Source organism: Pseudonocardia sp. Ae717_Ps2, from assembly GCF_001932475.1.
GTDB lineage: Bacteria > Actinomycetota > Actinomycetes > Mycobacteriales > Pseudonocardiaceae > Pseudonocardia.
This window is the reverse complement of record NZ_MCIS01000018.1, coordinates 1-110,576: the sequence shown is the minus strand read 5'-3', so window position 1 is coordinate 110,576 and position 110,576 is coordinate 1. Positions and strand designations below refer to the sequence as shown.

Here is a 110,576-nt window from a genome sequence, read left to right as displayed (position 1 = left end):
GGCGAGGGTGAGTTGGTGGGCGGCGACGCCGGCGATGGACACGACCGCCATCACGACTCCGGCGGTGGGGCCCTGTTCGAGGCCGTGGGCCAGGTTCATCCCGGCTGCGACCAGGGCGAACACCACGACCCCGACCTGCAACCCGACGACCGAGCGGGTCGGGTGCTGGTGGCGTGAGGCGAGAACGGCCAGAGCGAACGCCCACATGCCGAGTTCGGTGATCCCGGCCAGCAGCACACCGAGTGGGCCGTAGATGGTCTGGCCGTAGGCGGCCATGGCCGGTGCGGCCAGAGCGAAGGACAGCAGCGCGATCGGGTAGATCAGTAGCTCTACGACGTGGGTGGAGGCCCAGGTCAGGGCCTTGGTCCGGCGCTGTGCGCGGGCGGCGGCGCGGGCAGTTGCGCGTTCGGTCCGTCGCTGGTCGGCGTGGTCGCGGTCGGCGCGGGCCTTGTCCCCGCGGGCGGTTTCGGCTTCCAGGCGTCGCCGCGCGGCGGCGTCGGCGTCCTCACGGGCAAGACGCGCTTCCAGAGCGCGCGCTTCTCGACGGTCGGCCGCGCGAGTAGAGGCCCACGAGTGCGGGGAAGGGGAGGTCGCGGTCATGCCCCGGCCCTCCCGACACCCTGCTGACCAGCCGAAACCGGTGCAGAAGACGACTCAGCAGGCGGTGAAACGGCGGCTGCGGCAGCCCGCCCGGCCTGGCTAGCCGAGGCCGGTGCGCCGCGGTGGGCGCGCCACAGACGCACCTCGACCGCTACCCACCACGCCGCAGCGAGGACGGCCGGGATGGTGAACCACCAGGTCAGACACATGGTCGCGGCGGTCAGGGCGCCGAGGATGGTGATCTCGACGGCCCGGTCGGCGAGGCCGCGGGCGGTGGTGCGGAGTAGGGTGTTCATGCCGCCTCGCCACCCGCGACACGGGTCTGACCAGCAGGAACCCGCGGGGAGAAGAACACAACCAACCCAGCCGGGACCGCCCCACCGGCCGCCTCGGACGGATCGGTCGGCTCGTCGGGGCCGCCCGGCTCGTCGAGGCCGGCGTGGGCGTCCGGGTTGTGGAGGAGGTCGCCGTAGAGGCGGTCAATCACCGGTTCGGTCAACCCGTCCGGACACCACCCGACCCAGGGAAACCCCAGGTCAACACCGGTATCGGCGACTGTCGTGGAGGGATCGTCGGCGGGAGAGGGAAGAACTCTTCCCCCCGCCACTGGATGCGCGGACGTACTCAGGGCAGCATGGCCCATAGCCAACCACCTATTCCTGTAGGTCGTTTGGTTAGGCCACCACGCCGGTTCCTTACGCCGGGTGATGGCCGCAGCCCCGCCGGGCGGCGGAGTCGCCTATTACTGCAACGGCAGTTCGGCGTGTGGTGAGAGGCTGACGGCCGTTCGGCGGTGATGATCACCGCGTGGTTGATCTTGCCGGGTGGGTGGCCTCGTTGGACGCGGTGGTGGAGCTGATCTCTGGCCGTTTCCGCAGGGTCGAGCCGCGCCGGCGGGTCGGAACCTACCTGCGAGGCCTGCTCGCGGGGCTCGAGCGGAAGAACGGCTGGACCCTCGCCGAACACGCCGGGGCGATGTCGCCGGACGGGATGCAGCGGCTGCTGCGCACCGCGGACTGGGACGTCGACGGGGTCCGCGACGACCTGCGCGGCTACGTCCTGCAACATCTCACCGACACCGCGTCGGGGGTGTTCATCGTGGACGAGACCGGGTTCATCAAGAAGGGCCTGCGTTCGGCCGGGGTGCAGCGCCAGTACACCGGCACCAGCGGGAAGATCGACAACTGTCAGCTCGGTGTGTTCCTGGCCTACGCCTCGAAGCGGGGGCGGGCGTTGATCGACCGGGAGCTCTACCTGCCGACCTCGTGGACCGAGGACCGCGAACGCTGCGAGCGCGCGGATGTCCCCGATGACGTCGAGTTCGCCACGAAACCGCAGCTGGGGACGGCGATGCTGGCCCGCACGTACGCCGCTGGGGCACTCACGTCCGGGTCGTGGGTGACCGCGGACGAGGTCTACGGGCAGAACCCGGGCTTTCGCGACTGGCTCACCGAGCGGGAGATCCCGTTCGTGTTGGCCACCCGCAATGACGACATGCTCACCAGCCCGGACGGGAATCGTCGCCCGGCCAAGGCCCTGGCCACGATCGCCGGGGCGCGTGATCTCGACACCGGGCACGACGGGTGGGAGCGCCGCGCGATCGGGCCGGGCGCGCACGGGATGCGGGTCTATGACTGGACCGCGGTTGCGCTGGCCATCGACGGCCTCCCGGCGGGTTGGGGGCACTGGCTGCTGGTGCGCCGCCAGACCGAGCCCGCAGAGGGCAAGACCATCCGTGAGCTGGCGTTCTACCGCTGCGCCGCCCCGGCGAACACGCCGCTGCGCGACCTCGTTCGAGTCGCCGGGGCGCGGTGGGCGATTGAGGAATGCTTCCAGACCGCGAAGAACGAGGCCGGCCTCGACCACTACCAAGTCCGCTCCTACCGAGCCTGGCACGCCCACATCACCCTGGCCATGCTCACCGCGGCCTACCTCGCCGTCACCCGCGCCGCCGAACACGCACGCGAGGCCGAAAAGGGGGATCCTCAGCCAGCCGGCGCGCATTGATTCAGCTGTCGGGCAACGAGATCCGCCGTCTCCTCGCCGCGCTCGCCTTCACCCCGCTCACCTGCATCGACCACGTCATGCACTGGTCGACCTGGCGCCGTGAACGCCAACAACAGGCCCGCGACTGCCACTACCGCCGACGCGGCGAACGACCCCCGAGCTGATCAACTGCCGTTGCAGTACTATCCAGGAAGACACGCCCCCGGCGGGCCTGTCAAGCCCCCGCCTCGCGCCGACTTGCACGGCCCCCCGCCCCGGATTCAGTTACGGAACGTAACATCGGATTGCGGTGGTGGGTCGGAAACAGTTATTGCTGGTCAAGCGCCCAGGTGGCGGCTCGCTGCGCAAACTCGTTGTCCTAGCTTAGGAGGGTCGATCCTCCTAAGCCCTCCGATCCTCCTAAGATCGACTTGGGTTCTGACCTGCTGAAATATCGGCAGTTAGGAGGGTTAGGAGGATTGAGGAGGATTAAGGGCTGCTTCGGGACACCCCCCAGAAATATCACTCTGCGTGACCAGCGTGTCGCCGCTCCGCGGTGTCGCCCCGCGCGTTGCTGTGGAAGGGATTTCCAGGTGGCGTACGGAAGGGGATTCGTTGTGTCGCGACCAGTGCATCGGCCGTTTCTCGGTGTGTTTTTTCTGGATATCGGATTGTTGTTGAGGGCGTCGATGGTCGCCGCTGGATCGCACCCGCTGGTCCCTGCTGAGTGGAGTTCATCGTTCCCTTTACGGCGTCATGGAAGGACTCTTTCTGTGGCGGTGTCTTGAATCTGGTGCGCGGGTTTCCGCCGTGACGGTCAGGCGTCTTGGGGTCGGACTGATGGGGCTGGAGGTGTCCCGGATTGGCTTATTAATGGCCCCGGATTTGTTCGGATTCATGTAGATCATCTTCGGGGGTTCAAGCTGGGGTTTCGGCGGCCCGTGGCGGTCTCGGGAGCGTCGGGAGGCGGTGTCGGCGCGGCTCGCTGAAGGGCCGAGAGCGGCTTTGATGTGGCTTTGAAGCGGCTGGAAGCGCCTGTGAAGCGGTGTTGATCCGGTTCTGGGGCACCCAGTTAGGAGGCGTGGAGCGCTTTGGGAGGTACGGCACGAAGTCCGGTTCTGGTGAGGTGTTTTTCTGGTTTGGGTGGATTGCCGTGTTAGGTGGATGTTTCACGTTTTCACGTTTCGAGTACCGGGTGTGGTCACATGATTGCGCCTGGTAGTGGTTCTTGACCGGTGGGGGGGGGGCGTGTTCGGATGCGCTCGTGAGTGCAAAGAGGTTTGCGTGCCGCGGTATCAGCGTGGTGTTGGTCGTGGCTGTTTCGATGGGTTCGGCTACGGGGATTGCTTCGGCTGGATCCCCGGCAGTAATGGCAAGCACTTCCACTTCGGTCGAGGCTGAGGGTTTGAAGCGTGCGGAGTTTGCAGTTGAGGGTGAATCGCTAAGTCCGGATGAAGTCCGGCGCGTCACCGAAGAGGTCCGGTATTTATTCTCCGTCGTGCTCGTGAACGAAAATGGTCTCTGGCGGGTCAATCCAGCTTTCGTGCACGATAAGGACTTCCGTGAGCTGGGTCGGGTGGCGAATGCACTCAATGAGCCAATTGATTACCACGCATTTAATTCTCCTAAGTATCGCCAATGTGTGCTCAACGCGGTAGGACTAGGCGCCTTTACTGCGAGTGCCGCCGGTGGTGGATCGCAGCTCGGCTATCTCATGGCCGCTAAGAAGTGGACCGAAGTTGCCTGGGTTCTGGCTCGCTTGGTCGGGGTGAATGCATTGAAGGGCGGCGTCGTCGGTACAGCAGCCGCTCTGGCGGGAGCAGGGGCGTGGTGTGCAACGCCGTGGGCGTCATGAAGCTGTATCGGATTTTCAGAACACCGGTCGCCGCTCGAGATGCTGCTGATTTCGTTCTCGAACATCTTCGAGAACGAGGTGCGGTCGACTACTTCTCAGAGGAGAGATTCAAGCCCGTCATTGAGCTGGCTCGACATGGGGCATGGAGTGAAGCAGCAAAAGAGTATCGGAGTATCACGGGGGCGGGAATTAAGGATAGTGTGATCGCGGCCGAGATTGCTCGACGGATCGTCGAATTCGATAAGCGCTGATGAAGATTTACCGTCCGGTCGGAGGTTGTGCAGCGATCAGAAGGTCGTGAACGAGTATGCGACTCGGTCGCAGGCAAGCCGACTCGGGCCACAGCCCGCCCTTGGGACCGGCGTGGCCTGTGACCGCTTGCCAGCACATCGCCCCTTCTTTTGCGCCACCCACTTAGCCGGGCTATGTCTATAACTTGCTCCGCCGTCGGCGGCCGCGGAGTGGTCCGCGGGCTCGCCGCGCGGACACCGTCGGCGGCCGCGCGGGCCGGCCCGACGGTCATCGGTGGATGCATAGGTGCATGGCGGTTGAAAGGAGTAGGAGTCAGAGGGAAGGGCCTGATGCGAACAGGTGGGCACGGCGGCAAGCGGCCGGACTGAGATGGCTACGGATGGAGCTGAGACGGCGCGTGACGGACAGACGGGGCGCGAGGGGCAACAGATGGACAGATGGGCGCCGGCGCGGTGACAGCGGAGCCGTGAGGGCGACGCAGGCCCTTGCTGCTCGCCCGCGGCGCTGGCCCGTCGTGGCAAGCGCTGCCGCACCGCGAAGCGCCGCGTCCGGATCGGTGATCTCGGAGCCGGACGGGTCAGCTCACTGCTCTCGTTTGTTCATCAAACGGGATATAGCCTTCGGTCCCGTCTAGAGAACGAGAAGGGAGATCGCCATGGGATCTCGGACCCGGCGCCGCCCCGAAGGTCGAGCTGCGCGCCACGCCCTGGCTCAGCTCACGGAGGCGCGGGACGCAGTCGACGCCCGGCTGGAGGATCGCCGTCGTCGCGAGAACGTCCTGCTGGAGCGCTACGCGGCGACCCTCGCTGAACAGCAGCGGGTCGAGGACGAGCTGACCGCCGGCCTCGGACGCCTGGCCAGGCTGCGTGCCGACACGGACCAGCAGCTCGCCGCGATCGAGGCCGACCGTGGCGACGTCCTCGTCGGGCTCAACGCCGAGGGGCGGAGCGCTGAGGATCTCGCCCAGATCGCCGGCCTCCCGCTGAAGCGAGTCCGAACGATCCTGCGCAGCAAGAAGCAGCCCGCGGACGGCGTCGCGACCAGCGACGACAGCGAGCGCACCCAAGCACCGGCCCCGCGGCCGGCGGGCGAGGATGACGGCGGAGTGCCCGTCGTGGGGCCCGACGCGCCGGTCCCGACCGAGCCGGACGAGCTGGCGGAAGGCCCCTCCACGGAGTCCGCTCCGGAGTACGCGGGGGACACACAGGGGTGACCTCCGGGCGCCGCTGCGGGCTCCCGAGTGCAGGTCCATCAGTGCTGGTCGGGGCCGCGGCGACGCGTCCCTGGTGGTCCCGGCTCCGGCTACGGGCTGAAGACGTCGTCCGGGAAGGGCGGCTTCCGTTCGGCATGAGCCGCGGTCTGGCACAAGCGACGGAACTGCTGCACCCCGGCCAGTGGGTCGGTGTCGCCGAAGGCGGCCGCGGTGAGGCTCTGCAGGTCCCATCGGACGAGCAGGCCCTGCCGGGCCAGGACGAGTCCGACGTGCTGGATCCCCCACCGATCGGAGACGTCGAGCCAGGCGTATCCGAGGACTTGCTGGAGCCATGCTCGGACGCGTCGCGGTTGGGCCGCATGGGCGCTCACCTTGACGTCGAGCAGCGTGGTTCCGACCAGCAGGTCGGCATCGGCGAAATGGGGGATGAGGGTCGGCGAGGCGTACCCGATCCCGGCCGCCTCGGGTGGCCGCTCCGCTCCCCACGCCAGAAGCGTAGGGAGGTTCTCGCTGGTCGCGAGCGCGCGGACGAGCGCAGCAGCCTCGTGAGCGCTGCCGTCGGGGACGGCTGCGCGGAGGGTCTCGGTCGTCACGGGTCCGCGGTGCGCGAGAGCGCTCAGGGCGCGCGGGCTGTGACCGCTCCGGTAAGCGGCCTCGGCCAGGGCCCACACGCCGTAGGACCGCGCCAGGGCTCTTTCGGCTCCGGCAGTCCCCACCTGCCCGCAGGGAGCGTGCTCGTGATGGAACAGGTGGCCTCGGTTGGCCAGATCGGGGAAGACGCTGTCGCCCCAGGGGGGATCGGTGCTGGTCGCGGCCGGTGCGGGGATCTGGAGCCACTCTCGCGGGGAGGGGTGGAGCGTGTGGGCCACTGTCGCGACCTCGTCGGGCAGCTCGCGGTGCGTCGGGAAGGACAGGGCGATGCGGGCTGCGGCACCTGGGGAGACGAGTTGGCCGGCCAGTAGTCCCTGCAGCGCGGCGTAGGGAGGCGCGGGCTGGACCAGGGCCGCCAGCCGGGCGTCGACGATGCCGCCGACGAGCTGGCTGTCCGCACCTGGCGTCGGTCCCGAGAGGGTTGTCTGCGGAGCCCTCGCGGCTGCCCGTGCCACGTCTCGGGCGACCTGGTCGAGGCCTGTGAGTCGTTGCCGGCACCAGGTGGCGAGGGTCCCGGTGCGGAGTGCTGTCGTGAGCGGCACGGCGACGTCCTCCTCTCCCGGGTCGGCCTCTCTGGTTCTGCACTCTCCACGGTCTGGCATCGAAGGATGCATCGGCCGTGGCGACACCCGGGCGGCGGAGCCCGGTGGTGGTCGGTCACCACCGGGCGCCGCGGATCAGGCGGCGCTGGGCACGGGGGACTCGACCGGCGTGCCGCGGATCGCCTCGACGACGGCGGCCACCAGGTCGCGGGCGACGGGCGGGGTCACTGCGTTGCCCGCCATCCGCACCTGGTGTCGCTTGGTCCCGAGCAGGACGTAGTGCGGAGCGAAGGCCATGCCCTCCTTGATCTCACCTGGGCTCAGCATCCGGAACAGGCAGTCCTCGACGTCGAGGCCGGCCGCTCCGGCCATCAGAGCGTCGCCTTCGACCGTCGTCTGGGTGGCGAGTGGACTGGTCGCTGCCGCCCGGATGCGGCCGGTGTCGTAGGCGTAGAGCATCTCCGGGCTCCAGACCAGGGACTGGTGACCGGCGCTCGTGATGGTGCGCGCAGGCTCGCTGGTCGGGGTGCTCATCTCGGCTCCGCCGCTGTTGTTCCGCATCAGCAGTCCGTGGTGGGTCCCGCTGGCGGCGAAGGTGTCGAGGGGCTCGATCACGCGCTTCGTGCGGTTCGTGCCCCGCAGCGGCACGACCACGACGCCCTCGGTGTCGCGGGTGGTGCGGGCACGCAGCGGCCGGTCGGTCGGCTGGGCGACGTCGTTCCACGTGCCTCCGGCCGGGACGAGCAGTCCGGTCTCGTTGCGGGCCGTCTGCACCCTGAGCGGGCGGTCGGCGGGCAGCGCCACCTTGCCGTCCCGCCCCTCCGCCGGGATCAGGAGCGCTGACGGCGACGCGGTGGGGCTGGGCGCGCGCAGCCCGTCGAGGGGCATCGGCGGTGCGGCGATGGCGCGGTGCTCGGTGGTGGTCAGCGTGCGCAGGGGCTCCTCGACCGGCCAGGCCCGCACCCCGGGCCGACGCTCGAAGGTGTTGCCCGCTGCCTCCAGCGCGATCGGGCCGTAGTAGCGGCGCAGCCCTGCGGCGATGCGCGCCATCGTCTTCGGTGCGAGAGGCCGCTTGCGGTCACCGATCCGCTGCCCCGGCGAGGACCAGTCGATGATGGCCGCGGCCGGGAGGACGTAGGGCTGGACGACGTCGTTGCGGCAGCTCACGCGCGGGCAACGGAAGACGTACTGGGCGCCGTAGGAGCCGTGGGGCCGGTCGAAGTTCTTGGGCGCTCGCAGGGCCGTCACGACCTCGCCGCAGGTCGGGCACCAGGCCTGCGGCCGGGTCCAGCGGTCGAAATCCGGGCGGTTGTAGCGCCGCTGCCAGAAGACCACGTAGACGCGGTCCCGCAGCTGGGGGGCCGGGGCACCGAGCTGGTGCGCGAAGGCCGAGTTGAGGGTCAGGACCTGGTAGTCGTAATCGAGCTTCCGCATGCGGGCGATCCACTTCGGGAAGTGGACCCACTTGAGCAGCGCGGGGACGTTCTCGACGATCACGGCTCGGTAGCGGTGGTGCTCGGCGAACCGGGGCACGTCGTGCATCAGGGCGCGGGAGCGCTCGCCGGCGTCGAGAGGCAGGGGCGGTTCGTCGGTGGCGTCGTCGTCGACGAGCAGGTCGAACAGGCTGGGCTCGGTCTCGGGCTGGGCGAAGGTCTGCTTTTCGCCGCGTGCCGGACTGAAGAAGGTGCAACTGGGCGAGGCCCACAGGAAGTCGGTGCCGGGGAACCGGCTCGGATCGGCCCTCGCGATGTCGATGACGTCGTGCCCCGCGTCGGGCATGTTCCGGTTGTGGGTCTCGACCGCGAGATCCCAGTGGTTGACCGCCATGACGCTTCTGACCCCGGGGACCTGCTCCGCCCCGAAGGAAGATCCCCCTCCGCCACAGAAGAGGTCGGTCAGGCTGAACTCGCAGTCGTCGTAGGCACTTGGAACTGGTGTTCTGCGCAGCACCATTGGCATGGGGTTCTCCGTTCGGCTCTGGGTGAGCGGTTCAAGCTGTCAATCTCTCCCCGCATTTATCACTATACCATGTTTGGCGGTAGTCTACTGGTAGCCGAACGTTTACAAATTCCCCCATGGTGTCGATTCCCGAGCGGCTCCGCCGCTCTTCATGGGGCTTCTGTTGATTTCTTTCCTTTTCGCGACCACGAACGCTTATCTGCGTAGTCCCAGACCCGTCGACGTCGCCAGAATCGTCGCTGCCGGCCGGCGGGCGTCTCCTCGACCTCGTCCGGCTCGATGAACTGGTCGCGACCAACGTAGCTGTTCACGGTCGCGGCGCTGGCCAGACCCAGCACGTGCGCGACCTGGGCGCTGCTGAGCAGCTCGTCGGGGTCGCCGGTCCGGTCGACGGGGGTCAGCCCGCTCTTGAGCTGGTCCTTGTGCCCTCGGTACCAGTCCTGCCACAGCTCGAGGTCGACGTAGCGGCGGCCGTCGCGCCGTATCCCGGGCGGATGGCCGTTCGCCTGGCGCCCGGCGTACCAGCGGTTCAGAGTCGCCTCCGGCTTACCGCTCAGGCGGGCGAGCTCGGTGACGGTCGCCAGGATCCGTCCGTTGACCTCCCGGCGGTCGGCGCCGTACGCGGTGCGCCACCGCCGCCATTCGCGCTCGTCGACGTGCCACTGGCCGTCGACCTCGAGCCCCTCGGGGTGGCCGTTGCGATGCCGGTCGCGCCACCACTTGTAGAGGGTGTGCTCGCGCTCTCCGGTGCGTGCCGCCAGCTCCGAGCGGGAGATCAGCTGGTCTGGCACATCCGGGCTGCCATGGTCCTCGCCCCTCACCGGGGTGAGCGTAGGTAGGGCCGCCCGATGCCGCGGGCGGCGGGTTGTGACAGGCGCCCGTCGACGTCCACGGGCAGCCGGTTCGACTACTCTGCGCATCACTGCTCCCGTTTGATGGGGTCCTTCGGTTCCCGGGTGGACGGAGCACAGGCGGCCGGGGGTCGCTGTCAACCCCGCTCCGGCGGGGACCCGCAAGGGTCGGTCCCCGGTTCGCCGACCACCCATTCCGCCGCTCTGGTGTGGGCGTCAGCCGGCCACGCCACCCGCCCTTCAGTCCCGGGCGCGAGTCCCGTGGCCCCGCCTGAGCTGACAACGGGCACCCGGTCACAGGTCGTCCACCGGTGGGCGAACCCGGTGGTCGAGCTCGCACGCGCTCGCGGTGGTGTCGACCTGCTCGTCGTCGACCTCGGCGCGCGCGGCCCACCACGCCGCTGGGCGACGGAGGCGATCACCGCGATCACCGGCAGACGCAGCCGCCGAAACCATCGCGGCGTCTCGCCCGCTCAGGACAGGACTGCCGTGCCGACGGCGACGAAGGTCGACACCAGCGCGGCGGCGACCGCAGCGACCACGAAGAGCCCTGCGAGTGCCGGGATGCGGGCGACGGCGGCGACCAGTGCGAACAGTGCCGCTGCGCCGCAGGCGATGATCCAAACCAGTGCTGGTTCCATGGGGTGCTTCCTGTCGTGTCGGTGAGGGCCGGCTCGGCCCATGTCGGCGGGTTGAGGGCGCGATCCGAGCGGCGCGGTGCTCGCGCTGGCTAGTGCCCGACTCCGTGCCGGTGCTCGTGGTGTCGTTCGCGGCCGAGCCGCTCGTCCCGGTGGTGCCCGGATTCCGGGGTGGGGCGGTCCGTCCGTGCGCCGCGCAGTCGTTCGATGTCGTGGGCCAGACCTCGGCCCGCACGGGTCACCGCGGCCGCGGTGTGGCGAGCGTGTTGGTCGCCCTCCTGGTCGGCGGCGGTGCGCCCGGCTCGCTCACGGTTCGCGTACCGCGGGCGCCTGGCGCCGTAGGCGAGTCCGTCGCTGATGGTCTGCTCCGCCTCGGACTCGGTGAAGTCGTCGACTCCGATGTGCGTCTGGACGGCCGCGCGGAGGGTCGCGCTGGCCTCCTCGGCGGAGATGACGTTGCCGCCGACGTAGTTGCCCAGCTTGAGCGCGGCGGTCAGCACGGCGTGGTGACGGCCGCCCGGCTGTGCTTCCTCGATGCGTTGGGCCTCGCCTTCGAGGATGCTGCGGACGTAGCGCTCCTGGCGGTTGCCGGTGAGCTCGAGCCGCGGCCGCGGGACGCGGGCGATCTCCGGCTCGGGCGGTGGGGCGAGCAGGCTGCTGATCCACGTGGGCAGCTCGGCGGGCGGGCCGGGCCGCTCGAACTGGTAGCGCCCCTCGGGGCGGACCGAGCCAGGCGCGACGACGTACCCGCCCTCACCTCGCGTGTCGATCTTCCAGCCGAGACGGGTCTGGGAGCTGTTGCGCAGCGCGCTGTCATTGCGGAAGTACAGGTGCCCTCCGCCGGTGGGGGTGGACACCGTCAGGGTCTGGTCGGGCATGCGTTCACCGGCGCGACGCGCGAGCATCTGCAGGACGTCGCGGCCGTTGCGGGCACCCTCGAACTCCTCGGGTGCGGTCGCCCCGTGGCCCTCGTCGAGGTCGATCACCAGGAGCTTCGACGGGCCGCAGGCGATGCCGACGTTGTAGGGCTTGGTGCTCCACCAGCGCCCGATCTGGTCGGGGTCGGTGGTGGCGCGCTGTTCCCAGCCGAGGTGCCCCTCCGGGCCGCTGCAGGGGCCGGTCCGCTTGCAGGTGCGCTTGGCGTGGAAGATCGGCTTCTTGCCGTCGACCTGGAGCGGGAAGACGTGGTAGCCGGCTTGCGCGGCGCCCAGCGCAACCTCCCGCATCTCATGTCGAGTGGCCGGGCGGGTCTGTCGTTCGACGGGATCGCCGGTGGTGTGCGGATCGCTCATGGCACTCTCCGGTTCTGGTGGCGTGGGAACGCTGTCATCGCTCCGCACTTCGTCCACTATACCATAAAATTGGCTGACGGAGCCTCTGACCTGCGTTTTTCTCGGCGATTGGACCGGGAGTAGTGGTACGGGCGCCGCTGTCACGCGCGATCGACGGCGATGAGTACGCGGGTCCGTAGGTCGGGTGCTTCGATGATCTCGGCCCAGGCGACCCAGTCCGGGAAGGCCCGGGCCAGCATCGGGCGGTGCACGGCGGGAACGGCGGCGACCAGCTCGCAGAGCACCCGGCCCCAGGGTGTGGGGGCGATCCCGCCGGGCAGGCCGTGGACGCTCAGCATCGTCTGCAGTGCGTACTGGGCGTCTTCTTCGAGGTCGTGGCATTCCGCGTCGCGGATGAGCAGCTCGACAACGCGTGCGAGCGGCGGTTCTCCGCCCGGGTCGAGACAGTGCAGGGCCGCAGCGAGGTGTCTGGCCTGCTCCCGGCGCGGCTTGCACTGCCAGTGGTCGGTGTCGATCTCGGCGAGTAGGGCGGCAAGCTCGTCGACGGACGGGGTCATGGTCTGCTCCTCTGGTGACGGGTGTGGATCGGTGGCGGTCGGCCGCGGGGGCGGGGTGCCTCTGACAGCACCCCGCCCCGGGATCACGTGTCCGTGAGGACGCTGCGCGGGACCGCGGCCACAGAGGCCGCGTGGTGGTCGCCCCACCGGGCTCCGCAGATCCCGCGACGGCAGTGCGCCGCGGTGGGCGCGATCCCAGCTTCGTGCGGGCCCGGCTCGCCACAGCTCGGGCATGGGTCGAGCAGGTCGGCCCGGAGCGAGTCGTCTGCGGCAGCCGGGGGCCGCCCCGTGCCTGTCTCGGCGAGCGGCCCGGGTGCGCGGTGCTCGCTGGCCCGGTTCATGCGGTGGCCAGTCGCCGGCGGCCGGACCGCTTCAGTGCGCGACGCTCGCCCTCGTCCTGGCCACCCCACACTCCGGTGTCCTCTCCCGCGGTGAGGGCGTAGTCCAGGCAGGCCTTCTGGACGGGGCAGCGGCGGCAGACGGCCTTGGCCTTGTCGATCTGCTGCTTGGCCGGTCCGTCGCTTCCGACGGGGAAGAAGAGCTCGGGGTTCTCGCGGCGGCATGCCGCCTCGACTCGCCAGTCCATCGTGGGGCCCCTTCGATCGGTTTCGGGTGGCCGGTCGGCGCTGTCATCGCCTCCCGACACGATTCACTATACCATGTATGCCAGCGGATGCGGGTTCTTCGTGCGACTGTTCTTGCTGGTCGAGACCCCTTGTTCAGCGGGTTCTGGGGGTGCGTCGGCCGGCCCGTCCGGGCCTGGTGCGACTGTCGGCGAATGCCCAGATCGTGCGGCGGTGGTAGTGCTGTCGGCCGTGGGGGTCTGTCCAGTCGGGGCGGGGGAAGTAGCCCGGGTTTCGAGCGAGGTAGCTACGGATGACTGACGCGTCGGCGTAGCCGAGCACGGCGGCGGCCTGGTCGAGGGTCAGGAGATCGGCGCCGCTCCCGCTGCGGTCCACTGCTGTGAGGCTGGCCCTCTTGGCGGCCTCGTGCTGCTGCCACCAGGCGTCCATCTCGTCGAGGGACCAGTAAAGATGGCGGCCGTCGCGGCGGGCCGGGCGGGGGTGGCCGGTGGCGTCGCGGTCGCTGTAGAGGTTGGCGAGGTGCTGGGGCGAGACACGGAGCCGTCGCGCGAGGGCCGTACGGGTCAGCAGAGTCTCCCCGTCGTGGTCCAGTCGGGCCGGGGGAGGGGCGGTGAGCTGGTCGACGAAGGTCCGCATCGCCTGTTCGTCCCACCACTGTCGTCGGCCCTGCTGCCACGCCACCGCCGGGTGGCCGTTCGTCGCCCGGTGACGCCACCAGCGTTCTGCGGTCGCGCGGCCGACACCGAAGGTCGCGCAGATGCCGGGGCGGGACAGCAGCACGCGGTCGTCGACGACGACCCGCAGCAGCGGGGGGGGGCTCGCGGGGGCCGTTGCCCTATCCCTGCTCATCCGGCTTCTCCCTCCCGACGGGGACGCTCCCCGACAGAGGCTGCCGGGGAGCGTCGTACTGCCTGCGATCAGAGCACTGCGAGGTAGACCAGCCGCCAGCCGCCGATGATCTCGGGGGAGTGCACCGCCCCGTCGAGCTGGATCCGGGCGGTGAGCGCTCGTGGACGCCGGTCGTGCCCGACGAGGACGAGCGCGGTGAGCTCTCCGACGCCCTCGACGGGCTGGCTCACGTGGCTGCTCAGGACGCGGCCGATGCCCCGGCGGCCGCCGCCGCGGAGCAGGAACCCTCGCCCCTGCAGGTACTTCAGGACCTCGGAGTCCGCGAAAGGAGCAAGCTGCGCGGCCGGGCGTCGCCCGGCCAGCACCTCGGCGGCGAGCCGCAGCATGTCGCCTGCGACGCGTGTGAGGTCGGGATCGCGGACGATGTCGGTGACGACCGGGATGCCCCAGTCGGTGTCCTCGAACTCGCCGTAGCCGAGCTGGTCGATCCCGGCGACGACGGCGTACTGGGCGGCGATGTGGTCTACCCGCCGCATCTGGCGAACGGTGACCTCGTCACCCAGCAGGACGCGCTGGTACTCGCTGTTCAGGACGTAGCTGGACTTCTCTGCTTGTCGGACCCTCTTGCTCACGGGCACTCCTTCGGTTCGGGGGTGGCGTTGCTCGGGCTGTCAATCCCTCGCAACGTTTACTAATTTACAGCGTCTAGCTTGCCGTGTCAAGATCCAAACGGCTCTGACCTGCGTTTTGCTTGGGGGACTCTCCGAGGGAGGCCGGGTCCAGGGCGGCGCCCTGGCCCCCCGGGAGGGGGCGGCCCGAAGGGTCGATCTGACTTGGGTGAGGACCAGACCTGGCCTCTGGAGGGTGGGGGTCTCTCCTCGCGTCGGCAGGACGGCGCTCTGCCCGAGGTTCTGTGGAGCTGCCAGGCTCGCCGCAGGCGACCGCGGAGCGGCCGGAGCGCAGCGGAGGGCCTGGCGGCGGAGCAGGTTCTCGGGCACCGTCCTGATGCCGACGCGAGGAGAGACCCCCACCCGGCTCGCCGGCGGGACTCACCCCCGGCCCCCACAGCCGAAGCTGTCCCCACACGAACGGCCTAGTGCGTTGATGGTCGTTCCTGTGCGGCACAGGCTGGGCCCATGACGGAGAACCTCTGGGCCGCGCCGGCTCCCGGCGCCCCCTTCACCTCTCGTTCGCTGGCGCACCTGCAGCTCGCCGAGACCGCGCGGGAGCTGTCGGACTGGGCTCGTCATCTGGTGCCGGCCGGGCGCCGCCCGGATCAGGCCTACGACGGCACCCTGGTCACCGATGCCGCCGCGCTCGTCGAGCTCGCCGGGCACGTGCTCACTGCCGCGGTGCTGGTCGAGCGGCACGACGGCTGTGGCTGGGGCGCGATCGCCGAGGTCCTCGACGTCGCGGAGGCCGACGTCCGACAGCGCTGGGAGCCCATCACCGATGTCTGGAGCCAGGAACAGCCGGGCTGCTCACCCCACGCCGCAGCGCAAGAGGCGTCGAGGGCAGAGCAGCTGCGCACTCTGGACGCGTGGGTGGTCCGGCATCGCGACCCTGGCGACCCCGATCACGGTCCGGCGCCGGTGTCCGCGGTCCTGGAGCGGCAGCACCCCTTGCTGGAGCTGGTGCACCTGCAGGGGCTCGACCGGCTCCGGTCTGAGGAGTTCGGTGCGGCCTCGGCCGAGCGGCGTGCTGTGCTGGAGCGGCTGATCCACGTGCACCAGACGCTCGTCGACCGTGCGGGCACCGATGAGGAGGACCGCCAGGAGCATCGTGCCGAGGTCACCCGGCTGCAGCGCCTTCTCGGGGACCTGGGAGCCGCGAGCGGGGATGGGGGGACCTGCTCCGGCGTGTGAGTGGTGGACGGTGACCGGTCCCCGGCCGGGTGTCGCGGTCACTGGTGTAGCCCGCGTGCAGTCTGTCCCTGACCTGCGGCTTGCTGCTGTGGTGGCGACGGGCTGATCGCTGCTTCCGGCGGCGATGCTGAGCTGCGGTCCCTCCAGGCGTGGCGGGCAGCTTCCAGTTCCTCGGCCGTCGCAGCGCGCGGGGCCGTCGCGGTGTCGGGTCCGTCGCTCCGATCGGTCGTGGGCTGCTGCGCCGGCACCACCTCGGCTTCCGGGCGCTGCTCGTTGGCCTCCTCGATCATCTGCGTGGCGATTGCCTCTGCTGTGGCTCGGGCGCTGGCGAGCTGGTCGGCGTGGGGGAAGGGCTGGTCGAGCCCGGCCCGGGCCTGTTCGGCTTCGCGGCCGGCCAGGCGGCGCTGTTCCTGGAGGGTCTCGGCGAGCTTGTCGAGACCGCCGAGCTTGTTCTCCAGCCGCTGCATCAGGCCGGTGGGGTCGCCGTCGAGGAACTGGGACCGTTCGATGGTGAAGGTCCCGCGGGGCACGTCGACGAGGGTCAGCTCGGCGACGATGTCGTCCCCGGCCGGGCGGACGGCGGCGGTGACGGTGAGCCCGCCGATCTCGACGACGGGGCGGGCGTCGGTGGGGGCGCTGTAGCGGTTGGCCCGGGTCAGCGCGGGACGGAGCAGGTCCTGCAACGAGCGGCCGGCGTCACTTCGTGAGGTGTACGGGTGGCCCCAGACCTCGGCACGGAAGGCCTCGCCGCGTGTGGTGGTGCGGCGCGAGACGGCGGCTTCGACCTGGCGGAGTTCCTCGGTGATCTCCTCCCCGGCGCGCTCGGCCGCACGGACGGTGCGCAGCAGGTGGTCGTTGTTGCGGTAGTGGGCGCGTTCGAGGCGTTCGAGTCGGTTGACGTCGGAGTCGGCCTTGGCCTTCTCCATGACGCGGGGGTCGCCGGTGGCGAGTGCCTTGACCTCGTCGTAGGACAGTGCGGCGTCGCCGATGTCCTCGATCTCGCGGACGTCGAGGCGGCCGCGCATCATCTGCGCGATGAACATCGCCTTCCTGGTGACGGTCTGCCAGGAGTAGGCGTCGAAGCTGCCCTCGGTGACGTAGCGGAGGATCTCGACCTCGGGGTTCTGGTTGCGCTGGCGGATGATGCGGCCCTCGCGCTGGGCGATGTCGGCGGGTCGCCAGGGGCAATCGAGGTGGTGCAGCGCGCGGGCGCGGGTCTGGACGTTCGTCCCGACGCCCATCCGCTGGGTGGACCCGATGAGCACGGCGATCTGTCCCGAGCGGGCGGCGCGGAACATCGCCGCCTTGGCCGCGTCGTTGTTGGCCTCGTGCATGAAGCGCACGCTGCCCTCGGGCAGCCCCCGCTCGTGGAGCTTGGTGCGCAGGTCGTCGTAGACGCTGAACCGGCCCTCGTCGTTGGGGACGCCCAGGTCGCAGAACACGAGCTGGAGCGCGCCGGGGGTCGGATGGGGCTGCTGGGTGTCGGGGTGGAGGTAGGTGGTGTCGCGGTGGTCGCGCCAGATCCGGGCGATGCGGTCGGCGGCGATGTCGAGCTTGGTGACCTCGTCGGTGTCCGCCCCGACGAGCCGGAGGTCCAGGGCTGCGGCCCGCCCCTCGCCGGTGATCGTCAGCATGTTCTCCTTGCCTCGTTCTGCGCCGCCGCTGCGGAGCAGCTCGGCTCGACGGACGAGGTCGGTGACGACGTCCTCGAGTGCGGCGGAGCCCGGGACGACCACGGCTTCGGCGGTGCGACGGCCGCCGTCGTTGGCCTTGAGCGCGGGCACTGGGAGGTCGAGGTCCTCGGCGGTCTTGACGTCGGCCGAGACGTGCCACATGCGGAGCAGCTCGGGGACGTTCTTGAACTTGGCGAACCGGGATTTCATGCGGGGCTTGCCACCGTCGGGGGCGAGCTCGATGCCGGTGACGACCTCGCCGAAGGTGGCGGCCCAGGAGTCGAAGTCCTCGATGCCGGCCTCCTGGAGGAGGTCCGGGCGCAGGTAGCGCTGCATGACGTGCGCTTCGCTGACGCTGTTGGCGATCGGTGTCGCGGTGGCGAGCACCCCGACTCGGCCTCCGTGGCGCTCGCGCAGGTACTCCAGCTTCATGTGCAGGTCGGTGGCCCGGTCGGCGCCGGGCACCGCGGCGTCGGGGATGTTCGACAGGGTGCGCAGGTTCTTGAAGTCGTGGGCCTCGTCGATGGCCAGCCAGTCGATGCCGGTCTGTTCGAACGTGAGGCCGGGGTCCTTGATCTTGTCGAGCTTCTCGCGCAGTCGCTCCTCGGCGCGGGCGAGGATGCCCTCCATCCGCTTGACGTTGAGGGAACGCTCGCCACTGGCCTTCAGGTCCTCGAGCCAGGCACGGACTCGGGCCGATTCCCGCTCCTCGTAGCGGGTCTGGGTCTCCACGCTCATGGGCAGCTTGGTGAACGCGGACCGGGTGAGGATGATCGCGTCCCAGTCGCCGGTGGCGGCTCGGGCGACGAAGTCCCGGCGGCGTTGGGCGGAGAGGTCGTCCTTGCCGGCGGGCAGGATGTTGGCTCGGGGGTAGAGGGCCAGGAACTCGGCCGAGAACTGGTCGAGCATGTGGTTCGGCACGACGATGGCCGGTTTGCGGACCATGCCGAGGCGCTTGAGCTCCATCGCTCCGGCGATCATCTCGACCGTCTTGCCGGCGCCGACCTCGTGGAACAGCCCGACGGCGGGCTCGGAGATCATCCGGGCGATCGCGGCCCGTTGGTGCGGGCGTAGCGGGGGGAAGGTCTCGGCGACGCCGGGCAGGGTGAGCTCGTTGCCGTCGTAGGAGCGCAGCACGATGGCGTTGAATCGCTCGTTGTAGACGCGGGCCAGGTGCTCGGCGCGCTGCGGGTCCTCCCAGACCCACTCGCTGAAGCGGGCGTCCAGGGCGGTCATCTTCTCCTGGGCGGCCAGGGTCTCGGTGGTGTTGAGCCAGCGCCGGCCTTCGTCGTCCTCGTCGTAGACGCGCACGGAGCGCTGCTCGAGTGCCGCTTCGGCGAGATCGGGTGCTGCACGGCGGGTCGTGCCCCAGGTCGAGGTCGCAGCGACGCTGGTGCCGGTGCCCTGGACCTTCCAGATGTTGCCGCCGGCGTGCTCGACCCGCAGGCGTGGGTCCTCGAGGGTCTCGCGCAGGAACTGCTGCACGTGCTCGGCGGAGATCCAGGGTGCGCCGAGTCGGGCGTGGATCTCGGCCGGGCCGAGGTCGCTGGGGATGATCGGGCGGAGGGCGTCGACGTTGCGCTGGAAGTGGGCGTCCGCGGCGGCCGCGGTCTCGGCTGCGGCGAGCTTGGCGCGGACGTTGCCGGACAGGTACTCCGCCGCGACGACCAGGCGCCCGGGTTCGGTGGCGGTGCCGGTCGCATCAGCGCGCGGCGGCTGCTCGAACACCAGGTCGCCGAGGCGGTCCCGTACCTCTGCGGGGTCGGTCTGCAGGAGTGCGGCGATGTGGTTGGTGTTCACCGCGCCGTAGGTGTCCAGGCAGATGGCCAGGGCTTCGGCGGGGGTCTCTGCGCTGGTGCGCGGTCGTCGCGGCGCGACGACGCGTTCGGTGAAGATGGCCGCACGGCTCGCTTGCCCGGTCGACTCGTCGTAGTCCTCCAGCGCGCGGACGACGGGGGAGTAGGGGTCGGCCCGGAAGCCGCCCTGGGGCGGGTGCTGCTTGGCGAGGATGTCCTCCCCGGTCTCGGCGTGCTGTCGGCCGGTCCGGCGCCAGGTGAAGCGGCGGAGGGGGCCGAACGTCTCGACGTAGGCGGCGTAGCGCTGACCGAGCTCCTCCCGCAGCCCGGCGATCTCGGCGGTGTCGTCCGCGGTGGCGGCCTCGGCGTCGAGCAGGGCCTGGGTGGTGTCTCGCAGCCCGATGAGGGCGCGCAGCTCGGTCTGCTGCGTACGAGGCACGGGGTACTCGACCACCGCCCCGTCCTGGATGCGGGTGAAGGTTCCGTCGGGGGTCGTCTGCAGGAGCCCTTCCTGCTGCGCCTCGGCGCCGTTGGCGAGGGTGATGACCGGGTCGGTGGTGCCGGGGTGGCCGGCGTGCGTGTAGCCGAGCCCGCTCATGGAGGCCTGCTGGACGATCTGGCCGAGGGCGGCGGCCAGTGTGGTGTCGGTGAGGTCGCCGACGACCTGCAGCTCGTCGTGGCGGTAGGCGCCGTGCCCGAGCTGGGGGGTGCCGAGAACCATCTCGGGGTTCTGCTGGAAGTAGCGGTTGACCGCGATCTCCCCCTGGTCCCCGATCCTCATCGGGCTGGTGTCGAGCCAGCGGTCGTCGGCCGGGGCCGCACCGGGCTCGCGGCGGCGCAGGACGAGCAGGTCGGTCACGACAGCGGTGCCGGCGGCGCGCTGGTGGGCCTTGCTCGGCAGCCGGACCGCACCGACGAGGTCGGCATGCTCCCCGATCGCGAGACGGGCGCTCGGGTTCTCGGAATCGAGGGTGTATCGGCTGGTCAGGGCGAGGACGAGCCCGCCCGGGTGGGTCAGGTGCACGGACTTGAGCAGGAAGTAGTTGTGAATGCTGTGGGCTCCGGCGTTGTGCACCGGGTCGGCCGGGGCGACCTTCGCGAACGGCACGTTGCCGATGACCAGGTCGAACGTGCCCTCGGGTGCCCGGGTCTGCACGAAGGACTCGCTTCGGATGGTGGCGTGCGGTTGCAGGGCCTGGGCGATGGCTGCGGTGGTCGGCTCCACCTCGACGCCGACCATCCGGGCGTTCTCGGGTGCGAGCGCGAGGAACGTTCCCGCCCCGCACCCGGGCTCGAGCACCGCCCCGCCGGCGAACCCGAGGTCCTCGGCTGCTTGCCACATCGCCTTGGCGATGGTCAGGTCGGTGTAGTGGGCGTTCAGGGTGCTCCGTCGTGCAGCACTGAACTCGGTCTCGCTGAGCAGGTCGCGCAACTCGCGACGGGCCCAGGCGAACTCCTCACGCTGCGGGTCGAACACCCGGGGGACTGCTCCCCACCCGGACCAGCGGGCGAGAGTGGCCTGCTCCTCCGCGTTCGCCGGCCGCTGCGCCCGTTCTACGTGGCGCAGCGCACGCAGCGCGGCCAGGTTCGCCTCGATCCGCGCTCGTTCGCCGGAGGGAGCGAGGTCGTCCTGCGTCAGTGGTCGGAACCGCGGCGCAGCGTCTCCTGCGCCTGCCGCTCCTCCTGGACGATCTGCTGGTACTCCGGATCCTCGGGACTCACGACGAGCGGCAGCGTCGAGCTCGTCGCCGGCGCCGCGGTCGGCTCTTCCGGGTCGATCTCCGACTCCGGGGCCAGACGAACCCGTTCCTGCAGCACGATCACCTCGGCGCGCATCCGCGCCCCTCTCATGCGACCGACCCTGTCGAGGTAGCTCTCCTGCTCCGGATCCGGGCCCTCCAGCTCCAGGGCCAGCGAGTCGATCTCCTTCGACACCTCCTCGCCCAGGTCCTGGAAGAACTGGGTCGGGTTCGGGATTGCTCGGTACCGGTCCGGCAGCCACCGGGCCCAGTACTGATGGGCCATCGCTCCGTAGTCCGTCATCTCGCGCCTCGCTGCTGTGGCTCGCCGCCGCTGTCCCCGGTTCGTCGGTCGAGGGTACGGCTTCCGGGAGTTGTGTCGTTGGACCGTCGACGGCTGGACTTTGCGCTTCGTCGCCGCCCTCTGAGGCGCCCGACAGAAGGTCGTCAAAGGAAAGCTGATTCTCTGGGTCGCTTCGTCGGCTGCGGCGGGCCATCACAGCACCCCGATAGTGTCGGAAAACAATGCCGCAATGACACGCGCCGAACTACCGCGAAAACCGCGCTCAGGATCTGCGAAGACGCACTTCCATCGTGCGCGACACCACCCTCGCAGTCGTGTCTGCAACTCCATAACCCCAGGTTACGCGGTCCGAAGACTGGATTCCACAGATTACTCCGTCTTTTATACTGGATCGCCCTTTGTGACCCCCACTGAACCAGTAACTCGTCGAGCCGCTGCCGCGAGCCGCCGTCCGCGCTATCTGAAACACTGAGAACAATCAACCAAAAATTCGGTCGCTAACCGTCCGTACACCACGCCCGTATCGCGGATTAATTATCCGAACCGCAGGACTGAGCGGTTCGGAAAGTTCGATTCTGACGACCCCAGGGCTGGTGCAGAGGACGTGTCCGGCGGGGCGTGCGGCGGGCCCGAGCCGGAGAGTTCGGCCGCACTGGGACGCAAGGTCACGCGCAGCGCCGGGAGCGCCCGCGGTGGACGCCCCCGGCTGTGCGGTTCGGCGCGAGGCTCGACCGTGCACCGCACCCTGGCCGGACGCCCGGTGGCGGCGTCGCTACTCGCTGAGCCACGATCGGGGGCGTGGACCTGACGCCTCTCCAGCGGAACACGCTGCACCGCCTCGTCGACGGCGGGCAGGGCCCGGAGTCGCAGCCGCGGACGGCGCTGCGGTGGCTGCGCCGGTACGGACTCGTGGACGCGGACGGCTTCCCCACCGACGAGGGGTGGGCGTACCTCGCGGAGCTGCACCGGCAGCGGCGTCGGCGGATGGATGAGCACGAGGCGGAGCACCGGCGGCGGCAGGCTGACCCGCTGTCGGGGATGCGGGACGCGATCCGGCGGTGGAAGGCCGGCGAGCGGTGACCGCTGACGGGCCGTCCGCGGAGGAGCTGACCGACGCGGCGGTGGCGCGGATCCAGGCGGTGTGCGACGCGGAGCGGATGCGGTACGAGGAGGTCGTCGCCCGCGACCCGTCGGTGAAGGCTGCGATGGAGGGCCGGTACGCCGATGAGCTGGGGGCGTGTGTGCACGCGGTGCGGGACGCCTACCTGGCGGAGGGGATCTCCCGGGAGCGCGCGGCGCAGGCGTCCGAGTCGTGGCTGATGATCAAGTCCGGGGTGCGCGGGGACCTCGCGTTCGCCGACGAGATCCTCGCGGACTTCGCGTCCGGGAAGCTCCGGCGCGGCGGGTCGGGGCTCGGCGCGCAGCCGTAGTTGTCCACCCGGGGTGGACAGCCCTGTACGCGGGGGGCGTACACTCGGTGGTGTGGTCCCGTCCATGAAGCTCCGCGACGTCGAGCGGGCCCTCCTAGCTCACGACTGCCGCGTGCTGTCCGAGGCTGGACCGCACACCAAGTGGGGCTGCCCCTGCGGCGCCCACACCACGCCGGTCCCCCGGCACCGCACCATCTCGCCCGGGGTGGTGCGCAGCATCGGCAAGCGCATGGCGTGCCTGCCGGAAGGGTGGTTGCAGTGAGGTACTTCGTGACCGCGCGCCGGTGGGAGCGCGGATGGGAACTCCACATCGCCGACGAGCACGGCGCCGAGGTCGGGGTGACGCAGTCCCGCACCCTGGGCGGGGCGGAGGCGATGGTGCGGGACTATCTCGCGCTCGACGACCGCGACGCAGCCGCGCCGGTCGAGATCCGGCCGGTGTTCGACTCCGCGGTGCAGGAGCGCATCACCGCGTCCCGTGCCCGGACGCGGGCCGCGCAGCTGGAGCAGGAGGCCGCGGCGAAGGAGTCCCGCGCCGCTGTCGCGCTGCTCGACGACCTCGGGCTGTCCGGGACGGAGATCGCCCGCGTCCTGCAGCTGTCCCGCTCCCGGGTGTCGGACCTGCGAAAGGCGTCCCGGTGACGGGGGGGAGAGGATGGCCGGCGTGAGTGATGAGACCGCGCCGCAAGATGTCCCGACCGTGCGGACCGGGGCGGCCGCGCTGGGCGACCGGCTCGCGATGCACTTCGAGGCCGGGCGGGTTCGCCTCGACGGTGTCCGGGTGACCGATCTGGACACCCCGGCGCCGGAGGGCACTCGGATCGTCATCGCCGGGAGCTGACGACGTCCGTCCCGGTTACACCCCGGGACGGCCGCACGGCCCGCCCCCGTTAGTGCCGGGGGCGGGCCGTCGTCGTCTGGGGCGGCGCGGTCGGTCGTGGTCAGTACCGCAGGTTGTAGAGCGACCAGCTGGTCTCCTGGCTCTGGGTCGGGTTCCCGTTGGAGATGCAGCGGTACTCAGAGGTGTCGGGCCTGCCCCGGTAGGCAGCGATCGCCTCCTCGCACGCACCCCTGTTCGCGTAGGTCGCGACGTAGCTCCAGGTTGGGGACTGGGCAGGGGCAATGGGAGCTGCGGCGGCGACCCCGGCACCGACCGACGTCAGCGTGGCGACCCCGAGTGCGAGGCCGATCATCGTGGACCTGAGAACCCGCATGGTCCTACTCCTCCTGCTTGGTGATCTTGGACCTGACGAAGGTTAGGTGTGATGTGCAGGGAGGTTGTACTGCCCGGGATCGGTGATTCTGTCTGACAGACGAAGGCCTCCGGTTGTGAAGTGGAGCTGTCGAGGAACCGCTTCACCCACCGGAGGCCTTCGTGTCCCACGCTAACGCCGCCCTGACCCCGCGCGCCCGGCTGCGGCTCGCTCAACTCGTCGTCGATCACGGCTGGACCCACACCGCCGCGGCGAAGATGTTCATGGTCTCTCCACGGACAGCGTCGAAATGGTCCGACCGCTACCGGGCCGAGGGGCCGGCCGGGATGGTCGACCGCAGCTCACGGCCGCAGCTCTCGCCGAGCAGGACCAGTGCTCGTGTGGTTCGGCAGATCGTGGGTCTGCGCTGGCGGCACCGGCTGGGCCCGGTCCAGATCGCCGGGCGGCTCGGTATGGCCGCCTCGACCGTGCACGCGGTCCTGGTGCGCTGCCGGATCAACCGGCTCTCCCACATCGACCGGGTCACCGGCGAACCGCTGCGCCGCTACGAGCACCCCCATCCCGGCTCGCTGATCCACGTCGACGTCACCAAGTTCGCCAACATCCCCGACGGCGGGGGCTGGCGTTACCTGGGAAGACAGCAAGGCCTCCGCAACCAGGCGGCCACCGCACGACGCACCGGTCAACGAGGCAAGTACTACCGCCCGGCGATCGGGACCGCCTACGTCCACACCGTGATCGATGACCACTCCCGCACCGCCTACGCCGAGATCTGCGCCGATGAGAAGGCGGCCACCGCGATCGGTGTCCTCGAACGCGCCGTGGCCTGGTTCGCCGAACGCGGCGTCACCGTCGAGCGGGTCCTGTCCGACAACGGTTCGGCTTACAAGTCCTACGCCTGGCGTGACGCCTGCGCCGAGCTGGGCATCACTCACAAGCGAACCCGCCCCTACCGCCCGCAGACCAACGGCAAGATCGAAAGGTTCCATCGGACCCTGGCCGACGGCTGGGCTTACGCCCGACTCCATGAGTCGACCCGCCAACGCAACGACGCCCTACCCGGCTGGATGCACTTCTACAATCATCACCGCGCTCACTCCGCCATCGGCGGCTGGAGTGTTCCCGATTTCTTTGACGCCGGTTTAGGCTGCCAAGTCGGTTATTTTCCTGAATCCTAGCTCGTATTCGGTGGGTGTCAAGTATCCGAGGGTGGAGTGCCGTCTGCGACGGTTGTAGTAGCTCTCGATCCACGCGAATGTCTGCTGTCGGACCTCGGTGACGTCGTTCCATGGCCGGGTGTGGATGAGTTCTTTCTTGTAGCTGGCGAAGAACGACTCGGCGACGGCGTTGTCGAAGCAGGTGGCGCGTCGGCCCATCGATCGGGCCACATTGTTGGCGGCGCAGAAGTCGGTGAACTCCCGGCTCGTGTATTGCGTCCCGCGGTCGCTGTGCATGATCACTCCGGCTGGTGGGCGGCGGGTGAGCAGGGCGGCGGCGAGGGCCTCGATGATCAGGTTGGTGCGCAGGTGGTCGGCCACGGCGTAGCCGACGACCTTGCGGGAGTGCAGGTCGATCACGGTGGCGAGGTAGGCCCAGCCGTCGACCGTCTGGATGTAGGTGATGTCGCCGCACCAGCGGGTGTCGGGAGCCTCGGCGGTGAAGTCACGCCCGATCAGGTCCGGGGCGTCGATCGGGCGTAGACCTGCGACGGTCGTCTTGCGCCAGGTGTGAGGGTGGCGGCCTTGCAGGCCGGCGGCGCGCATGAGCCGCCAGACCCGCTTGCGGGCGGTCCGGTGGCCGCGAGCGACCAGCTCGGCCCACACCCGGCGCACGCCGGGGTCACCGCGCAGGTCGTGGTGGATCTCTCGGATCGTGTCGGTGAGCTCGGCGTCGGTGCGTTCCCGCTGGCTGGGTCCGGTCTTGAGCCACCGGTAGTAGCCCTGTCGGGCCACGCCGAGCTGGGCGCACATGAACGTGACCGGATACTCGCCCTCGGTTGCCCAGTCCGCGATCGCCGCGTATTTCACGGCTGTTCTTTCGCGAACCAGGTCGCTACTTTTTTTGCGAAGTCCCGCTCCATTCGCAGGGTCGTGTTCTCCTTGCGGAGCCGTTCCAGCTCGGCCCGCTCCGGTTCGGACAGGTCCGTGTCCGGGACCTGCCCGGATTCGCGTGCTTTCTTCACCCACTTGCCTAACGTCATCTCGTGGACGCCGATACTCTTCGCTACCTCGGCGATTGTTCGGCCGGAATCGAGGACAAGACTGACGGCCTGGTCCTTATACTCCTGGGTGAAATGGCGGCGTGTCGCCACGCGATCCCCTCCGCTGCGATCAGCGGCAGTCTACGACCGGTGTCTACAAGATCGGGAACGGTCCAGGCCAGCCACCGGTCACCAGGCTGACTAACCTCCCTGGACATCACAGTTAGGAGCGCTCGTTCGGGACCCCTCCCGAGCTCTGCTCGGGGCTGGAGGGTCCTGCTGTGGTCGGAGCGCGGCCAGCTCATCGGGTTCGTCTGGTCCTCGTCCCGGACCGGTGCGGGTTTCGGTGGGTATGGCTCGACGGGAGGTCGCGGGCCTCGCGCAGCTCGCGGAGGTGCTCGCTGAGCGCTTCCCTGGCGGCCATCCGCGCCCCTTGTCCCGCCGGCCGGTCCCGCAGAACCGGCGACAGCGGCGCAGGAGGGGTGGGCCCGCTGCCGGTGCTCGCGCGCATCCGGCCGATCTGTACGGCGCGGATCTCGCCGAGGCGTCCCTGCCAGGGGCGCAGGCGGGCGCCGATGACCCGCAGGGGGTCCCGGGCGCCGGTGGTGACTGGTCCACGCGGTCGGTCGGGGTGGTCGGGGTGGTGTTCGAGCGCGTGGCGCAGTCCGGCGACGGTCGCGCCGGCCTCCCACCACGGCTTGAGCAGCGACCGGGCACGCCAGATGTCGATCGTGCCCCGTTGTCGGCCTCCTAGGCCGAGAAGCATGAGCAGGGTGAGGGTGGCCTGGTTTCTGGCACCGGGGGTGTCGGGGACGTCGTAGGGGTGCCACTTGCCCGCTTGGGTGGTCACTGACCGTCCGCCGCCCGACAAGGGCTTAAGACTCACGTGAGAAGTGGGGAGGTCGCCACTTTTATCCACAGTGGTTTGAGCTGGGTGTTCGTGTGTGTGGTCGGTCGGGGTGGTGAGCTGGGGGAGGGGGCTGTGGGTGACCAGGGCGTAGGTCGGTGTGCGGCCGGTATCGGTGCCGAGGAACTCGGCGCTGGCCCCGGCTTCGACGACGACGAGCAGGCCGCGGTCGCGGGCCCAGGCCAGGACGCGGGACACGGTGCGGGCGGCGCGGCCGCCGGCGGCGCCGAGGCGGTCGGTGGTGAGCCCGGTGATCAGGCCGGTGTCCCAGTCCATGTGGCAGACCAGGCGGCGCAGGATCGCCGACCAGCTGGCGCGCTTGTCCGAGCGCCACTCCTCGTCGTCGACGAGGCGGGCGATGTAGTCGAGGGCCTCGGGCTGGGAGGTCAGCACCCGCCACTCGCGGTCGATGAAGTTGCGCCACCCGGGATGCGGAGTGAACCCGCGGGCGTGTCGGGCGCGAGCGCGGGTGACACCGCGGACGCGCGCCCTGGCGGTGGGAGGCAGGGCGCGGCTCGGGCGCCCGGGCCCGCTGGTCGGGCCTGACGTCGGGCGGGCGGCGCGGCCGCGAGGGGTGCGTCGGGCCTCGGTGGCGTAGCGGATGCCGAAGTCGCCGGCGGGTGGTTGCGCGCCGAGGGGGAGCTGATGGATCAGGCAGAGGTCGGAGGTGGGGCCGGAGGCCAGGGTGAACGCGCCGTGCTCGTAGCAGCGGATGCAGAACCCGGTCTCCGCCGCTGGTGAGCGGCGGTTTTCCGGGCACGACGAATTCGCCCCGTGTCTGTGGTGGTTGGCTCCCGGCCCAGGATGTATCCTGGACACGCGAAAGCGCCCCTTCTTCGCAGGTGGGGTAACGGCCCCGGTTCGCCGGGGCTACGGCATCAGGCGGGTGTAGGACCGGCTGACGCGAGAACGATCCGAGGCGGTCTCCTGGCAGGGAGGCCGCCTCGTTCTTCTAGGAGGCCTTGGTCAGAGGCTGCTCCGGGCGGTTGTACTGAACCGGGATCTGGCCCGGAATCTCGTTGCGGTAGCGCAGGCCCAGGTGGATCAGTGAGCCGGCGACGAGCGAGATGCTGCGGTCGCGTTCCCGGGCGATCTCGCGGACGACCTGGTCGTCGGTGAGAGGGATCCGGGCGGTGAAGTCTGTCGACTCGCTGGTGGGGACACGAAGAGGCAACTCGTCTGGGAGCTCGTCAACGTGCTGGAGCCCGATGTTGATGAGCTTCGCGGCAGTCTCGGAGACGTACCAGCCGAGGTTGGTGGCCAGCGTCTTGAGCGCAAGATCGTCGGCCAGCAGTACCCGTGGAAGAACCACTGCACGCGGGCCCTTCGACGGGCGCCCTGTTGGTCTTCTCGCCATGGCGATGATCCTGCCCGGTTTTCTGAAACCAGGACAGCGCGACACGCCCGCCATCTTTCAGAAATCCGCCGGAACGGCACCACATCAGGAACAGTGCCTGGCTCCTGGGGTGAGTCGCGAGGCCAGCGGCGGTAGCAACGCCCCGTCAGCGCGGACGCAGACGTCGCTGCTGCAGCCGGGTTTGCTCGTCGCTGGGCACCGTTCGTTGCTGCAGCTGCGTCACAGCGGCTGCCGGGTGCTCCATCTCCGGTGCCTGTCCACGCCGGCGCGCCGCGTCCCAGAGCCGGTATCTCGCCTGAGAGTCCTCGGTGGTTGCGAGCACCGTCTGCGCGAGCCGGTCGACATCCCGAAGCCACGGCTGCAGGTCCTCAGGCAGCGTTACTCGCAGGCGGTCTTGGACCCTCTGGAAGTTGCGGACCTCGTCTGCGCTGAGCGGCCGGTTGCGCTCAGCTTCAAGCGCTTCCGCGAACTGTGGAGGACCGGCCCACTCGCCTGTGCTGGCGAGGCGGTTGATGTACGCGGGGCCGGTTGTGTCGACCGTGCGCCGGTAGACCGCGACCAGGTCGGCCGCGCCGGATTCGTCGATCGCCGCGGCGACGTCGGCGATGCCGCGGTAGCTGCGCTCTGCGTTCGCGGGGACGGTCAGTCGTCCGGAGCCTCGGTCGTTGACCTGCTCCTGATAGCGGTGCAGGACGCCCTGCTGGCTCTGGCTCTCGTGGACGCCCAGAGCAATGACGGCAACCTGGTAGCCGGCGGCGCGGTAGTCGCGCAGGGTCCGCATGGACTCGGCAGGATCCTGCGCGGTCTCGTGGAAGATCGCGTGCAGCCGGCTCTCGCGCACGTAGTCCTGGGCTTTGCCCATCCAGGCTCGACCGTCGGCCCGGGTTGCGGCCGCCATCAGCTGATCGTCGGTCTTCATCAGGTGGGCGTACTGCGGGTGGAACGGCTTGTAGAGGTCGCTGTCGATTTCGACAGCACCACCGTCCGAGCGCAGGGCGTCGCGGATCTCGCCGGCGAACTTCGACTTCCCGGCACCCGGCTGAGCCATCAGCACGACCACGACCGGCCGGTCCTGACGCTGGTAGCCCGACAAGCGGGTCGGCCCGATCAGATCGCGGAAGATGCGCTCGTTGTCCGCCTCGCTGAGCCGATAGCGAGCGACGTCATCGCTACCGGAGCTCACCCCAGTTCGTCTCGCAGTTCGGCGAGGCGACGGCTGTAGCTGCCACGGACTGCTGCGAGCTCCCCGGGGTACTTCGGTGACAGAACGCGCTGCTGGTGCGCGCAGTCAGCGATGCGCGCCCGCAGGTCCTCGATCCGCTCGCGGTCGGGCGCCGGCTTCGTGCCTTCTCGCTCGAGCAGCGCGACGTAGCAGGCGAGGACCTCGTTGATCGCTTCCTGCGCGGCCTCGTAGCTGACCGCAGTGTCGCTGTTCCACTGCTGCGGCGGGAGGTCGGCAACCACGTCTTCCGGGGTGGTCGCCGTTCTCGAACTCACCATGGGCGGTCCTTCCCTCGCGGACCTCCAGTATATCTGCCGCACCTGTCATCCAAGGGCCACGCGAATGGTCACCCTGGGGCCCGGGAAGAGGACCGGGCCGAGGTGCGGTTGTGTGCCCGCCGGTCGGTGATCGTCAGGACAGCAGCGAAGGCGGCCTGGACGACGACGTAGCCGAGGACGAAGGGCAGCATGACCAGCGCGGGGTGTGTCGTTGCCGGGTCGGGCAGCGGGGTGAGCGAGGCGATGGCCACCACCAGGCCGCAGTTGAGCAGTGACAGGCGGGCGTAGCCGGTGCCGTCGCCGTCGGCCTGGCGTCGTGCGAGCTCGAAGACCACGACGAGCCGGAACAGCACTCCGACCATGAGCGCGGCGATGATCGGTGCGCCGACGGTGTAGCCGGGTCCGAGTACCCGTAGTACCGGCCAGCCCAGGGCCGCGCCCAGGGCGAGGAGGGGGACGAACAGCACCAGCATGCGGCGTCGTGTGCTGCGGGCGAGTTCGACGGCGCGGTGGGGCTCGCGTGCGGTCTGCACGGCGAGCGAGTTGGTGAAGAACACCGCGGCGGTGTCGATGACGACGGTGGCCTGCCAGGCGATGAAGAACACCGCGCCCATGGCGTTGCCCATCCGGAAGTTCGCCAGCAGCGGGATCTGGTTGTAGAGCAGTACCGCCCCGAGCTGGGCCACCGCGGTCGGGGCGAGGAACCCGGCCATCGTGGCCCGGCTGGGCAGGACACCGGGCCCGCCCGCGGCGGCGAATCTGCGGACCAGGAACCACAGCACGATCGTGCCGACCCCGATCCACACCACGACCGGGATCACCCAGGACAGCACCATGCCCTGCGATGCCAGGCCTGCCCCGAGCACTGCGAGCAGGCCGATCCGGGCCACGGCGAAGGTCCCGCTGCGCCAGACCGCCAGCCAGGGCCGGCCCGCGGCGACCATGACGAAGTCGTGCACGACGAACACGCCCCACCCGGCACAGCCCAGCACCAGCAGCAACAGGCCGAGCCCGAAGGGGCCCTCGCCGGCGGCGACCTGCGCCACCCGTGGGACGAGCAGCCCGTAGACCAGACCGGCCAGCCCGGACAACGGCATGATCAGCAACAGGCTGCCGAACACCAGCCGCACGGACTTGCGGCCCGCCCCGGGCAGCCACCTCATGATGCCGATGCCCAGGTTGAGCTGAGCCGCGCCGCCGATCAGCTGCATGGCCGAGACGAACTCCGTCGCCCGCCCGACCTGGTCCTGGGGCATCACCCACGCCGCGATCAGGAACCCCAGAAGGCCGGCGACGGAGTTGAACACCGAGGTGAGCGTCAGGGCCAGCGAGTCCCCCAGCTCACGGCGCCCCTGGCTGGTCGAAGAGACGGAGGTGGACGGAGGCATCGCCGCGACGCTACGGCAGCCCCACGCGAGCCCCTCGGGATCCGCCTGAGCCTGGAGATCTGGTCTCGCGGCGACGTCGAGACCCGTCGTCGAACAGCGCAGCCGGCTCGATGGCGGCGGGGCCTGCCGCGGAGATGACGAGGCCCCCGCCGCAGGGTTGCTGCAGCGGGGGCCTCGGTTGCGCGCCGTGTCGTTGTGCGTGACTACCCCGGCTTTCGGCGCGCAGCTCGGGGGAGGGAGGTCAGTTCGTCCAGGTGATCGGGTCGGAGAAGCTGAACGAGGGTGCGTACTTCACCGCGTTGACGTCGGTGGTCTGCTGGTCGCCGCAGATCATCCCCGAGGTGGTGCCGCCCGGGGCGAGCTGACCGGAGTTCAGCGCCTTCGCCCCGGCGTTGAACGGGATCGACGCGGACGCCTCGACCCCGGCCGGGGTGGTGAACTTCCAGTCGAACGGGTTGAACGACGCCGGGCTGGACCCGTTGTTCTTGTAGGTGACCGTCGAGCACGCCTGCGTCATGCCGAACTCGGTGACCTGCTCCGGAGCGGACGCCGAGATGACCAGGTCCCCGGAGGTGGCCTCCTGCCCGAACTTCACCGACTGGTCCCCGCTCGCGGGGGCACCGGCGGCGGCAGGGGCAGCGTTCGCATCTCCCGAGGCGGTGGCCGGGGCCTGCTCGTCGCCGCCACCGCCGGTGGCGATCGCGATGACGACGATCGCGACCAGGATCCCGAGGGTCACCTTGAGCCCGGTGCGCTTCTTCTTCGGCGCGGGCGGCGGGATCTGCGGGGCCTGGTTGTACTGCGGGTACTGGCCCTGCGGGGGCGGGTAGCCCTGCGGCGGGTACTGGCCGCCCTGCTGGGGCGGGTACTGGCCGTAGTAGGGCTGCTGCTGGGGGTGGCCCTGGTAGGGGCTCTGCGGCGTAGTCACGTACCGCTTATCGGCCGCGTCACCCTGTCATTAGCGCTCGGACCTGCGGATCATCAAGGTTGTTGAACTGCTCTTTACCCAGGCAACCCGCGGGGTTCACCTGTTCACCAGTAGGCGTAGTCGGCGATCCACCGCCGGGTTCGGACGACGGGACCGGAGTCGGAGCCGGTCCAGGGGCGAACGGCGAGATCGGTGGCGTCCACGAGGAACTCCCGCTCGTGGTGGAGGTATCCCAGGGCTCGACTCGGTTCCACTACCGCGACCCACACCCGTCCTAAGCCGATCTCAGCGGGCACCTGCCGATGCTCGGCAAACCATCGGGCGATGGCCGGATTCGTGGTCCACGACATGCCCTGCCGCCGCTGAGGGACCGCCCCCCGGAACAGTCGGTGGCGCCGCCTCGGCCGCCGACCGGGCCTGCGCCCCTCCCGACCCCAACAGAAGTACCCAGCATGCTCGACCATGGCCTGCCAGGCCACGGGGCCGTGCAAGGGATCGCGATCAGAACGGAACCGCCAGATCGGCGGAAGCTCGACCGCCATCTCCGCCGGGGTAACGTCACCGGCGCAGAAGCGTTGGTAGAGGTTGATGGCGGCCGCGTCCCACTGGCTGACGCTCATGTCCGCCTCCTTCCGTCAACTGACGAAGAATTACTGACCAGCCCCGCCAAACCGTTCGCCCGAATTGCGCCGATCGGCCGCGAACCAGCCGGAACCGCCGCACGTCGTCAGAGTCATGCACCCGCTCCCCACCCGCGCCCACCGGGCCGCCAGCATCGCCGGTGTCCTCGCCGCCGTCGCACTGCTCACAGCGTGCCAGGAAGCGCAGGCCAGTCAGCCGCCGCGGCCGACGCTCCCGCCGCTACCCACCATGTCCTTGCCGCCCCCGCCGACCGTGCCCGGCACCCGGCCGAACACCGGCAACATCGTGCTGACCTGCACCCAGATCGCGTCGTCGAAGCAGTACCTCTGCACCCAGACCGGGACCGCCCCGGCACCGGTGACTCCACCGTCGACCGTGCCGCCGCCGGCATCCTCGCCGCCAGCCTCACCGACGGCTCCGAGGCCGACCGACGAGGGCAGCCCCGAGCCGACCACCCCGCCCCCGGCCACAGAGCCTCTCCCTACGACGCCCAGGCCGGCTGCTCCCGTCCCGACGACGCCGGATACGGGCAGCGTCGAGCCGACCACGGCAAGGTCCGTCGGCTGACAGCAGAGCGAGCCCGCCTGCGGCTCAGCCCCCGTGACCAGTAATCCACGACCAAGCATCGTCCGGTCGAGCTCCGTCTCGCGTACTCGAGTGTGTGCATGTTCGGGTACGCTAGCGGGGTGTGGGTGCCCGAGGTGTTGTCGTTTCGTGAGTTCCGTACGGCGTTGGCGGCGACGTTGAAGCGGGTGCAGGAGCCCGAGGCCGAGCCGGTGTTCGTCGGTGCTCATCGCAAGCCCGAGGCGGTGGTGATGTCGGTGGCCCGCTACGAACAGCTCATCGGGGCCGCGCAGCGACGCGCCGATGTCGACGAGGCCCTCGCATCGGTCCGCGCCGAGGGCCTGGAGCCCAGCGCGGAGGGCCTGGCTCTGCTCGACGGTGTCGCCGCCGGCTCGGTCAGCACCGGCGAGGCTCGTGAGCGTGTCCTGGCTCGATACCGCCGTTGACCGGCCCGGACCCCTACCTCGACCTCGACACCGGCGTTCTGCGGAACCGGCTGGGGATCACCGATCCGGCCGAGCTCGCCCAGGCCGAGGCCGAGCTCACCGCGCTACGCCTGATCGAGCTGCGCCAGCAGCCGCTACCCGGGCGCTACGACCTGGACCACCTACAGGACTTCCACCACCACATCTTCAGCGACCTCTACGACTGGGCCGGGCAGCTGCGCACCGTGTCCATCGGCAAGGGACAGCTGTTCTGCCTCCCTCAACACCTCGAGACCTTCGCCGCCGACATCTTCGGTCGGCTCCACTCCGAGCAGGTCCTGCGCGGGCGTGACCTTGACGGCTTCGTCACCGGCCTGGCCGAGCTGCTGGGCGACATCAACGCCCTGCACCCGTTCCGGGAGGGCAACGGGCGCACCCAGCGGGCGTTCCTGGCCCAGCTCGCCCACGACGCCGGCTACGAGCTGCGCTGGACCACGATGGACCCCGCCGAGAACAACCGAGCGTCCGCGCTCTCGCTGGCCGGCGACACCACCGCCCTGCACACCATGCTCGTCCGCCTCATCCGGCCACTCCGTCAGCTACCCCAGTCACGGCCGGCATCCACCGACAGCTGAGCAGCGCATACGCCTCGACCTCGGCCCGATTCTCGAGGGGCGTACCGCTTGTGCCGGGTCGGCAACGCGTTCTTGTCGGTTTCCGCTGCGCCTGGCTTAGAGGGCTGAAGAATTGTCGGTCCCTTATCGCACACTGAGTCCGTTCCCCGGTGCTGTGCGAGAGGACCGTGATGCAGGACCCCGTCATCGTGGCAGGAACCGCCCTGTCCCGTCAGCTTCAGTCAGCGTTCCGCAACGCACGTGACGCCCGCCGGAGCGAATGGGTCGAGCGAGAGAACGAGACCCTGACCGCCCTGCGGATCCTGGCCACCTATCTTGCCTACCACCCGGGAAGCGCCACCGCCCGGGCCATCACGACAACGCTGACCAGCAGTATCGCGAACACGGGGGAGGACATGCCTCCTGTAGCGCATCCACTACCCTCAGCGCGATACTTCAATACAGCAGAGGGTGACACAGTGGCACGAATTGAAACGGTACAGCTGGTCGACGACCTCGACGGCGCGGCCGCTGATGAGACCGTCGCTTTCGCTCTCGACGGGAAGCTGTTCGAGATCGACCTCAATGCGACCAACGCGGCGACGTTCCGGGACAAGCTCGCCCCGTTCGTGTCCGCCGCGCGAACTGCAGGAGGCAGCCGGCGCGCACGACGTCGCGACGCGGCTGCGGCAGCAGGCTCGACAGAGGCTCGGCGCCACAACCAGGCGGTGCGCGTGTGGGCGCGGGCGAATGGCTATTCCGTCTCCGAGCGGGGCCGCATCCCCGCCGAGGTCGTCGAGGCATACCGCGAACACGGCTCGGGCACCTCGACGTCCGCACCGGAGAAGGCCGCGCCGACGACGCGGCCACAGACCGCCCAGTTCAGCGGATAGTCCCGCACAGGTCTATATCGGCGGTGCTCGGCCGAGGAGCCGCAACACCGTGGAGCGGTCTGCCTCCGCGTGTCTGTCGCTCATCCAGCACGCTGCACCGCTCCGCGGACGCGTGATCGCGAGCATCCCTGGCTTGTCCGACGGCTCCCAGAGCCTCAGCTCCGCACACCTACGAACAGGCCACGCCCGGTCGGCCCGCCTGGTACGTAGCGCACCGAGCATCCGGCGTCGGCCAGCGCTTCGCGGTAGGCCTGCTCCGGCCACAGGCTGAGGATCTCGATCTCGGTGAAGTCGGAGATGCCGGTCTCGTCGGCGACGACGAACCGCAACTCCATGCGGGTCTTACCGTCGACCAGCGTGGAGTGGGAGACCCGGGTGATGGTTCGGTCCGGGCCGCGACTGAGGTCACCGGCCACGTAACCGTCGATGAATCGCTCGGGGAACCACCAGGGCTCGATCACGAGCACACCGCCGGGCACCAGGTGCCCGGCCATCGTCGCGACGGCAGCACGCATGTCGGCGACCGTGTCGAGGTAGCCGATCGAGCAGAACATGCAGGTCACGGCGTCGAAGCGGCGATCGAGGCGGAAGGAGCGCATATCCCCGCGGTGCAGCGGGACCCCCGGGACTCGCTCGGCAGCCAGCGCGATCATCGGTTCCGCGATCTCGACGCCCTCGCAGTGCTCGACGAGCCGGCGGAACTGTTCGAGGTGGATCCCGGTCCCGCAGGCGACGTCGAGCAGGCTGGTGATCTCGGGGCGCTCGGCGGTGATTTCCGCGACGACATCGAGGGCCTCCTGCTCCCAATCCTTGCCGCGGCTACGGTAGATCGTCTCGTAGACGTCTGCGTGGTTGTCGGTGAACATCGGTACCTCCGGTCTCGGTGACGGCGGGGCGAGTGGGTCAGTCGGTCGCGGACACCGGCTCGCCGATCAGGAGCAGGACCGGTGGCGCCGCGCCGCCCGGCGCGATCCGCTCGGTCCACCAGCGGTAGTCGGGCGCGGACAGTCCCGCGGTCAGCGAGGCCAGGTCGGCGCCGTCATAGGTACGCAGGGCTGAGACCAGCCCGTCCCACGTCACCACGAGCGGTAGTACCCCGAGGACGGTGCAGAGCAGCCGCAGAGGGGTCGGGTTTCGCAGGACGTGGCCGACGACCAGCATCGGCGCGAGCAGCGTCGCCAGCAGCGATGGCCACCGGCGTTCGGAGGACTCGGCGACGCACAGCGGTGCACGTCGGGTGAACGCGTCGGCGAGCACGGCCCGGGCCACGTCCGGCGGGAAGTGATGGAAGGCGGTGAAGACGGTGCGGATGCCGTCCTGCCCCTCGGGGACCGCGGTGGCATCGACCGGGTCGGGGTGCACGTGGGTGCGGCCATCACCGATGCGATCGCAGGCGCCCTGCAGCGCGCGACGGTTAGGGAAGCGGTCGGTGAACACCAGCTCGACCGGACCTGCGTCCTGCTGCAGCTCGGGCTTGAGGTGCTCCCACGGGCCCGACGCGCCGGAGCACAGGTCAATGACCCGCCGCTGGCCGGTCCGCCGCACCAAACCTGCCAGCACCGGCGTGACCGGCGCATAGAAGCGGTGCCGCAGGACGAGCGCTTCCTGGAGGAACTCGGTGGTCATGTCCCGTAGCCGGCTTGGGAACCACGACTGGTCCTCGAACTCGAACAGGTGTAGTCGGGGTACGACGGAGCGCATGGGCATCCCTTTCACCGGCCGGCCTCGTCGCCGACGCTCGCAGCGCGCACTCGAGGCGCTGTCCAGGGCAAATAGACTTCTCTCGGGAAGTATCTTCTCGTGGTAGCGTAAATAGCATGAGTTCCGCACCGATCTTGGTCACCGGCGCGACCGGGGACGTCGGCAGGCGCGTGGTCACCCGCCTGTTACGTCTCGGGCATCCGGTCCGTGCCCTGGTCCGGGGCTCGGACGACTCCGGGCTACCGGCGGACGTCGAGATCCGGCGCGGGGACCTGAACGACCGCGACGCCGTCCGGACCGCGGCGGAGGGCACCGCCGCGGTCTACCTGTTCCCGGTTCCCGAGGCGGTGGACCGGGCAGCCGACGGGCTCGCCGATGCCGGCGCGCCACGGGTCGTCGTACTCTCCTCACTGCTCGCCGGCGCGGACGGCGACGTCGCTACCGGGCCGCTGCACCGGCGTTGCGAGGATGCGCTGCACGCCCGCTCATTGTCGGTCACCGCGATCCGCCCCGGCGCGTTCATGGACAACGACCTGGCCTGGGCCGGGCTGCTCGCCCGGTTCGGGGAGCTGCCGCTGGCCTGGCCGGACGTCGCCGTCGCCCCGGTCCACACTGACGACGTCGCCGCCACCGTGACCGACGCCCTCGTCGCGGTCGGAGCCCCACCGGTGGTCGAGCTGACCGGCCCGGACCTGCTCAGCCCGGTCGATCGTGCCGCGATCCTGGCGCGGGCCGCAGGCCGGCCGATCCCGGTCGCGGCGACCGGACCCGACCGGGCCCGCGAGGCGCTGGCCGAGGTGCTCCCCGCAGACGTCGCGCAGGTCGTCGTCGAGGCCACCGGCTGGACCGCGGAGCACGGCCAGGTCCTGCGCCCCCGCACCCGGCCGACCGGCTACCGGCAGTGGGCCGTCGAACGGGCTCCGGAATTCGTCTGACATCCGGCCGAACGCGACTCGGGAGAACCGTCCCATGACCGATCTCCGATCTGCCGGCCCGGCGAAGCCAGACCCGCGTCGCCGGACTGCCGCTGCCTTCGTTCTGGTCGCCGTGGCGATGGACATCCTGGATACGACCATCGTGATCGTCGCCCTCCCGGACATGGAACGTGACCTGGGCGCCGGCAGCACCGTCCTGCAATGGATCACCGCCGCCTACACGCTGACCTTCGCACTCACCCTGATCACGGCCGGGCGGATCGGCGATCGCATCGGTCGGCGGCTGGCCGTCCAGATCGGCATTCTCGGCTTCGTCGTCACCTCGGCGGTCTGCGCACTCGCTCCGACCGCCGAGATCCTGGTCGCGGGCCGGGTCGCTCAGGCGTTGGCAGGGTCGCTGATCCTCACCCAGGCACTCGCGATCTTCCAGGTCGAGTTCCCGGAGGCCGAGCGCCCCGGCGTGCTCGGCGTCTTCGGAGCGGTACTGGGCTCGGCCGCGGTGCTGGGCCCGATCCTCGGCGGTGTGCTGGTCGCCGCCGACATCGGCGGTCTGGGCTGGCGCACCATCTTCTGGATCAACCTACCGATCGGTCTCGTGGCGTTCCTCGGCGTTCGGCGCTATCTGCGCGAGTCACGCGCCGCTCGGCCACCCGCCCTCGATCCGAGCGGGCTGGCGCTGCTCACACTCGCGCTGTTCGCCCTGCTCCTGCCCCTGGTGCAGGGCCGCGAGCTCGGGTGGCCGTGGTGGGGCTTCGCCATGGTCGCCGCCGGGTTCGTCCTGCTGGTCGTGTTCGCCCGTTCGCAGGTCCGCCGGGAACGGGCCGGTGCGGTGCCCTTGGTGCTACCCCGGCTGTGGCGGGAACGCTCGTTCGTCGGAGGCCTCGGGATCGTGCTGACGTTCCTCGCGGCGTTCATGAGTATGTTCTTCGTCCTGAACTACTACCTGCAGGTCGGGCTGGGGTTCGGCCCGCTCGGCGCCGGGCTGACACTCGTGCCCAGTGCCGTGTCGACCGTCGTGTTCTCGCTGCTGTCGACGCCGTTGCTACGCCGGTTCGGGACCCGGGTCCTCACCGTCGGCGCACTGGTTGGAGCGGTCGGTCTGCTGCTGCTCACCGCGACCGTTCAGCTCGCCGACGACGGGTTGCGGGCGTGGTGGCTAGCCCCTGCATTGCTGCTCGTCGGGTCCGGGATGGGCCTGGTGACAGCGCCGGTCATCGACGTCGTCCTGACCCGCGTGCCGGCCGACGACGCCGGTGCCGCGTCCGGGGTGCTCAACACCGCCGAGCAGCTTGGCGCGGCGCTCGGTGTCGCCGCAGTCGGCACCGTGTTCTTCGGCTCCGTCGGAGCGGCCGGGCCGGGTGGGCAGACCGAGCTGGCCGACGCGCTCGGCGCGGCGCTCTGGGTCAACATCGGACTCATGCTGCTCAGCGCGGCGCTCTCGCTGCTGCTGCCGCGCCGGATCCGGCGCCGTTCGGCCGAGGAGGCCCCCGTATGACCGACCTGAACCCGCGACCGGAGATGCCCGGCCGAGAGGCCGACCACAGGCACGGCACCGAGATCGCGCAGGCCCAGTCGATCCTGGACGTCATGAGGGACGGAGACGAGGCCACGTTCGCCGGCATCGTGCACCCGCGCGGGACGAACCTGGAAGCGGCGCTGGAGCCACTTGCCTGCCGGGTCCCCGGACCGGCCGGGTTCCACGCGACCGCGATGCTGCTGCGGCACGCGTTCTCCGGCCTGGACTGGACCACGCACGCCGCGGTGGCCAGGGACGACACGCTCGTCGCCCACGCCACCATGTCCGGGCGACACACCGGGGTGCTCTACGACTACGACCGCGCGGGCCAGGTGGTCGGCGCGTTCCCACCGACCGGCCGGACCTTCTCCACCACCCAGACCCACTGGTTCCGGTTCCTCGACGACCTGATCATCGAGCACTGGGCCAACCGCGACGACCTCCGGACCGCGACCCAGCTCGGCTGGTTGCCGCCCCGTCCGGTCTACCTGGCGCGAATGCTGCTGGCAACCCGCCGCGCGCAGCGGGCACAGCGGGGCGGCGAAGAACCCGTGTTGCACAGCACGCCCGCCCGATAACCCGACCCGACACCCGACCTCTCCCAGAAGGTGGGCACGATGACTGCACGCACGCACCTGCGTGGACTCCCGCGCTGGCTCAAGCCGCTGAACAAGCTTTTCGTCCAGCTCCAGCGCCGAGGGCTCGGGGTCAGCGGGCTCGCCGTCCTCACGATCCCCGGTCGCCGCAGCGGTAACCCGGTGTCCACGCCGGTGACGCCGATGAGCGTCGACGGCGCGACGTACCTGGTGGGCTTCCCCGGTACGAACTGGGTGGCCAACGCCCGTGCCAATCCCGGTAGCGCCCGGCTGGCACGCGGACGGCGCGACGACGCCGTCACGATGGTCGAGATCCCGGTCGGGGAGCGGGCACCGATCCTGCGCGAGTTCCCCCGTCAGGTCCCGGTCGGTACGCGGATGATGATCCGGGCCGGCCACGTCGCGAACGGGACGCCGGAGGAGTTCGTCGCCATCGCCGACCGCTGCGCGGTGTTCCGGGTCGACCCCCGCTGACCGACACCGTACGGAAACGGCCCCGCTCGATCGGGCGGGGCCGTTCCGGCACGTTCAGAGTGCTCAGCGCACCGCGATGCGAGCCTCGACCTCGTGCTCGACGGTGGCGCGCAGACCATCATCAAGGCCGACCCTGGGCGCCCATCCTGTGGCCCGGCGGAACGCCGCCGAGTCGACCTCGATGCTCCGCAGGTCCTCGGCGGTCGCGAACTCCGGCGCCGGGACCCGCTGGACCGGGACCGGCCGGGTCCGCGTGACCGTCGCGACCACCGCGGCGATCTGGGCGAACAGCTCTCCCAGCTCGACCGGGGAGTCCCCACCGACCGGCCAGGCCCGGCCCGATGCGACCACGTTCAGACCGCGGACGACGGCGGTCGCCGCGTCCCGCACGTGCAGCAGGTCCCGCGTGATGCGGCCGTCGTTCCACAGGGTCAACGGTTCCCCGTCCAGCGCCAGCCGCACCATCGCCGCCACCACACCGCCGCCTGCCGGGCAGCCGTCCGCGGCAGGCGGGCCGTAGAGCGTGGGGAGCCGCAGCGCGACCGCACGGATGTGGCCCGCCCGGCCTGCGTCGCGCAGCAGCCGCTCAGCCCGGCACTTCCTGCGGTCGTAGCCGGTCTCCGGCCGGTCTATCTCGGAACCGTCCACCCTGGCGTTGGATCGGGTGCCCACCTGGGTCACCGACCCGCTCCACACCACCGGCACCGGCACCGGGCAGCGTCGCTCGGCCAACGCCGCCAGCACCGCGACGAGCGTCGGGTCGGCGGGGACGTCCCGTGCGGCGGGGCCCTCTGCGGTACGCCAGCCGCGTCCCCCGGTGTGGTCGATGTCGGCGACCAGGTGGATCACTGCCGACGCGCCGGTGACGACCGCGGCTGCCGCACCCGGCTCGGTCAGGTCGGCCCTCACCACCTCGATCCCGGACCCCGGCGGCACCAGCGCCGGGCGGCGGGCGACGGCGCGGACCTCCCGGTGCCCCGCCGCGAGCAGAGCGCGCAGCACGTGCGAGCCGAGGTACCCGGACGCCCCGAGTACGACGACCGGGCCGCTGGCGCTCACCGCATGCCGGCCGGGACCGGCCGCGAGTCCAGCGTGGCGGTGGTGTGCCGGGCCGCCCGGAAGTCGGGGTCGTCCAGGATCCCGCGCAAGAAACCGACCGTCGTGCACAAGCCCGGCCCGGTCACCACCGTCTCGTCCAGCGCGCGGAGCATTCTGCGGCGAGCCGACTCGCGGTCGGGACCCCAGGTCACGATCTTGGCCAGGAGCGAGTCGTAGTGGGGCCCGATCTCGTCGCCCGCTCCTACGTGCGAGTCGACCCGGGTGAAGGGGCCACCGGGCAGCATGAGCCGATCGATCCGGCCCGGTGTCGGTGCGAAGGCCCGATCCGGGTCCTCGGCGTTGATCCGGCACTCGATGGCCGCCCCGGACGGGGCGGTGACCGGGCCGGGTCCCCGCTCGCCCGCGGCTATGAGCAGTTGCTGCTGGACGAGGTCCAGCGCGGTGGTCATCTCGGTGACCGGGTGCTCCACCTGGAGCCTGCTGTTCACCTCGATGAACGAGAACTCCCCGCCGTCGGTGAGCAGGAACTCCGCGGTTCCGGCCCCGCGGAATCCCACCGCGCGCATTCCCGCGGTCGCCGCTGCCGCGATCCGCTCGCCCAGCTCGGCCGGGAGTCCCGGCACCGGCGCCTCCTCGACCAGCTTCTGGTGGCGCCGCTGGATGGAGCAGTCCCGGCCGCCAACGGCGGTCACCTCGCCGTGGTCGTCCGCGAGCACCTGGATCTCCACGTGCCGGGCGCCGGTCACGTAGCGCTCCAGATAGACGGCGGGGTCGCCGAAGACGGCGCGCGCCTGCGCCGAGGTCCGCCGGACAGCGGGAGCCAGATCCTCGACCCGGTGCACCACAGTCATCCCCCGGCCGCCGCCACCGGCGACCGCTTTCACGATCAGCGGCAGGCCGACCCGGTTCAGCACCGCGCCGGCCTCCTCCGGCCCGGTCACCGCGCCCTCGCTGCCGGCCAGAACGGGCACCCCGGCCGCGGCCATCAGCGCCTTGGCCCTGGCCTTGTCACCGAGCGCGGCCATGACCTCCGGCGGCGGTCCGACGAAGGTGAGGCCGTTGCGGGCGCAGATCTCGGCGAAGTCGGGATCCTCGGAGAGGAAGCCGTACCCGGGATGCACGGCGTCGGCTCCGGTGTTGCGGGCCGCCTCGACCAGCGCGGGAGCGAGCATGTAGCTGTGCCGGGCAGGAGCAGGCCCGATGCACACCACGTCGTCGGCGAGCCGGGCGGCGGCCGGGTCCGGATCTCCGGTCGAGTGCACCACGACACATCCGAGTCCCAGTTCGCGACACGCCCTCGCCACCCGCAGCGCGATCTCGCCTCGGTTGGCGACCAGCACCTTCCGGATCACTCCGGCCGCCCCGGCTCGATCCGGAACAGCACCTGGCCGAACTCGACTCCCGAGCCGTCCGGCGCCTCGACCGCGGCCACCCGGCCGGCGACCGGGCACTCGACCGGGTTCATGAGCTTCATCGCCTCGACGATGCCGAGCTGCTGGCCGGGCCGGACCTCGTCGCCCTCGACGACGAACGGCGCAGCCCCCGGCTCCGGACGGTGATAGAAGGTGCCGACGAGCGCCGCCGTCACCGCCACCGACGTCTCGGACTCCGCCTTCGGGATGGGAGCGGCGGCCGCCGGCGCGGCCGCGCCGGCGGCCCACTCGACCTCCAGACTGCTCTCGCCGTCGCGCAGGAACAGCCGGGCGGGTGCGCTCTGCTGCGCGAAATCCAGGGCATGCCGGCAGAGCCGCTCCATGGCGTCGGTCTGCCGGCCGCGTGTGTCGGTGTCGGATAGGCCGGTACGCAGGCCCGTTGTGCCGTTCGTCGTCATGAGTTCCCTCCTCGGTCACGGTGGTTGCCGAACGCCGAGTAGCGCAGAGCACGGGTGCGGCGGAGCTCCTCGGCGGGCAGCCCAACGAGTTCGGCGAGTGCCGTGGTCACGGTGCGGCGCACCGCGTCTCCGACCAGAGCCCCGTCGGTGGACGGGCCCGGGATGACACCTTCCACCAGGCCGTTCCGCAACAGCGCCGCGGCGCCGATCTGCAACGCCTCGGCGGCCTCCGGTGCGCGGGCGGCGTCTCGCCAGAGGATCGCCGCGCAGCCCTCCGGGGAGATCACCGAGAACACGCTGTCCTCCAAGGCGTAGACCCGGTCGGCGACGGCCACGCCGAGCGCCCCGCCGCTGCCGCCCTCACCGAGCACCACCGACACCACTGGCACGGCGAGCCGGGCCATGAGCCTCAGGTTGTCGGCGATCGCGTGGGCCTGGCCGCGGCGCTCGGCGTCGACCCCGGGGTGCGCCCCGGGGGTGTCGACGAGTGTCACCACCGGGATTCGGAGCTTCTCTGCCAGCCGCATGACCCGTCCCGCCTTGCGGTACCCCTCCGGCCGCGGCATCCCGAAGTTGCGGTGCACCCGCTCGGCGACGGTCTCCCCGCGCTGCTGACCGACGATCGCCACCGGCACGCCGTCCCACCGCCCGAGCCCGGTGACGATGGCCGGGCAGTCGCCACCGCTGCGGTCCCCGCGCAGCTCCACGAAGTCGTCGACGACGCGTTCGATCATCGAGGTGGTGGTGATCCGTCCGGCGGTGCGCACCGCACGCACCGAATCCCACGCCGAGCGGTCCGGCAGAGCCCCAGGGTCCCGGACCAGCTCGACCGGCTCCACCCGGGTCGGCGACGACGGCCGGGCCGCGGACAGCAGTGCGGCGAGCGTCGCGCGCTGGGCCGCCCGCGGGACGACGGCGTCGACCAGCCCGTGTTCCAGCAGGAACTCCGCGGTCTGGAACCCTTCCGGCAGCTCCTGTCCGAGCGTTTGGGCAATCACCCGCGGCCCGGCGAAGCCCAGCCGCGCACCGGGCTCGGCGAGCACGATGTCGGCGAGCGGGACGAACGACGCCGCCACACCGCCGTAGGTGGGGTCGGTGACCAGCGAGATCGTCAGGATCCCCGCGGCGTCGAGATCCGCGAGTGCCCGGCTGGTCCGCGCCATCTGCATGAGCGCGATCGCGCCCTCCTGCATCCGGGCCCCGCCCGAGGCGCTCACCACGAGCAGCGGGTGCCCCCGTTCGACGGCGGCCCGCGCGGCCTGCTCGACGAGAGCGCCCAGTGCCGCACCGAGGCTGCCGCCGAGGAACTCGAAGTCCATCGCAGCGACCACCACCGGGTGGCCGCGCAAGGTGCCGGTGGCGCAGGCGGCCGCGTCGGTGAGGCCGCTGCGGGCTCGTGCCTCGGCGAGACGATCTCGGTAAGAACGCAGGTCGGTGAACCCGAGCGGGTCGTCCGGCACCCCGCTCAGGTCACCGAACTCGGTGGCCGAGCCGGCGTCGAGCAGGAACGCGATGCGGTCCCGCGCTCCCATCCGGGCGTGATGACCGCAGGACGGGCAGACGCCGAGCTCGCGCCGGAAGCGGGGACGGTAGAGCATGCCACGGCATCCGGGGCAGTGCAGCCAGTCAGCCTCTGGCGTGCCGGACGGCTGGGTCTCACGGGCGGGGGAGAGGGTCATGACGGCTCCCGGGTCAGACCGCCGCGAGGGCCTGCAGGACCGCATCGATCACGCGGTCCTGCAGGTCTCGGGGCAGGCTCGGGTACATAGGCAAGGAGAAGATCTCGGTCGCCAGACGCTCGGTCACCGGCAGCGCGCCGGCCGGCACCCCGAGGCGGGTGAATCCGCGCATCGTGTGCACCGGCCACGGGTAGCTGATGTTGAGGTGGATGTCGTCGGCGCGCAGCTTCTGGAGGATCGCGTCCCGGCGCGGATGCCGGACGACGTAGACGTAGTAGACGTGATCGTTGCCATCGGCGACCGACGGCAGCACTAGGTCGGTGCCGGACAGGGCGTCGGCGTACCGGTCTGCGACCGCCCGGCGGGCGGCCAGGTAGGAGTTCAGCCGAGTCAGCTTCCGGCGCAGGATCTCCGCTTGGACCGCGTCCAGCCTGCTGTTGTGCGCGGGGGTGGACTCCGTGTGGTATACGTCGTCCATCCCGTAGTAGCGCAACCGTCGCAACGCGCGGTCCACCTCGGCCGAGCTGGTCAGCACCGCGCCGCCGTCGCCGTAGGCGCCGAGGACCTTCGTCGGGTAGAAGGAGAACGCGGCGGCGGCTCCGAAGGTGCCGGCGAGCGCGCCGTGGTGGCGGGCGCCGTGGGCCTGCGCGCAGTCCTCCAGGATCGCGATGCCGTGCCGTTCCGCGATCCGGCGCAGCGGCGCCATGTCCACGCACTGCCCGTACAGGTGTACCGGGACGATGCACCGCGTGCGCGAGGTGACCGCGGCCTCGACCGCGTCGACGTCCATCAGGAAGTCCTCCTCCCGGACGTCGACGAACCTCGGCACCGCGCCCATCGCGTCGATCGCGACGACGGTCGGGGCGGCGGTGTTCGACACGGTGATCACCTCGTCGCCGGGCCGGATGCCGATCGCTTCGAGACCGAGCTCGATCGCGTTCGTCCCGTTATCGACGCCGACGCAGTGCGCGACACCGTGGTAGGCCGCGAACTCGGCCTCAAACCCGGCGACGCTGGGCCCGAAGACGAGCTGCCCGGACCCGAAGACGGTCTGCACCGCGTCCAGCAGATCGTCCCGCTCGGTCTCGTACTCGGGCAGGTAGTCCCAGACTCTGGTGGGCATGCGGGTTCCCTTCTTGGAGACTCAGGAGAGGAGAACGGCTGCGGTGTTGGCGACGGCAGCGGCGAGCGCTCCACCGACCCGCGTCAGGTGCCATCCCCGCCACCGGTGGCGCAGCACCCGGAGCTCCGCAGGCCCGGGCGCGGCTGCGATGGAGGCGTTCACCCGGCGCAGCACGATCGCGGAGACCGTCAGTAGCACCAGCAGCCCGAGCACGGCTAGTGCGTGAAGGACGGCCGCGGAGACGACCGGGGCGGCCGGCACCGCACCTGCGCTGAGGCCGATTCCCAGCAGGGTCAGCAGGGGCATGACGGTGTCCATCCGCCGCAGCACGAACGTGTTCGTCTCCGGATAGCGGTCGTCGGGTTGCGCCATGAGCAGCGGCAGCAGGACAAGCAGGGCGACGGTCAGCGCGCCCGCCACCGCCGCCGACACCACGGCGGCGAGCAGCGGGAGCATGCCGGTCACACTGCTTCCAGGACGGTCGGTCCCTCGTCGAGGAAGGACCGGGCGACCCCGACGACGTAGCCCCCATACTCGGAGCCGGTGAGCCGCAGGCCCAGCTCGAGGCATTCCTCGGCACCGATGAGCCCCTGCCGGAGTGCGATCTCCTCCAGACAGGCGATCCGGACGCCCTGCCGTCGTTCAAGGGTCTGCACGAACTGGGATGCCTCCAGGAGGGACTCGTGGGTGCCGGTGTCGAGCCAGGCGTAACCCCGGCCGAGCGCGACCAGCGAAGCGCGTCCAGCTTCCAGGTACGTCCGGTTCACGTCGGTGATTTCCAGCTCTCCACGGGCCGAGGGCCGTAGGCTGCGGGCGATCTCCACCACCAGGGGGTCGTAGAAGTAGAGGCCGGTGACCGCCAGCCGGGACCGCGGGTGCCGCGGCTTCTCCTCCAGGGAGAGCAGCCGCCCCCAGTCGTCGATCTCGGCGACGCCGTAGCCTCGGGGATCGTCCACCTCGTAGCCGATTAGGACGGCCCCGTCGAGGTCGCGAACGCACCGCGTGAGCACGTCGGAGAAGCCGCTCCCGTGGAACAGGTTGTCGCCGAGGACGAGTGCCACGTTCTCGTCCGCGACGAAGTCGGCGCCGATCCGGAAGGCGTCGGCGAGACCGCGCGGGGCGTCCTGGACCGCGTACTCCAGCCGGAGCCCGAGGTGGGTGCCGTCCCCGAGCAGCCGCCGGAACGACGGCAGGTCCTCGGGGGTCGAGATGAGCAGGATCTCCCGGATCCCGGCCAACATCAGGACCGAGATCGGGTAGTAGACCATCGGCTTGTCATAGACCGGCAGCAGCTGCTTGCACGCCGCCGAGGTGGCAGGCCGTAACCGGCTGCCCGCCCCCCCAGCCAGCACGATCCCGCGCACGGCTCACATCACCCGGACGTCGGGTACATAGGAGATCCACCGGCCACCCGCCTCGCGGAACGCGCTCTCGCGCTGCATGATCTCGTCCGCGTGGTTCCAGGCGAACAGCAGCGCGTAGTCCGGGTAGGGGGCGGTGAACTCCGCGGCCGGCGAGACCGGGATGTGCGCGCCTGGGGTGAGCCTGCCCTGCTTCTCCGGCGTGCTGTCGTACACCGTGGAGACCAGGTCAGGGCCGATCCCGGTCCGGTTGGTGACTGTCGCGCTCTTGGCGGTCGCGCCATAGGCCACGACCCGCCGGCCCTCGTCGCGCAGCCTCTCCAGCAGGCCGACCAGGTCATCGCAGATCCGGTCCACCCGCTTGGCGAAGTCCTCCAGCGTTCCGGGGGCGTGCAGCGCGCGATCGGTCTCCTCGGCCAGCAGGTCGGCGACGGCGGCGGACGGGACGCGCGCCCCCGCCCGCGCCAAGGTGTAGCGGACCTCTCCGCCGTGCACGCCGAGGCGCACGACGTCGACGAGCTCGAAACCGAAGCGGTTGGCCAACGAGGCCACCGACGTCGCCGAGAACAGGTAGAAGTGTTCGTCGTAGATCTGGTCGAACGACCCCCGCTCCACGATGTCGCCGAGGTAGGGGTCCTCGAAGACGAGCACGCCGTCCGGGGTGAGCAGCACGTCCAGACCGGCGAACACCGAGTCCAGGTAGGGGATATGGCAGAAGGTGTTGGCCGCGTAGACGACGTCCGCCCGGCCGTGCTCTTCGAGCACCCGGCGCGCCGTCTTCTCCTCGAAGAACGCGGTGAGGACTGACAGCCCACGTCCTCTGGCGACCTCTGCGACCCCACCGGACGGCTCCACCCCCAGGTGACGTACGCCCGCTTCTGCGACGGTCCCGAGCAGCACCCCGTCGTTGCAACCCAGTTCGATCAGGAACGCGTCCGGCCCGCTCAGCTCGGTCGCCAGCAGGCTCCGCGCGGTGGTCGCGAAGTGCTCCCGCATGACCGAGGACAGCGAGGATCGGTACGGGTACTCCTCGTGGAACATCCGTTCACGGGGCACCTCGTCGCGCAGCTGAATCATGTGACAGGAGCGGCAGGAACCGACCCGGAGATGGTAGAAGAACTCGCTCTCGATCTGTTCGGGGCCCAGAAGAAAGGCATCGGACAGCGGCTGCTGTCCCAGATCGAGGAATGTTGTGACATCGCCACCACAGACCCGGCACCCGGACATGGCACTCCTTCCGTTTCGGTGTCGGTAGTCTGTGCGAGAGTTCTCGAGAACCGGTCCACAGCGGCTCGACGGCGGCAGTGGTGACGCCTCGACGCAGACAGGGGGGTACGTGGAGCAGCAGGACGGGGCCGGCCCGGCGGTCAACCGGTGGGAGCTCAGCGCCTACGAGAACCGGATCTTCCGGGAGTACGTCAGCGCGATGGTCTTTCACGGGCAAGTCACCGCGGACGCGGCCGGCCTCAATGCCACCGACCTCTACGCACTGAACCTCCTTGACCTGATCGGGGAGGTCACGGCCGGTGAGCTGGCCCGACGCACCGGACTGACCACCGGCGCGGTCACCAAGCTCGTCGACCGCCTCGCCTCGGCGGGCCTGGTCTCACGCCGGCCGGATCCTCAGGACAGGCGGCGGGTACGGATCGGCATCGTGGACACCGAGGCCGATGAGCGACTCGGCAGCAGCGGGGAGCTCTTCGCCCCGATCGCCAGCCGTCTGGATAGGCTGATATCGGCGTATCCGGAGCCCGAACGCACAATTCTGATGCGTTTCTTCGAGCGGGCCACCGAAGAACTGAGTTCGGCCACCCGGGAGATCCAGTCGACGAGCCGTCCGCCGCGCCCACGACACTGACCGGACTCCACCAGGATTCGACCGTATCGAGATCCACCCGTGTCATTCTCGGAAATGGCTGCCCAGCTCCGAGGAGAGGACACGACGGTGCATCGAACCACTATCGACGGCGTGCTGCGATTGGAGGGGGCCCGGTACTCCGACCGTCGTGGCGAGGTCGAGGTCCCGTTCGCCGACCCGGCGTTCCGGGAGGCCGCCGGTCGTGGCATGTTCGCGGTGCAGCAGACGATCCTCACCCGCTCCCGCCTCGGCGCGGTCCGCGGAGTCCATTACACGGCTACCCCGCCGGGCACCGGCAAGCTGGTGCATTGCGTGGCCGGCCAGGTCCTCGACATCGCGGTCGACCTGCGGACCGACTCATCGACGTTCGGTCAGTGGGACGCCTTCGAGGTCTCCGGGGATGACACCGCCGCGCTCTACATTCCGGTCGGCGTTGGGCATCTGTGGATCGCCCTGAGCGATGGCGCGACGCTGCACTACCTGCTCTCCGCCCCCTACCGGGCCGAACTCGAGCGGGCAGTGCATCCGGCCGACCCGGACCTTGGTCTCCCGCTCCCGCCGGAGGCGGAGCGCCTGGTGTCCGAGCGGGATGCGAACGCCCCCACCCTCCGGGAGGCTGCTGCGGCAGGGCTGCTGCCGGACCGGGCGGCCTCCGCCCGGGCGGAACGGGCCACCGAGTCCGCGTCGCGCTAGCCCCGCCGCCCCGGGCCGACCCTCGTCCGTCCCGACGAGCAGGCCCGGGGCGTTCAGCTGAGCTTCGCCAGCAGCTCGCGGCCGGCCTCCACCACCCCGGGCCGGGCACGTTCGCCCTCGGCCCGATCCGTCGCAGCGTGCCGCATGACGTCGTCGCGGAGTACCCGCTCGACGGTCTCCCGGATCGCACCGGGCCCCTCGGCGAGCTCGAGGCGGGTGCCGGCGCCGGAGCGGGCGATCCGGTCGGCGCTGTGGTTACTGGCGAACCCGGTGAACCCGCTGGGCGCGATGATCTGCGGAACCCCGGCCACCAGCGCAGTGGCCACCGTCCCGTCGCCGCCATGGTGCAGGATCGCGTCGCACCCCTCGAGCAGCAGGGAAAGCGGCACGTCGACCTCCACCGTGACCCGGTCCGATGGCGCCGGCGCCAGTGCCTGTGAGTGCGCGGGCACTGCCACTACGAGGTCGACGTCCACGTCAGCGAGCGCGGACACCACGGCGTCCATCGGTGCGAGGTCACCGGTCACCCAGGAGTAGGTCCCGCCGAGGGTCACCAGCACCCGTGGGCGGCCGGTGGCCTCCCCGGCGCGCCGCACCGAGCCGGCACCGTTGTACGGGACATAGCGGGCCGGGACGCTCGGGCGGGCCGCATCGAACTGCAACAACGGCGGGCAGACGTCGATACCGGTGTCGCCGTCGAGCGCCGACGGCGACAGACCCGCGTCGCTGAGGATGTCGCCGAGGAACCGACACTCGGCGTCCCGCCAGCCGGGCACCCCGCCGGCGAAGTCGGGCCCGAACAGGAACCGCGCCGTCGGGATGTCGAGTGCGCGGCCGAGCGTCGCCGCGGCGTAACACTGCCAGTCGTAGACGACGACGTCCGGACGCCAGTCGGTGAGCACCGCGGCCAGGTCCTCGTTCATCAGGCCGGCCACGCCACGGAAGAACCCGAGGTTCTGGGCGATGTTGTGGCTCTCGTCCCCGCTCGCCGGGGTGTCGCCGCGCCCTGGGAGCCGGGAGCGCATCTCGTCGGTGATCACCGGGTTCCGGCCCACCGGTACCGAGGTCAGCCCGGACTCGACGACCTGACTGGTGAGCGCGGGCGGGTGCGCCACCCGCACGTCGTGCCCGTCTGCTCGCATCGACCACGCGAGCGGCACCATCGGGAAGAAGTGGGAGTTCTGCATCGAGACCGCGAAGAGGACGCGCACGGATCACGCTCCGTTCGAGAGGGTCGGCGGGCCGCGGGCGCGGCCCTCGGGTCACTTTCACGGGCTCCCCTCGGCTCTCCCTGGTGTTCGGATGGCCGGGCTCAGGGCTGCTGCAGGATCTCCAGGTAGGCGGGGTCGACGGCGGTCGGACCGATGGGCCCGACGTGCTCGCGCTGCCTGCGGTGGAAGTGGCGGGCGTGCCGGATCGCGTCGTGTCGACGACCGCGGGCCGCCAGCGAGCGGATCAGGCAGACGTGCACGTCGGTGTCCAGCGGGTCGTCGACGAGCACCGCACGCGCCTCGGTGATGACATCGGTGAACCGCCCGGTGTCGTGCAACGCTGCGAGGTGGGCGGCCTGGGCCGCCCGCCGTGCTGTATCCAGCCGTCCGGCGACGGCGAGCAGGCGTGGTCCGCGGTCGACGTCGGAGAGCACCGGTCCCCGCCAGAGCGCGAGCGCGGACCGGTACCCGGCCGCCGCCCTGGCCGGGCAGGACGTGCGGGCTGCCACCTCGATCAGGCACTCGAACTGGTGCCAGTCGAGTAACGCCGGATCGATTTCGAGCCGGTACCCGCTGCGGGTCGTCCGGATGTGGCCGGGTGACCCGTCGCGGGTGTGCCGCCGGAGCTGGTAGACGTAGGTCTGAAGGGTCGTCGCCCAGCTGACCGGTGGGTCGCCGTCCCAGAGTTCGTCGACGAGCAGGTCAGTCGGCACCGACCGGTCCGCCTCGACCATGAGCAGTGCGAGCAGCAGTCGTTGTTTCGGCGCCCGTACCGCGACCGGGTCGACCAGCCGGTCACCGGCGAGCGGACCCAACACTCCCGGCCGGACGGACCCGGTCCTCATCGGGTGTCCGCGAACGGCAGCGTGAGATCGCCGTCGGACAACACCTGGCGGTGCAGCCTCACCAATGGCTCACAGGGGTCGAGTCCGAGTTCCTCGATCATTCCGTCGCGCAGCACCGAGTACACACCGAGCGCGTCCTGACGGCGGCCCGCGGCGGCGAGGGAAAACATGAGGTAACCGTTCAGGAGTTCGTTCAGCGGGTTCTCCCGGACCAGCGGCCGGAGCTGTTCCACGGCCTCTCGGTGCCGGCCCGTCGTGATTCCCGACAGGATGAGCAGTTCGTTCGCGCACATCCGCATCTCGGCCAGCCGCTCGCGCTGGGCCCGGATGCGGGGTCCTGGCCGGACGTCGGCGAACAACTCACCCTGGTAGAGGTCGAGCGCGCTCTGCGCGGACGCTGCGACGGCCTCCGGTGCGGCGTCCCGGCGGGCCAGAGTGACGTGTTCGACGAAGCGGTACATGTCCACGTCGGAGGGCTCGCCGACGAGCTCGTAGCCGAGCGGCCGGGTCAGCAGTTCCGGACCGCCCCGCCGCCCGAACATCCGACGGAGGCGGTACACGTAGGTCTGCAGAGTGGTCACCGCCGTGGCCGGTGGCCGATCACCCCACACCTCGTCGGCCAGCTCGTCGACGAGAACAACCCGACCGATGTTGATGATCAATAGTGCAAGCACGACTCGGGGTTTCGGCGGAAGGTCCTCCACCGGAGAGTGCGTTCCGGACACCACTGTTCGACCGAGTACCCGATACCGCACGAATCCCCCAAATCGACACCTTCCCGACAGAAGATAATTTACCCGCGCCTTTACGACATTTCGACCCGATCGAGTGTGATGCACAGCACAGTTAGATGAACGGTTTTGTTCAGTTGATCTTCCGATTCACGTTATCTCAGTGTCGACGTGTCCCCACTCAGGTCTGGGTGCGAGTGGCGACATCGTCAGAACGGCCCGGACCGGGGCGTCCCCGAGGCACGTCATCCGGTGCCGCATGCCGCGCGGGATCACGAACGAGCTGTCGGGACCGATCTCGTGGCGATGCTCCCCGACGGTGAGTTCCATCGCCCCGCCCAGCACGGTGACCCGCTCCTCCGAGTACGGGTGGTAGTGCTCGGTGACGCTCTCACCGGGCCGGATCGTGGCGATCACGAGCAACCCTTCCTGCGCCCCACCGGAGCGTGGGCTCAGGACGATCCGCAGGTCGGCCCCGCGGCCCGGGAGTGGGCTGACGTCGTCGGTCCGGACGACCGTGACCGGCTCGGCCGGTCGCTCCGCGGGAAGGGCCGGAACGCCCGCGGTGGAGTCGGTGCTCACGCCGTCACCCGCCGCTCGATGTTGTCCCGGACTACGCCCATCTGCGCCGTCGTGTTGCGATTCAGCCGCTCGGTGATCGCCTCCTCGGTGAAGGGCGCGTCCGCGCGGACCGCGAAGTCCTGCCGCCACCGCATGCGGGTGCCGCCGGGGATCTCCTCGTAGGTCCAATGCAGCTGCATGTACTCGAACGGCCCCTTCTCCACCCGCTCCGCCCGTACCGAACGGGTCACCGGGTCGGGCGTGCGGTCCGACACCCAGCTCCAGACCCGCCCGTCCGGGTCCGGATGCAGTGTCAACCGGATCCGAAGAGTCGGGCCCCGCCGTTCGACGATCTCGGCGGCGGCATACTCCGAGAACAGAGTCGGCCAGGACTCGACGTCGTTGGTCATGTCCCACACGAGGTCTATCGGCGCCGCGATGTCGACGCTGTTGTCGGTTCGACCTGCCATGTCAGTGTCCCTCCTCCGGCAACTGTGGATCGACGCTCAGCGGCTGGCGATCGCGTCGTTGACGAGTGCGATCAGCTCGCGCGGTGTGCGGGCCTCGACCACGACCGCGTCCGGGAGCGCGGTGCTCCATCGGGCCTGGATCAGACCGGCGGTCTCGAGTAGCGCGAGCGAGTCGTAGCCGAGGTCCTCGAACGGTGCGTCGAGGAAATCCCCCGGCACGGACTCCGGGGCGCCCGCCGCGCGGGTCATCAGCTCGGCGAGCAACGGAGCGTCCAGCTTCTCCTGCTCGGGGGTGGTGGTGCGGTCCATGACGGATCCTCTCCTCGGTGGGTCCGGCGGCCGGGTCGGCCGTCGGTGGGATTAACGGGTCACGACGACGGCGGAGTGGAACCCGCCACGGCCGCGCGCGAGCACCAGGGCGGTGGACAGTGCCGCTGGGCGCGGCGTGTCCAGCACCAGATCCAGGTCGTCGGGCGGCTGACGCAGCCCGGTCGCCGGCGGCACGACGCCGTCGCGCAGCGCGAGCAGCGCGTGCACAACGTCGAGGGGCCCGGTCCCGGCTGAGACCCGGCCGGTCGCGGTCTTCGGTACGGCGACCGGCACGCCGCGCCTGCCGAACAGCCCGACGAGCGCGTCCCGCTCCGCCTGGTCGAGCGCGGGCACCCCGGCCGCGTCGGGAAGAACCAGGTCGACATCCGACGGGCCCAGCCCGGCGTCTTTCAGTGCTGCCTCGGCGGCACGGCCCAGCGCCGAGCCCGGCGCCTCGGACGCCCCCTCGAAGGTCGCGGCGTGGCCAGCGATGCAGCCGTACACCTGCGTGCCGTCGACCTCCCCGTCCGGCTCGATCACCAGGATCGCACCGCCCTCGGCGGGAATGCTGCCGTCGGCGTCTGCGTCGAACGGCCGGTAGCGCTCGCCGCTGACGCGGCCGCCGGCCAGGTGCGCGACCCAGCCCCACGGGCAGACGTTCGAGTCGACCGCGCCGGTGACGACAAGCGTGCTGCCACGCCGCAGATGCCGCCGGGCCTGCGCCAGCACGTCGAGCCCTCCCGCGTCGTCGGCGACGACGACGCCGGACGGGCCCCGCATCCCGTGCCGGATCGAGATCTGACCGGTGTTGACCGCGTAGAACCAGGCGAACGACTGGTACGCGCTCACGTGCCCGGGCCCCTGCGACCACAGCTTGCCCAGCTCCCGCTGCCCGAACTCGTACCCGCCCGCCGAGGCCGCCGTCGCCACGCTCATCGCGTACTCCGGGCGGGTGCCGATCCGGCCGGCATCCTGCAGCGCCTCGTCGACGGCGGCGAGTGTCATCCGGGTCATGTGGTCGGTCTGCGGCATCAGGCGGGGCGAGACGTGTTCGGCCGGGTCGAACCCGGACACCAGTCCGGCCCGTCCCGCCGGGTAACCCGAGGCGTCCCAGCGGTCCAGCTCGGTGATCCCGCAGCGGCCCTCCAGAACACTCGCCCAGTGCTCATCGACACCGATCCCCACCGGGGAGAGCACGCCGATCCCGGTCACCAGTGCCCTCACCTGTCCTGCACCCCGTCCCTGGCGAGGAGCACCGCGCTCTGGAAGCCGCCGAACCCGGACCCGATGCTCAGCACCCGGTCCAGCTCCTGGTCACGGGCGATCCGCGGCACGTAGTCGAGGTCGCACTCCGGATCGGGAGTGGTCAGGTTCGCGGTGGGCGGTACGACCTGGTCGTCGATGGCCAGCGCGCATGCGGCCAGCTCGATGGCACCGATGGCACCGAGTGAGTGCCCGACCATCGACTTGATCGAGCTCATCGGGACCCGGTACGCGTGTGGGCCTAGTGCCTTCTTCACTGCGGCCGTCTCGTGTCGGTCGTTCTGCCGGGTCCCCGAGCCGTGCGCGTTCACGTAGTCGACGTCGTCCGGTGCGCAGCGGGCCTCGTCCAGCGCGGCGGTGATCGCCTCCGCCAGTTCGCGGCCGTCGGCCCGCAGCCCGGTCATGTGGTAGGCGTTGCACCGCGACGCAGTCCCAACGATCTCCGCGTACACCCTCGCCCCGCGCCGACGGGCCGCCTCCAGGTCCTCCAGGACGAACATCGCCGCGCCCTCACCCAGGACGAACCCGTCGCGGGTCCCGTCAAACGGCCGGGATGCCGTCGCCGGGTCGTCGTTGCGGGAGCTGGTCGCCTTGATGGCGTCGAAGCAGGCCACTGTGATCGGCGAGATCGGCGCGTCGCTCGCGCCTGCCAGAACCGTATCGGCGCTGCCTTCGCGCACCAGCTCGGCGCCGTGGGCGACAGCGTCCAGACCGGAGGTGCAGCCGGCGGAGATCATCGTGACCGGGCCAAGCACTCCGTACCGGCGGGCGATCTCGGCGGGCATCGAGCTGGGAACGAAGTAGTCGTAGAGGTGCGGCACCGCGAGGGTGTGGTCGACGATCCAGCGGGAGCCGCCGTGGCTGACCCGCTCGTACTCGCGGTCCAGCCCGATGGTGGCCCCGACCGCGCTCCCGAGGACGACCCCCCAGCGCTCCGGCTCGGACCACGGGCGTATACCGCTGTCCGACAGCGCCTCGGCCGTTGCCGCCAGCGCGAACTGCACGGCCCGGTCCAGCCTGGTCGTCTCCTCGTCGTTGAAACCGAACTCGGCCGGGCGGAAGTCGCACTCGGCCGCGATCCGTGAGCGGAACGGGGCCGGATCGAAGTGGGTGATGGCGCCGGTCGCGGTCCGGCCGTCCGTCAGCAGGTCCCAGAAGGCTGCTGTCCCGATACCCCCGGGTGCGACCACGCCGATCCCGGTGACGGCAACGCGTCGACTCACAGTGTCCTCCTCGGCGCGGGGGTCGACAGGCTGTGCAGGCAGGTGACCAGGCTGCGGGCCTGCACGTTGAGGTAGTGGCTGTGCCGCAGCAGCTCCTGCAGCTGGCCGACGGTCACCCAGAGGTAGCCGGGCGGCTCGGCCGGGTCTGTGGTCTCGACGACCGTGTAGCGGGTCTCGGTGTCGAGGAAGCGGCCGCCCTCCTCGGCCATCACACAGTCGAATCGGACGTCCGCAGCTGGGGCCTTTTCCACCAGGTCGAGCAGCGGCGGCGCCGGGAGCGCCGGCAGGGACTGCAGTGTCGCCGGGGTGCACTGCACGGTCGGGGCCAGCTCGACGACGTCGACCAGGCCGGGCTCGGCACGCAGCTGCACGAGCACGTGCAACACCCCGGACGTCTCGTTGACGACGAACGCGGCGAGGCCCCGGCCGCGGGCCGCGAACATCGGCTGTGACCAGCCGTCGACCTCTCGACCCGCTGCGCGCACGTCGACCCCGACCACCTCGAAGAACGCTCCACTCTCGTGCCGGATGCGTCCGTCGCGGCGTATCCAGCCGGTGGTCTCGCGCAGGGGGACCGGACGGGTCGTGGTCTCGGTGCTGGTCCGGGCCTCGGTGACGGCGCTGAGCACCGTCATCATGTCGTGCCGGCCGTCGGTGCGAGCCATTGACGCCTGCAGCGCTGCGGTGAACCGGTCGCGGGCGGGCACCGCGTCCGCGCCGACGGGCAAACAGGACAACACCGTGCGGCTGTCCATGTTGACGATGTTCTCGACGGCCAGCAGGTGGTGGATCTCGGCCAGGGTGAACCACCGGAAACCGGCCTCGGCGCCGACCTCGGCTCCGACCTCGACAATCATGTTTCGGTTGCGCTTCTGCAGGAACCACGCACCCTGCTCGGACTGTCGCACGTCGGCGATGACCCGGTGTCCGGCGCGCTGCAGGAAGTGCTGCAGGTAGCGGACCGGGCGTCCGTTGTGGACGCCGGTGTAGTTGGACCGTGTCGCCTGAACCGTCGGGGACAGTTGATAGCCCCGCGGATTGCCGGGCTCGACCTTGGCTTGGAGCAGGAACTCTGCGACTCCGTCCACGGTCCGGGTGAGGATCCCCAGGATCCCGATCTCAGGCTGGTTCAGCATCGGTTGCCGCCAGCAGGGCACCGCGCCACCGTCGACCCGGACCTCCACCCCCTCCACTGAGAAGAACCGCCCGGTGTGGTGTCGGATCGTCCCCGTCGCCGGGTCGCTTCTCCAGCCGTCGAGTTCGTCGAGCGGAGTGCGGCGGACCGTCATCGGCCGCTCCCGTGCCCGGTCGGCGAGCCAGCCGAGCGTGGCGGACCGGCGTTCGGCGGTCGCGGCGTCGGACAGGGCCGATCGGGCCAACGCGAGTCCACTTCCCGCCGTCCCGGCGCTGCCGGGCTGGTGGGGTACCGGTCGGACGATCACGGTCGGCCCTCCCTCACCCGATGGGCGGTCGTGCGCAGCCCTCGGAATCGGCCCCCGGTCCGGACCGAAGCGATCCGGGTGCGGTGCGTCGCGTGCACGGGGCCTGCCTCGAAGTCACGGAAGGCGCCCTCGTCCACCCAGTCGCTCATGATCACCACTCCGTCCCGGTCCGGACCGAACAGCCACTACCCGAGGCATCCCGGCACCTCGGCGACCTCCCCGGCCATCTGGGGCCATTCGGCGACAAATCGGACGGCGTCGTCTCCGGTCATCTCCAGTTCGATCACGGCGCGGAACCCGGCGCTCACTCCGGGCTCCAGCGGTAGAAGCTCGTGGCCTGGGAGTCGAGCGGACCACGCCAGGTCTGGGGGTCCCACGGCTTGACCAGCGCATCGACCGCGGCGCTGATCCGACCGAACCCGGGGTCCTCGGCCCGCGCCCGGCGGATGCGGTCCGCCAGACCGGGTTCGGCCTCGATCAGGTGCGCGTAGACCCCGTGGAAGGAGTACAGCGCCCGGTGCCGGACCCCCATCCGTTGCGGCAGACCAGTCGCATCCGACTCGGCGAATAACCGGGCGACCTGCTCGGCCCGCCCGACCGGCATCCGGGCCACCATCAGGGTGCGCTCCACCGGACGGTCGCTCATCGAACCGGCTCCGGGTAGCTCAGTGCGCGCGCCCGGTCGAGCGGGATGGACGCCGGCCGTCGCGACTCCCACCAGCCGCGGTTGTCCCGGTACCACGCGACGGTCGCGGCCAGTCCCGACCGGAGATCGCGCGTCGGCCGGTACCCGAGTGCGCGGGCCCTGGAGTCGTCCACCGCGTAGCGCAGGTCGTGCCCCGGGCGGTCGGGGACCGGCCGGATCCGCTCCGATCCGGCGCCGGTGAGCTCGAGCAGCATCCCGGTCAGCTCGCGGTTGGTGAGCTCGGTGCCGCCACCGATGTTGTAGATCGCGCCCGGCGTGCCTCGCTCGGCCAGCAGCAGCAGGGCCCGGCAGTGATCCCGCACATGCAGCCAGTCCCGGACGTGGCGGCCGTCCCCGTAGAGCGGGACGTCCAACCCGTCGAGCAGACGGGTGAGGAACAGCGGAACCAGCTTCTCCGGGTACTGCCCCGGGCCGTAGTTGTTGGAGCACCGGGTGACGAGCACCGGCAGGCCGTGCGTCCGGTGCTGGGCCAGCGCCAGCAGGTCGGCTCCCGCCTTCGACGCCGAGTACGGCGAGCGCGGGTCGACCGGCGCGTCCTCAGTCCAGCGCCCGGCGGTGATCGAGCCGTACACCTCGTCGGTGGAGACGTGCACGATCCGCTGGACCCCGGTTACGCGGCAGGCGTCGAGGACGACGGCGGTTCCCAGTGTGTTGGACCGGACGAATCCGCCGCCATCAGTGATGGACCGGTCTACGTGCGACTCCGCGGCGAGGTGCAGGACAACGTCGGTGCCTGCACAGAGGTCCCGCACCAGCGGCGCGTCGGTGACGTCCCCGACCACCAACGTCATCCGGGGCTCGTGCGTGGGCAGGCCGTCCGGGTCGGCGGCGTAGGTCAGCCGGTCGAGGACGACGACCTCGGCGTCCGCCCGGGCGGCGAGCAGCTCGTGGACGAGATGTGAACCGATGAAACCGGCTCCGCCGGTGACGAGATATCGGACCATCGGTAGCGCTCCGTTCGTGACGCGGTGCGTTCGGCGTCACGAACGGTCACACGGGCATCTCGACGGACGCTGGAGACAGGATCGACGGCCTCTCTCGGCCGAACCCAGACCGAGCGGAGCGGGCAGTGCAAGGGTCTGCTGCAGCGATAGGTGACATCTGATCTGGCTTGCCGGTCCGGCGGGCTGAGAGGATGTAGCTGTGCCCAAGCCATACCCCGAGGAGTTCCGGGCCGACGTGGTGCGGGTGGCCCGTGCCCGCGAGGACGGGGTCACTATCGAGCAGGTCGCCACCGACTTCGGCGTTCACCCGATGACGCTGCAGAAGTGGCTGCGCCGGGCAGCGGTCGACGACGGCGCCAGCCCGGGCCATACGTCGACGGAGTCGGTCGAGCTGCGTGAGGCCCGGAAGCGGATCCGGTTGTTGGAGCAGGAGAACGAGGTGCTGCGGCGGGCGGCGGCGTATCTGTCCCAGGCCCAGCTACCGGGAAAAGGCTTTACCCGCTCGTGAGAGAGCTCGCCGCCGACGGTATCGCGGTGGCGCTCACGTGCCGGGTGCTCGGCCTCGCTCGCCAGCCCTACTACCGGTGGCTCGCCGACCCGATCACCGACACCGACCTCGCACAGGCGTATCGGGCGAATGCGTTGCTCGATGCCCACCGCGACGACCCGGAGTTCGGCTACCGCTACCTCGTCGTCGAAGCCGCGGCCGCCGGCGAAGCGATGGCCGAGCGGACCGCGTGGCGGATCTGCCACGACGGCGGCTGGTGGAGCGTGTTCGGGAAGAAACGGCGTGGCAAGGGCGGCCGGGTCGGGCCGCCGGTCCACGACGACCTCGTCCGGCGCGAGTTCACCACCACGACCAGCCTGGACCGGCTGTGGTTGGCCGACATCACAGAACATTCCACCGCGGAAGGAAAGCTGTACTGCTGCGCAGTCAAGGACGCCTGCTCTGGACGGATAGTCGGCTACTCGATCGACGCCCGGATGACCTCTGAGCTGGCGGTACGGGCAGTCGAGAATGCTGTTGCCCGCCGCGGCCGAGCAGGCGGTTGCGTGTTTCACACCGACCGCGGGTCGCAGTTCCGCTCACGGAAGCTGCAGCACACGCTTCGTCGTCACGGGCTGGTCGGGTCGATGGGGCGGGTCGGCGCCGCCGGCGACAACGCCGCGATGGAGAGCTTCTTCGCGTTGCTGCAGAAGAACGTCCTCGACCGACGACGCTTCACCACCCGCCAGGAACTGCGGACCGCGATCGTGACCTGGATCGAACGCACCTATCACCGACGACGGCGACAGGCCCGTCTCGGCGGTTTGACCCCGATCGAGTACGAGACCATCATCAGCCCCGCCGCGCCCGCCGCGGCATGACACCCGACTGTCACCTATCGCTGCAGCAGACCCGGACGAGTCCAGCGTCTACGTCTACTTCCTCTCTAAACGCCACGGGCTACACCTACTGCTGCGCGCCCTGCGAAGACGCCGATCACGCCGAGGTCATGGCAAGCCGGCCAAGACTGGGGAGCGAGCAGTCGCGGGGTCATCCCATGTAGCTCGCTCCGGCCAAACTGTCATAATCTTGATTATCGGCTCGTAGTCAGCGCACGTCGGCAAATCTCAGACACTTGACCTCAACCTGAGTTGAGAGTGCTCGGTGGTTGACATGACGCCCCCGGCGACGCCGTTCACGATGTGGCGGCGGCGTCGCGAGTGGACTGACGTGCGATGAGCTGGTCAGTGAGTTCGATAGTCGCGAGGTACCACCAGAACACCCAGTCGCGGAAGGCCGGGTCGTACTTGGCGTGCTGCTTGTCGTTGCGATGGCGCAGGTCGAACTTGTTCGCGATGTGGAACAGCTGGGTCTCGTCGTCACTGAACAGATTCGACTTCAGCAGGGCCCGGCGGTCCTCCAGGACGTTGGCCAGGGCAACGACGGCCGAGCGCTTGTCGTGGGTGGTCGCGTCGCGTCGCCGGAACAGCGAGATCGCGTGTTGCACCTGGTCTGTGACCTGGTGGTCGGGAGCGGCGAGGACACGGTCGATGAGGTCACCCCGGGCTTCGTCTGTGACCTGTACCAGGCGGCCGATGTCCTCCCCTGAATCCGCGAGTCGCAGAGTCGTGCCGCCGCGCTCAAAGAGCCGGTTCGTTGACCAGCGGTACAGCGCGCGCCCGGTGTCGGCGCTGAACACGCTGTAGTGCCAGCCGCAACCGTCCCAGTTGTGGAAGCTGCGTTCGCGGGGGCGGACGGCGAGGTCGTGGAAAACCTCGACCAGTCCGTAGAAGGTGTCGGAGTCCCAGGTCTCGGGCTGCAGCGGCCACAGCCCGGGGATGCCGAGCCGAGACTCCAGGACATCCGCCTCGTTGACGGGGTCACCGTCGTCGACGCACACCGGGGGTAGGTCCCGGCCGAACAGCCCTCGGGCCCGGTGCTCCTCGACCAGGCGCGCGAACCGCCGGCGCAGCGATGCCGGATCGGGAGGGGCGGTGGCGCTGCGCCGCACTCGTTGTCGGTCAGGCCAGTACGGCGCCGGCTCGTGGTGCTCACGCAGCTCTGGAAGCGCTGCGACCAGTGCGTCGAGGTAGCTATCCTCGCCGGAGGCTGAGGATGCCGCTACGCGATGGTCGGAGTTGACGCCCCAGGGATCCTCGCTCCACGGGGCCCCAGCGACCTGACGACCAGTCGCTGCTTGCTGCCGGTAGTCCTCGGCCGGGCCTTCACCAAACGCATCCTCCAGTAGGAACACGATCCGCTCGTCCTCGGGCTCAGCCCGCCGTCCCGTCGTCGGCCGGGTCCGGCGCAACGCTGCGAGCTCGCGGGCGAGGACCTCGCGTGGCCAGCGCAGCTCGTAGTCAGCGGAGTCGAACATCGGATCGAGCACGCGAACAGGCTACCGGCCGCTGAGGGGCCGGCCACCAACACGGCAGATGGTGGCTTGAGTCGCTAGCTTCCACTTCTGATGCGCCGCTCCGCGACGTCGAGGCGGCGCATGAGAAGACTCGCGAGGGCCAGATACTCGATTGCCTCTTCCGCCGTGTCGTTCAATGGATGACCGTGTCCACGTGGATCGCGAAGCCCCTGAATTGCACCCATGAACAAGTGGTTGAACCCTTCGCGTTCGTCGATCGCACTTTGTCCGGTGGTAGTAGCGACGTCGAGCTTCGCCTCGCTTGCACCAAAGGTTTGACTCATCAGCTTCTTGCCAGACTGGTCGATCGGGCTAAGACTCTTAACTCGTGCCTCGACTGCTTTGAACGCCTCAAATACTGCCTGCGAGTAGTAGCCGTCGGCGAACAGTGCCGCGGCGGCGGTGGAGATCCCAGGATGCATTCCTGTGATGCTCATCGGCGGAATCGGTGCGCTCGGGCGCGGTTTGCTAGCGGCTTCGAGTCGGACCTCGGTGTGGTCAAGGCTGCCGCTGCCTCGTGGCGCGTTTAGGAAATTGACGTTCGTGACCCGGAGCAGTTTCCGGTGCCCTGCGGGGTTTGTCCACTCAACGAGGTCGTCTTCGTCGACGTCGCTGTTCTTCGGTAGGGTCATGTGGTCTTGAGCTAGAACGAGCGCTTTGAACTCCCGACGCTCCTCGCCATCTGGAGTTCGACGAATCCGGATGATTTTGTCGTTCATTGGAATATTCATCGCGTCTCAGTCCTATCGATTATCGGCTCGTTCGTTGATTATAGATACGAACTTGTCCGGCTACGGGGTTCGTTGCCTCTAGCGATCCTGGTGGTCAACGACCCCGCCTACCTGGCCCAGCAGTCCCATCATCAGGTAATCTCGGTCAGCAGCCGGCCCCCAGGCTGGCGGGACCACGTCACGACGCCTGCCCTCCACCACGAACCCGAGAGCTTCATAGGTTCGCCGCGCGCGCATGTTGTCCGCGCGCAGCTGCAGCTCGACGCGGCGGCCGCCCCAGCGGCCGAAGAAGAATTCGACCAGCGCGCCCAGCGACTCGCGGCCGTAACCGGCTCCGCGCACCTTCGCCGCAAAGACGACATCCTCGACGTTCATCACCGAGTCTCCCCAGGAAAGACGGAACCGGAGGAAACCGACCGCGCCTCCACCGTCGGTCCGCTCGCTGACCAGCGAATACGACCGCGAGTCCGCCATCTTCTTCTGAACCTCGCCGACGGAAACCGGGAAATGCGGACCGTAAGCCGGGACCGACTCGTCCGCGTTGAGCAACGCGGCCACGAACTCGGCATCCGAACTCTCGGCGGCACGCATCACGACCCGATTGGACTGGATGAGCATGGGGGTATCGTGTCTCTAAAATATGGTGACGGCCGCCTCCGAGCCGCCACGGTCGCGGCCACGACAGCTGCGCCGAGGTTGCAGCCGCAGTCCCTGCGCGTCAAGCCGAATAGACTTGCCATCAGCCCAGCTTTATGATCAGGCGAAGCATTGGGATCTGCGTTCGACCAGATCGCCCTCCTCCATTCTGGTCATCGGCCAATCTGCAGGACGGCGTTGTCGGTGAAGACGTCGTCGACGCGGATGTAGGTGGTGATGGTGTCCATGGAGCGGTGGCGGGTCTGGTGGGCGATGGCGCGGTCGGTGGCCCCGCGGAGGTGGGCGTAGGTGACGAACCCGGCGCGCAGGCTGTGGGCGCTGTAGGGGCCACCGGGCAGCCCGGCTCGGGTGGTGGCGGCCTGGACCAGGTTGTTGATCGACTCGGGATGCAGCGGTTGGTCAAGGACGCGGTTGCCGGTGGAGACCTTGCGCAGGATCGGTCCGGTGGTGATTCCGGCGAGGTGGAGCCAGGTTTCCAGGGCGGTGAGTGGGCAGTGGTCGGGGTGCTCGGCGCGGGGTAGGCCGATGAGTTCTGCCTGGTCGCCGGTCTGGTTGGTCTTGGAGCGGTGCAGGGTCAGGATGCGGCCGCGGCGTCCGCTGCGCAGTGTCCGTTCGGGGCCGAGCTGCTCGACGGTGAGCGCGGCGAGCTCGGCGCGGCGTAGGGCGCCCCAGAATCCGAGGAGCAGGAGGGCCCGGTCGCGGGCGCCGGCCAGCGACGGTTCGTCGGGGCGGTTCTTCCAGGTGCGGGTGGCCGGGCAGGCGGCGACGGCCTGGTCGAGCAGCGGCGGCATCAGCGGCGCGGCCTGGCCGGGTGGGGCCCCGTGGCTGCGGCGGATGCCCTCCCAGACCGCGGTGACCCGGGCCGTGACGGCGGGATCGGGCAGGTCCGCGGCGCGGTGGGCAGCGCGGATCCCGGACAGGTGCTTGGCGATGGTGCGGACCTTCGCCCCGGCCTGAGCGAGCGCGACCAGGTAGGCCGACACCGTCGCCGGCGCGGCTGGCAGCGGCGTCAGGTCGTGGTCGGTGCAGAACGCGGTGAAGCCGGTCCAGACCGAGCGGTAGCCGCGGCGGGTGTTGTGCGCGCGGGCCGCGGCGACGTAGGCGGCCTCGTCCGGCGAGAGCGGGGTGTCGACCGCGGCCGAGGTCTCCGGGACGGCGTCGAGCTCGGCGTGCGGCACCGGCGGAGCCTATCCGCTGCTTGGCGGGATCTTCTGCATGATCCCGCCAAGCAGTGCTCTGTTTCGTATCGTCTCGTTGTAACAAAACAAAATACAGAACGATTGACGCAACGATACGAAACGGCTAGAGTCGAGCCCGTGAGCGAGCAGCCCTTCCCCGGCGAGCCGGCCGACCGCGATGGCGATGACACCGCGGCGACGCCGGTCGATCCCGCCACCACGGCCACCACGGCCACCACGGCCACACCGGGCGGCACCGCGAGCGACACCGCGCCGGTGAGCAGCGGGTCGCCGGGCAGCGGGGCAGTCGGGTCCGGCGCGGTCGCCTCGCCCGGCGTCGGCGGTGCGGGGTGGCGGGCCCGTGCGGGAGGGCCGGAGCTGGAGCCGTGCCAGTTCCCGGGGGGCTGTGCGCACACGATGGAGTACGCCGGGTCCGGGCGGCGGCCGAAGTACTGCTACCAGGTCGTGGGCGGGGTGATGCACGACCGGGTCAACGCCAAGCGGATCGCCGACGGCGGCGTCCCGGCACGCCGGCGCGGGGAGCCCGACGACGCGCTGGCCCGTCCGATCGCCCGGGCCGGGCAGACCGTGACCGACCAGGTCGCCGCCCTCCTCTCCCGCCTCGATGAGAGTGGGGTGGAGCTGCGCGACGCACTGGGCACCTTGGCGGACCCCGAGGCGGTCGCCGCGGAGATCGCCGCCGCCCGCCGGGCCGCGCGCGCCGAGATCGACCTCGCCCAGGCCGCGACCGACGAGGCCCGCGCCCAGGCCCGCGCCGCCCGGGATGCGGCCGAGGCCGCGCGCCGCTCGGCTGCCGCGTCCGACGAGGACGCCGCCGACGCGATCGCCGAACGCGACGCCGCCGACCTCGCCCGCGCCGAGGCCGTCACCGCCCGCGAGGCGGCCGAGGCCCAGCTCACCGCGACCCGGGCCGAGCTGGAACAGCAGGTCGCCGAACTGACCGCCGAGCGGGACACCGCCCGGGCTGAGACCGAGCGGGTCACCGCCGAGCTGGGCGCCCAGCTGGCCGGCGTGCGCGCGGAGCTGGAGACCGCCGGCGCCGAGCGCGACACCGCGGCGGCCGCGCGGGACACCGCGACCGCCCGGGCCGAGGGGGTCGCGGTCGAGCTGGCCGCGCTGGCCCGCGAGCACACCCGCACCGAGACCCAGCTCGCCGAGGCCCGGGCCCGCGTCGAGCAGCTGGCCACCGAACGCGACACCGCGACCGCGGATCTCGCGGCGACCCGGCGCGACCTCGACCGCGCCGAGACCGACCGCGCCCGCCTGGCCGACGAGATCAACGACGTCCGCGAGCAGGCCGCCGAGTATCGGGCCGCCCGAGCGGCGGCGGAGAGCAGCCTGACCGCGCTGCGCGAGCAACTCGCCCACGACGTCGACCGCGAACGCGCCTACGGCGAGCAGCGCTTAGGCGACGCCGAGACCCGCCATGCCGCCCAGGTCGCCGACCTGCGCACCGAGCTGGCCCGCACCCAACGTCGGACCGCCGGCCACGAGGCCGACGGCGTCGACGCCGATCCGGCCGCCGAGCCAGCGCGTCCGCCCGCCCGCCGGGCCCGGCCCCGCGCCGCGCAGCGCCGACCCGGCCCCACCGCCACCGAGCCCGCCGCCACCGAGCCCGGCGACCCGACCGATCAGCCCGGCGACACCGCCCACCAGGAGTGAGGTCCCCATGAACCCCGCATTCCGCGCCGGCACGTCCCCCGCACCTGCCCCGAAGCCTGGCCGGCCCCGACCGTCTGAGGGATCGGCGCGCCCGGTGATGGGCGACCCCGCTCCGCACGCTTCGAGCGGACCGACCCTGTGCTGCGACCGGTGCGGCTGCCCCCCGGGCGACCCGCTGCAGCAGATCCTGATGAATGCCGTGTGGCTCGTCGACGGCCCCGACCGGCCCATCACCGCCTGCTACTGCCGGGCCTGCGCACCAGGCGGACCGATCACCGACCTGACCTGCCAGCGCTGTGGCGACGGCCCCTTGCTGGCCGGTGACCTCGCCGCCGACCCCGACGGGCAGCTACCCGCCAGGGCACAGGGCTGGCTCACCGCCGCCGGATGGAACCTGACCGGCCCGGTCTGCCCCACCTGTCACCCGAGCCCGCGGTGAGCGTGCCGGGGCTGGGCCCCGCGAGAGTCGAGCGCCGGTCTGTGCATCGGACCAGGGCTGGCGTGGTCAGTTCTGCTTGGTCATGGTGACGACGACGGTGGGCCTTGACCCCCCCCTCAAGATCGAGCTGCTCTACTGGCCCGGCACCACGTTCACAACCCGCCGCGAGGCCGAGCACGCCCTGATCCGCTACCTCGACGGCTGGTACAACCCACGCCGGATCCAGGCACGCCTGGGCGGGCTCTCACCCGACGAGTACGAAGACCACTATCGTCGCGCCCAACGCGACGCAGACAGGTAGCCCGCACTCCGGGAAACCGGGGGAAGCTCAGCAGGGTCCCGTCGAGGATCACGAACGCCTTCCCGAGCGCGACCTCGATCGCCTGGGCCAGGGTTGGGGGCCAACGCCGCGAGCAGCTCGGTCGCCTCGCGCAGGAAGCGGTACACGGCCGAGGTCTCGACCCGGAAACCGCGACCGGTAGGAGCAAGCGCGGCGCGGTCGACCTTCCACGCAAGCCCGCCGAGGTGGGCCGGGGGCTGACTGGCCCCGCGACAAGACGGCGCCCCGGTGCTCGTGGGAACACCGGGGCGCCAGTCCTTCTGGCACGGGCAGGTCAGGCCGCGGCGGCCTGCTTCTTGGTCGCCAGCTTCTCGAGCCGGCGGGTGGTGGGCCAGCGGACGGCGGTCGCCCAGCCGAGCTTCTCGAAGCCGCGGATGACGACGGCCGAGATGTCGATCTGGCCCTTCTTCACACCGTGCCGGGCGCAGGTCGGGTCGGCGTGGTGCAGGTTGTGCCAGGACTCGCCGAAGGACAGGACCGCCAGCCACCAGACGTTGGCGGACTTGTCACGGGAGGCGAAGGGACGCTCGCCCCAGATGTGGCAGATCGAGTTGATCGACCAGGTGACGTGGTGCAGCACCGCGACGCGGACCAGACCGGCCCAGAAGAACGCGGTGAACGCGCCCCACCAGGACATCGTGACCAGGCCGCCGATGAGGGCCGGGCCGAGCAGACTGACGACGACGATCGCTGGAAAAGCACCCTGAATTCGCATCATGGTGCTGTCCGCGATCAAGTCAGGGGCGAACCGCTGATGATTGGTCAGGTCGCGCTTGAAGTTCCAGCCGAGGTGGGAGTGCCAGAAGCCCTTGACCAGTGCCTTCGCGCCGGTGCCGTAGAGCCACGGCGAGTGCGGGTCGCCCTCCTTGTCGGAGAAGGCGTGGTGGCGGCGGTGGGTCCCGACCCATTCCAGCACCCCACCTTGCAACGACAGACTGCCCGCGATGGCTAGCGCGATCCGCAGCGGGCGCTTGGCCTTGAACGAGCCGTGGGTGAAGTAGCGGTGGAAACCGACCGTCACGCCGAGGCCGCTGATCGCGTAGAAGACGACGAACAGGGCGACGTCGACCCAGCCGAGACCCCAGCCCCAGGCCAGCGGGACGGCGGCGAACAGGGCGAGCGTCGGGAGAACGACGAACACTCCGACGAGGAGAACTTCCCTGCGGCGGCGTCGGCCGTCGAACAGCGGTGCTCGTCCAGTGCTCGCACGACCCGAGGCATCCTCAATCGTCATGAATTGAACTCAACACCTCGTCGCATCAAAACGAAAATCCAGCCCTCCCCCCCCTGAGCAGGTAGGGGAAACCCCCGTACGCCTACCGCAGCGACTGAGACAAGCCATCCAGGTCCTCAAGGCCAAGAAGCTCGCACGGTCACGCAAAGATCAAGTTTATCGTTCCTCGATCTCTAGTTCGCAGGTTAGTCAGAGCGTTTCACAACCCGGTCGACCCAAACGCATTCATGAGCTCTCATCATCCACGGTGCGAGGAAACTTGAATCGTCGTCCGCTCGCTTTCGTTGCTCCGTCTCGAACTTTTTGCGGAGCTCTTCCGCGCGAAGCTTCGCTTCGATCTCTCGGTCAGGGCAGAGCACGACATCGTCATTAAACTCTGGATCCGTCCGAACCTCGACCGCCGTCAGCGGCGAAGAGGAGCTGAGATTTACTGCCATATGCAGTACGCCGGCCGGAACGAAGATGAACTCTCCAGCCGCATGTATATGTGGCGTGAGGTCAGGTCCAGTTAGGGTTAGGGCATGACCAGCCACGGCGATGACGATAATGTCGGAATGCTCGTGAAAATGGACTTTCGACGATGCTCGCGGGGGCATTACTACGATTCCGGCCGACAGTCTTGTAGAGCCTGATGTGGCGGCAGTAATGCACGGGAGTAGTGCTTGCGCTTGCGGTCCACGGATAACTCGATTATCCGCTGCGCCCACGACGGAAACTCTCGCGTCTTTCACCGGTCCTACTTCTCCCTAAACTATTTTAGTGTGACGCTAGACTGGACGTTACCACTCTTCCGTCACCACTCATGTCGCCAGCCGTAACTTTCGAGAGATCGCCAGAGGCAGGCTACCTAGCGGCGAACGAGATTCTATCGATGAAAGCACCACCGACATGACGAAGCAACCCTCCTGGCGGAGTTGGCAGGATGCCGCCAACCAGTGTGACGGATAACCGCCAACTATCAGCTCAACTTGCCCGAGTAGAAGAACTCGACGGCCAGTGTCGAGATAAACTCGGTTAACAACGTTAGGGTCTCGCCGCCAGATCGGTGAGAAACGGGAGACGAGGTTTGTGTGGCATCCGAGACCGCTCAGCGGAAACTAGGTGAACTTGGGACCGACAGAATTGCCGAGATCTTCGAGCGGGTGATCTGCAGCAATGACTTGATTTCGTTCGCGGCGGGGGCCCCAAGTCACGATCTGTTGCCAACTGATTTACTCGAATCGGCAGTCAAAAACGCACTAGCTCGGTATGGGTCGACCATCCTGCAGTACGGTGAGGTAAGAGGCTTCACCCCACTAATCGAAGTCTGTAGTGAGCTACTCGCGGCTCGTGGGATGACACGATGCACAGAACGGATACACATCGCAACAGGCGGTTCTGGAGCTCTCAACAATATCGCCGGATCGGTCCTCGACCCAGGCGACGTGGTTCTCGTCGAGACGCCTACATATGGGCCGGCTTTATCTGTCTTCCGCAGCTATGGAGCGGAAGTCGTCCAGGTGGCCACGGATAATCAGGGCATCGCCCCAGACAGTCTTGACACGATGCTGAGCCGATTTCCCGGCGCGCTAGTGTATCTGCTACCCACCTTTCAAAATCCGACCGGAGCAACAGCATCAGCTGCTCGGAGAATGGCTCTCGCCGCAGTCCTACTACGTCACGACGCGTTGGCAATCGAAGACGACGTATACTGCGAGCTCCGATATTCGGGCACACCCGAGCCAGCTCTTTGCTCGTACGCCCCAGACAACGTCGCATACATCACATCTCTCTCGAAAACTCTTGCGCCAGCGCTGCGTATCGGCATCAGCGTTCTTCCAGATAGGATTCTGAAAACAGTCCTGCGCATCAAACGCGGAATTGATATGCAGACGTCTTCACTCTGCCAGGCTACAGCCGCTGAGGCAATTAAGTCTCTTGCCTATGAAGAGCATCTTCAAACTATTCGTTCAACATATGAACGGCGAATGCAGACGATCGGCGATAGCCTCACAAGGCATCTTACGCCAGTGGTCCGTTGGCGAATTCCAGACGGGGGCCTGTTCGTATGGCTAGAAGGTCCTCCTAGCCTCGATGCGGATAGTGTGGTCCGCGAAGCAATCGACTCCGGTGTCGCTGTTCTACCGGGAAGCGCGTTCCACGCAGATCCCCGAGACGGGCGCAATACACTCCGGTTGAGTATTGCGGCTGTCCAGGATCAGTTCATCGATCAGGGTGTGCAACGCCTTGCCATGCTCATAGAGTCCAAAGTCTAGTGACGTCGACGGACTGCGCCATTATCGGAGTGTGGCTCGTGGAAGCTGTTGCGGCACCGTTTGCTCATCACGTCATGATGTTCCACGCCGATGGAACGATGCTGCAGTCGAATCCAGACGGAGGAAACCTTCAACAGAGCGACAGTATTGGTATGGGAACATGGTTTCTTAAGGCAGATGATGAAGTAATCGGCGCATTCGTGGAGTGTAGCGCTAACAGGAGGACGGGGGGCTCCCTCGGCTTCACTGAAGTTCGTTTCCAGATTGTGGTCGACAGCCAGCAATTTGAAGGTCAAGCCCGCTCGTACTCGCATGGGCAGCGCACCGAATCCGGTGCTACGACTTTGCGTGGACAGCGCCTCGGGCTGACCTGGTAGGGATCGTGTGATGTAGTACTTTGCGCGCTCAGTTCTGAACTCTATGCGCAGCGTTGAAAGGTACAGAATTCAGTAAATCAGGCTTCGCCTACCCGCTATTTCCCGTGATTGGACCAAATTGTGGAAGATCAGGATGTACGCCGCTACCTGAATCGCCTTGGCATCCGCAACCATCCAGGAACGTCGATCCAGGCGTTGAAGCTGCTCCATACTGCGCATGTCGAGCGCGTCGCCCACGAAAATCTTAGCATTCACATCGGAGAAAGCAGGTCAATTGATCCGCTGCAGGCTGCTAAAGATATAATTGGAGGCCGTGGAGGATGCTGTCATCATCTTAATGGAGCGTTCTTCGAACTACTGAACACACTCGGCTTCCCCGCAACCCGCCATCGCGGCGGTATTCAACCTCACGGGAGAGTGCCGTCGGTCGCCGATGCAAGCCATATGGCGCTCACGGTTCTGTGCGAAGATCAAAGCTGGTATGTCGATGTCGGTATGGGTGATGCGCTCTATGAGCCGATTCCGCTTGTTCCCGGAACTTACGTACAAGGTCCGTTTCAATACCACCTTCGCACGTCGACGACTGAAGCCGGCGGATGGCGATTCGAGCATGACCGCCGAGGAGCATTCGTTGGCATGGATTTTGCGTGCCACTCTGCAGTAACCGATCACTTCCTACAAAAAGATAAGGAACTCAGCAGCTCACCAGGGTCCCGGTTTACTCAACTAGTACTGCAACGGCAGTTGATCAGCTCGGGGGTCGTTCGCCGCGTCGGCGGTAGTGGCAGTCGCGGGCCTGTTGTTGGCGTTCACGGCGCCAGGTCGACCAGTGCATGACGTGGTCGATGCAGGTGAGCGGGGTGAAGGCGAGCGCGGCGAGGAGACGGCGGATCTCGTTGCCCGACAGCTGAATCAATGCGCGCCGGCTGGCTGAGGATCCCCCTTTTCGGCCTCGCGTGCGTGTTCGGCGGCGCGGGTGACGGCGAGGTAGGCCGCGGTGAGCATGGCCAGGGTGATGTGGGCGTGCCAGGCTCGGTAGGAGCGGACTTGGTAGTGGTCGAGGCCGGCCTCGTTCTTCGCGGTCTGGAAGCATTCCTCAATCGCCCACCGCGCCCCGGCGACTCGAACGAGGTCGCGCAGCGGCGTGTTCGCCGGGGCGGCGCAGCGGTAGAACGCCAGCTCACGGATGGTCTTGCCCTCTGCGGGCTCGGTCTGGCGGCGCACCAGCAGCCAGTGCCCCCAACCCGCCGGGAGGCCGTCGATGGCCAGCGCAACCGCGGTCCAGTCATAGACCCGCATCCCGTGCGCGCCCGGCCCGATCGCGCGGCGCTCCCACCCGTCGTGCCCGGTGTCGAGATCACGCGCCCCGGCGATCGTGGCCAGGGCCTTGGCCGGGCGACGATTCCCGTCCGGGCTGGTGAGCATGTCGTCATTGCGGGTGGCCAACACGAACGGGATCTCCCGCTCGGTGAGCCAGTCGCGAAAGCCCGGGTTCTGCCCGTAGACCTCGTCCGCGGTCACCCACGACCCGGACGTGAGTGCCCCAGCGGCGTACGTGCGGGCCAGCATCGCCGTCCCCAGCTGCGGTTTCGTGGCGAACTCGACGTCATCGGGGACATCCGCGCGCTCGCAGCGTTCGCGGTCCTCGGTCCACGAGGTCGGCAGGTAGAGCTCCCGGTCGATCAACGCCCGCCCCCGCTTCGAGGCGTAGGCCAGGAACACACCGAGCTGACAGTTGTCGATCTTCCCGCTGGTGCCGGTGTACTGGCGCTGCACCCCGGCCGAACACAGGCCCTTCTTGATGAACCCGGTCTCGTCCACGATGAACACCCCCGACGCGGTGTCGGTGAGATGTTGCAGGACGTAGCCGCGCAGGTCGTCGCGGACCCCGTCGACGTCCCAGTCCGCGGTGCGCAGCAGCCGCTGCATCCCGTCCGGCGACATCGCCCCGGCGTGTTCGGCGAGGGTCCAGCCGTTCTTCCGCTCGAGCCCCGCGAGCAGGCCTCGCAGGTAGGTTCCGACCCGCCGGCGCGGCTCGACCCTGCGGAAACGGCCAGAGATCAGCTCCACCACCGCGTCCAACGAGGCCACCCACCCGGCAAGATCAACCACGCGGTGATCATCACCGCCGAACGGCCGTCAGCCTCTCACCACACGCCGAACTGCCGTTACAGTATTAGGGTGTGGCGATGTCGACAGGAGAGACGATGGCCAGGCACGCCGAACAGCTAGTGTCCCGCGCCGGAAATTCGCTGTAGAAGTCTGCTGAGGGATTCGAGGATTTCGTCGGCGGTCTTGGTCCAGACGAACGGCTTCGGGTCGGTGTTCCAGGCCTTGACCCATGCGCGTAGGTCGGCTTCGAGGGCTTGGACCGATCGGTGATCGCTGCGGCGTAGCAGGTCGTCGGTGACGTGGGCGAACAGTCGCTCGACCTGGTTGAGCCAGGAGCTGTAGGTCGGGGTGAAGTGCATGGTGAACCGCGGGTGGCCCGCCAGCCACCTGCTGACCGTGGGGTGTTTGTGGGTGGCGTAGTTGTCGCAGATCACGTGCACGTCCAGCCCGGCGGGGACCTGGGTGTCGATCAAGGCCAGGAACTTGCGGAACTCGGTGGCGCGGTGGGATCGGTAGGTCTTTCCGATCACGGTCCCGTCGGCCACGTTCATCCCCGCGAACAGGGTCGTGGTGCCGTGCCGGACGTAGTCGTGGGTGCGTTTCTCGGGCATGCCCGGCATCATCGGGAACGCGGGCTGGGACCGGGCCAGGGCCTGGACCTGGGACTTCTCGTCCACGCTGTAGACCACCGCGTTCTCGGGCGGGTTCAGATACAGCCCGACCACGTCGTGGACCTTCTCCACGAACAGCGGGTCGTTGGACAGCTTGAACCCGTCGGCCCGGTGGGGCCTGAGGTTGAACCCCTTCCAGATCCGCCCGATCGTCGAGCGTGACAACCCGGTCCGCTCGGCCATCTTGGCCCGGCTCCAGTGCGTCGCGTTCGCCGGTGTGGACTCCAGCGTCGCGATAACCACGTCCTCGACCTGCTCGGCGGTGATCGTGGCCGGCCGCCCCGGCCGGTCCTCGTCGTGCAGCCCGGCCAGTCGCCGCTCGAGGAACCTGCAGCGCCACTTGCCCACCGTCATCGGGTGACACCCGAGCTGTTCGGCGACCTGGTGGTTGTCCAGGCCGTCCGCACACGCCAGCACGATCCGGCACCGCAGCGCCAGGGCCTGTGACGACGTGGCCCGCCTGACCCACCGCTGCAGCTGTTCACGCTCGTCTGGCTCCAGCACCAGATCCGCTTTCGCCCGCCCCGGGCTCGCCCGATCGGCCAGCCCGTCCAGCCGTGACGCTGCGAATCGCTTGCGCACGTTGAGCACCGTCATCGCCGTGACGCCCAACTCGTCGGCCAGCCGGGCATACACCACACCCGGCTCCGCACACCCCAGAATGATCTTGGCGCGGGTGGCCAACCGCGCCGAATCCCCCCGCGCCCACTCCACCAACCGGGCGCACTCCTCCTCACTCAGGACGAACTCGGGCGGCGGCACGCAACTCAACATACCGACACCCTATCTATTTAACTATCGAACTTGAGGCGCGGGACACTAGCACGAGAAGATGCGCTCTTGCGGACCATCGCACTCGTCAACGACAAGGGCGGGGTCGGTAAGACGACGTTGGCGGTCAACCTAGTACTGTAACGGCAGTTCGGCGTGTGGTGAGAGGCTGACGGCCGTTCGGCGGTGATGATCACCGCGTGGTTGATCTTGCCGGGTGGGTGGCCTCGTTGGATGCGGTGGTGGAGCTGATCTCTGGCCGTTTCCGCAGGGTCGAGCCGCGCCGGCGGGTCGGAACCTACCTGCGAGGCCTGCTCGCGGGGCTCGAGCGGAAGAACGGCTGGACCCTCGCCGAACACGCCGGGGCGATGTCGCCGGACGGGATGCAGCGGCTGCTGCGCACCGCGGACTGGGACGTCGACGGGGTCCGCGACGACCTGCGCGGCTACGTCCTGCAACATCTCACCGACACCGCGTCGGGGGTGTTCATCGTGGACGAGACCGGGTTCATCAAGAAGGGCCTGTGTTCGGCCGGGGTGCAGCGCCAGTACACCGGCACCAGCGGGAAGATCGACAACTGTCAGCTCGGTGTGTTCCTGGCCTACGCCTCGAAGCGGGGGCGGGCGTTGATCGACCGGGAGCTCTACCTGCCGACCTCGTGGACCGAGGACCGCGAACGCTGCGAGCGCGCGGATGTCCCCGATGACGTCGAGTTCGCCACGAAACCGCAGCTGGGGACGGCGATGCTGGCCCGCACGTACGCCGCTGGGGCACTCACGTCCGGGTCGTGGGTGACCGCGGACGAGGTCTACGGGCAGAACCCGGGCTTTCGCGACTGGCTCACCGAGCGGGAGATCCCGTTCGTGTTGGCCACCCGCAATGACGACATGCTCACCAGCCCGGACGGGAATCGTCGCCCGGCCAAGGCCCTGGCCACGATCGCCGGGGCGCGTGATCTCGACACCGGGCACGACGGGTGGGAGCGCCGCGCGATCGGGCCGGGCGCGCACGGGATGCGGGTCTATGACTGGACCGCGGTTGCGCTGGCCATCGACGGCCTCCCGGCGGGTTGGGGGCACTGGCTGCTGGTGCGCCGCCAGACCGAGCCCGCAGAGGGCAAGACCATCCGTGAGCTGGCGTTCTACCGCTGCGCCGCCCCGGCGAACACGCCGCTGCGCGACCTCGTTCGAGTCGCCGGGGCGCGGTGGGCGATTGAGGAATGCTTCCAGACCGCGAAGAACGAGGCCGGCCTCGACCACTACCAAGTCCGCTCCTACCGAGCCTGGCACGCCCACATCACCCTGGCCATGCTCACCGCGGCCTACCTCGCCGTCACCCGCGCCGCCGAACACGCACGCGAGGCCGAAAAGGGGGATCCTCAGCCAGCCGGCGCGCATTGATTCAGCTGTCGGGCAACGAGATCCGCCGTCTCCTCGCCGCGCTCGCCTTCACCCCGCTCACCTGCATCGACCACGTCATGCACTGGTCGACCTGGCGCCGTGAACGCCAACAACAGGCCCGCGACTGCCACTACCGCCGACGCGGCGAACGACCCCCGAGCTGATCAACTGCCGTTGCAGTACTAAGTCACGCTCGGTTAAAGGCTGCCGCGGGCACACAGCTGCTCATGGAGGCCTGCGCGCAGCGAGCAGATTAGGTGTACGGGGTCATCAGCGGTCCAGCAAGGACCGACACGCCCGCACGTGCTGCGCCGCTCTGAGGCGCGACAACGGTCCGTCAGACACGTGTGCTTACGACGACGTGTCCTGCTGCACAAGCAGCGACGCGCGGACGTGTGGCGACGAGCACGCAGGTATGTATGTCGTACTGCTGTAAACGACGCGGTGTTGTTTGCCTGCGTACTCGTGCAGAGTCAGGTAAGCACGCCTAGAGCTGCACTAACAGGCGAACGTAACAGCGTTGCTAATCGCAGTGGTCGGCGTGGTGAAACGTGCGATGCATGACACGGTTGATAAATCTAATGTCAATGCCGATGCGAGTGCGTGTATTGCATTAATGGTTAACGTGCACTTGCGGCCAGTGCCGACCGCAGGTGCTAGACCACGTGTCAATGCTGTCGTCCTAGCTATCACAAGTGCTATCGCTTGAAGGTGTTCTGAGCTGCAGTAATGTTCGACCCTGCGACGCTACCGCGGTCGGGTCGGGCGATCCGATCACTCTGGGAGGGGTATCCCCGCGAGTCGATCGGCGGGCGCCCCGACCGGACGGTCTCGGCGTCGTCGCGCAACTGGCTACCATCCTTTCGATCGTAGATGTCAACTGTAAGTCCTACAATTGCTCGCAAGTGTCGGAAAACGATAATCGTCGCTCCCCGCTCGACTGTTCGCACCGCCGACGGCCGGAAAGTAGGGACGGTCTCCCTGCTGCGAGTCGCGCCTCGGTCAGACCCGAAGAGTCCGGTCGGGGACTGAACGCGGTCGCGCTCGTGGTCGCCCAGGATGGACGACAACCACTGCAGTGTCGACCCGTCCTTTGCAGTGTCGACCCGTCCTTCAAGCCGCCCCACACCGCCATGAGAGCTGAGTTGTCGAGCAACATCGTTGCTCTGTCCCGACCGAAGGTGTTGTCGAGCTGGGCCTTGGACTGAGCAGCCCAGTGGATCAGAACTCCACGACCGGCGGAGTCAGCCAGCGTCGCCGGCAGGTCGGGAACCGGGGTGGCCGAAGGCAGCTCGTCGAGCACCACGGTGGCTGGTGGGTCCAGTCGTTCGCTGGGGTAACGCAGTGCCATCGACCGAGCTGCGTCGATCCACTCCTCAGCGAGCGCCGTCAGCACCGGTGCGATCGCGCCGTCCTCGCGCTGGCCCGCGATGAGGTACAGCGTTCCCCCCAGCCCGATGAAGCGCTGAGCGTCGAACTCCTCCCCAGGCCCAGGCGAGCACAGCTCGCTGAGCGTCGAGTCCTGGAACGGCGCCAGGACTCGCCGCACGCTCATCCACACGGCGTCGGAGGTCTCCGCGACCATCGACATCTCCGCTCGGAGATTCCGCGCGCGGTCGGGGAACTCGTACTCGAGCAGCTCGATCGGCTCATCGCTGCGCGAGAGCCCCCACCCCACGACTCGTGCGATCCCGTGCCCACCCTTCGCAGCTGCCACCAGATAGGCAGCCAGCACCCCCACGGCACGCTCACGGAAGACCCTGTCGTTGCCGGCGCCCGTCCCCCCACTCGACTCGACGAACACCGCAGAGGCCTCGACCATCGTGCGCGCTCGTCGCTCTGCGACCTCGAACCGTTCGCACCCCGCCACCGGCGACCAGCGCAGCTTGGCCGGCCACTGAACCGTGCCCGTCGCGTCGAACACCAGGATCGGCCCGGGCATCTGTCGCCGCGAGCGGGCCATCGCGGTCAGCATCAGGAGGTCCGGCTTCGTCGTGCTGCACAGCAGGGCGCCGGGCGCCGCGAGACAGATCGGGGCCAAGAACCGGCGTGACTTCCCGGTCTGCGTCGGTGCGAGCGTCCCCGACGGGTTCTCGAACGGGGCGTAGAGCTGTCCAGCAGGGCCTTTCGGAAGGGGGATGCCGATGTCCTCCGCGACCGCGGACCTCCGCTCGACCGCGGTGTGGTGGGTGTCCTCGGGTCGGCCGACATCCCCCACGGAGCGGCCGACCCGAGTCCCACCACCCGATCGCCCTGCGGGGCGTCGGAGGTCCACGACGCCAGCGCGAGGACCGCGGTGACCGTCGTGGCGATCGCCACGACGGTCATGCAGGTCCTCGACGCCGTGCGCCACGTGCGGTTGGTCATGGCTCAGGCCAGTCCCAGCTTCTTGCTGCAGGCGGGCCACGCCGAGTAGCCGTCGCGGGCGGCGCGGACCTTCTCCGCCACCGCGATCTGCTCCTCGCGGCTGGCCTCGTGCGCCGACCCTGTGCCGCCGTAGGCCTCCCATGTGGCCTGGTCGAACTGCAGGCCCCCGGAGTAGCCGTTGCCGGTATTGATCGCCCAGTCCGACGTCAGCACCGTCCCCGCAGGGGGTCGGCAAAGTCAGATGATCTTGAGTAGTTCGAGTGGTCGGAGTGCGTCGCGGCCGTGATGTCGGAGTGCGGCGGGGATGTTGGCGGCTCCGGTCTGCGGGGCGTGCAGCATCTGCCACACGCCAACCGGAAGACGGTGATAGTTTTTGCCTCAAATGTCGACACACCCTGATCTCTCACCGCTAGGTGGCAGCAACGTAGAGCCCTACGCGCCTGACCGGGGGGCTTGCCGCCTCTCTCGCCGCAGCGCCCTCATCGTGCTCGGGCTCGGCGCCGCGGCCACAGGCTCGATCGGTTCAGCCACGGCGGCGTACGCCTCGCCGGACGCGCACGGCCGGGACACGACCGCGCCCATTGTGATCGGCCACCGCGGCGCACCGGGATATCGTCCTGAGCACACGCTCGCGTCATACGAGCTCGCGGCTCGGATGGGGGCAGACTTCGTCGAATGTGACGTGGTCCCGACCCGCGACGGGCACCTGGTCTGCCGGCATGAGCCCGAGATCGGCGGTACCACCGACGTCGCGAGACGACCGGAGTTCGCCAGCCGACGCACGACAAAGTCCATCGACGGGACCTCGTACACAGGTTGGTTCACCGAGGACTTCACGCTTGCTGAGCTCCGTACCCTGCGGGCGGTTGAACGCATCCCCGACATCCGTCCGCACAATGCCCTCTACAATGGTCGGTATCCGGTCCCTACCTTCGACGAGTACCTGGCTCTGCGCGCGCGGATGTCCCGAGAGCTCGGACGGGAGATCGGGATCTACCCCGAGATCAAGCACTCGACGTACTTCGCCGGCATCGGTTTGCGAGTGGAGCCAGCATTCGTAGCTGCTCTCGACCGGCACGGACTGAACCGCCGAGGCGCGCCCGTCTTTGTCCAGTCGTTCGAGGTCGGGAACCTGAAGTGGTTGCGTGAGCGACTCCAGGTCCCGCTCGTACAGCTTACCGATGCGACCGGCGGCCCGGCGGATCTGGCTGCAAGACAAGTGCCTCGGATGTGGAAAGAGCTCACCACACCGGCGGGGCTGACGGAGATCGCTCGTTACGCCGACGCGATCGGGCCATCGAAGGAACAAATCGTCCCTCTCAGCCAGGATGGAACATCAGGACCCACAACGTCCCTGGTCGGCGATGCTCACACCGCCGGCCTGCTTGTGCACCCCTACACGTTCCGTAACGAGAACGCGTTCGTACCCGCACAGCTGCGGCGTCCCGGTTCCGCCTCCGACTTCGGCGACGCATTCGCGGAATACTCGGCAATCGTCGACGCCGGCGTTGACGGAGTCTTCTCCGACAACACCGACACCGCCGTCGCTGCTCTTCGCGCCAACTGACAGCCAGCTGCCTGCCAGACCAATCTCCCCAGAGAGCGGCTTTGATGTGGCTTTGAAGCGACTGGAAGCGCCTGTGAAGCGGCCTTGATCGGGCTCTGGAGCGGTGGCCGGCCGGGTATGGGCTGTGACCTGCGGGTTGGTGGTGCTGGAGCGCTTTGGGAGGTACGGCACGAAGTCCGGTTCTGGTGAGGTGTTTTTCTGGGTTGGGTGGATTAGCGTGTTAGGTGGATGTTTCACGTTTTCACGTTTCGAGTACCGAGTGTGGTCGCATGATTGCGCCTGGTAGTGGTTCTTGACCGGTGGGGGGGGGGCGTGTTCGGATGCGCTCGTGAGTGCAAAGAGGTTTGCGTGCCGGGGTATTGGTGCGGTGTTGGTCGTGGCTGTTGCCGTGGGCTCGGCTGCGGGGGTTGCTGCGGCTGAGACTTCGTCTGTGGCTACTGCTTCGGTGGCTGGTGTCCGCTCCTTGGGGATCATTCCGGGGCAAGAGCGGGACAGAATTGAAGGGCTGACGCTGTTCCTTGAGCGTATTAGTGCAGTCCCTGACTCGGTTCTTCGTCAGGGGGATTCTGTTGCTCAGGATTGGTTGCGGTCGCACTATTCTGTTGTCGGTGGCCAATCTCGCGCTAGTGTTGTTGGTTGCGTCGGGGCTATTGGTGTTGCGGTAGGTGGTGTTCTAGTTCCTGCGGCTAAGATTCTGAAGATTAAGAAGTTGGTTGCGCAGCTGGGGGGCGTCAAGGAGGCTGTGCAGACTTTCTGGGGGGCGAGTTTCAGGTGGGAGAAGATCCAAGCTATCGGGGGCCCGGTGGCTGCCCTGGGGGCGGAGTTGCTTGGAATTACTGCGGTGCGTACGCAGTGTTTCTCTTGATCGTTGTTCGGCGCGTAGCGAACGGCGGTGGCGCTTATGTCGCGTGAGCGTTCGTCGGTATTCATCACGAGTGGTGGGATTGCGCTGATCTGCGCCCTCATCGGGGCGGCGTTTCTCTTCATGGGAGAAGATGTCTTCGTTCCTCTAGCTTTCTTCGGTCTTGGAGTGGGGGTGTGGGCGTCAGGTGGGTCGCCGGTGTTTGCCCGTACCGGGCTCTCTCGCACTGAAAGAAAGCGAGAAGCTGCGACAAGAGCGGCGAAGGCTAGAAAGATTGATCCGGCTGAGTTGCGTAAGTGGAGAGAAAGGAATCCTTCTTACGGTTTGGCGGAGGCGATCGAGAAGTACTGGGAGGAAAACCGGTGAACATGGACTGTCGGGTGAGGCGGGCTGCGGCGGGTGGTGTGTCGTCGGCGCGGCTCGTGGGCAAGTTGATCCGGACCGGAGCCCGCGCTAGCGGGTGAGGACCGGAAGCGGCGCGGCAGTTCCGGGTCCGCGCGCGACGCGTGTGGTGGGTGTCGCGCGCGGAGGTCATCGGTGGATGCCTAGGTGCTGGCGGTTGTTGCTCGTGGATCGGTCACCAACCCGGACGCCGTGTCGTCGCGGCGCAGTGAGCCTTTTTCAACCTGGCGTTTGTGCTGGTCAAGCCGTCGAGTGGGCCTCCCCGGACCGCGACCGCGCGGCGGCCTGACCTGCATCATCGGGGATCTGGCCGCTGCCGACGGGGCCCCTGCCGCCGCTTCGCGGCGGGTCCTCGGTCAGGTTGGCAAAGACTCAGTGTGTCCGCCGCTGCGGCTGTCGCCGTTCAAGATCAAGGGCCACCACACCCATGCATCATCTGATGATCTTCGGTCGGGTGTGTGTCGGGCGTGGTCGCTGGCGGTGTCCGGGTGGCGGTCCTGGCGAGTCGCTTCGCGGCCGCCTGCGGCGGAGCGAGTCGCTTCGCGGCCGCCTGCGGCGGAGCAAGTTAGAGGTCGCGCGGATTGATGGATGATCATGGGCGGCGGTGTGGTCGGCTGTCCCAGCGGTGCGTGGTCCAGGCCTGCCGGATCAGGCTACGGAGTGTGATGATGGTGTCGGCGAGGTCGAAGAACGCGTCGACGACGGTTTCGCGGCGTTCGTAGCAGCGCTGCAGCCGGTTGAAGCTGTTGTGCCAGGCGTTGGTGCGCTCGATGTGCCAGCGTTGGGTGGCCTGGATCGGTGCTTTCTCGCCCTTGCGCGCGATCTCGCTGTGCAGGCCCCGTTCGGTGAGTGTGTCGCGGGTCTTACCGGAGTCATAGCCGGCGTCGAGGTGCACGGTGATGTCGTCGGGCAGCGGGCCGAGAGCGTCGAGGTGGTCGAGAGTGGGGCCCAGTAGCGGGGAGTCGTGGCGGTGTGCCCCGGCCAGGACCCGGCCCAGTGGGATGCCATGGCCCTCGACGAGCACCGATCGCTTCATGCCCTGTTTACGCCGGTCAACCGGTGACGGTCCGGCGACCTCACCGCCGCCGGGGGCCTTGGTGATGGCGCCGTCGACGGCAACGTCGTCAAGCAACAGGCCGACGATGCGGTCGTAGGCGTCCAGGGCGATCCGGCGTAGCTGGGCGAAGACCCCGAGCCGGATCCACTCGTCACGGCGATCGCGGATGGTGGTCGCCGAGCAGGTGCTGTCGGAGACGCCCTGATACGGGCAGCCGAACCGCAGCACCTGCAGGAGCTTGTCGAACACGACCCGATCCGCGATCCGGCGGCGGTGACAGCCCCACGGATGAGTGGGATCGAACTCGACCCGGGGCGGCAGCAGCGCGGCGAACTGGTCCCACAACGGCTCGGTCAACCATGATGGCAGGGCGGGCACGCGGCCTCCAGACGATCACGAAGAGTCAACAACTTCATGATCGACAGGCCCGTGCCCGCCCCTCACCATCGACACCCGGCCGCGACCCAGCTGTGATCAATCCGCGCGACCTCTTAGGCGTTTTCCTAAGGAAAACGCCCGGCCCGGCTCGGTGTGCTCGGCTGCTGGGTGTGGTCGGTGGTGACGCCGTCGGCTCGTCGGGCCAGTGGCGCACAGCGATGGGCGCGTCGCGCGTACCCGTTGTCGGCGTCGCTGACTATCCTCGAGCGGGGATTCCCGTGCTGGGCGATGACGGAAGGTGGGGGCATGGGGGATGAGCTGATGCAGATCGGTCAGGTGTCGACGCGCATCGGCCTGTCGCTACGCACCATCCGTCACTGGGACGAAGTGGGACTGGTGACTCCCTCGGCACGGTCGGCGGGAGGCTTCCGGCTCTACACCGAGGCCGATGTCGACCGGCTGGCGTTCATCAAGCGGCTCAAGCCACTTGACTTCAGCCTCGACCAGGTCAAGGAACTGCTGGCGACGGTCGACGAGCGCGGGCAACGCGATGAGCTCGGGTCGGAGCGCCTCGAGGATCTGCTCGGTTGCCTGGCAATGTTCCGGGCAGCCACGGACAGTCGGCTCGACGCCCTGCGCCTCCAGGTCGACAGCCTCGAGTCATTGTCGCGTGATCTGAAGAACCTCGACGCCTCCACCCGGTCGAGTAGCACCTCGCACGCCCCTTGACCTGTGCGGACGTACCGGTCATAGCGACGTCTCGGGGGCTGACGCAGAGCGAGATCGCCGCCGAAGGCCGAGGCTGGCGTTCGCATATGCTGTCGTCCTCTGGATCCCTACGGAGTTTCACCACGTGATCGCGACCGACCTCACACCGCCAGTCGGCAGACTACCCGCCCTGCTTTCGGGCGGATCTGAGCTTGAGCTTTAAGCTCTGAGGTCGTCGGCGTGCTGTCGCTGTGACCCCGGGTGATCATTGGTGCAGCCCTTGGTTGATCATGCTTCTGTCGAAGGAAGAAGATCAACACAAGGGCTGCGGTGGGTAGTGTGCACGCTCAAGCTCAGGTGGCGGCGTTCGGGGAACTGGCCCGGTTCCGTCACGAGTTCTACACGTCGTTGACCTCGCGATCTGATGTGCCGGATCCCTTGGTGAATTTGAGTCCCACGATGCATCCGATCAGGATGGTGAGCACAGCGGCTTTGGCGGGTGTGAACTGCTCGTCGCCCGTTAGCATGGCGTACGCTACGGTCAGTACCGCGCCGATCCCGATCCACACCGAGTAGGCGACGCTGACCGGGATGCTACGCATCGCGAGCGCGAGGCCGACCATGCTCAATCCCAGGAACACGAGGAACACGACGGTGGGGATGGGCCTGCTCAGTCCGGCGGACATGCCGAGCGCTGTCGCCCACACGGCCTCGAACACCGCACTGACGATGAGGATCAGCCAACTCATCAGGAAACCACCTTGAGCGCCGCCACGCTGCCGACCAGACCGGCGAGCAGGATGATCTTCAGCGGGGTCGCCTTCTCCTTGCCGCTGCTGATCGCCCACCCGGCGGTCAGCACAGCGCCGACACCGACCCAGACAGCGTAGGAGGTGCCGGTGGGCAGGCTCTGCATCGCGATTGCGAGCCCGGCCATGCTGAAGACGAGAGCGACCGTGAACACGATCGTCGGTCCGCGGCGTTTGAAGCCGTCGGAGGCGGCCAGCGCTGTCGCCCATACTGCCTCCAGGACACCGGAGGCGATCAGGATGCTCCATGCCACGATAAACTCCAGAGGCCAGTCTTGTCGCTGCGCGGGTACTGGCCGACCTCGTCCGCAAGGCCACTGAGGCCCTCGGTACGCAAACCTACCAAGGAACTCCGGATCCATGGCAGGCGGCGGCGAGCTATGAACCGTCCTGGGTCTGCGAGAGGCTGAGGTTCAGGCCACCGCACCCTGTTGGGCGATGGATGTAGCGTACACCATTTCTCGTTCGATCGGCGACATATAGTCAATGGAGGAGTGGAGCCTCACACTGTTGTACCAGTGAACCCACTCCGCGGTCTCTCGCTCCACTTCGCGAAGACCGATCCAGTTCCGAGAATGAGCATGCGGAACGATGAGCTCTGACTTGTACAGGCCGATCGTGGACTCCATCAGCGCGTTGTCCAGCGCGTCACCGACGGTGCCGATCGAGCCGGCGATACCAGCCTCGGCGAGTTGCTCGGTGAACGCCAGAGACGTATATTGGGACCCGGCATCCGAATGATGAATAAGACCCTCGGAGGTGAACTCGCTGATCGCCCGTTGGCGAGTGGACAACGCCTGCGCCAAGGCCCCGGAGACGAGATCGGTGGTCTTGCTCATCGACGCCTTCCATCCGAGGATTCTGCGGGAGTGGACGTCGGTCACGAACGACACGTAGCAGAACCCGGAGGCGGTCCACACATACGTGAAATCCGCGACCCACAGCGCATCCGGTCGAGTCGGCGCCGCCCACGCCCGCTTGACCAGGTCAGGATGGCGGGCTGCGCGCTGATCACGGGTCGTCGTGGCCGTGTGGTGGACCCCGCGGCGCACGCCCTGGATCCCGGCGACACGCATCAATCACCCCCATCTGGTCCCGCCCGACCCGGAGCCCTTCCCGCCGCGCCGCACGCCACATCTTCCGCACCCCGTACACACACCTGGGCGAATTCAGGCGGTTGAAGCATCTAGCTCAACGAGTTCGGCGAATATCTCGGAGGGCTTCTTCCAGTTGTGGATTTTACGGGGTCGGTCGTTGATGTCGCAAGCCACCATCGCCAGGTATTTCGGGTCCGAGGTGATGTCCGTGCCTTTCGGGAAGTACTCGCGGACGATGCGGTTGAGGTTCTCGTTGCTGCCGCGTTCCCACGGCGAGTGTGGGTGGGCGAGGTACACCGGCATCGAGCCCTTGGTGACGGTGGCGTGGCCGGCCATCTCGGCACCGCAGTCCCAGGTCAGTGAGGCCCGCATGTGCGCGGGCAGACCGCTGGTGGCGGCGATGACCCCACGGCCGACGGTGAGCGCGTCGCGGCCGGTCAGGGGCACGAGGACCAGGAACCGGGAGGTGCGCTCGACCAGCGTGGCGACGGCGGTCTTGCCGTTCTTGCCGATGACCAGGTCACCCTCCCAGTGGCCGGGCACGGCGCGCCCCTGGGCGTCGGCGGGGCGGGCGTCGATGTAGGTCGGGTCCTTGATCCGCGGGGCCGGTGGGGGCTTGGCGCCGCCTCGTCGGGCGGTGCGCCCGGACCGTAGCGCGAGCAGCTCGCGGGCCAGCGTGGACACCGGGGTGGCATAGATCCACTGGTAGATCGCCTCGTGAGACACCCGACAAGCCTCGTCATCGGGGTGCTCGGTCGGCAACCGGCCCGCGATCGAGGCCGGTGACCAGCCACCACGCAACAGAGCATGCACGATCCCGCGCAACCGCGGGTGACGGTCCACCGCGAACTGCTTCGGCCGCTCCCGCGCCGCCAGGGCCCGTTCCTGCGCTGCCGCGGCCCGGTACTCGTAGCGTCCGCCGTGACGACGGACCTCACGAGAGATCACCGACCGATCACGACCCACCACCGAGGCGATCTGCTTGTAGGACAAGCCCTCCGCGAGACCCCTCGAGATCTCCTCCCGATCCGACAACATCAACATCTCACGCACGGAACATCCTGTCCCGCCGAACAACCAAGATCAAGTGCTACGACCGGCTGAACTCGCCCATCGGTGCCCTCGTGATCGGCGCCGTGGTCATCAAGATCGGTGGTAGCTCACTTTCGGATGTGGTTATGCGACGTCTGCGTTTCACCCGTAGCAAGGCGGCCGGCTGGACCGACCGCACCGGCGGGATGGTCACCGACCACCTGCGCCGCCACGACCTTCCCGGCCCGATGGGGCCGATCGTGCCGTTGTCCACCGATGACGGTCGCGGCGGCAAGCAGGGCCTGCTGTGGGACCGCCGCACCGGATGGCTGACCGCGGTGTTGCGGGTCTCCCCGGTCGGGCTGGACCTGGCTGATCCGGGCCAGGCCGACGCCTGGGTCGCGAACTGGGGCGCGTTCCTGGCTGACCTGGGATACCAGCCGATGATCCGCCACGTCGCGGTCACCGTCGACACATCCCCGACCGGGGGTGGGCTCATACCCCACCGCAACCCCACCCATCAGAAATCCCCACAGACCGAATTTCGCCCACGGTAACCGGACACGGCACAACACCGCCGGGACCCGGCCCCGACCATCCGCACCCCGGGCCACATCCCGGGCCGGTCCCAAGCCGGTCCCGTTGCTGGCAGGGCCCCGGCAAAGTCGCGATCGGCAGCAGCGGACGGCGCAGACTGACCGCCGCGCCACACCTACCTGGGGCCAGCTATATCACCACTCTGCGCCGACGCGCCCCGGCTCACTACAAGATCATCTAGCGACTGTGTCGGGGCCCTGCGTTTCCTTCGCCCGGTGCGGGTCAGGACCGCCGGTCTCGGCCGGCCCCCGCGGCGGGCGCCGGCAGCGCCCTCGGCCCTCCAGCACGTGTCGTGCGACCCCGCGCCGTCCAGGCGGCAGCGATGCTGCCCGCCCCGGCCGCGGTAGGTAGAGAAGTGGGTATAGAAAAGGAGCTGGTCCCGGCACCTGCAGAGCGATCATGAAGGGGGCTGCAGGTGCCGGGACCGCCATCACCACGGGGAAGGAAGCCCCGTGGGAGATCCAGGCGCGGCGGAGCCCGCCGCGCCGACCAGCCCTGGACCCAGGCTGTGAGGTCCATAAGGCCTGTGAGTGGGGTCAGTCGTTCCAGACCGGGGGGCAGCTGATCCCCGCGTAAGAGCTCGGCTGCCCGGGGAGCTTGGACTCCTTGGTGTGGTTGACACACCAGTCCTTGACCCAGTTCCAGTCCTTGTTGACCCGCCAGGGCTCATCAGCCATGTCATCGCCGGACATGCCCTGACCACCGGCCGCGCTCCAGCCCCGGTTGTCCACCGGCGCCGTCGGCGCCACTCCCTGACCGGGAGCCTGACCGGTGGGGTCAGCAGCCAGCGCTGTCCCGGCGAGACCGAGCATCGGCGCCGCAGCCAGCGCGGCCACCGCGAGACCACCACCGAAACGACGAGAGACCGTCATCACACACACCATCCTTCCTCGAACACCGCGCAACCAGGCCTGCACAGCGAGATCGCGCGCAAGGGCGAGAAAGCACCGATCCAGGCCACCCAACGCTGGCACATCGAGCGCACCAACGCCTGGCACAACAGCTTCAACCGGCTGCAGCGCTGCTACGAGCGCCGCGAAACCGTCGTCGACGCGTTCTTCGACCTCGCCGACACCATCATCACACTCCGTAGCCTGATCCGGCAGGCCTGGACCACGCACCGCTGGGACAGCCGACCACACCGCCGCCCATGATCATCCATCAATCCGCGCGACCTCTAAATCACGATCACTCTAACGTGGCCATACTTGGAGGTCGGGCCGCCCACTCAGCGACACGCTCCACCGACCGACACCACAGCCCGTCCCCCGACCACTCGCTGCTTGATCTCCTCCCGGGATCTGCTTCGGCGCGACCAGCCCCCTTCCAGACTCACAAGGAAACGGCCTCACACCGTGGACGCTCCTGTTGACCCGTCCCCCAGGAAGTGGTAATCAGCTCATCACGGGACGCCCGGTGGGCACTCGATGGTGGCGCTCGGTGGGCGCGCAGGCCTGCTGAACTCCCCCGGGCGTGTCTCCTGACGGGTTGTTCATCTCCTTCAAGGGGCGTCGATGTCGCCGCACAGCCAGTACGACTCCATCGGAGCCGCCTACGACGCGGTGAAAGAACTCCCCGCCGCCCGCTACGGGGAAATACCCGCTGTCCGGGCGCTCCTCGGAGACCTCACCGGGCAGAAAGTCCTGGACCTCGGCTGCGGAACCGGCCATTACGCACGCCTATGCCGCGACCACGGAGCCCGACACGTCGACGGTGTCGACAACTCCACCACGATGATCACCGAGGCCCGACGCCGGGAACAGCCCTCGGGGCCCTCGGGGTCCTCCCAGGCCTCTCCCGCACCGATCACCTACCACGTCCACGACGCCGCCGAACTCCCCCACCTCGGCACCTACGACGTGGTCCTGGCCGTCTACCTGTTCAACTACGCCCCCGACCGGGCGACGCTGGAGGCCATGCTCACCTCCATCCGAGCGAACTGCCGGCCCGGCACCCGCCTCGTCGCGCTACTCACCGACCCCAGCTCCCCACTGTCACGACCAGGCCTACGCCACTACGGCATCGAATTCGACATCACATCCGATGCCGAATCCGATGCCGGACAGGACTCGACCGGCACCACAGAAATTGTCTTCACAGCGCACTGCGACCCCCCGGTGTCGTTCCGGCTCCACGCACCGCACCCACACCTCATCGACGAATGCCTCCGCACCGCAGGGTTCAGCGAGATCGGATGGGGCCGATGCCCGGTCTCCCCGCAAGGACGGGAACTGTTCGGCGACGCCTACTGGGCCGAGTACCAGCACTCACCACCCTGGATCACCGTCACCGCGATCGCCGGCGTCTGACCAGCCACCATCGACGCACCGGCCGGCGAGGACAGCGACACCCTCACCCAACCCCAACGCCTCGATCAGCAACGACGCATCAGCCCCGTCCACCGCCCGCGCCAGCACGACCCGCGCCGCCGCGGCAGCGACCTGCGGGTCATGACCGGGCTCGGTGCGATACCCCAACGGCACCATCCGCTCGGCCATACTCACCGCCCACCACCCCGAACTCCACCAGCAGCACCAGACACGGTCCCAGACGCGGTCCCAGACGCGGTCCGGGCGGTGGCGCCACCGCGGGTGACCACATGCCGGATCCGCAGCCCCACCAGCAACTTCGGATTCCACGCCCCCCGCACCAACAACTGATGCTGCGACAACCACGCCACCGCCACCGGGAGCCGACCCTTCAGCCGCTCCCGATCCACCTTCTCCAACCCGTTCGGGCCCGCTTTCCCCTTCTCCAGCAACGCCCCCACCACCGGGCCCAACGCCCGCCGCACCTCCAACGACGGTGCTCGCCGCGCCATCACCGCCCCGATCCGCTGCTGCAACACCGCCTTATCCAGCGGATGCACCATCGTCAACGGTGTCACCTTCACCGGCCCCGACGACCCCACCAGCAGCCAGCCGCCCTTCACCGCCTTCGACGCATTCGGATCCGGCTTGGGCTTCGGAGGGGGCGGCGGCTGACGCTTCCGCTTCGGTGTCGGGCGCCCCTTCGGCGGGACCTCCCCCACCAACTCACCCACCGCCTCGACCCCGAGCACACACACCGGGCCCGGGAACTCCTGCTGCGCCACCCCCTGCAGATACCCATCCCAGGACCGGCACTTCGTGAACGACGACAACTCCAGCCCCGCCGCCGCAGCGACCTGCGGCACCATCGACACCTCCGGCACCCGATGACACTGCCGCACCCGCAACGACAACCGCGCCACCCCACCAGGCACCATCGCCATCACCACAGCACCCACAGCACCCACAGCCAACTCATGATCAGCACCAGCCACGGTCGCGGTCTTCCGCCCATCGACCAGACGCGTCATCGCCCCCCGACCGAAGATCAACACCGGCGCCGAGTCATCGCCGGTCGCGCCGACAACACCAGAGTCAGCGGCAGAGTCAGCGCTCATCAGGAATACCCCCCAGCCCGTCATCTCACCCGTGAACGACACCGATAATCGCATCCTGACGCTGCCAATACCCACACCAGAACACGGGATCCTCACCGACCCCGCCCCGGTCACAGCCGCGCCCGTGAGCTCTCGTCGTGATCGCAGCCCGCCCCCGGGCGGGCGAGGAACCGGAAGCGGCTCCCGCGGCTCCCGCGTCCACGACAAGAAGCGAGCACCCCGTGGACGCTTCAACGAGAACCGAGCACGACCCCATCACCACCCGACCAGGTGACTGCTTTCACGACACACGACCACCTTCCGGTCACGCACAGTCCGTGATCTACTTCCATTCCGTGACGATCACACTCCCTGAACACGACCAGAGCTCCCCCCGACGCCCCCTGGTTCGACGCATCGTGACCGGGCTGACCACCGCCGGCGCGCTGGCCGCAGCACTGCTCCTCACCCCCGTCGCACCCGCTGCCCACGCCGACACCCCACCGCCAGGACAGCCCTACGGCAACAGCGGATCCAGCCAGTCCACCGTGCGCCCCGGCGGGAACCCCGAATGCCGCCAAGGCGACCCGCTGTGGTGCGAGATCGACGGCGGCTTCATCACCATCCGCTTCTACGAACCCGGCACCTACGAGTTCGAGTTCACCATGAGCGACGCCGACGGCCGCGGCACCTACACCACCCGCCACACCGTCAGCAACAACGGCCACAGCGGCCCCGTCACCATCCAGGTCGTCAGCCCCTACTTCCGCGAAATGGGCTTCAAGATCGACAAATTCAGCTACCGCTGGTGACTGCCCTCCCACGACGGCAGCTCGACCTGACCTGAGCTTGATCTTTAACCTGTGCACTGATCCTTTTCCAACCTGACGTTGGCCCTGGTCGGAAGCTTGAGACGCGACGTCGGAGGCTGGCGGAGTCACCGGCGTGACCTGCATCGACAGGGAACGGGCGGGCCATCGGGCGGCCTTGGAGGACGTCCGCCCACCCCGTCCCAGCCAGGTTGAAAAAGGCTCACTGAGGCTTTTCCAACCTGGCCGCGGAGCGTCTGCAGAGCAGCACCGAAGCCGCTCCGGCAGCACGACGGATAACCGCTGATGCAGGTCAGCCCTCTACCGGCCGTCCCGGTGCGACGGCCCCGGAACGGCCTGACCTGGTCAAACGGCAGGTTGGAAAAGCCTCGCTCAAGATCGAGCTGCTCTACTGGCCCGGCACCACGTTCGCGACCCGCCGCGCCGCCGAGCACGCCTTGATCCGCTACCTCGACGGCTGGTACAACCTGCGCCGGATCCAGGCCCGCCTCGGAGGGCTCTCACCCGGCGAGTACGAAGACAACTATCGGCGCGCCCAGCGCGACGCCGACAGATAACCCGCACTCCGGCGAACCGGGGGAAGCTCAGCTTCACTCGGGCGACCTGCGGAAGTTCCGCCAGCCTTCGTGTTCCGACCACGCGGGAGCTACTTCGGCGAGGACTTTCCCAACACGCACTAAAGGATATATGAATGTCAAACGTTTCCTTCTCGAAGGGCAAATTGACCCGTCGGCAGCTGGGGGCGTATTTTGGTGCAGGGGCCATGGCGCTCAGCGCGGGCGCACTCCACGAAAAGCAGCCGTTGATGGAATTCATGGACGGGCATGTACGGGGCCTGCGATTGATTGTCCCAAACTCACCGGGCAGTGGATACCATATCAATGCCCAGGCCATGGCCGAAGCGCTCGAGAATGCCGATCTGGCTCACGATGTTGAAATTTTCAATGTTATCGGCTCCAGCGGCGTCGAAGGCCTCTATCGCCTCCTCGGTGATACCGGTAATTCTCGACTGCTGATGTCCATGGGGCTAGGCCTCATAGGAGGAGTGATTGCGAATAACGCTGACTCGTCACTGAGTGAGGCCGCTCCTATTGCTCGCCTCACGACAGAGCCTGAGTTGATCCTGGTGTCCGCCAATTCTCCGTACTACAACTTCAGCGATCTATTAAAAGATTGGAAGGACAATCCTTCTGCTGTTGCAGTGGGGGGCGGCTCCTCTCCGGGGGGGCCTGATCACCTGACGCCGATGCTGACCGCTGAATACATCAACCTGAAGCCAAAGCTAGTTCGCTACGTCGCCCACGACGGTAGAGGGCCCCTCCTGAGCGCGCTCCTCGATGGCAAGGTCTCGTTCGCGGCCGCAGGAGCTGGCGAGTTCGCCTACCAGCTCCGCACGGGGGAGCTCCGGGCCCTGGCGGTCATGGCCGACAGCCGCGTGAAGGGATTGGATGTACCCACTGGGCGAGAGTTCGGAGTTAATGTTGAAGTATTAAATTGGCGTGGCGTACTCGGATCTCCTGGCGTAAGCCTGACAGAGCGATCTGGGCTGGAGCAACTCATATGGCGACTTGCAACCTCTGCTGAATGGAAGACTTATCTCGCCAGTAACAATTGGCAAGATGGGTACCTGTCTCCCTCCCAGTTCCACTCATTTTTGAATGTCGAGCGCTTGCGTGTTCGTCAAGTACTCGGCGAGATTGGAATATTATAACTATAAATTTTACAAACAAGGATGGAGTCTTTTCCGTCGTGTTTGTGCTGCATCTCGTGACGGCGAGTTGCACAACGACCCGAACACCTGCTGCGTGAGCTTCATCGACAGATTCACGGATCTCCGACAGCGAGAACTGCGGCTCGTACACAGCCTTTTCCATCGTGAGTTCGCTGGTCAGCGAACTCACGATGGAAAAGGCTCAGCGTGGACCACAGGTTCTCGGCGAGGGGTCGGCGAATTCAGGCGGTTGAAGCATCTAGCTCAACGAGTTCGGCGAATATCTCGGAGGGCTTCTTCCAGTTGTGGATTTTACGGGGTCGGTCGTTGATGTCGCAAGCCACCATCGCCAGGTATTTCGGGTCCGAGGTGATGTCCGTGCCTTTCGGGAAGTACTCGCGGACGATGCGGTTGAGGTTCTCGTTGCTGCCGCGTTCCCACGGCGAGTGTGGGTGGGCGAGGTACACCGGCATCGAGCCCTTGGTGACGGTGGCGTGGCCGGCCATCTCGGCACCGCAGTCCCAGGTCAGTGAGGCCCGCATGTGCGCGGGCAGACCGCTGGTGGCGGCGATGACCCCACGGCCGACGGTGAGCGCGTCGCGGCCGGTCAGGGGCACGAGGACCAGGAACCGGGAGGTGCGCTCGACCAGCGTGGCGACGGCGGTCTTGCCGTTCTTGCCGATGACCAGGTCACCCTCCCAGTGGCCGGGCACGGCGCGCCCCTGGGCGTCGGCGGGGCGGGCGTCGATGTAGGTCGGGTCCTTGATCCGCGGGGCCGGTGGGGGCTTGGCGCCGCCTCGTCGGGCGGTGCGCCCGGACCGTAGCGCGAGCAGCTCGCGGGCCAGCGTGGACACCGGGGTGGCATAGATCCACTGGTAGATCGCCTCGTGAGACACCCGACAAGCCTCGTCATCGGGGTGCTCGGTCGGCAACCGGCCCGCGATCGAGGCCGGTGACCAGCCACCACGCAACAGAGCATGCACGATCCCGCGCAACCGCGGGTGACGGTCCACCGCGAACTGCTTCGGCCGCTCCCGCGCCGCCAGGGCCCGTTCCTGCGCTGCCGCGGCCCGGTACTCGTAGCGTCCGCCGTGACGACGGACCTCACGAGAGATCACCGACCGATCACGACCCACCACCGAGGCGATCTGCTTGTAGGACAAGCCCTCCGCGAGACCCCTCGAGATCTCCTCCCGATCCGACAACATCAACATCTCACGCACGGAACATCCTGTCCCGCCGAACAACCAAGATCAAGTGCTACGACCGGCTGAACTCACCGAACGCTACGGATGGGACGTCACCTATACTCTACTTGTAGTCGCCGCAGTAATCACCGCGGCCCTATTCCTTCTAGCAGACAGGACCGAGAACGCGCAATCCGACTGACCGCACCGTCGCACCGAGCCCAGGACACCGAGCGGCCAGCCTAGATGGCATGGAGTCCTGTAAAGAAATGAGGACTGAGTAGTGAGTCTTTTTGATCCGATGGGTCAAGGCGAGAGGTCGGAGAGTCGCGGAGAAGGTTCGGGGCTACTGCGAAGTGATGATCAGGATACGGTTACATTGCGAACTCGGGAGCGTCTCTTAAGAGTCATTAGTGGCCGCTCGAGGCGATTCCGAGTTGTCGCAGTATCGACCGGGTCGATATTATTTATCTTGCTTGCAGTGACAGGACTTCTGGTCATGACAGAAGAAGGTAGAGTCACCGTAGAGGGAAAGGTCGTGGGATTGATGACATCGCCTTCTCGGAAGGTTGTGGACGGCTTCTTCCCTCTCTCTTCCGGTGGCTGCGCAGGGTCTGGAGAATTCAAAGGAGTGCGGGCGGGAGGACTGATTTCCGTGCTGAACTCGAAGAGGCAATTGATAGGCTCCGGGCGACTAAGCGACTCTATCATTGTGGGGAGTTCGTGTCAATTTAGCTTTAAGGTTGATGGCGTTTTGAAAAACAAGGTCTATCGAGTTAGCGTTGCCGGTCGCATGCCGTTGTCCTGGACTGCGGCGGAAGTTGGATCTCCTGGGGGGATTCGAATAGTTCTTGGAGTGTAGCTGGGGCGCAGCCAGGGCCCCGGCAAAGTCGTCAGATGATCTTGTAGGTGGTCAAGGGCCGGTGGGCGTCTCGGGCGTGGTGGCGTAGTCCGGCGGCGATGTTGGTGGTCCCGGTCAGTCGGAGTGCGGCGATCGCGAGGTTGCGCAGGGCGGCCATGACCTGCGGTCCGGCTGCGGTGCGGGTCTGGGAGCGGTCCTCGTCGAAGGAGACGTCCCGGACCCAGTGCAGCCGGTTCTCGATGTTCCAGTGCCCGCGGATCCAGCGGGCCAGCAAGATCGGGTCTGCCTGGAACGCGGTCAGGCTGGTGATCGCGTAGACGGTCACGGTCTTCCACCGTGCGCCCGGACGTAGCGGGCGGCGCCGGCGGATGAGCCGGATGGCCTGGGCGGCGTGTGGGAAGAACTCCCCGCCCCGGTCCGGGCACCGCTGCAGGGAGAGCACGCTGATCGTGCGGGTCTCGACCCGCCCGTGGCCACGGGCCCGCTGCCGGGCGGCCGGCCCGGTCATCTTCCAGGGCAGCGCACGCAGCCGGGCCAGCAGCGTGGGCTGGTTAGCCTTGACCGTCATCAGGTAGTGCCCACCGAGCTCGACTGGGCCGGGTTCTGGCGCGGCTTCGACCGGCTGCACCATCTGCGCGATGCGTCCTGGACCAGCGAGGACAAGCTGCGTGGCAAGGCCCACCAGCAGCTCGGCTCGCTCGGGGGCGGAAATCACTTTGTGGAGCTCTGCCTCGACGGCGACGACCGGGTCTGGCTGATGCTGCACTCCGGGTCGCGGGGGATCGGCAACATCCTGGCCAACCTGCACATCGAGAAGGCCAAGGTGCTGCCGCACAACCAGGAGCTGCCCGACCGCGACCTGGCCGTGTTCCTCGCCGGCACCCCGCAGATGGACGCCTACCGGGCCGACCTGCACTGGGCGCAGGAGTACGCGCGGCTCAACCGGCGGGTGATGATCGAGCTGTGAGGTTCCCCCGCTTTGCCGGAGTGTCTGAACACTGGTTCGATCTTGAGAGCCAGGAAGGAAGGCACTGGTGACTGCACCGAAGAAGTACCCCGATGAGCTGCGTGAACGGGCGGTTCGGCTGTATCGGGAGTCCGACCCTCGCCCGACGTTCCGGACGCTCGCGCAGCAGCTCGGGGTGCATCACGAGGCCCTGCGCAGCTGGGTCCGCCAAGCCGAGGCCGACACCGGCGAGCGCCATGATCGGCCGTCGACCGACATGCTCGCCGAGAACCGCAGGCTGGCGAAGGAAAACGCCGAGCTGCGGCGGGTCAACGAGGTCCTGCGCGCGGCGAGCGCCTATTTCGCCTCCGAGATCGGCCCGACCCGGAGGTGGTCATGAGCTTCGTCGACGCCCATGGCTTCCCCGCCGGTCTCGTACTACGGGTCCTTGGTGTGCCGGTCTCGACCTACTACGACTGGCGCACCCGCCGCGCGAACCCCTCTCAGCGCCACCTCGACGACGCCGTGCTCCTCGAACAGATCGTGAAGATCCGCTCGGTCAGCGAGTTCGCCACCGCCTACGGATCCCCGCGGGTCTGGCTCGAGCTGCGCCGCCAAGGCGTGCACGTCGGCCGCAAGCGCGTCGAGCGGATCATGCGCGAGCACGGCCTGCAGGGCGCCCACCTGCGCCGCGGCTGGAAGGGCGGCTCGACCCGGCAGAACCCCGCCCACCGGCCGGCGCCGGACCTGCTCGAACGCGACTTCACCGCGGCCGCGCCGAACCGGGTGTGGGTGGCCGATCTGACCCGGATCGTCACCGGCGAGGGCGTGTTGTGGATGGCCTCGGTGCGTGACGCGTTCTCCAACCGGGTCGTCGGCTGGGCCACCGACTCCCGTGCGACGACCGCGCTGGTGCTCACCGCGCTCAACCACGCCCTGCGCTCGCGGGACCTGCGCCCCGGCCAGTTGATCTTCCACAGCGACAAGGGAGCCCAGTACACAGCGCTGCGGTTCACCCAGCGCCTGGTCGACGCCGGTGTCGCCCCGTCGACCGGGTCCAACGTCGGACATACGGCGCTCGATGCTGTCGCGGTAGACCATGATCAGCCCGCACCCCAGGCGCGCGCCGGATCCGCCGGCGAGCAATCGTCAAGACCTGTGGATGAAGATCTTTTAGGCGGCTTCGGTGTGGGTGTGGTCGTCGGGTCGTTCAACGAGTCGTCCGGCCTCGAAGACTGCTCCGGCGCGGACGAGCGCGACCAGGTGCGGGCCGTTCACGGCGCGCCAGCGGTCCTGGGCGGCTTCGATGAGTTTGAACGCCATCGCGAGCCCGGCGGTGCGTGAGCCGGGCCCGCGGGTGACGCGGGTGCGGTGGCGGACGGTCGCGAACGTGGACTCGATCGGGTTCGTGGTGCGTAGGTACTGCCAGTGCTCGGCGGGGAAGTCGTAGAAGGCGAGCAACTCATCGAGGTCGTCACGGACCTTCGCCACGGCCTTGCCGAACTTTGCCCCGTAGGCGGCGTCGAAGCAGGTCACGGCGTCGAGGGCCTTGTGTTTGTCTTCGACGTTCCAGATCTCGGTCAGCGCCTTCTTCGCTCCCGGATGCGCCGACTTGGGCAGGGCGGCGAGGACGTTGGCGGTTTTGTGCACCCAGCAGCGCTGCTCACGGGTCTCGGGGAACACCTCCCGTAGCGCGCCCCAGAACCCGAGCGCGCCGTCCCCGACGGCCAGGACGGGGGCGCGCATGCCGCGCCGCGCGCAGTCGCGCAGCAGGTCCGCCCAGGACTCGGTCGCTTCCCGGTAGCCGTCGACGAGGGCGACGAGCTCCTTGTGCCCGTCGGCGCGGACTCCGATGAGCACGAGCAGACACAACTTGTGCTCGGCGAGGCGGATGGTGACGTGGATGCCGTCGGCCCACACGTACACGTAGTCCACCCCGGACAGGTCCCGGTGGGAGAACGCCTGCTGCTCGGTCTTCCAGGTCTCGGTCAGCCTGGTGACCGTCGATGAGGACAGGCCCGCGTTGGAGCCGAGGAACTGCCCCAGCGCGGGCACGAAGTCCCCCGACGAGAGGCCGTGCAGGTAGAGCAGCGGCAGCACCTCGGTGATCTTCGGCGTCCTGCGGCACCAGGACGGCAGGATCGCCGAGGAGAACCGGCGCCGCTCGCCCGTCGCGGGGTCGATCCGGCGGTCGTCGACCCGCGGCGCCCGCACCGCCACCGCGCCCGCGGCTGTCACCACCTCGCGAGGCTCGTGGGAGCCGTTGCGCACCACCAGACGCCGCCCGTGGGCGTCGCGTTCGTTGCTGTGGCGGGTGATGTAGTCGTCGACCTCGGCCTGCAGAGCCTGGGCGAGCATCCGGCGGGCGCCCTCGCGGACGAGCTCGTCGATCAACGCCGGCCCCTCCTGCACACGGGCCTCGTCACCGGATCCGGCCTCGGGAACTACGCTGAGCATGGGTCGTGCCCTTCCGACCAGCGTTGCTGCGCCGGTCTTGCTTGAGAGCCTTCAAGATCACCGGAAGGGTACGGCCCCTCCACAGTCATCCACAGGTCTCAAGCATTGCTCCACTTTCACCGAGCGACAACTGCGGAACCCAGGCCCTGCCGCTGGGTCGAGACGGTGAGACCATCGCAGCCATGCCCCACACAGACACCACGGCACCGGCGGCAGTGCCCGCGGTCGCTCCCTCGACAGCGCCGACGGCGGGTCGGTCGGCGATCTTCCGGATCGGGATCGCACTACTCGAGGTCGACCTCGAGGTCCACCGGACCGTCGAGGTCCCCGCCGAGGTCACCCTCGCCGTCCTGCACCAGGTCATCCAGGAAGCAATGGGGTGGGAGAGCTCCCACCTGCACAAGTTCACCATCAACGACACCTGCTACGGCATCCCCGACCCGGACTGGGACCCCGCCTGGGACCTCGGCGACCGTACCCACGACGAGCAGGCCGTCACCCTCGCCCAGCTCTTCCAGGTCGGGCAGGAAGCCGACTACGTCTACGACTTCGGCGACAACTGGCACCACACCCTGACCGTCACCGCGCTCACCACCGCCGAGCCCGCAGTGCGCTACCCACGCTGTATCGACGGCCGCGGCGCCTGCCCACCCGAAGACGTCGGCGGCACACCCGGCTACGCCGCATTCCTCGACGCACTCGCCGACCCCGACCACCCCGAACACACCGACCGAGTCCAATGGTGGGGATCAGACCAGTACGACCCCCACCACTTCGACCTCGACGCCACCAACACCGCCCTCCTGACGCTGTGACACCCGCAGGCCGTGCCGAGGACGCCGACCTGGGCCCTACCGCCTGAGCCCGGGGCTGCGACCAGGAGGCTCGCCCCCGCGTCCCCGAGACGCGGCCCGCAGCAGCGACACCGCCGAAGGCTTCGCGGTCACCTACCGTCGCTCCGCCGCAGGCGGCGAGGTCACCTACTGTCGGCTGGACCTACCCGTCAGTAACCGTGTTGGAATGAAACCCATGCACACGACTTCCCGCGCACGACGCGCCGGTGCCGCAGCGCTCCTCGCCGCCGTCGCCCTCACCACCGCCGGCGCACTCACCACCAGCACCGCCACCGCCGACGCCACCCAGCCCGCCGCGGCCGAGCAGCCCTACTACGAGGTCTGGGAACCCGGACAGCACCAGCCCCCGCACCCCACCGCAGGAGTCCACGTGCCCCGACCCGACACCACCACCACCGACACCGACGGCCCCCACGCCGTCGGACCCCTCCCCGCCACACCCGCCGCACTCACCACACCGACCGACCCGGCCGCGGCTACCACGCTGCCGATGCCGACCGATGCCCCCTCCGCGCATCCCCTGCAGCAGGCCCTGATCGGCCACTGGACCCCCGCGGACGACACCACCGCAGGGCGAGCGTTCGTCGAGTTCACCCCCGACGGACACTGGACCGGCTCCGACGGCTGCAACCACCTGACCGGCACCTGGGGCGTTCACACCGACGACACATTCACCGCCACCGCCAACCCGACCACCCTCATGAACTGCGAGAACGTCCCCATCGCCGACTGGCTCACCCAGACCAGCCACGCCGACATCACCAACAACACCCTCGTCCTGCGCGGCCCCGCCGGCGACACCACCACCACCGTCCTGACCCGCCACCCCTGACACCCCTGACACCCCGGCACCGCCCCCCCACGACAACACCCTTCCCCCGCGCAGTGCGATAGGTCACACTGAAGGTGTTCGGGTCTGCAGCGGTCGCACCCACCCGGCGCGCTGGGGAGCGCACGCCACCCGCGACCGCCCACCAGGGCCGGGCCGCCCACCCCTCCGGCGACGGCCCGGCCCACCCCGTCACCCAGCCCCCCCCCGACCCCACAGGACGCCGCCGGACGTCGCCGGACCGTGGCGAACCAGGACAGATCAGGACACACCAGGAAGGACCACGGTGCGTGACACGACCGTGTCCCCTGTCCGACCAGACACCTCCTGTACGGGTGGTCGCGACGGCTGTCGCAGCAACAGTCCGTGCGCGCCGCGCGCGACCCGGGTGACAGTGTTTGACCTGTAGTTTCCCGACCTGAACCCTCTCGTTGCAGCTGGCACGGGCTCCCCTCGTATCCGACGTGCCAGCAACAACCAGGAGGACATACCCCATGTGGAAGAAGACCGGGATCGTCGTCGCCGCCTCGGCCGCATCGCTGATGGCGCTCTCCCCGGTGGCGATGGCCCACGGCACCCACAGCGGTGACCACGGTGACGGGATCGACAAGAGCGCCGAAGGCCTGATCGCCGGCCTCAACGGCAACAACATCAACGTCCCGATCCAGGCCTGCAACAACAACATCCCGCTCAACCTCGTCGGGCTGCAGGTCCCCATCGAGGACGCCGCCGCCGCGAACGGGCTCACCGGCGCACTCGGGATCCTCGGATCCGGCACCGCGAAGTCCGGGGACTCGGTCACCGACCAGTCCGACAACTGCGCCCAGGCCGGCGCCGCCGGAGACACCGTCAAGGGCCACAAGTAACACCCGCACCACCCAGCACTGCTTCGCCGACGGCCCAACCTTCACCACGCCGGCGACCACGCGGTCTGCTCTTCTGCCCACCAACAGCACACAGACCGCGCACAGGACAGAGCCCCGCCCCGAGGGACCACGGCACTGACCCACAGGGTGCCCACCCCCGGGGCGGGGCTCTCCCACATCCCCGACAGCCCGGCAACGACAACGTCCCGAACCGGCGCCTCTACACTCGCCCCATAAAACTGGACTCGATCCAGAAACCCTCCGGCAGGCCCCCGGTGGCGGCTCCGGGGACAGCGGATCAGCCCGGACTCTACTTGGGCAACGGGCAGATGCTGCACGCCCCGCAGACCGGGGACGTGGTCAAGGTCGAACCCGACATCTGGTCCAGCCCCTACTACTCGGGCGAGTTCATCGGGGCGGTCCGCGCGACCAACCCCACCGCTGCCTGAACCCATCACACGGAGGACGCCGGGGCCTTACCCCCCGACGGCTCGGGGATCGTGGTCCGCACGCGCCGCTTCTTCACCGGGAACATCCCGATCACCGACACCGGGGACCTCGATCACCAACAGTGAGCAGCCAACGGTCGGTCACATAGGATGTCGGTCATGGTGCCCATGTCATCGACGTCGATCGGGTCGCCGCGGCGGGCTCGTGAGGTGCTGGTCATCACCCGCCAGGATTTTGACCTGCCCGGCAAGGACCTTTCCCGGGCAGCGGCAGTGCTCACCGATCACTTCACCGAGCTGCTACGCCGCGGTGTTCTGTCCCGCGCGGTCGCCGAGGCGATCCTCAACGTCGGACATACGGCGCTCGATGCTGTCGCGGTAGACCATGATCAGCCCGCACCCCAGGCGCGCGCCGGATCCGCCGGCGAGCAATCGTCAAGACCTGTGGATGAAGATCTTTTAGGCGGCTTCGGTGTGGGTGTGGTCGTCGGGTCGTTCAACGAGTCGTCCGGCCTCGAAGACTGCTCCGGCGCGGACGAGCGCGACCAGGTGCGGGCCGTTCACGGCGCGCCAGCGGTCCTGGGCGGCTTCGATGAGTTTGAACGCCATCGCGAGCCCGGCGGTGCGTGAGCCGGGCCCGCGGGTGACGCGGGTGCGGTGGCGGACGGTCGCGAACGTGGACTCGATCGGGTTCGTGGTGCGTAGGTACTGCCAGTGCTCGGCGGGGAAGTCGTAGAAGGCGAGCAACTCATCGAGGTCGTCACGGACCTTCGCCACGGCCTTGCCGAACTTTGCCCCGTAGGCGGCGTCGAAGCAGGTCACGGCGTCGAGGGCCTTGTGTTTGTCTTCGACGTTCCAGATCTCGGTCAGCGCCTTCTTCGCTCCCGGATGCGCCGACTTGGGCAGGGCGGCGAGGACGTTGGCGGTTTTGTGCACCCAGCAGCGCTGCTCACGGGTCTCGGGGAACACCTCCCGTAGCGCGCCCCAGAACCCGAGCGCGCCGTCCCCGACGGCCAGGACGGGGGCGCGCATGCCGCGCCGCGCGCAGTCGCGCAGCAGGTCCGCCCAGGACTCGGTCGCTTCCCGGTAGCCGTCGACGAGGGCGACGAGCTCCTTGTGCCCGTCGGCGCGGACTCCGATGAGCACGAGCAGACACAACTTGTGCTCGGCGAGGCGGATGGTGACGTGGATGCCGTCGGCCCACACGTACACGTAGTCCACCCCGGACAGGTCCCGGTGGGAGAACGCCTGCTGCTCGGTCTTCCAGGTCTCGGTCAGCCTGGTGACCGTCGATGAGGACAGGCCCGCGTTGGAGCCGAGGAACTGCCCCAGCGCGGGCACGAAGTCCCCCGACGAGAGGCCGTGCAGGTAGAGCAGCGGCAGCACCTCGGTGATCTTCGGCGTCCTGCGGCACCAGGACGGCAGGATCGCCGAGGAGAACCGGCGCCGCTCGCCCGTCGCGGGGTCGATCCGGCGGTCGTCGACCCGCGGCGCCCGCACCGCCACCGCGCCCGCGGCTGTCACCACCTCGCGAGGCTCGTGGGAGCCGTTGCGCACCACCAGACGCCGCCCGTGGGCGTCGCGTTCGTTGCTGTGGCGGGTGATGTAGTCGTCGACCTCGGCCTGCAGAGCCTGGGCGAGCATCCGGCGGGCGCCCTCGCGGACGAGCTCGTCGATCAACGCCGGCCCCTCCTGCACACGGGCCTCGTCACCGGATCCGGCCTCGGGAACTACGCTGAGCATGGGTCGTGCCCTTCCGACCAGCGTTGCTGCGCCGGTCTTGCTTGAGAGCCTTCAAGATCACCGGAAGGGTACGGCCCCTCCACAGTCATCCACAGGTCTCAAGCATTGCTCCGGTGGCGACCAGCTGGACCAGTGAGCCTTTGCCAACCTGATGTTCGGGCTGGTCAGAGCAGGTACGGCGTGGCGTGACCTCGCACGTACTGAGAACTGACGCCGTGAGCGCCACCAGCGCCACGCCGACGGCGATCTGCTGCGACAGCGCCTGGCCCGCAACCTGCGCGAGCGATTCGGCGGCAACACCGACCCGCAGTGAGGCGCTGATGCGACGAGAACCGGACGATCGGCTAGAATCCGATGCGATCCACCACGATGGTGGGGCGCGTCTAGGGTTCCGTCCCGTCCCTCGGGAGTCTGGTCCGAGAGATGCAGGCGGCCGCGAGGCCGTCCCACGGCGGGACAAAAGCCCGGGAGGCAACTGGTTGGCATCAGTCGCTCCCGCTGCTGGTGTCTGGCGAGAGGGCTTCCGACCGTGTCCGTCACCGGCTTGCCGTCCTTTACTGTGGACCGGTGCAGGGTCATAGTTCCTGGTCGACAGGTGCCACGCCCCGGTGGTGCCCACGGCCGGTTTTGCCGTTCCCGGGCGGCAGACGGCCCTACGCGGCCCTACGGGTCGATTCCCTCAGAGCGTGTTTGAGAAGCGCTCAAAGTGACGTCCGATATCCGCGTCGCACCGGTGCTCCGCTCGGGCGACCTGCAGAAGTCCCGCCAGTCTTGGCCTTACGGCCACGCGAGAGCCACTGCTGCGCGGGCTTCTCAAACACGTTCACACAGAGTGGGCCGATCTGGTCCACCGAACGTCATTGACGATCCGTGCAGGAGCCGGGGTGGCATCGCGTCTGTAATCTGGCCCTCACTGAGTATTCGAGGAGGAAGCTCCAAGATATGAACTCAACCGATGCGTTGGCGAAGAGACCGAAGCCGCCGGGGACGAGCGCAGTGGTGCTCGATCAGGCCGACGAGCGTTTCGCTTATGCGGCCGGGTTGCGGAAGCAGTTCAACAAGGTCTTCCCGACCCATTGGTCGTTCATGCTGGGCGAGATTGCTCTCTACAGCTTCATCATCGTTCTTCTGTCGGGCGTGTACCTGGCGCTGTTCTTCGATCCCTCGATGGAGGAGGTCGTTTACAACGGCCCCTACGACCCGCTGCGCGGAGTGCACATGTCAAGGGCCTATGAGTCGGCCCTCGAGCTGACGTTCGAGGTGCGCGGCGGCCTGTTCATGCGGCAGCTCCACCACTGGTCGGCGCTGCTGTTCGTCGCTTCGATGATCTGTCACATGTTCCGTGTGTATTTCACCGGAGCATTCCGCAAGCCGCGTGAGGCGAACTGGGTGATCGGGGTGAACCTGATCCTACTCGGCACCTTTGCCGGTTTCACCGGCTACTCGCTGCCCGACGAGATGCTCTCCGGGTCGGTCTGCGCATCGCCTCCGGTATCACCTTGTCCGTGCCCGTGGTCGGCACCTGGGTGCACTGGGCGTTGTTCGGTGGCGAGTTCATGGGAATGGAGATCATCCCGCGGCTCTACATCATTCACGTGCTGATCCTGCCCGGGGTCATCCTCGCGCTGATCGCGGTGCACTTGGGGTTGGTGTGGTACCAGAAGCATACCCAGTTCCCCGGCGTCGGTCGGACAGAGAACAACGTCGTTGGTGTGCGCATCATGCCGCAGTTCGCCGCCAAGGGTGGCGCGTTCTTTTTCGTCGTCACCGGTGTCCTGGTGCTAATCGCCGGACTCTTCGAGATCAACCGCATCTGGTTCTTCGGGCCCTACGATCCCTCGCACGTCTCGGCCGGGTCGCAGCCCGACTTCTATATGCTCTTCTCCGAAGGGATGGGGCGGATCTTCCCGCCGTGGGAATTCTACCTGTTCGACACGTACACCATCCCGTCGGCGTTCCTGCCGACCGCGGCGTTCCTGCCCGTGTTGTTCGCCGTGGCGTCCGCGTATCCGAGGATCGAGCGGAGGTTCACCGGCGACCAGGCGCACCACAACCTGCTCCAGCGGCCCCGGGACGTGCCTGTCCGGACGGCGCTGGGGGCGATGGCGATCGCGTTCTACCTATGGTTGGTGCTCTGCGGGTTCAACGACTGGATCGCGCTGTTCTTCCACGTCTCGCTCAACGCGACGACCTGGGCGGGGCGGCTCGGGCTGCTGATCGTGCCGCCGATCGTGTACTGGGTGGCCTACCGCTGGTGCATCGGGTTGCAGAACTCCGACCGCGCGGTGCTGGAGCACGGCCTGGAGACCGGCATCATCACGCGGCTCCCACACGGCCAGTATGTCGAGCTACACCAGCCGCTGGCCGGTCTCGACAAGGACGGCCACCCGGTCGTGCTCGACTACCAGGGCGCCTCGGTGCCGAAGCGGATGAACCAGCTGGGCGCTGCCGGGAGGCCGGTGCCCGGCAGCCTGTTCAGCCCGGACCCGCCCGCGGAGACTGCGGCGCTCGTACGCGCCCGGCAGGAGCTGCGGGACCGGGAACGGGCCGAGGCCGACGAACGGGCCAGGGCCGGCGTCGACGCTCCGGAGGCGGCGCAGCGGGCTGAGCGCTCCGCCGGGCGGGGGGCTGCGCCATGATCCGATGGCTCCGGCGACGTGACCATTTGGAAGACCGGGAGATCGATGCGTTGCAGGAGCGCTTTCCCGACGTCGTTTTCCACCTCCGCGACGCGTTCGACGTGAACAGGGTCGACCCTGGAACCGAGCTCGCCTACGCACGCATCAGCCGGAACGGTGACGTTCTCTCACTCTGCTCGGCCGTCCACCGGGTAGACAGCAGCATGTCGGAATGGCGGTTGGCGGTGACACGGACGGACAAAGCCAGCGGCGCCCCGCTGGCCCTACCTGACGCAGAAGCCCGGCAATGGGCGATCGCGGTGTTCGGCCCCATCCACGCGAAGTCGGTGGTCACCGTCGTAGCGCCTCTACTGCAGGAACTCCCCATCGAGTACCGGGCTGCCACCCATTTCACCCTCAGGATCGCGCCCGGTGACCTCCCACTCGACACCGCGAAACCCTGGCACACTCGAGGAACTCGGTGAAGACCTCGCCCGGGCCCGCAGGCGAACCGGTGACCGAGTGGACGGTCGACGCCCGCGCCTCCCCGGGCAGGTGGCAGGAACCGGTGGGATGGAGAGCGCCTCGGGCGTACACCCCATCTCCAGGCAGAGGGACACCCGCTGTGGACGACGAGTCGCCGGGCGGCGGACCCGGGCCGGAAGGTTACATCTCCCCGCTGGTTCCCGTTGCCCGTATGCTGTTCCCCGTCATGCTGTTGTACTCGATCTACCTGCTGGTCGGCGGACACTACGGCCCGGGGGGCGGGTTCTCCGGCGGGCTTGTAGCTGGCCTCGCGTTCGTCCTTCGCCACATCGCCAGCGGCGAGCCCGCGGGGCGAGGAGTGACGCAGGTCCACCCGCCCGTGATCATGGGTTGGAGTGTTCCCGATTTCTTTGACGCCGGTTTAGGCTGCCAAGTCGGTTATTTTCCTGAATCCTAGCTCGTATTCGGTGGGTGTCAAGTATCCGAGGGTGGAGTGCCGTCTGCGACGGTTGTAGTAGCTCTCGATCCACACGAATGTCTGCTGTCGGACCTCGGTGACGTCGTTCCATGGCCGGGTGTGGATGAGTTCTTTCTTGTAGCTGGCGAAGAACGACTCGGCGACGGCGTTGTCGAAGCAGGTGGCGGCGAGTTCAGCCGGTCGTAGCACTTGATCTTGGTTGTTCGGCGGGACAGGATGTTCCGTGCGTGAGATGTTGATGTTGTCGGATCGGGAGGAGATCTCGAGGGGTCTCGCGGAGGGCTTGTCCTACAAGCAGATCGCCTCGGTGGTGGGTCGTGATCGGTCGGTGATCTCTCGTGAGGTCCGTCGTCACGGCGGACGCTACGAGTACCGGGCCGCGGCAGCGCAGGAACGGGCCCTGGCGGCGCGGGAGCGGCCGAAGCAGTTCGCGGTGGACCGTCACCCGCGGTTGCGCGGGATCGTGCATGCTCTGTTGCGTGGTGGCTGGTCACCGGCCTCGATCGCGGCCGGTTGCCGACCGAGCACCCCGATGACGAGGCTTGTCGGGTGTCTCACGAGGCGATCTACCAGTGGATCTATGCCACCCCGGTGTCCACGCTGGCCGCGAAGCTGCTCGCGCTACGGTCCGGGCGCACCGCCCGACGAGGCGGCGCCAAGCCCCCACCGGCCCCGCGGATCAAGGACCCGACCTACATCGACGCCCGCCCCCGCCGACGCCCAGGGGCGCCGCCGTGCCCGGCCACTGGGAGGGTGACCTGGTCATCGGCAAGAACGGCAAGACCGCCGTCGCCACGCTGGTCGAGCGCACCTCCCGGTTCCTGGTCCTCGTGCCCCTGACCGGCCGCGACGCGCTCACCGTCGGCCGTGGGGTCATCGCCGCCACCAGCGGTCTGCCCGCGCACATGCGGGCCTCACTGACCTGGGACTGCGGTGCCGAGATGGCCGGCCACGCCACCGTCACCAAGGGCTCGATGCCGGTGTACCTCGCCCACCCACACTCGCCGTGGGAACGCGGCAGCAACGAGAACCTCAACCGCATCGTCCGCGAGTACTTCCCGAAAGGCACGGACATCACCTCGGACCCGAAATACCTGGCGATGGTGGCTTGCGACATCAACGACCGACCCCCGTAAAATCCACAACTGGAAGAAGCCCTCCGAGATATTCGCCGAACTCGTTGAGCTAGATGCTTCAACCGCCTGAATTCGCCGGGGCCTGACCCCGGTTCTTGGACACGCTGAATCCAGCACTTGGTGCTGGGGAAGCGAGATGATCTGAGAATCATGGCCAGGAAGAGCTACTCCGAGGAGTTCCGTCGTCAGGCCGTGGACTTGTACGAGTCCACCCCGGGCGCCACGGTCCGCGGTATCGCCGAGGACCTCGGCATCGTGCGCGGGACGCTGCGGCACTGGCTCGAGGTCTACGGGACCGGCAGGAAGACCGCCGCTGACCGGACACCGACCTCCAGCCCGCTGCAGTCGAGGACGGCCACGACGACGAGCCCGTCGGCGCCGACCGATGAGACGCCGGCCCAGAAGATCGCCCGGCTTGAAGCGAGGGTGGACGAGCTCGAGATCGAGACCACCAAGCTCACGACCGAGCGGGAGATCCTTCAGCGGGCGGCCAAGTATTTCGCCGGGGAGACGCGCTGGTGAGTCGCTTCCAGTTCGTCGCCGACAACTCCGCCACCTTCGAGGTGAAGCGACTCTGTGAGCTCGTCGAGATCGAGCGCTCGTCCTACTACGCCTGGGTCAAGGCCGCCCCGGCACGCGACGAGCGTGCCCGGGCCGATGTCGAGCTCGCGGAGCGGATCAGGGCCGTCCACGCCGAGGACAACACCCAAGGGGCGCCACGGACCCACCACTCCGTGGGCGAAGTGGGCGGGCCGGGCGAGGGCGTCCTCGCGGCAGGCCTGCAGGATCGGGCAGCTCATGCAGAGCGTCTTGGCCTCGGCGGTCTGCTGCAGGGCCGGTCCGCTGGTGCCGACCGGGAAGAACAGCTCGACGTTGTCAGGGGCGGCAGGGCAGCCGCGACGCGCGGTCGACGACCGGCATGACCGGCGTGCGGCGCGTGCTGGGTACGGTCTTCATGGGCGCCTGACTTCCTCATGCAGGGGATCGGTTTGGTAGTCCGCTCTGAGGCCTCGGCGGTGCCAGCCGCCGGGGCCTCTCTGCACTCAAGACTAGTCGACGACTAGTCGGGAGTCGCGCCCTGATTCCCGTCCTACCGCACCGAGTGCGCACATATGTCCCGCGACCAGCAGATTTACCGAGTCGCGGACCTAGTCGCGATCTGCGACTAACTCGTCGTCGTGGTCCGGACGGGGAGGCGGGCCCCGGTCACGACGGTTCCGGGTGGACGGTGTCCATGTGCAGCCGCAGCCCCCGGCGTCCGCCCTGGGTGCACAGCCCGCACACCCCGCAGGACCAGGTCAGATAGTCGTCGTCGGGCAACTCGTCGCCGGGCATGACCGGGGTGCCGGTCATGAGCCGTTCGAGGTGAGCTGCCTGAGGTCGTCGCGGATCCGGTCGAGTAGAGCCAGGAGCGCCGGGCCGTGCTCGGCGAGGCCTTGCTGCTCGGCGAGGAACTGCTCGTAGAGCTCCACGTCGGCGGGCTCGGTGACTTCCTGCTCGGCGGTGAGGGTCTCGATCTCCACGGTCGACGGCGCGTCGGCATAGCGCAGCACCACGAACGAGTGCAGCGGGCGCGCGGCGGTGCGCTCCTGGGTCTCGCGTGACAGGACGCCGATGCGGACGTTGGGCAGTCCGGCCAGGGTGGCGATGCGGTCGAGCTGGGCGAGTGAGAGCGCGACCGAGCCCGGGCGCCAGCGCAGCGCGGTCTCGGTGATGACCAGGTCGAACTGCTTGGTCTCGTCGAAGAGCACGGTCTGGCGGTTCATCAGCGCCAGCACCGCGGCCGGGATCTCGTCGGCCGGGAGCAGGGTGTGGACCTCACGCAGGCGGCGGGCGTACTCGGGGGTCTGCAGCAGTCCGGGCACCACTTCGGACTGGAACACCCCGATTCCGCTGGTCTCGGTGTCGCGGCGGCCTCGCGCGTCCTGCTGGGTCGCGGCATCCGGGCGGTCGGCGTCGCGCCAGGGACGTACGCGGGTACCGGTCTCGCGGGCCAGGGCGAGCACCTCGGTGCGTTCGTCGTCGCTGGCCTGGACCCGGTCGAGCCACTGGTGGATATCTGCGATGACCAGGGCGGAGGTGCCGTTCTCCATCTTGGAGGTCTTGCTCTGTGACCAGCCGAAAGGCTGCCCGAGGGCAGCGGCCGACAGCCCAGCGGCCTGGCGGAGCTCCTTCAAGCGCGCCGCCAGGCGCTGGTGCTGAGGGTGGATCTCGGCGCGAGTCAAGGGTGCTTAGCTCGCAGCGTGCTCAGGGGTCTCGGCGCCAGTGCGCGGGGCCGGGACCAGGCGGTAC

General features: G+C 68.7%; 115 protein-coding genes, 8 pseudogenes and 2 riboswitches (1 of these 125 running past the window's edge). Of the genes and pseudogenes, 53 read left to right on the top strand and 70 right to left on the bottom strand.

The window, feature by feature from the left end; translation table 11 throughout:
- The 3 genes in view from Ae717Ps2_RS34000 to Ae717Ps2_RS33995 are tightly spaced (each overlapping or abutting the next) and all read right to left on the bottom strand, a layout consistent with a single transcriptional unit that may run on beyond the window.
- A protein-coding gene (locus tag Ae717Ps2_RS34000) for a hypothetical protein (protein ID WP_075334900.1) crosses the window boundary here: on the bottom strand, positions 1-600 show its 5' portion. It extends 684 nt beyond the left edge of the window; only the first 600 of its 1,284 coding nucleotides appear in the window; it begins with the start codon at positions 598-600; the stop codon falls past the left edge of the window.
- Positions 597-896 carry a hypothetical protein gene (locus Ae717Ps2_RS36990; RefSeq protein ID WP_143510938.1) on the bottom strand — a complete coding sequence of 100 codons (300 nt, stop codon included), beginning with the start codon at positions 894-896 and terminating at the stop codon, positions 597-599. Before Ae717Ps2_RS36990 ends, Ae717Ps2_RS34000 begins: the two co-directional genes overlap by 4 nt.
- Positions 893-1,087 (bottom strand): hypothetical protein, encoded by a 195-nt coding sequence (locus Ae717Ps2_RS33995; RefSeq protein WP_075334899.1) that lies wholly within the window; start codon positions 1,085-1,087, stop codon positions 893-895. The genes Ae717Ps2_RS36990 and Ae717Ps2_RS33995 overlap by 4 nt, the downstream gene beginning before the upstream one ends.
- Before the next feature lie 320 nt (positions 1,088-1,407).
- Between Ae717Ps2_RS33995 and Ae717Ps2_RS33990 the strand changes: the two genes are divergently transcribed.
- The 5 genes from Ae717Ps2_RS33990 (at position 1,408) to Ae717Ps2_RS33975 (ending at position 5,906) form a co-directional block, all read left to right on the top strand.
- A complete protein-coding gene (locus Ae717Ps2_RS33990; protein ID WP_075311481.1) occupies positions 1,408-2,607 on the top strand; it encodes an IS701 family transposase in 1,200 nt (399 codons plus the stop codon).
- Positions 2,604-2,771, top strand: a complete 168-nt coding sequence (locus tag Ae717Ps2_RS38645) for a hypothetical protein (protein ID WP_170917006.1) — start codon at positions 2,604-2,606, stop codon at positions 2,769-2,771. The genes Ae717Ps2_RS33990 and Ae717Ps2_RS38645 overlap by 4 nt, the downstream gene beginning before the upstream one ends.
- Before the next feature lie 1,127 nt (positions 2,772-3,898).
- Positions 3,899-4,441: a hypothetical protein gene (locus Ae717Ps2_RS33985; RefSeq protein WP_198932391.1), complete on the top strand. Its 543-nt coding sequence runs from the start codon at positions 3,899-3,901 to the stop codon at positions 4,439-4,441.
- Positions 4,438-4,692: a hypothetical protein gene (locus Ae717Ps2_RS33980; RefSeq protein WP_075313262.1), complete on the top strand. Its 255-nt coding sequence runs from the start codon at positions 4,438-4,440 to the stop codon at positions 4,690-4,692. Before Ae717Ps2_RS33985 ends, Ae717Ps2_RS33980 begins: the two co-directional genes overlap by 4 nt.
- Before the next feature lie 656 nt (positions 4,693-5,348).
- Complete coding sequence (locus Ae717Ps2_RS33975; RefSeq protein ID WP_075313165.1) at positions 5,349-5,906, top strand: hypothetical protein; 558 nt, start codon at positions 5,349-5,351, stop codon at positions 5,904-5,906.
- Positions 5,907-5,995: 89 nt separating this feature from the next.
- Here the strand turns inward: Ae717Ps2_RS33975 and Ae717Ps2_RS33970 are convergent, their stop codons facing one another.
- From Ae717Ps2_RS33970 to Ae717Ps2_RS33935, 9 genes are all read right to left on the bottom strand, one after another.
- On the bottom strand, positions 5,996-7,012 hold the full coding sequence (locus Ae717Ps2_RS33970; RefSeq protein WP_139319326.1) for a hypothetical protein: 1,017 nt from the start codon (positions 7,010-7,012) through the stop codon (positions 5,996-5,998).
- 222 nt (positions 7,013-7,234) lie between these two features.
- Entirely contained in the window at positions 7,235-9,052 is a 1,818-nt protein-coding gene (locus Ae717Ps2_RS33965) for a DNA cytosine methyltransferase (protein ID WP_075313161.1), read from the bottom strand.
- A 155-nt stretch (positions 9,053-9,207) separates the two neighbouring features.
- Positions 9,208-9,879 (bottom strand): hypothetical protein, encoded by a 672-nt coding sequence (locus tag Ae717Ps2_RS33960; protein WP_139319113.1) that lies wholly within the window; start codon positions 9,877-9,879, stop codon positions 9,208-9,210.
- Positions 9,880-10,382: 503 nt separating this feature from the next.
- Positions 10,383-10,550, bottom strand: coding sequence for a hypothetical protein (locus tag Ae717Ps2_RS37855; RefSeq protein WP_158071635.1), 168 nt, complete (start codon positions 10,548-10,550; stop codon positions 10,383-10,385).
- An 89-nt stretch (positions 10,551-10,639) separates the two neighbouring features.
- Positions 10,640-11,839, bottom strand: a complete 1,200-nt coding sequence (locus tag Ae717Ps2_RS33955) for a bifunctional DNA primase/polymerase (protein ID WP_158071634.1) — start codon at positions 11,837-11,839, stop codon at positions 10,640-10,642.
- 140 nt (positions 11,840-11,979) lie between these two features.
- A complete protein-coding gene (locus Ae717Ps2_RS37850; RefSeq protein WP_075313155.1) occupies positions 11,980-12,396 on the bottom strand; it encodes a hypothetical protein in 417 nt (138 codons plus the stop codon).
- 337 nt (positions 12,397-12,733) lie between these two features.
- Positions 12,734-12,982, bottom strand: a complete 249-nt coding sequence (locus Ae717Ps2_RS33945) for a WhiB family transcriptional regulator (protein WP_075313154.1) — start codon at positions 12,980-12,982, stop codon at positions 12,734-12,736.
- A 133-nt stretch (positions 12,983-13,115) separates the two neighbouring features.
- Positions 13,116-13,829 (bottom strand): AlpA family transcriptional regulator, encoded by a 714-nt coding sequence (locus Ae717Ps2_RS33940; RefSeq protein WP_075334898.1) that lies wholly within the window; start codon positions 13,827-13,829, stop codon positions 13,116-13,118.
- 68 nt (positions 13,830-13,897) lie between these two features.
- Positions 13,898-14,461 carry an Rv3235 family protein gene (locus Ae717Ps2_RS33935; protein ID WP_075313152.1) on the bottom strand — a complete coding sequence of 188 codons (564 nt, stop codon included), beginning with the start codon at positions 14,459-14,461 and terminating at the stop codon, positions 13,898-13,900.
- A 504-nt stretch (positions 14,462-14,965) separates the two neighbouring features.
- On the opposite strand from Ae717Ps2_RS33935, the gene Ae717Ps2_RS33930 reads away from it, so the two are divergent.
- Positions 14,966-15,694, top strand: coding sequence for a hypothetical protein (locus tag Ae717Ps2_RS33930; RefSeq protein WP_075313151.1), 729 nt, complete (start codon positions 14,966-14,968; stop codon positions 15,692-15,694).
- A gap of 38 nt (positions 15,695-15,732) precedes the next feature.
- On the opposite strand, the gene Ae717Ps2_RS33925 is transcribed toward Ae717Ps2_RS33930, so the two are convergent.
- Entirely contained in the window at positions 15,733-20,640 is a 4,908-nt protein-coding gene (locus tag Ae717Ps2_RS33925; protein WP_075334897.1) for an SNF2-related protein, read from the bottom strand.
- Between the two features lie 158 nt (positions 20,641-20,798).
- A complete protein-coding gene (locus Ae717Ps2_RS33920; RefSeq protein WP_075313148.1) occupies positions 20,799-21,206 on the bottom strand; it encodes a hypothetical protein in 408 nt (135 codons plus the stop codon).
- Positions 21,207-22,004: 798 nt separating this feature from the next.
- Here Ae717Ps2_RS33920 and Ae717Ps2_RS33915 point away from each other — a divergent pair.
- The 5 genes from Ae717Ps2_RS33915 (at position 22,005) to Ae717Ps2_RS37845 (ending at position 23,477) form a co-directional block, all read left to right on the top strand.
- Positions 22,005-22,286, top strand: coding sequence for a hypothetical protein (locus tag Ae717Ps2_RS33915; protein ID WP_075334896.1), 282 nt, complete (start codon positions 22,005-22,007; stop codon positions 22,284-22,286).
- Positions 22,283-22,636, top strand: coding sequence for a hypothetical protein (locus Ae717Ps2_RS33910; protein ID WP_075313146.1), 354 nt, complete (start codon positions 22,283-22,285; stop codon positions 22,634-22,636). Before Ae717Ps2_RS33915 ends, Ae717Ps2_RS33910 begins: the two co-directional genes overlap by 4 nt.
- Before the next feature lie 64 nt (positions 22,637-22,700).
- Positions 22,701-22,898 carry a type II toxin-antitoxin system HicA family toxin gene (locus tag Ae717Ps2_RS33905; RefSeq protein ID WP_139319111.1) on the top strand — a complete coding sequence of 66 codons (198 nt, stop codon included), beginning with the start codon at positions 22,701-22,703 and terminating at the stop codon, positions 22,896-22,898.
- A complete protein-coding gene (locus Ae717Ps2_RS33900; RefSeq protein ID WP_075313145.1) occupies positions 22,895-23,278 on the top strand; it encodes a hypothetical protein in 384 nt (127 codons plus the stop codon). The genes Ae717Ps2_RS33905 and Ae717Ps2_RS33900 overlap by 4 nt, the downstream gene beginning before the upstream one ends.
- Before the next feature lie 22 nt (positions 23,279-23,300).
- Positions 23,301-23,477 carry a hypothetical protein gene (locus Ae717Ps2_RS37845; protein WP_158071633.1) on the top strand — a complete coding sequence of 59 codons (177 nt, stop codon included), beginning with the start codon at positions 23,301-23,303 and terminating at the stop codon, positions 23,475-23,477.
- Between the two features lie 100 nt (positions 23,478-23,577).
- Here the strand turns inward: Ae717Ps2_RS37845 and Ae717Ps2_RS33895 are convergent, their stop codons facing one another.
- On the bottom strand, positions 23,578-23,850 hold the full coding sequence (locus tag Ae717Ps2_RS33895; protein WP_075313143.1) for a hypothetical protein: 273 nt from the start codon (positions 23,848-23,850) through the stop codon (positions 23,578-23,580).
- Between the two features lie 161 nt (positions 23,851-24,011).
- On the opposite strand from Ae717Ps2_RS33895, the gene Ae717Ps2_RS33890 reads away from it, so the two are divergent.
- On the top strand, positions 24,012-25,028 hold the full coding sequence (locus Ae717Ps2_RS33890) for an IS481 family transposase (RefSeq protein ID WP_233147891.1): 1,017 nt from the start codon (positions 24,012-24,014) through the stop codon (positions 25,026-25,028).
- On the opposite strand, the gene Ae717Ps2_RS33885 is transcribed toward Ae717Ps2_RS33890, so the two are convergent.
- From Ae717Ps2_RS33885 to Ae717Ps2_RS33840, 10 genes are all read right to left on the bottom strand, one after another.
- Positions 24,993-25,877 carry an IS3 family transposase gene (locus Ae717Ps2_RS33885; protein ID WP_075333032.1) on the bottom strand — a complete coding sequence of 295 codons (885 nt, stop codon included), beginning with the start codon at positions 25,875-25,877 and terminating at the stop codon, positions 24,993-24,995. The two genes, Ae717Ps2_RS33890 and Ae717Ps2_RS33885, sit on opposite strands and share 36 nt — an antisense overlap.
- The gene (locus Ae717Ps2_RS38640) at positions 25,874-26,161 is read right to left on the bottom strand and encodes a transposase (protein WP_075333031.1); all 288 of its coding nucleotides are present in this window, start codon (positions 26,159-26,161) and stop codon (positions 25,874-25,876) included. Before Ae717Ps2_RS38640 ends, Ae717Ps2_RS33885 begins: the two co-directional genes overlap by 4 nt.
- 190 nt (positions 26,162-26,351) lie before the next feature.
- Positions 26,352-27,350 carry a hypothetical protein gene (locus Ae717Ps2_RS33875; RefSeq protein ID WP_075313131.1) on the bottom strand — a complete coding sequence of 333 codons (999 nt, stop codon included), beginning with the start codon at positions 27,348-27,350 and terminating at the stop codon, positions 26,352-26,354.
- A gap of 559 nt (positions 27,351-27,909) precedes the next feature.
- Positions 27,910-28,368, bottom strand: coding sequence for a hypothetical protein (locus tag Ae717Ps2_RS33870; protein ID WP_139320279.1), 459 nt, complete (start codon positions 28,366-28,368; stop codon positions 27,910-27,912).
- Positions 28,369-28,459: 91 nt separating this feature from the next.
- On the bottom strand, positions 28,460-29,497 hold the full coding sequence (locus Ae717Ps2_RS33865) for a zeta toxin family protein (protein WP_075313127.1): 1,038 nt from the start codon (positions 29,495-29,497) through the stop codon (positions 28,460-28,462).
- Entirely contained in the window at positions 29,494-29,814 is a 321-nt protein-coding gene (locus Ae717Ps2_RS33860) for a hypothetical protein (RefSeq protein WP_075313125.1), read from the bottom strand. Before Ae717Ps2_RS33860 ends, Ae717Ps2_RS33865 begins: the two co-directional genes overlap by 4 nt.
- A gap of 68 nt (positions 29,815-29,882) precedes the next feature.
- A complete protein-coding gene (locus tag Ae717Ps2_RS33855) occupies positions 29,883-31,202 on the bottom strand; it encodes a lipopolysaccharide biosynthesis protein (RefSeq protein WP_075313123.1) in 1,320 nt (439 codons plus the stop codon).
- A gap of 241 nt (positions 31,203-31,443) precedes the next feature.
- Positions 31,444-32,130, bottom strand: a complete 687-nt coding sequence (locus Ae717Ps2_RS33850; RefSeq protein ID WP_075313121.1) for a DUF4352 domain-containing protein — start codon at positions 32,128-32,130, stop codon at positions 31,444-31,446.
- 104 nt (positions 32,131-32,234) lie between these two features.
- Positions 32,235-32,750, bottom strand: a complete 516-nt coding sequence (locus Ae717Ps2_RS33845) for a hypothetical protein (protein ID WP_075334895.1) — start codon at positions 32,748-32,750, stop codon at positions 32,235-32,237.
- A 213-nt stretch (positions 32,751-32,963) separates the two neighbouring features.
- On the bottom strand, positions 32,964-33,242 hold the full coding sequence (locus Ae717Ps2_RS33840) for a hypothetical protein (RefSeq protein WP_075313117.1): 279 nt from the start codon (positions 33,240-33,242) through the stop codon (positions 32,964-32,966).
- A gap of 195 nt (positions 33,243-33,437) precedes the next feature.
- On the opposite strand from Ae717Ps2_RS33840, the gene Ae717Ps2_RS33835 reads away from it, so the two are divergent.
- From Ae717Ps2_RS33835 to Ae717Ps2_RS33825, 3 genes are all read left to right on the top strand, one after another.
- The gene (locus Ae717Ps2_RS33835; protein ID WP_075313115.1) at positions 33,438-33,782 is read left to right on the top strand and encodes a type II toxin-antitoxin system Phd/YefM family antitoxin; all 345 of its coding nucleotides are present in this window, start codon (positions 33,438-33,440) and stop codon (positions 33,780-33,782) included.
- Entirely contained in the window at positions 33,779-34,396 is a 618-nt protein-coding gene (locus tag Ae717Ps2_RS33830) for a Fic family protein (RefSeq protein WP_075334894.1), read from the top strand. The genes Ae717Ps2_RS33835 and Ae717Ps2_RS33830 overlap by 4 nt, the downstream gene beginning before the upstream one ends.
- Positions 34,397-34,854: 458 nt before the next feature.
- Positions 34,855-35,268, top strand: coding sequence for an Lsr2 family protein (locus Ae717Ps2_RS33825; protein ID WP_075334924.1), 414 nt, complete (start codon positions 34,855-34,857; stop codon positions 35,266-35,268).
- Positions 35,269-35,423: 155 nt separating this feature from the next.
- Here Ae717Ps2_RS33825 and Ae717Ps2_RS33820 read toward each other — a convergent pair whose 3' ends face one another.
- Together Ae717Ps2_RS33820 and Ae717Ps2_RS33815 are read right to left on the bottom strand one after the other, a co-directional pair.
- Positions 35,424-36,134, bottom strand: coding sequence for a class I SAM-dependent methyltransferase (locus Ae717Ps2_RS33820; protein WP_075334893.1), 711 nt, complete (start codon positions 36,132-36,134; stop codon positions 35,424-35,426).
- 37 nt (positions 36,135-36,171) lie between these two features.
- Entirely contained in the window at positions 36,172-36,894 is a 723-nt protein-coding gene (locus tag Ae717Ps2_RS33815; protein ID WP_083702742.1) for a hypothetical protein, read from the bottom strand.
- Positions 36,895-37,085: 191 nt separating this feature from the next.
- Here Ae717Ps2_RS33815 and Ae717Ps2_RS33810 point away from each other — a divergent pair, with 191 nt between their 5' ends.
- From Ae717Ps2_RS33810 to Ae717Ps2_RS33795, 4 genes are read left to right on the top strand one after another with little or no spacing between them, the layout of a single operon-like run.
- Positions 37,086-37,904: an SDR family oxidoreductase gene (locus Ae717Ps2_RS33810; protein ID WP_075334891.1), complete on the top strand. Its 819-nt coding sequence runs from the start codon at positions 37,086-37,088 to the stop codon at positions 37,902-37,904.
- A gap of 34 nt (positions 37,905-37,938) precedes the next feature.
- Positions 37,939-39,399 (top strand): MFS transporter, encoded by a 1,461-nt coding sequence (locus Ae717Ps2_RS33805; protein WP_075334890.1) that lies wholly within the window; start codon positions 37,939-37,941, stop codon positions 39,397-39,399.
- The gene (locus tag Ae717Ps2_RS33800) at positions 39,396-39,998 is read left to right on the top strand and encodes an ester cyclase (protein ID WP_233147890.1); all 603 of its coding nucleotides are present in this window, start codon (positions 39,396-39,398) and stop codon (positions 39,996-39,998) included. Before Ae717Ps2_RS33805 ends, Ae717Ps2_RS33800 begins: the two co-directional genes overlap by 4 nt.
- Positions 39,999-40,037: 39 nt before the next feature.
- Positions 40,038-40,490, top strand: coding sequence for a nitroreductase/quinone reductase family protein (locus tag Ae717Ps2_RS33795; protein WP_075334889.1), 453 nt, complete (start codon positions 40,038-40,040; stop codon positions 40,488-40,490).
- Positions 40,491-40,553: 63 nt separating this feature from the next.
- On the opposite strand, the gene Ae717Ps2_RS33790 is transcribed toward Ae717Ps2_RS33795, so the two are convergent.
- The 8 genes from Ae717Ps2_RS33790 to Ae717Ps2_RS33755 are packed head-to-tail and all read right to left on the bottom strand — an operon-like array spanning position 40,554 to position 48,770.
- Positions 40,554-41,549, bottom strand: coding sequence for an NAD(P)-dependent oxidoreductase (locus tag Ae717Ps2_RS33790; protein ID WP_075334888.1), 996 nt, complete (start codon positions 41,547-41,549; stop codon positions 40,554-40,556).
- The gene (locus tag Ae717Ps2_RS33785) at positions 41,546-42,889 is read right to left on the bottom strand and encodes an acetyl/propionyl/methylcrotonyl-CoA carboxylase subunit alpha (RefSeq protein ID WP_369804897.1); all 1,344 of its coding nucleotides are present in this window, start codon (positions 42,887-42,889) and stop codon (positions 41,546-41,548) included. The genes Ae717Ps2_RS33790 and Ae717Ps2_RS33785 overlap by 4 nt, the downstream gene beginning before the upstream one ends.
- A gap of 8 nt (positions 42,890-42,897) precedes the next feature.
- Positions 42,898-43,380 (bottom strand): biotin/lipoyl-containing protein, encoded by a 483-nt coding sequence (locus Ae717Ps2_RS33780; RefSeq protein ID WP_075334886.1) that lies wholly within the window; start codon positions 43,378-43,380, stop codon positions 42,898-42,900.
- Positions 43,377-45,059 (bottom strand): acetyl-CoA carboxylase, carboxyltransferase subunit beta, encoded by a 1,683-nt coding sequence (accD, locus tag Ae717Ps2_RS33775; protein ID WP_075334885.1) that lies wholly within the window; start codon positions 45,057-45,059, stop codon positions 43,377-43,379. Before accD ends, Ae717Ps2_RS33780 begins: the two co-directional genes overlap by 4 nt.
- 13 nt (positions 45,060-45,072) lie before the next feature.
- Positions 45,073-46,182 carry a DegT/DnrJ/EryC1/StrS aminotransferase family protein gene (locus tag Ae717Ps2_RS33770; protein ID WP_075334884.1) on the bottom strand — a complete coding sequence of 370 codons (1,110 nt, stop codon included), beginning with the start codon at positions 46,180-46,182 and terminating at the stop codon, positions 45,073-45,075.
- Between the two features lie 21 nt (positions 46,183-46,203).
- Positions 46,204-46,647: a DUF1772 domain-containing protein gene (locus Ae717Ps2_RS33765; protein ID WP_075334883.1), complete on the bottom strand. Its 444-nt coding sequence runs from the start codon at positions 46,645-46,647 to the stop codon at positions 46,204-46,206.
- A complete protein-coding gene (rfbA, locus tag Ae717Ps2_RS33760; RefSeq protein WP_075334882.1) occupies positions 46,644-47,546 on the bottom strand; it encodes a glucose-1-phosphate thymidylyltransferase RfbA in 903 nt (300 codons plus the stop codon). Before rfbA ends, Ae717Ps2_RS33765 begins: the two co-directional genes overlap by 4 nt.
- A gap of 3 nt (positions 47,547-47,549) precedes the next feature.
- On the bottom strand, positions 47,550-48,770 hold the full coding sequence (locus Ae717Ps2_RS33755) for a class I SAM-dependent methyltransferase (RefSeq protein WP_075334881.1): 1,221 nt from the start codon (positions 48,768-48,770) through the stop codon (positions 47,550-47,552).
- Between the two features lie 109 nt (positions 48,771-48,879).
- Between Ae717Ps2_RS33755 and Ae717Ps2_RS33750 the strand changes: the two genes are divergently transcribed.
- Positions 48,880-49,401, top strand: coding sequence for a MarR family winged helix-turn-helix transcriptional regulator (locus Ae717Ps2_RS33750; protein ID WP_075334880.1), 522 nt, complete (start codon positions 48,880-48,882; stop codon positions 49,399-49,401).
- 87 nt (positions 49,402-49,488) lie between these two features.
- Positions 49,489-50,094: a dTDP-4-dehydrorhamnose 3,5-epimerase family protein gene (locus Ae717Ps2_RS33745; RefSeq protein WP_075334922.1), complete on the top strand. Its 606-nt coding sequence runs from the start codon at positions 49,489-49,491 to the stop codon at positions 50,092-50,094.
- Between the two features lie 53 nt (positions 50,095-50,147).
- On the opposite strand, the gene Ae717Ps2_RS33740 is transcribed toward Ae717Ps2_RS33745, so the two are convergent.
- The 11 genes from Ae717Ps2_RS33740 to rfbB form a co-directional block, all read right to left on the bottom strand.
- A complete protein-coding gene (locus Ae717Ps2_RS33740; protein WP_075334879.1) occupies positions 50,148-51,305 on the bottom strand; it encodes a nucleotide disphospho-sugar-binding domain-containing protein in 1,158 nt (385 codons plus the stop codon).
- A 101-nt stretch (positions 51,306-51,406) separates the two neighbouring features.
- Entirely contained in the window at positions 51,407-52,150 is a 744-nt protein-coding gene (locus Ae717Ps2_RS33735; RefSeq protein WP_083702737.1) for a BTAD domain-containing putative transcriptional regulator, read from the bottom strand.
- Complete coding sequence (locus Ae717Ps2_RS33730) at positions 52,147-52,854, bottom strand: AfsR/SARP family transcriptional regulator (RefSeq protein ID WP_255407995.1); 708 nt, start codon at positions 52,852-52,854, stop codon at positions 52,147-52,149. Before Ae717Ps2_RS33730 ends, Ae717Ps2_RS33735 begins: the two co-directional genes overlap by 4 nt.
- A gap of 177 nt (positions 52,855-53,031) precedes the next feature.
- Complete coding sequence (locus Ae717Ps2_RS33725) at positions 53,032-53,463, bottom strand: cupin domain-containing protein (protein ID WP_075334877.1); 432 nt, start codon at positions 53,461-53,463, stop codon at positions 53,032-53,034.
- Positions 53,460-53,912: an SRPBCC family protein gene (locus Ae717Ps2_RS33720; protein ID WP_075334876.1), complete on the bottom strand. Its 453-nt coding sequence runs from the start codon at positions 53,910-53,912 to the stop codon at positions 53,460-53,462. The genes Ae717Ps2_RS33725 and Ae717Ps2_RS33720 overlap by 4 nt, the downstream gene beginning before the upstream one ends.
- Before the next feature lie 36 nt (positions 53,913-53,948).
- Positions 53,949-54,221 (bottom strand): acyl carrier protein, encoded by a 273-nt coding sequence (locus Ae717Ps2_RS33715; RefSeq protein ID WP_075334875.1) that lies wholly within the window; start codon positions 54,219-54,221, stop codon positions 53,949-53,951.
- Positions 54,222-54,272: 51 nt separating this feature from the next.
- The gene (locus tag Ae717Ps2_RS33710; RefSeq protein WP_075334874.1) at positions 54,273-55,445 is read right to left on the bottom strand and encodes a beta-ketoacyl synthase N-terminal-like domain-containing protein; all 1,173 of its coding nucleotides are present in this window, start codon (positions 55,443-55,445) and stop codon (positions 54,273-54,275) included.
- Positions 55,442-56,707: a beta-ketoacyl synthase gene (locus Ae717Ps2_RS33705; RefSeq protein ID WP_075334873.1), complete on the bottom strand. Its 1,266-nt coding sequence runs from the start codon at positions 56,705-56,707 to the stop codon at positions 55,442-55,444. The genes Ae717Ps2_RS33710 and Ae717Ps2_RS33705 overlap by 4 nt, the downstream gene beginning before the upstream one ends.
- Positions 56,704-58,086, bottom strand: a complete 1,383-nt coding sequence (locus Ae717Ps2_RS33700) for an NDP-hexose 2,3-dehydratase family protein (RefSeq protein WP_198932390.1) — start codon at positions 58,084-58,086, stop codon at positions 56,704-56,706. The genes Ae717Ps2_RS33705 and Ae717Ps2_RS33700 overlap by 4 nt, the downstream gene beginning before the upstream one ends.
- A gap of 367 nt (positions 58,087-58,453) precedes the next feature.
- Positions 58,454-58,795, bottom strand: a complete 342-nt coding sequence (locus Ae717Ps2_RS33695; RefSeq protein WP_233147889.1) for a TcmI family type II polyketide cyclase — start codon at positions 58,793-58,795, stop codon at positions 58,454-58,456.
- Positions 58,792-59,799 (bottom strand): dTDP-glucose 4,6-dehydratase, encoded by a 1,008-nt coding sequence (gene rfbB / locus Ae717Ps2_RS33690; protein ID WP_075334872.1) that lies wholly within the window; start codon positions 59,797-59,799, stop codon positions 58,792-58,794. The genes Ae717Ps2_RS33695 and rfbB overlap by 4 nt, the downstream gene beginning before the upstream one ends.
- 199 nt (positions 59,800-59,998) lie before the next feature.
- On the opposite strand from rfbB, the gene Ae717Ps2_RS33680 reads away from it, so the two are divergent.
- A protein-coding gene (locus Ae717Ps2_RS33680) for an IS3 family transposase (RefSeq protein WP_369804896.1) occupies positions 59,999-61,167 on the top strand; the annotation gives its coding sequence in 2 pieces (ribosomal slippage) (positions 59,999-60,283 and positions 60,286-61,167; 1,167 coding nt in all).
- Between the two features lie 314 nt (positions 61,168-61,481).
- Here Ae717Ps2_RS33680 and Ae717Ps2_RS33675 read toward each other — a convergent pair.
- The 4 genes from Ae717Ps2_RS33675 to Ae717Ps2_RS33660 form a co-directional block, all read right to left on the bottom strand.
- Positions 61,482-62,675 (bottom strand): hypothetical protein, encoded by a 1,194-nt coding sequence (locus Ae717Ps2_RS33675; protein ID WP_143510931.1) that lies wholly within the window; start codon positions 62,673-62,675, stop codon positions 61,482-61,484.
- A 62-nt stretch (positions 62,676-62,737) separates the two neighbouring features.
- Positions 62,738-63,433 carry a TIGR02391 family protein gene (locus tag Ae717Ps2_RS35815; RefSeq protein ID WP_083702733.1) on the bottom strand — a complete coding sequence of 232 codons (696 nt, stop codon included), beginning with the start codon at positions 63,431-63,433 and terminating at the stop codon, positions 62,738-62,740.
- Positions 63,434-63,511: 78 nt separating this feature from the next.
- Positions 63,512-64,051 carry a GNAT family N-acetyltransferase gene (locus Ae717Ps2_RS33665; protein WP_075313111.1) on the bottom strand — a complete coding sequence of 180 codons (540 nt, stop codon included), beginning with the start codon at positions 64,049-64,051 and terminating at the stop codon, positions 63,512-63,514.
- A 191-nt stretch (positions 64,052-64,242) separates the two neighbouring features.
- On the bottom strand, positions 64,243-65,268 hold the full coding sequence (locus Ae717Ps2_RS33660) for a site-specific integrase (RefSeq protein ID WP_075313109.1): 1,026 nt from the start codon (positions 65,266-65,268) through the stop codon (positions 64,243-64,245).
- A 138-nt stretch (positions 65,269-65,406) separates the two neighbouring features.
- Between Ae717Ps2_RS33660 and Ae717Ps2_RS40155 the strand changes: the two genes are divergently transcribed.
- The 3 genes from Ae717Ps2_RS40155 (at position 65,407) to Ae717Ps2_RS33645 (ending at position 67,691) form a co-directional block, all read left to right on the top strand.
- Complete coding sequence (locus Ae717Ps2_RS40155; protein WP_075334867.1) at positions 65,407-66,951, top strand: hypothetical protein; 1,545 nt, start codon at positions 65,407-65,409, stop codon at positions 66,949-66,951.
- Between the two features lie 190 nt (positions 66,952-67,141).
- The gene (locus tag Ae717Ps2_RS33650; protein ID WP_139319108.1) at positions 67,142-67,390 is read left to right on the top strand and encodes a hypothetical protein; all 249 of its coding nucleotides are present in this window, start codon (positions 67,142-67,144) and stop codon (positions 67,388-67,390) included.
- A 97-nt stretch (positions 67,391-67,487) separates the two neighbouring features.
- The gene (locus Ae717Ps2_RS33645; RefSeq protein ID WP_158071631.1) at positions 67,488-67,691 is read left to right on the top strand and encodes an IS3 family transposase; all 204 of its coding nucleotides are present in this window, start codon (positions 67,488-67,490) and stop codon (positions 67,689-67,691) included.
- A 313-nt stretch (positions 67,692-68,004) separates the two neighbouring features.
- On the opposite strand, the gene Ae717Ps2_RS33640 is transcribed toward Ae717Ps2_RS33645, so the two are convergent.
- Positions 68,005-68,964 (bottom strand): acyl-CoA desaturase, encoded by a 960-nt coding sequence (locus Ae717Ps2_RS33640; protein WP_075313139.1) that lies wholly within the window; start codon positions 68,962-68,964, stop codon positions 68,005-68,007.
- A gap of 185 nt (positions 68,965-69,149) precedes the next feature.
- A complete protein-coding gene (locus Ae717Ps2_RS40780) occupies positions 69,150-69,560 on the bottom strand; it encodes a cupin domain-containing protein (RefSeq protein WP_075313137.1) in 411 nt (136 codons plus the stop codon).
- 474 nt (positions 69,561-70,034) lie between these two features.
- Between Ae717Ps2_RS40780 and Ae717Ps2_RS33630 the strand changes: the two genes are divergently transcribed.
- The 3 genes from Ae717Ps2_RS33630 (at position 70,035) to Ae717Ps2_RS33620 (ending at position 72,433) form a co-directional block, all read left to right on the top strand.
- Positions 70,035-71,219 carry a PLP-dependent aminotransferase family protein gene (locus tag Ae717Ps2_RS33630; protein ID WP_075334865.1) on the top strand — a complete coding sequence of 395 codons (1,185 nt, stop codon included), beginning with the start codon at positions 70,035-70,037 and terminating at the stop codon, positions 71,217-71,219.
- A gap of 29 nt (positions 71,220-71,248) precedes the next feature.
- The gene (locus tag Ae717Ps2_RS33625; protein ID WP_143510929.1) at positions 71,249-71,596 is read left to right on the top strand and encodes a hypothetical protein; all 348 of its coding nucleotides are present in this window, start codon (positions 71,249-71,251) and stop codon (positions 71,594-71,596) included.
- Between the two features lie 120 nt (positions 71,597-71,716).
- On the top strand, positions 71,717-72,433 hold the full coding sequence (locus Ae717Ps2_RS33620) for an arylamine N-acetyltransferase (protein WP_075334864.1): 717 nt from the start codon (positions 71,717-71,719) through the stop codon (positions 72,431-72,433).
- 75 nt (positions 72,434-72,508) lie between these two features.
- Here Ae717Ps2_RS33620 and Ae717Ps2_RS33615 read toward each other — a convergent pair whose 3' ends face one another.
- Positions 72,509-73,708, bottom strand: a complete 1,200-nt coding sequence (locus Ae717Ps2_RS33615; RefSeq protein WP_075332982.1) for an IS701 family transposase — start codon at positions 73,706-73,708, stop codon at positions 72,509-72,511.
- Between the two features lie 116 nt (positions 73,709-73,824).
- Positions 73,825-75,153, bottom strand: coding sequence for an IS630 family transposase (locus Ae717Ps2_RS33610; protein WP_075334863.1), 1,329 nt, complete (start codon positions 75,151-75,153; stop codon positions 73,825-73,827).
- A gap of 30 nt (positions 75,154-75,183) precedes the next feature.
- Between Ae717Ps2_RS33610 and Ae717Ps2_RS40775 the strand changes: the two genes are divergently transcribed.
- Genes Ae717Ps2_RS40775 through Ae717Ps2_RS38635 form a run of 3 tightly spaced genes read left to right on the top strand, consistent with a single transcriptional unit; the run spans position 75,184 to position 76,714 of the window.
- Positions 75,184-75,294, top strand: a complete 111-nt coding sequence (locus tag Ae717Ps2_RS40775; protein WP_139319252.1) for an AAA family ATPase — start codon at positions 75,184-75,186, stop codon at positions 75,292-75,294.
- Between the two features lie 56 nt (positions 75,295-75,350).
- A complete protein-coding gene (locus Ae717Ps2_RS33600) occupies positions 75,351-76,550 on the top strand; it encodes an IS701 family transposase (protein ID WP_075332982.1) in 1,200 nt (399 codons plus the stop codon).
- Positions 76,547-76,714 carry a hypothetical protein gene (locus Ae717Ps2_RS38635; protein WP_170917006.1) on the top strand — a complete coding sequence of 56 codons (168 nt, stop codon included), beginning with the start codon at positions 76,547-76,549 and terminating at the stop codon, positions 76,712-76,714. The genes Ae717Ps2_RS33600 and Ae717Ps2_RS38635 overlap by 4 nt, the downstream gene beginning before the upstream one ends.
- 725 nt (positions 76,715-77,439) lie before the next feature.
- Here the strand turns inward: Ae717Ps2_RS38635 and Ae717Ps2_RS33595 are convergent.
- Both Ae717Ps2_RS33595 and Ae717Ps2_RS33590 read right to left on the bottom strand, forming a co-directional pair.
- Positions 77,440-78,768, bottom strand: coding sequence for a type IV secretory system conjugative DNA transfer family protein (locus Ae717Ps2_RS33595; RefSeq protein WP_075313181.1), 1,329 nt, complete (start codon positions 78,766-78,768; stop codon positions 77,440-77,442).
- 152 nt (positions 78,769-78,920) lie between these two features.
- The gene (locus Ae717Ps2_RS33590; protein WP_083702730.1) at positions 78,921-79,130 is read right to left on the bottom strand and encodes a transglycosylase family protein; all 210 of its coding nucleotides are present in this window, start codon (positions 79,128-79,130) and stop codon (positions 78,921-78,923) included.
- A 271-nt stretch (positions 79,131-79,401) separates the two neighbouring features.
- Between Ae717Ps2_RS33590 and Ae717Ps2_RS33585 the strand changes: the two genes are divergently transcribed.
- A complete protein-coding gene (locus Ae717Ps2_RS33585; RefSeq protein ID WP_233147888.1) occupies positions 79,402-80,484 on the top strand; it encodes a glycerophosphodiester phosphodiesterase in 1,083 nt (360 codons plus the stop codon).
- A gap of 892 nt (positions 80,485-81,376) precedes the next feature.
- The gene (locus tag Ae717Ps2_RS36975) at positions 81,377-81,712 is read left to right on the top strand and encodes a hypothetical protein (RefSeq protein ID WP_139319116.1); all 336 of its coding nucleotides are present in this window, start codon (positions 81,377-81,379) and stop codon (positions 81,710-81,712) included.
- Positions 81,713-82,340: 628 nt separating this feature from the next.
- Here the strand turns inward: Ae717Ps2_RS36975 and Ae717Ps2_RS33580 are convergent.
- Positions 82,341-83,183, bottom strand: a complete 843-nt coding sequence (locus Ae717Ps2_RS33580) for an IS5 family transposase (protein WP_075329730.1) — start codon at positions 83,181-83,183, stop codon at positions 82,341-82,343.
- A gap of 306 nt (positions 83,184-83,489) precedes the next feature.
- On the opposite strand from Ae717Ps2_RS33580, the gene Ae717Ps2_RS33575 reads away from it, so the two are divergent.
- Complete coding sequence (locus tag Ae717Ps2_RS33575) at positions 83,490-83,912, top strand: MerR family transcriptional regulator (protein WP_075334862.1); 423 nt, start codon at positions 83,490-83,492, stop codon at positions 83,910-83,912.
- Positions 83,913-84,289: 377 nt separating this feature from the next.
- Here Ae717Ps2_RS33575 and Ae717Ps2_RS33570 read toward each other — a convergent pair whose 3' ends face one another.
- The 4 genes and pseudogenes from Ae717Ps2_RS33570 to Ae717Ps2_RS33555 form a co-directional block, all read right to left on the bottom strand.
- Positions 84,290-84,640, bottom strand: a complete 351-nt coding sequence (locus Ae717Ps2_RS33570) for a multidrug efflux SMR transporter (protein WP_075313168.1) — start codon at positions 84,638-84,640, stop codon at positions 84,290-84,292.
- Complete coding sequence (locus Ae717Ps2_RS33565) at positions 84,640-84,954, bottom strand: multidrug efflux SMR transporter (protein ID WP_075313169.1); 315 nt, start codon at positions 84,952-84,954, stop codon at positions 84,640-84,642. The genes Ae717Ps2_RS33570 and Ae717Ps2_RS33565 overlap by 1 nt, the downstream gene beginning before the upstream one ends.
- A 10-nt stretch (positions 84,955-84,964) precedes the next feature.
- Positions 84,965-85,030: riboswitch (guanidine-III (ykkC-III) riboswitch) on the bottom strand.
- An 83-nt stretch (positions 85,031-85,113) separates the two neighbouring features.
- Positions 85,114-85,861: pseudogene (locus tag Ae717Ps2_RS33560) on the bottom strand (IS3 family transposase); the annotation flags it as partial.
- Between the two features lie 8 nt (positions 85,862-85,869).
- Positions 85,870-86,841: an IS30 family transposase gene (locus Ae717Ps2_RS33555; RefSeq protein WP_075313287.1), complete on the bottom strand. Its 972-nt coding sequence runs from the start codon at positions 86,839-86,841 to the stop codon at positions 85,870-85,872.
- Between the two features lie 14 nt (positions 86,842-86,855).
- Here Ae717Ps2_RS33555 and Ae717Ps2_RS33550 point away from each other — a divergent pair, with 14 nt between their 5' ends.
- The 3 genes and pseudogenes from Ae717Ps2_RS33550 (at position 86,856) to Ae717Ps2_RS33540 (ending at position 89,735) form a co-directional block, all read left to right on the top strand.
- Positions 86,856-87,386 (top strand): SCO6880 family protein, encoded by a 531-nt coding sequence (locus Ae717Ps2_RS33550; RefSeq protein ID WP_369804895.1) that lies wholly within the window; start codon positions 86,856-86,858, stop codon positions 87,384-87,386.
- Between the two features lie 948 nt (positions 87,387-88,334).
- Positions 88,335-88,580, top strand: a pseudogene (locus Ae717Ps2_RS33545) (IS5/IS1182 family transposase); the annotation flags it as partial.
- A gap of 360 nt (positions 88,581-88,940) precedes the next feature.
- Positions 88,941-89,735, top strand: a complete 795-nt coding sequence (locus Ae717Ps2_RS33540) for a class I SAM-dependent methyltransferase (protein WP_075334859.1) — start codon at positions 88,941-88,943, stop codon at positions 89,733-89,735.
- A 191-nt stretch (positions 89,736-89,926) separates the two neighbouring features.
- On the opposite strand, the gene Ae717Ps2_RS37840 is transcribed toward Ae717Ps2_RS33540, so the two are convergent.
- On the bottom strand, positions 89,927-90,895 hold the full coding sequence (locus Ae717Ps2_RS37840) for a hypothetical protein (protein WP_158071629.1): 969 nt from the start codon (positions 90,893-90,895) through the stop codon (positions 89,927-89,929).
- A gap of 356 nt (positions 90,896-91,251) precedes the next feature.
- Here Ae717Ps2_RS37840 and Ae717Ps2_RS33525 point away from each other — a divergent pair, with 356 nt between their 5' ends.
- The 3 genes from Ae717Ps2_RS33525 (at position 91,252) to Ae717Ps2_RS33515 (ending at position 93,373) form a co-directional block, all read left to right on the top strand.
- Positions 91,252-91,644, top strand: coding sequence for a hypothetical protein (locus tag Ae717Ps2_RS33525; protein WP_075334857.1), 393 nt, complete (start codon positions 91,252-91,254; stop codon positions 91,642-91,644).
- A 239-nt stretch (positions 91,645-91,883) separates the two neighbouring features.
- Positions 91,884-92,219: an IS3 family transposase gene (locus Ae717Ps2_RS40770; protein WP_143510927.1), complete on the top strand. Its 336-nt coding sequence runs from the start codon at positions 91,884-91,886 to the stop codon at positions 92,217-92,219.
- Between the two features lie 134 nt (positions 92,220-92,353).
- Complete coding sequence (locus tag Ae717Ps2_RS33515) at positions 92,354-93,373, top strand: tripartite tricarboxylate transporter substrate binding protein (RefSeq protein ID WP_083702612.1); 1,020 nt, start codon at positions 92,354-92,356, stop codon at positions 93,371-93,373.
- Positions 93,374-93,615: 242 nt separating this feature from the next.
- On the opposite strand, the gene Ae717Ps2_RS33510 is transcribed toward Ae717Ps2_RS33515, so the two are convergent.
- Positions 93,616-94,587, bottom strand: coding sequence for an IS30 family transposase (locus tag Ae717Ps2_RS33510; RefSeq protein ID WP_075313287.1), 972 nt, complete (start codon positions 94,585-94,587; stop codon positions 93,616-93,618).
- 866 nt (positions 94,588-95,453) lie between these two features.
- A complete protein-coding gene (locus Ae717Ps2_RS33505; protein ID WP_075313183.1) occupies positions 95,454-95,990 on the bottom strand; it encodes an ISAs1 family transposase in 537 nt (178 codons plus the stop codon).
- Between the two features lie 6 nt (positions 95,991-95,996).
- Here Ae717Ps2_RS33505 and Ae717Ps2_RS33500 point away from each other — a divergent pair.
- The 3 genes and pseudogenes from Ae717Ps2_RS33500 to Ae717Ps2_RS39740 all read left to right on the top strand — a co-directional run.
- Positions 95,997-96,386, top strand: a pseudogene (locus tag Ae717Ps2_RS33500) (RtcB family protein); the annotation flags it as partial.
- A gap of 70 nt (positions 96,387-96,456) precedes the next feature.
- A complete protein-coding gene (locus Ae717Ps2_RS33495) occupies positions 96,457-96,768 on the top strand; it encodes a transposase (RefSeq protein WP_158071584.1) in 312 nt (103 codons plus the stop codon).
- Positions 96,765-97,412: pseudogene (locus tag Ae717Ps2_RS39740) on the top strand (IS3 family transposase); the annotation flags it as partial. The gene Ae717Ps2_RS33495 and the pseudogene Ae717Ps2_RS39740, both read left to right, overlap by 4 nt.
- Before the next feature lie 129 nt (positions 97,413-97,541).
- Here Ae717Ps2_RS39740 and Ae717Ps2_RS33485 read toward each other — a convergent pair.
- Entirely contained in the window at positions 97,542-98,825 is a 1,284-nt protein-coding gene (locus tag Ae717Ps2_RS33485; protein ID WP_075334815.1) for an IS256 family transposase, read from the bottom strand.
- Positions 98,826-99,007: 182 nt separating this feature from the next.
- Here Ae717Ps2_RS33485 and Ae717Ps2_RS33480 point away from each other — a divergent pair, with 182 nt between their 5' ends.
- From Ae717Ps2_RS33480 to Ae717Ps2_RS39980, 4 genes are all read left to right on the top strand, one after another.
- Positions 99,008-99,640, top strand: a complete 633-nt coding sequence (locus Ae717Ps2_RS33480; RefSeq protein WP_083702652.1) for a plasmid pRiA4b ORF-3 family protein — start codon at positions 99,008-99,010, stop codon at positions 99,638-99,640.
- A 214-nt stretch (positions 99,641-99,854) separates the two neighbouring features.
- Entirely contained in the window at positions 99,855-100,511 is a 657-nt protein-coding gene (locus Ae717Ps2_RS40150) for an META domain-containing protein (RefSeq protein ID WP_075334527.1), read from the top strand.
- A 491-nt stretch (positions 100,512-101,002) separates the two neighbouring features.
- Entirely contained in the window at positions 101,003-101,374 is a 372-nt protein-coding gene (locus Ae717Ps2_RS33470; protein WP_075334526.1) for a hypothetical protein, read from the top strand.
- Positions 101,375-101,688: 314 nt separating this feature from the next.
- Entirely contained in the window at positions 101,689-101,823 is a 135-nt protein-coding gene (locus tag Ae717Ps2_RS39980; protein WP_255407990.1) for a hypothetical protein, read from the top strand.
- Positions 101,824-102,282: 459 nt separating this feature from the next.
- Here the strand turns inward: Ae717Ps2_RS39980 and Ae717Ps2_RS33465 are convergent, their stop codons facing one another.
- Positions 102,283-103,566 carry an IS256 family transposase gene (locus tag Ae717Ps2_RS33465; protein WP_075334815.1) on the bottom strand — a complete coding sequence of 428 codons (1,284 nt, stop codon included), beginning with the start codon at positions 103,564-103,566 and terminating at the stop codon, positions 102,283-102,285.
- A 372-nt stretch (positions 103,567-103,938) separates the two neighbouring features.
- A riboswitch (guanidine-I (ykkC/yxkD leader) is annotated at positions 103,939-104,039 on the top strand.
- Positions 104,040-104,508: 469 nt separating this feature from the next.
- Between Ae717Ps2_RS33465 and Ae717Ps2_RS33460 the strand changes: the two are divergent.
- The 3 genes and pseudogenes from Ae717Ps2_RS33460 to Ae717Ps2_RS33450 all read left to right on the top strand — a co-directional run bounded on the left by Ae717Ps2_RS33460 (position 104,509) and on the right by Ae717Ps2_RS33450 (position 107,127).
- Positions 104,509-106,205, top strand: a pseudogene (locus Ae717Ps2_RS33460) (cytochrome bc complex cytochrome b subunit).
- On the top strand, positions 106,202-106,669 hold the full coding sequence (locus Ae717Ps2_RS33455; protein WP_139319127.1) for a hypothetical protein: 468 nt from the start codon (positions 106,202-106,204) through the stop codon (positions 106,667-106,669). The pseudogene Ae717Ps2_RS33460 and the gene Ae717Ps2_RS33455 overlap by 4 nt, the downstream one beginning before the upstream one ends.
- Before the next feature lie 212 nt (positions 106,670-106,881).
- Positions 106,882-107,127, top strand: coding sequence for an MnhB domain-containing protein (locus tag Ae717Ps2_RS33450; RefSeq protein ID WP_075334512.1), 246 nt, complete (start codon positions 106,882-106,884; stop codon positions 107,125-107,127).
- Here the strand turns inward: Ae717Ps2_RS33450 and Ae717Ps2_RS33445 are convergent.
- Complete coding sequence (locus Ae717Ps2_RS33445; protein WP_158071577.1) at positions 107,092-107,337, bottom strand: integrase core domain-containing protein; 246 nt, start codon at positions 107,335-107,337, stop codon at positions 107,092-107,094. The two genes, Ae717Ps2_RS33450 and Ae717Ps2_RS33445, sit on opposite strands and share 36 nt — an antisense overlap.
- A gap of 43 nt (positions 107,338-107,380) precedes the next feature.
- Here Ae717Ps2_RS33445 and Ae717Ps2_RS40765 point away from each other — a divergent pair.
- The 3 genes and pseudogenes from Ae717Ps2_RS40765 to Ae717Ps2_RS33435 form a co-directional block, all read left to right on the top strand.
- Positions 107,381-107,491: pseudogene (locus Ae717Ps2_RS40765) on the top strand (helix-turn-helix domain-containing protein); the annotation flags it as partial.
- 229 nt (positions 107,492-107,720) lie between these two features.
- Positions 107,721-108,284, top strand: a complete 564-nt coding sequence (locus tag Ae717Ps2_RS35790) for an IS30 family transposase (RefSeq protein ID WP_158071630.1) — start codon at positions 107,721-107,723, stop codon at positions 108,282-108,284.
- A 150-nt stretch (positions 108,285-108,434) separates the two neighbouring features.
- A pseudogene (locus Ae717Ps2_RS33435) lies at positions 108,435-109,051 on the top strand (transposase); the annotation flags it as partial.
- 15 nt (positions 109,052-109,066) lie between these two features.
- On the opposite strand, the pseudogene Ae717Ps2_RS40145 reads toward Ae717Ps2_RS33435, so the two are convergent.
- The 3 genes and pseudogenes from Ae717Ps2_RS40145 to Ae717Ps2_RS33420 form a co-directional block, all read right to left on the bottom strand.
- A pseudogene (locus Ae717Ps2_RS40145) lies at positions 109,067-109,117 on the bottom strand (hypothetical protein); the annotation flags it as partial.
- Positions 109,118-109,490: 373 nt separating this feature from the next.
- The gene (locus tag Ae717Ps2_RS37830) at positions 109,491-109,637 is read right to left on the bottom strand and encodes a hypothetical protein (RefSeq protein ID WP_158071578.1); all 147 of its coding nucleotides are present in this window, start codon (positions 109,635-109,637) and stop codon (positions 109,491-109,493) included.
- Positions 109,634-110,509 carry a DUF5753 domain-containing protein gene (locus tag Ae717Ps2_RS33420; RefSeq protein WP_075313259.1) on the bottom strand — a complete coding sequence of 292 codons (876 nt, stop codon included), beginning with the start codon at positions 110,507-110,509 and terminating at the stop codon, positions 109,634-109,636. The genes Ae717Ps2_RS37830 and Ae717Ps2_RS33420 overlap by 4 nt, the downstream gene beginning before the upstream one ends.
- Positions 110,510-110,576 lie beyond the last annotated feature (67 nt).

What these genes read in the sequence shown, in the direction of transcription:
- Ae717Ps2_RS36990 (WP_143510938.1), bottom strand. Translation starts at nt 896, where the DNA reads ATGAACACCCTACTCCGCACCACCGCCCGCGGCCTCGCCGACCGGGCC.
- Ae717Ps2_RS33980 (WP_075313262.1), top strand. Translation starts at nt 4,438, where the DNA reads ATGAAGCTGTATCGGATTTTCAGAACACCGGTCGCCGCTCGAGATGCT.
- Ae717Ps2_RS33975 (WP_075313165.1), top strand. Translation starts at nt 5,349, where the DNA reads ATGGGATCTCGGACCCGGCGCCGCCCCGAAGGTCGAGCTGCGCGCCAC.
- Ae717Ps2_RS33965 (WP_075313161.1), bottom strand. Translation starts at nt 9,052, where the DNA reads ATGGTGCTGCGCAGAACACCAGTTCCAAGTGCCTACGACGACTGCGAG.
- Ae717Ps2_RS37855 (WP_158071635.1), bottom strand. Translation starts at nt 10,550, where the DNA reads ATGGAACCAGCACTGGTTTGGATCATCGCCTGCGGCGCAGCGGCACTG.
- Ae717Ps2_RS33955 (WP_158071634.1), bottom strand. Translation starts at nt 11,839, where the DNA reads ATGAGCGATCCGCACACCACCGGCGATCCCGTCGAACGACAGACCCGC.
- Ae717Ps2_RS37850 (WP_075313155.1), bottom strand. Translation starts at nt 12,396, where the DNA reads ATGACCCCGTCCGTCGACGAGCTTGCCGCCCTACTCGCCGAGATCGAC.
- Ae717Ps2_RS33945 (WP_075313154.1), bottom strand. Translation starts at nt 12,982, where the DNA reads ATGGACTGGCGAGTCGAGGCGGCATGCCGCCGCGAGAACCCCGAGCTC.
- Ae717Ps2_RS33940 (WP_075334898.1), bottom strand. Translation starts at nt 13,829, where the DNA reads ATGAGCAGGGATAGGGCAACGGCCCCCGCGAGCCCCCCCCCGCTGCTG.
- Ae717Ps2_RS33930 (WP_075313151.1), top strand. Translation starts at nt 14,966, where the DNA reads ATGACGGAGAACCTCTGGGCCGCGCCGGCTCCCGGCGCCCCCTTCACC.
- Ae717Ps2_RS33920 (WP_075313148.1), bottom strand. Translation starts at nt 21,206, where the DNA reads ATGACGGACTACGGAGCGATGGCCCATCAGTACTGGGCCCGGTGGCTG.
- Ae717Ps2_RS33905 (WP_139319111.1), top strand. Translation starts at nt 22,701, where the DNA reads ATGAAGCTCCGCGACGTCGAGCGGGCCCTCCTAGCTCACGACTGCCGC.
- Ae717Ps2_RS33895 (WP_075313143.1), bottom strand. Translation starts at nt 23,850, where the DNA reads ATGCGGGTTCTCAGGTCCACGATGATCGGCCTCGCACTCGGGGTCGCC.
- Ae717Ps2_RS33870 (WP_139320279.1), bottom strand. Translation starts at nt 28,368, where the DNA reads ATGGCGGGCGTGTCGCGCTGTCCTGGTTTCAGAAAACCGGGCAGGATC.
- Ae717Ps2_RS33860 (WP_075313125.1), bottom strand. Translation starts at nt 29,814, where the DNA reads ATGGTGAGTTCGAGAACGGCGACCACCCCGGAAGACGTGGTTGCCGAC.
- Ae717Ps2_RS33855 (WP_075313123.1), bottom strand. Translation starts at nt 31,202, where the DNA reads ATGCCTCCGTCCACCTCCGTCTCTTCGACCAGCCAGGGGCGCCGTGAG.
- Ae717Ps2_RS33845 (WP_075334895.1), bottom strand. Translation starts at nt 32,750, where the DNA reads ATGAGCGTCAGCCAGTGGGACGCGGCCGCCATCAACCTCTACCAACGC.
- Ae717Ps2_RS33835 (WP_075313115.1), top strand. Translation starts at nt 33,438, where the DNA reads ATGTTCGGGTACGCTAGCGGGGTGTGGGTGCCCGAGGTGTTGTCGTTT.
- Ae717Ps2_RS33820 (WP_075334893.1), bottom strand. Translation starts at nt 36,134, where the DNA reads ATGTTCACCGACAACCACGCAGACGTCTACGAGACGATCTACCGTAGC.
- Ae717Ps2_RS33815 (WP_083702742.1), bottom strand. Translation starts at nt 36,894, where the DNA reads ATGACCACCGAGTTCCTCCAGGAAGCGCTCGTCCTGCGGCACCGCTTC.
- Ae717Ps2_RS33810 (WP_075334891.1), top strand. Translation starts at nt 37,086, where the DNA reads ATGAGTTCCGCACCGATCTTGGTCACCGGCGCGACCGGGGACGTCGGC.
- Ae717Ps2_RS33805 (WP_075334890.1), top strand. Translation starts at nt 37,939, where the DNA reads ATGACCGATCTCCGATCTGCCGGCCCGGCGAAGCCAGACCCGCGTCGC.
- Ae717Ps2_RS33800 (WP_233147890.1), top strand. Translation starts at nt 39,396, where the DNA reads ATGACCGACCTGAACCCGCGACCGGAGATGCCCGGCCGAGAGGCCGAC.
- Ae717Ps2_RS33795 (WP_075334889.1), top strand. Translation starts at nt 40,038, where the DNA reads ATGACTGCACGCACGCACCTGCGTGGACTCCCGCGCTGGCTCAAGCCG.
- Ae717Ps2_RS33780 (WP_075334886.1), bottom strand. Translation starts at nt 43,380, where the DNA reads ATGACGACGAACGGCACAACGGGCCTGCGTACCGGCCTATCCGACACC.
- accD (WP_075334885.1), bottom strand. Translation starts at nt 45,059, where the DNA reads ATGACCCTCTCCCCCGCCCGTGAGACCCAGCCGTCCGGCACGCCAGAG.
- Ae717Ps2_RS33770 (WP_075334884.1), bottom strand. Translation starts at nt 46,182, where the DNA reads ATGCCCACCAGAGTCTGGGACTACCTGCCCGAGTACGAGACCGAGCGG.
- Ae717Ps2_RS33755 (WP_075334881.1), bottom strand. Translation starts at nt 48,770, where the DNA reads ATGTCCGGGTGCCGGGTCTGTGGTGGCGATGTCACAACATTCCTCGAT.
- Ae717Ps2_RS33735 (WP_083702737.1), bottom strand. Translation starts at nt 52,150, where the DNA reads ATGAGGACCGGGTCCGTCCGGCCGGGAGTGTTGGGTCCGCTCGCCGGT.
- Ae717Ps2_RS33720 (WP_075334876.1), bottom strand. Translation starts at nt 53,912, where the DNA reads ATGGCAGGTCGAACCGACAACAGCGTCGACATCGCGGCGCCGATAGAC.
- Ae717Ps2_RS33715 (WP_075334875.1), bottom strand. Translation starts at nt 54,221, where the DNA reads ATGGACCGCACCACCACCCCCGAGCAGGAGAAGCTGGACGCTCCGTTG.
- Ae717Ps2_RS33695 (WP_233147889.1), bottom strand. Translation starts at nt 58,795, where the DNA reads ATGAGCGACCGTCCGGTGGAGCGCACCCTGATGGTGGCCCGGATGCCG.
- rfbB (WP_075334872.1), bottom strand. Translation starts at nt 59,799, where the DNA reads ATGGTCCGATATCTCGTCACCGGCGGAGCCGGTTTCATCGGTTCACAT.
- Ae717Ps2_RS35815 (WP_083702733.1), bottom strand. Translation starts at nt 63,433, where the DNA reads ATGAATATTCCAATGAACGACAAAATCATCCGGATTCGTCGAACTCCA.
- Ae717Ps2_RS33665 (WP_075313111.1), bottom strand. Translation starts at nt 64,051, where the DNA reads ATGCTCATCCAGTCCAATCGGGTCGTGATGCGTGCCGCCGAGAGTTCG.
- Ae717Ps2_RS33650 (WP_139319108.1), top strand. Translation starts at nt 67,142, where the DNA reads ATGAATGCCGTGTGGCTCGTCGACGGCCCCGACCGGCCCATCACCGCC.
- Ae717Ps2_RS33640 (WP_075313139.1), bottom strand. Translation starts at nt 68,964, where the DNA reads ATGACGATTGAGGATGCCTCGGGTCGTGCGAGCACTGGACGAGCACCG.
- Ae717Ps2_RS40780 (WP_075313137.1), bottom strand. Translation starts at nt 69,560, where the DNA reads ATGCCCCCGCGAGCATCGTCGAAAGTCCATTTTCACGAGCATTCCGAC.
- Ae717Ps2_RS33610 (WP_075334863.1), bottom strand. Translation starts at nt 75,153, where the DNA reads ATGTTGAGTTGCGTGCCGCCGCCCGAGTTCGTCCTGAGTGAGGAGGAG.
- Ae717Ps2_RS33575 (WP_075334862.1), top strand. Translation starts at nt 83,490, where the DNA reads ATGGGGGATGAGCTGATGCAGATCGGTCAGGTGTCGACGCGCATCGGC.
- Ae717Ps2_RS33570 (WP_075313168.1), bottom strand. Translation starts at nt 84,640, where the DNA reads ATGAGTTGGCTGATCCTCATCGTCAGTGCGGTGTTCGAGGCCGTGTGG.
- Ae717Ps2_RS33555 (WP_075313287.1), bottom strand. Translation starts at nt 86,841, where the DNA reads ATGTTGATGTTGTCGGATCGGGAGGAGATCTCGAGGGGTCTCGCGGAG.
- Ae717Ps2_RS33540 (WP_075334859.1), top strand. Translation starts at nt 88,941, where the DNA reads ATGTCGCCGCACAGCCAGTACGACTCCATCGGAGCCGCCTACGACGCG.
- Ae717Ps2_RS33515 (WP_083702612.1), top strand. Translation starts at nt 92,354, where the DNA reads ATGTCAAACGTTTCCTTCTCGAAGGGCAAATTGACCCGTCGGCAGCTG.
- Ae717Ps2_RS33510 (WP_075313287.1), bottom strand. Translation starts at nt 94,587, where the DNA reads ATGTTGATGTTGTCGGATCGGGAGGAGATCTCGAGGGGTCTCGCGGAG.
- Ae717Ps2_RS33505 (WP_075313183.1), bottom strand. Translation starts at nt 95,990, where the DNA reads ATGACGGTCAAGGCTAACCAGCCCACGCTGCTGGCCCGGCTGCGTGCG.
- Ae717Ps2_RS33485 (WP_075334815.1), bottom strand. Translation starts at nt 98,825, where the DNA reads ATGCTCAGCGTAGTTCCCGAGGCCGGATCCGGTGACGAGGCCCGTGTG.
- Ae717Ps2_RS33480 (WP_083702652.1), top strand. Translation starts at nt 99,008, where the DNA reads ATGCCCCACACAGACACCACGGCACCGGCGGCAGTGCCCGCGGTCGCT.
- Ae717Ps2_RS40150 (WP_075334527.1), top strand. Translation starts at nt 99,855, where the DNA reads ATGCACACGACTTCCCGCGCACGACGCGCCGGTGCCGCAGCGCTCCTC.
- Ae717Ps2_RS33470 (WP_075334526.1), top strand. Translation starts at nt 101,003, where the DNA reads ATGTGGAAGAAGACCGGGATCGTCGTCGCCGCCTCGGCCGCATCGCTG.
- Ae717Ps2_RS33465 (WP_075334815.1), bottom strand. Translation starts at nt 103,566, where the DNA reads ATGCTCAGCGTAGTTCCCGAGGCCGGATCCGGTGACGAGGCCCGTGTG.
- Ae717Ps2_RS33455 (WP_139319127.1), top strand. Translation starts at nt 106,202, where the DNA reads ATGATCCGATGGCTCCGGCGACGTGACCATTTGGAAGACCGGGAGATC.
- Ae717Ps2_RS33450 (WP_075334512.1), top strand. Translation starts at nt 106,882, where the DNA reads ATGCTGTTCCCCGTCATGCTGTTGTACTCGATCTACCTGCTGGTCGGC.
- Ae717Ps2_RS37830 (WP_158071578.1), bottom strand. Translation starts at nt 109,637, where the DNA reads ATGACCGGCACCCCGGTCATGCCCGGCGACGAGTTGCCCGACGACGAC.